The sequence below is a fragment of the Usitatibacter rugosus genome, from assembly GCF_013003965.1.
Classification (GTDB): Bacteria; Pseudomonadota; Gammaproteobacteria; order Burkholderiales; family Usitatibacteraceae; genus Usitatibacter; species Usitatibacter rugosus.
Genome location: NZ_CP053069.1, coordinates 1,450,417 through 1,565,759, shown reverse-complemented (window position 1 = coordinate 1,565,759; position 115,343 = coordinate 1,450,417). Strand labels below are relative to the sequence as shown.

The 115,343-nt window shown below is 66.7% G+C and carries 93 protein-coding genes, 4 tRNA genes, 3 rRNA genes and 1 other RNA gene (2 of these 101 only partly in view); 43 read left to right on the top strand and 58 right to left on the bottom strand.

The window, feature by feature from the left end; genetic code table 11:
* On the bottom strand, window positions 1–144 hold the 5' end (the start) of the coding sequence (locus tag DSM104443_RS07740; RefSeq protein ID WP_171090995.1) for a PA0069 family radical SAM protein. 951 nt of this gene lie to the left of the window's left edge; 144 of the gene's 1,095 nt are visible here — the first part of the coding sequence; its start codon is at window positions 142–144; its stop codon lies beyond the left edge, outside the window.
* Between the two features lie 118 nt (window positions 145–262).
* On the opposite strand from DSM104443_RS07740, the gene gfa reads away from it, so the two are divergent.
* Entirely contained in the window at window positions 263–856 is a 594-nt protein-coding gene (gfa, locus tag DSM104443_RS07735) for an S-(hydroxymethyl)glutathione synthase (RefSeq protein ID WP_171090993.1), read from the top strand.
* Here the strand turns inward: gfa and DSM104443_RS07730 are convergent.
* Window positions 789–1,949 carry a patatin-like phospholipase family protein gene (locus DSM104443_RS07730; protein WP_171090991.1) on the bottom strand — a complete coding sequence of 387 codons (1,161 nt, stop codon included), beginning with the start codon at window positions 1,947–1,949 and terminating at the stop codon, window positions 789–791. The genes gfa and DSM104443_RS07730 overlap by 68 nt on opposite strands.
* Window positions 1,950–2,013: 64 nt before the next feature.
* Entirely contained in the window at window positions 2,014–3,516 is a 1,503-nt protein-coding gene (locus tag DSM104443_RS07725) for an MltF family protein (RefSeq protein ID WP_171090989.1), read from the bottom strand.
* A 153-nt stretch (window positions 3,517–3,669) separates the two neighbouring features.
* On the opposite strand from DSM104443_RS07725, the gene DSM104443_RS07720 reads away from it, so the two are divergent.
* The 3 genes from DSM104443_RS07720 (at window position 3,670) to DSM104443_RS07710 (ending at window position 6,972) form a co-directional block, all read left to right on the top strand.
* Window positions 3,670–5,910: a sensor histidine kinase gene (locus DSM104443_RS07720; RefSeq protein WP_171090987.1), complete on the top strand. Its 2,241-nt coding sequence runs from the start codon at window positions 3,670–3,672 to the stop codon at window positions 5,908–5,910.
* Between the two features lie 61 nt (window positions 5,911–5,971).
* Window positions 5,972–6,352 carry a response regulator transcription factor gene (locus tag DSM104443_RS07715; protein ID WP_171090985.1) on the top strand — a complete coding sequence of 127 codons (381 nt, stop codon included), beginning with the start codon at window positions 5,972–5,974 and terminating at the stop codon, window positions 6,350–6,352.
* Window positions 6,349–6,972: a response regulator transcription factor gene (locus DSM104443_RS07710; RefSeq protein ID WP_171090984.1), complete on the top strand. Its 624-nt coding sequence runs from the start codon at window positions 6,349–6,351 to the stop codon at window positions 6,970–6,972. The genes DSM104443_RS07715 and DSM104443_RS07710 overlap by 4 nt, the downstream gene beginning before the upstream one ends.
* Window positions 6,973–6,977: 5 nt before the next feature.
* Here DSM104443_RS07710 and DSM104443_RS07705 read toward each other — a convergent pair whose 3' ends face one another.
* Window positions 6,978–7,880 carry an amino acid ABC transporter substrate-binding protein gene (locus tag DSM104443_RS07705; RefSeq protein ID WP_171090981.1) on the bottom strand — a complete coding sequence of 301 codons (903 nt, stop codon included), beginning with the start codon at window positions 7,878–7,880 and terminating at the stop codon, window positions 6,978–6,980.
* A 12-nt stretch (window positions 7,881–7,892) separates the two neighbouring features.
* Complete coding sequence (locus DSM104443_RS07700; RefSeq protein WP_171090979.1) at window positions 7,893–9,182, bottom strand: dicarboxylate/amino acid:cation symporter; 1,290 nt, start codon at window positions 9,180–9,182, stop codon at window positions 7,893–7,895.
* A 181-nt stretch (window positions 9,183–9,363) separates the two neighbouring features.
* Here DSM104443_RS07700 and DSM104443_RS07695 point away from each other — a divergent pair, with 181 nt between their 5' ends.
* From DSM104443_RS07695 to DSM104443_RS07685, 3 genes are all read left to right on the top strand, one after another.
* Entirely contained in the window at window positions 9,364–9,945 is a 582-nt protein-coding gene (locus DSM104443_RS07695) for a hypothetical protein (protein ID WP_171090977.1), read from the top strand.
* Entirely contained in the window at window positions 9,942–11,354 is a 1,413-nt protein-coding gene (locus DSM104443_RS07690; RefSeq protein WP_171090975.1) for a DASS family sodium-coupled anion symporter, read from the top strand. Before DSM104443_RS07695 ends, DSM104443_RS07690 begins: the two co-directional genes overlap by 4 nt.
* Before the next feature lie 100 nt (window positions 11,355–11,454).
* The gene (locus tag DSM104443_RS07685) at window positions 11,455–11,973 is read left to right on the top strand and encodes an OsmC family protein (protein WP_171090973.1); all 519 of its coding nucleotides are present in this window, start codon (window positions 11,455–11,457) and stop codon (window positions 11,971–11,973) included.
* Between the two features lie 19 nt (window positions 11,974–11,992).
* Here DSM104443_RS07685 and DSM104443_RS07680 read toward each other — a convergent pair whose 3' ends face one another.
* Window positions 11,993–14,302 carry a protein kinase domain-containing protein gene (locus tag DSM104443_RS07680; RefSeq protein ID WP_171090971.1) on the bottom strand — a complete coding sequence of 770 codons (2,310 nt, stop codon included), beginning with the start codon at window positions 14,300–14,302 and terminating at the stop codon, window positions 11,993–11,995.
* A 96-nt stretch (window positions 14,303–14,398) separates the two neighbouring features.
* Here DSM104443_RS07680 and DSM104443_RS07675 point away from each other — a divergent pair, with 96 nt between their 5' ends.
* The 5 genes from DSM104443_RS07675 to DSM104443_RS07655 all read left to right on the top strand — a co-directional run bounded on the left by DSM104443_RS07675 (window position 14,399) and on the right by DSM104443_RS07655 (window position 21,880).
* On the top strand, window positions 14,399–15,007 hold the full coding sequence (locus DSM104443_RS07675) for a GNAT family N-acetyltransferase (RefSeq protein ID WP_171090969.1): 609 nt from the start codon (window positions 14,399–14,401) through the stop codon (window positions 15,005–15,007).
* Window positions 15,004–15,774, top strand: coding sequence for a hypothetical protein (locus DSM104443_RS07670; protein ID WP_171090967.1), 771 nt, complete (start codon window positions 15,004–15,006; stop codon window positions 15,772–15,774). Before DSM104443_RS07675 ends, DSM104443_RS07670 begins: the two co-directional genes overlap by 4 nt.
* Window positions 15,771–17,825 (top strand): MFS transporter, encoded by a 2,055-nt coding sequence (locus tag DSM104443_RS07665; protein WP_171090965.1) that lies wholly within the window; start codon window positions 15,771–15,773, stop codon window positions 17,823–17,825. Before DSM104443_RS07670 ends, DSM104443_RS07665 begins: the two co-directional genes overlap by 4 nt.
* Complete coding sequence (locus tag DSM104443_RS07660) at window positions 17,825–18,826, top strand: ABC transporter substrate-binding protein (RefSeq protein ID WP_171090964.1); 1,002 nt, start codon at window positions 17,825–17,827, stop codon at window positions 18,824–18,826. The genes DSM104443_RS07665 and DSM104443_RS07660 overlap by 1 nt, the downstream gene beginning before the upstream one ends.
* A 147-nt stretch (window positions 18,827–18,973) precedes the next feature.
* A complete protein-coding gene (locus DSM104443_RS07655; protein WP_171090963.1) occupies window positions 18,974–21,880 on the top strand; it encodes a S8 family serine peptidase in 2,907 nt (968 codons plus the stop codon).
* Window position 21,881: 1 nt separating this feature from the next.
* On the opposite strand, the gene DSM104443_RS07650 is transcribed toward DSM104443_RS07655, so the two are convergent.
* Genes DSM104443_RS07650 through DSM104443_RS07640 form a run of 3 tightly spaced genes read right to left on the bottom strand, consistent with a single transcriptional unit; the run spans window position 21,882 to window position 23,758 of the window.
* Complete coding sequence (locus DSM104443_RS07650; protein WP_171090962.1) at window positions 21,882–22,448, bottom strand: hypothetical protein; 567 nt, start codon at window positions 22,446–22,448, stop codon at window positions 21,882–21,884.
* Between the two features lie 13 nt (window positions 22,449–22,461).
* A complete protein-coding gene (locus DSM104443_RS07645; protein WP_171090961.1) occupies window positions 22,462–22,722 on the bottom strand; it encodes a PqqD family protein in 261 nt (86 codons plus the stop codon).
* Between the two features lie 25 nt (window positions 22,723–22,747).
* Window positions 22,748–23,758 (bottom strand): radical SAM/SPASM domain-containing protein, encoded by a 1,011-nt coding sequence (locus tag DSM104443_RS07640; RefSeq protein WP_171090959.1) that lies wholly within the window; start codon window positions 23,756–23,758, stop codon window positions 22,748–22,750.
* 71 nt (window positions 23,759–23,829) lie between these two features.
* Here DSM104443_RS07640 and DSM104443_RS07635 point away from each other — a divergent pair, with 71 nt between their 5' ends.
* Both DSM104443_RS07635 and DSM104443_RS07630 read left to right on the top strand, forming a co-directional pair.
* A complete protein-coding gene (locus tag DSM104443_RS07635) occupies window positions 23,830–27,042 on the top strand; it encodes an ATP-binding protein (RefSeq protein ID WP_171090957.1) in 3,213 nt (1,070 codons plus the stop codon).
* Window positions 27,043–27,157: 115 nt separating this feature from the next.
* Window positions 27,158–27,910, top strand: a complete 753-nt coding sequence (locus tag DSM104443_RS07630; protein WP_171090956.1) for a carbonic anhydrase — start codon at window positions 27,158–27,160, stop codon at window positions 27,908–27,910.
* 2 nt (window positions 27,911–27,912) lie between these two features.
* Here DSM104443_RS07630 and DSM104443_RS07625 read toward each other — a convergent pair whose 3' ends face one another.
* From DSM104443_RS07625 to DSM104443_RS07595, 7 genes are all read right to left on the bottom strand, one after another.
* Complete coding sequence (locus DSM104443_RS07625; RefSeq protein WP_171090954.1) at window positions 27,913–30,675, bottom strand: type II secretion system protein GspD; 2,763 nt, start codon at window positions 30,673–30,675, stop codon at window positions 27,913–27,915.
* A 188-nt stretch (window positions 30,676–30,863) separates the two neighbouring features.
* Window positions 30,864–30,977: ribosomal RNA gene (rrf, locus tag DSM104443_RS07620) — 5S ribosomal RNA — on the bottom strand.
* A 141-nt stretch (window positions 30,978–31,118) separates the two neighbouring features.
* Window positions 31,119–34,017: ribosomal RNA gene (locus tag DSM104443_RS07615) — 23S ribosomal RNA — on the bottom strand.
* Window positions 34,018–34,443: 426 nt separating this feature from the next.
* A tRNA-Ala gene (locus DSM104443_RS07610) sits at window positions 34,444–34,519 on the bottom strand.
* A gap of 29 nt (window positions 34,520–34,548) precedes the next feature.
* Window positions 34,549–34,625, bottom strand: a tRNA-Ile gene (locus tag DSM104443_RS07605).
* A gap of 68 nt (window positions 34,626–34,693) precedes the next feature.
* Window positions 34,694–36,230: ribosomal RNA gene (locus DSM104443_RS07600) — 16S ribosomal RNA — on the bottom strand.
* The 16S, 23S and 5S rRNA genes sit together here with 3 tRNA genes alongside, the layout of an rRNA operon.
* A 196-nt stretch (window positions 36,231–36,426) precedes the next feature.
* Window positions 36,427–36,503 (bottom strand) — tRNA-Met (locus DSM104443_RS07595).
* 155 nt (window positions 36,504–36,658) lie between these two features.
* On the opposite strand from DSM104443_RS07595, the gene DSM104443_RS07590 reads away from it, so the two are divergent.
* On the top strand, window positions 36,659–37,282 hold the full coding sequence (locus tag DSM104443_RS07590; protein WP_171090952.1) for a DUF4126 domain-containing protein: 624 nt from the start codon (window positions 36,659–36,661) through the stop codon (window positions 37,280–37,282).
* On the opposite strand, the gene recR is transcribed toward DSM104443_RS07590, so the two are convergent.
* The 4 genes from recR to ffs all read right to left on the bottom strand — a co-directional run bounded on the left by recR (window position 37,279) and on the right by ffs (window position 39,989).
* Entirely contained in the window at window positions 37,279–37,875 is a 597-nt protein-coding gene (gene recR / locus DSM104443_RS07585) for a recombination mediator RecR (RefSeq protein WP_171090950.1), read from the bottom strand. The two genes, DSM104443_RS07590 and recR, sit on opposite strands and share 4 nt — an antisense overlap.
* 13 nt (window positions 37,876–37,888) lie before the next feature.
* Complete coding sequence (locus DSM104443_RS07580) at window positions 37,889–38,218, bottom strand: YbaB/EbfC family nucleoid-associated protein (RefSeq protein ID WP_171096304.1); 330 nt, start codon at window positions 38,216–38,218, stop codon at window positions 37,889–37,891.
* Window positions 38,218–39,870 carry a DNA polymerase III subunit gamma/tau gene (gene dnaX, locus DSM104443_RS07575; protein WP_171090948.1) on the bottom strand — a complete coding sequence of 551 codons (1,653 nt, stop codon included), beginning with the start codon at window positions 39,868–39,870 and terminating at the stop codon, window positions 38,218–38,220. Before dnaX ends, DSM104443_RS07580 begins: the two co-directional genes overlap by 1 nt.
* 19 nt (window positions 39,871–39,889) lie before the next feature.
* Window positions 39,890–39,989, bottom strand: an RNA gene (gene ffs / locus DSM104443_RS07570) — signal recognition particle sRNA small type.
* A 120-nt stretch (window positions 39,990–40,109) separates the two neighbouring features.
* Here ffs and selD point away from each other — a divergent pair.
* From selD to DSM104443_RS07555, 3 genes are read left to right on the top strand one after another with little or no spacing between them, the layout of a single operon-like run.
* On the top strand, window positions 40,110–41,153 hold the full coding sequence (selD, locus tag DSM104443_RS07565) for a selenide, water dikinase SelD (RefSeq protein ID WP_171090946.1): 1,044 nt from the start codon (window positions 40,110–40,112) through the stop codon (window positions 41,151–41,153).
* Between the two features lie 23 nt (window positions 41,154–41,176).
* A complete protein-coding gene (gene egtB / locus DSM104443_RS07560) occupies window positions 41,177–42,472 on the top strand; it encodes an ergothioneine biosynthesis protein EgtB (protein WP_171090944.1) in 1,296 nt (431 codons plus the stop codon).
* Window positions 42,469–43,104, top strand: coding sequence for a class I SAM-dependent methyltransferase (locus DSM104443_RS07555; protein ID WP_171090942.1), 636 nt, complete (start codon window positions 42,469–42,471; stop codon window positions 43,102–43,104). Before egtB ends, DSM104443_RS07555 begins: the two co-directional genes overlap by 4 nt.
* Here DSM104443_RS07555 and egtD read toward each other — a convergent pair.
* A complete protein-coding gene (gene egtD / locus DSM104443_RS07550; protein ID WP_171090940.1) occupies window positions 43,089–44,087 on the bottom strand; it encodes an L-histidine N(alpha)-methyltransferase in 999 nt (332 codons plus the stop codon). The genes DSM104443_RS07555 and egtD overlap by 16 nt on opposite strands.
* Window positions 44,088–44,294: 207 nt before the next feature.
* Here egtD and DSM104443_RS07545 point away from each other — a divergent pair, with 207 nt between their 5' ends.
* The 5 genes from DSM104443_RS07545 (at window position 44,295) to DSM104443_RS07525 (ending at window position 52,599) form a co-directional block, all read left to right on the top strand.
* Window positions 44,295–47,708: an FAD-dependent oxidoreductase gene (locus tag DSM104443_RS07545; protein ID WP_343034664.1), complete on the top strand. Its 3,414-nt coding sequence runs from the start codon at window positions 44,295–44,297 to the stop codon at window positions 47,706–47,708.
* 76 nt (window positions 47,709–47,784) lie between these two features.
* Window positions 47,785–48,747 carry a tripartite tricarboxylate transporter substrate binding protein gene (locus tag DSM104443_RS07540; RefSeq protein ID WP_171090936.1) on the top strand — a complete coding sequence of 321 codons (963 nt, stop codon included), beginning with the start codon at window positions 47,785–47,787 and terminating at the stop codon, window positions 48,745–48,747.
* On the top strand, window positions 48,681–50,975 hold the full coding sequence (locus DSM104443_RS07535) for a patatin-like phospholipase family protein (protein ID WP_171090934.1): 2,295 nt from the start codon (window positions 48,681–48,683) through the stop codon (window positions 50,973–50,975). The genes DSM104443_RS07540 and DSM104443_RS07535 overlap by 67 nt, the downstream gene beginning before the upstream one ends.
* Before the next feature lie 104 nt (window positions 50,976–51,079).
* Window positions 51,080–51,418, top strand: a complete 339-nt coding sequence (locus DSM104443_RS07530) for a helix-turn-helix domain-containing protein (protein WP_171090932.1) — start codon at window positions 51,080–51,082, stop codon at window positions 51,416–51,418.
* A 47-nt stretch (window positions 51,419–51,465) separates the two neighbouring features.
* Window positions 51,466–52,599, top strand: a complete 1,134-nt coding sequence (locus tag DSM104443_RS07525) for an FAD-dependent monooxygenase (protein WP_212757027.1) — start codon at window positions 51,466–51,468, stop codon at window positions 52,597–52,599.
* Here the strand turns inward: DSM104443_RS07525 and DSM104443_RS07520 are convergent.
* The 3 genes from DSM104443_RS07520 to lptF all read right to left on the bottom strand — a co-directional run bounded on the left by DSM104443_RS07520 (window position 52,592) and on the right by lptF (window position 54,806).
* Window positions 52,592–53,554: a Bug family tripartite tricarboxylate transporter substrate binding protein gene (locus DSM104443_RS07520; protein WP_171090929.1), complete on the bottom strand. Its 963-nt coding sequence runs from the start codon at window positions 53,552–53,554 to the stop codon at window positions 52,592–52,594. The genes DSM104443_RS07525 and DSM104443_RS07520 overlap by 8 nt on opposite strands.
* A gap of 32 nt (window positions 53,555–53,586) precedes the next feature.
* Window positions 53,587–53,677 (bottom strand) — tRNA-Ser (locus tag DSM104443_RS07515).
* Between the two features lie 49 nt (window positions 53,678–53,726).
* A complete protein-coding gene (gene lptF, locus DSM104443_RS07510) occupies window positions 53,727–54,806 on the bottom strand; it encodes an LPS export ABC transporter permease LptF (RefSeq protein WP_171090928.1) in 1,080 nt (359 codons plus the stop codon).
* A 56-nt stretch (window positions 54,807–54,862) separates the two neighbouring features.
* Here lptF and DSM104443_RS07505 point away from each other — a divergent pair, with 56 nt between their 5' ends.
* Genes DSM104443_RS07505 through DSM104443_RS07475 form a run of 7 tightly spaced genes read left to right on the top strand, consistent with a single transcriptional unit; the run spans window position 54,863 to window position 62,819 of the window.
* Window positions 54,863–56,350, top strand: a complete 1,488-nt coding sequence (locus tag DSM104443_RS07505; RefSeq protein ID WP_171090925.1) for a leucyl aminopeptidase — start codon at window positions 54,863–54,865, stop codon at window positions 56,348–56,350.
* Between the two features lie 4 nt (window positions 56,351–56,354).
* Entirely contained in the window at window positions 56,355–56,774 is a 420-nt protein-coding gene (locus DSM104443_RS07500) for a DNA polymerase III subunit chi (protein ID WP_171090923.1), read from the top strand.
* A 1-nt stretch (window position 56,775) separates the two neighbouring features.
* A complete protein-coding gene (locus DSM104443_RS07495) occupies window positions 56,776–57,126 on the top strand; it encodes a hypothetical protein (protein WP_171090921.1) in 351 nt (116 codons plus the stop codon).
* Window positions 57,127–57,131: 5 nt separating this feature from the next.
* Window positions 57,132–59,894, top strand: coding sequence for a valine--tRNA ligase (locus DSM104443_RS07490; RefSeq protein WP_171090919.1), 2,763 nt, complete (start codon window positions 57,132–57,134; stop codon window positions 59,892–59,894).
* 8 nt (window positions 59,895–59,902) lie between these two features.
* Entirely contained in the window at window positions 59,903–61,180 is a 1,278-nt protein-coding gene (locus DSM104443_RS07485) for an MFS transporter (RefSeq protein ID WP_171090916.1), read from the top strand.
* Window positions 61,177–61,962, top strand: a complete 786-nt coding sequence (locus tag DSM104443_RS07480; protein ID WP_171090915.1) for an enoyl-CoA hydratase/isomerase family protein — start codon at window positions 61,177–61,179, stop codon at window positions 61,960–61,962. The genes DSM104443_RS07485 and DSM104443_RS07480 overlap by 4 nt, the downstream gene beginning before the upstream one ends.
* 20 nt (window positions 61,963–61,982) lie before the next feature.
* A complete protein-coding gene (locus DSM104443_RS07475; RefSeq protein WP_171090913.1) occupies window positions 61,983–62,819 on the top strand; it encodes an SDR family oxidoreductase in 837 nt (278 codons plus the stop codon).
* 59 nt (window positions 62,820–62,878) lie between these two features.
* Here the strand turns inward: DSM104443_RS07475 and DSM104443_RS07470 are convergent, their stop codons facing one another.
* Window positions 62,879–63,115 (bottom strand): sulfurtransferase TusA family protein, encoded by a 237-nt coding sequence (locus DSM104443_RS07470; protein ID WP_171090911.1) that lies wholly within the window; start codon window positions 63,113–63,115, stop codon window positions 62,879–62,881.
* Between the two features lie 157 nt (window positions 63,116–63,272).
* Between DSM104443_RS07470 and DSM104443_RS22100 the strand changes: the two genes are divergently transcribed.
* The gene (locus tag DSM104443_RS22100) at window positions 63,273–64,103 is read left to right on the top strand and encodes a chromate resistance protein ChrB domain-containing protein (RefSeq protein ID WP_171090909.1); all 831 of its coding nucleotides are present in this window, start codon (window positions 63,273–63,275) and stop codon (window positions 64,101–64,103) included.
* Window positions 64,100–65,422 carry a chromate efflux transporter gene (gene chrA, locus DSM104443_RS07460; RefSeq protein ID WP_171090906.1) on the top strand — a complete coding sequence of 441 codons (1,323 nt, stop codon included), beginning with the start codon at window positions 64,100–64,102 and terminating at the stop codon, window positions 65,420–65,422. The genes DSM104443_RS22100 and chrA overlap by 4 nt, the downstream gene beginning before the upstream one ends.
* Here chrA and moaC read toward each other — a convergent pair.
* Window positions 65,419–65,898 carry a cyclic pyranopterin monophosphate synthase MoaC gene (gene moaC / locus DSM104443_RS07455; protein ID WP_171090905.1) on the bottom strand — a complete coding sequence of 160 codons (480 nt, stop codon included), beginning with the start codon at window positions 65,896–65,898 and terminating at the stop codon, window positions 65,419–65,421. The genes chrA and moaC overlap by 4 nt on opposite strands.
* Window positions 65,899–65,959: 61 nt before the next feature.
* Between moaC and DSM104443_RS07450 the strand changes: the two genes are divergently transcribed.
* The 3 genes from DSM104443_RS07450 to soxA are packed head-to-tail and all read left to right on the top strand — an operon-like array spanning window position 65,960 to window position 68,596.
* Window positions 65,960–67,420 carry a M48 family metalloprotease gene (locus DSM104443_RS07450; RefSeq protein ID WP_171090903.1) on the top strand — a complete coding sequence of 487 codons (1,461 nt, stop codon included), beginning with the start codon at window positions 65,960–65,962 and terminating at the stop codon, window positions 67,418–67,420.
* Complete coding sequence (locus tag DSM104443_RS07445; protein ID WP_171090901.1) at window positions 67,420–67,761, top strand: cytochrome c family protein; 342 nt, start codon at window positions 67,420–67,422, stop codon at window positions 67,759–67,761. The genes DSM104443_RS07450 and DSM104443_RS07445 overlap by 1 nt, the downstream gene beginning before the upstream one ends.
* Complete coding sequence (soxA, locus tag DSM104443_RS07440; RefSeq protein WP_171090898.1) at window positions 67,748–68,596, top strand: sulfur oxidation c-type cytochrome SoxA; 849 nt, start codon at window positions 67,748–67,750, stop codon at window positions 68,594–68,596. Before DSM104443_RS07445 ends, soxA begins: the two co-directional genes overlap by 14 nt.
* On the opposite strand, the gene tfpZ is transcribed toward soxA, so the two are convergent.
* From tfpZ to DSM104443_RS07385, 11 genes are all read right to left on the bottom strand, one after another.
* Entirely contained in the window at window positions 68,583–69,323 is a 741-nt protein-coding gene (gene tfpZ, locus DSM104443_RS07435) for a TfpX/TfpZ family type IV pilin accessory protein (protein WP_171090896.1), read from the bottom strand. The two genes, soxA and tfpZ, sit on opposite strands and share 14 nt — an antisense overlap.
* 84 nt (window positions 69,324–69,407) lie before the next feature.
* Window positions 69,408–69,866, bottom strand: coding sequence for a pilin (locus DSM104443_RS22025; protein ID WP_171090893.1), 459 nt, complete (start codon window positions 69,864–69,866; stop codon window positions 69,408–69,410).
* Window positions 69,867–70,197: 331 nt separating this feature from the next.
* Window positions 70,198–70,653 (bottom strand): pilin, encoded by a 456-nt coding sequence (locus DSM104443_RS21845; RefSeq protein ID WP_171090891.1) that lies wholly within the window; start codon window positions 70,651–70,653, stop codon window positions 70,198–70,200.
* A 310-nt stretch (window positions 70,654–70,963) separates the two neighbouring features.
* Window positions 70,964–71,422 carry a pilin gene (locus DSM104443_RS22020; RefSeq protein ID WP_171090890.1) on the bottom strand — a complete coding sequence of 153 codons (459 nt, stop codon included), beginning with the start codon at window positions 71,420–71,422 and terminating at the stop codon, window positions 70,964–70,966.
* A gap of 268 nt (window positions 71,423–71,690) precedes the next feature.
* A complete protein-coding gene (locus tag DSM104443_RS07415; protein WP_171090889.1) occupies window positions 71,691–74,726 on the bottom strand; it encodes a spermine/spermidine synthase domain-containing protein in 3,036 nt (1,011 codons plus the stop codon).
* Window positions 74,727–74,754: 28 nt separating this feature from the next.
* Window positions 74,755–77,760 carry a spermine/spermidine synthase domain-containing protein gene (locus tag DSM104443_RS07410; RefSeq protein WP_171090888.1) on the bottom strand — a complete coding sequence of 1,002 codons (3,006 nt, stop codon included), beginning with the start codon at window positions 77,758–77,760 and terminating at the stop codon, window positions 74,755–74,757.
* A 31-nt stretch (window positions 77,761–77,791) separates the two neighbouring features.
* Window positions 77,792–79,417: an HD family phosphohydrolase gene (locus DSM104443_RS07405; RefSeq protein ID WP_171096300.1), complete on the bottom strand. Its 1,626-nt coding sequence runs from the start codon at window positions 79,415–79,417 to the stop codon at window positions 77,792–77,794.
* Between the two features lie 89 nt (window positions 79,418–79,506).
* Window positions 79,507–81,897, bottom strand: a complete 2,391-nt coding sequence (locus DSM104443_RS07400; RefSeq protein ID WP_171090887.1) for a GspE/PulE family protein — start codon at window positions 81,895–81,897, stop codon at window positions 79,507–79,509.
* 33 nt (window positions 81,898–81,930) lie between these two features.
* Window positions 81,931–82,695: an MBL fold metallo-hydrolase gene (locus DSM104443_RS07395; RefSeq protein WP_171090886.1), complete on the bottom strand. Its 765-nt coding sequence runs from the start codon at window positions 82,693–82,695 to the stop codon at window positions 81,931–81,933.
* 102 nt (window positions 82,696–82,797) lie between these two features.
* Window positions 82,798–83,598, bottom strand: a complete 801-nt coding sequence (locus DSM104443_RS07390) for an FHA domain-containing protein (RefSeq protein WP_171090884.1) — start codon at window positions 83,596–83,598, stop codon at window positions 82,798–82,800.
* 33 nt (window positions 83,599–83,631) lie between these two features.
* Complete coding sequence (locus DSM104443_RS07385) at window positions 83,632–84,456, bottom strand: Stp1/IreP family PP2C-type Ser/Thr phosphatase (RefSeq protein WP_171090882.1); 825 nt, start codon at window positions 84,454–84,456, stop codon at window positions 83,632–83,634.
* Between the two features lie 417 nt (window positions 84,457–84,873).
* On the opposite strand from DSM104443_RS07385, the gene aceE reads away from it, so the two are divergent.
* The 3 genes from aceE to lpdA are packed head-to-tail and all read left to right on the top strand — an operon-like array spanning window position 84,874 to window position 90,832.
* On the top strand, window positions 84,874–87,534 hold the full coding sequence (gene aceE / locus DSM104443_RS07380; RefSeq protein WP_171090880.1) for a pyruvate dehydrogenase (acetyl-transferring), homodimeric type: 2,661 nt from the start codon (window positions 84,874–84,876) through the stop codon (window positions 87,532–87,534).
* Window positions 87,535–87,583: 49 nt separating this feature from the next.
* Window positions 87,584–88,978: a dihydrolipoyllysine-residue acetyltransferase gene (aceF, locus tag DSM104443_RS07375; protein ID WP_246232603.1), complete on the top strand. Its 1,395-nt coding sequence runs from the start codon at window positions 87,584–87,586 to the stop codon at window positions 88,976–88,978.
* A 9-nt stretch (window positions 88,979–88,987) separates the two neighbouring features.
* On the top strand, window positions 88,988–90,832 hold the full coding sequence (lpdA, locus tag DSM104443_RS07370) for a dihydrolipoyl dehydrogenase (protein WP_171090878.1): 1,845 nt from the start codon (window positions 88,988–88,990) through the stop codon (window positions 90,830–90,832).
* A gap of 7 nt (window positions 90,833–90,839) precedes the next feature.
* Here the strand turns inward: lpdA and DSM104443_RS07365 are convergent, their stop codons facing one another.
* From DSM104443_RS07365 to DSM104443_RS07280, 19 genes are all read right to left on the bottom strand, one after another.
* Window positions 90,840–92,348, bottom strand: a complete 1,509-nt coding sequence (locus tag DSM104443_RS07365; protein WP_171090876.1) for a hypothetical protein — start codon at window positions 92,346–92,348, stop codon at window positions 90,840–90,842.
* A complete protein-coding gene (locus DSM104443_RS07360; RefSeq protein WP_171090874.1) occupies window positions 92,335–93,078 on the bottom strand; it encodes an ABC transporter ATP-binding protein in 744 nt (247 codons plus the stop codon). The genes DSM104443_RS07365 and DSM104443_RS07360 overlap by 14 nt, the downstream gene beginning before the upstream one ends.
* On the bottom strand, window positions 93,075–93,776 hold the full coding sequence (locus DSM104443_RS07355) for a GAF domain-containing protein (RefSeq protein ID WP_171090872.1): 702 nt from the start codon (window positions 93,774–93,776) through the stop codon (window positions 93,075–93,077). Before DSM104443_RS07355 ends, DSM104443_RS07360 begins: the two co-directional genes overlap by 4 nt.
* An 8-nt stretch (window positions 93,777–93,784) precedes the next feature.
* On the bottom strand, window positions 93,785–94,342 hold the full coding sequence (locus DSM104443_RS07350; protein ID WP_171090870.1) for an NUDIX domain-containing protein: 558 nt from the start codon (window positions 94,340–94,342) through the stop codon (window positions 93,785–93,787).
* A complete protein-coding gene (locus tag DSM104443_RS07345) occupies window positions 94,270–96,555 on the bottom strand; it encodes a glycosyltransferase (RefSeq protein WP_171090868.1) in 2,286 nt (761 codons plus the stop codon). Before DSM104443_RS07345 ends, DSM104443_RS07350 begins: the two co-directional genes overlap by 73 nt.
* The gene (locus tag DSM104443_RS07340) at window positions 96,556–97,290 is read right to left on the bottom strand and encodes a hypothetical protein (RefSeq protein ID WP_171090866.1); all 735 of its coding nucleotides are present in this window, start codon (window positions 97,288–97,290) and stop codon (window positions 96,556–96,558) included.
* A gap of 58 nt (window positions 97,291–97,348) precedes the next feature.
* The gene (gene alaS / locus DSM104443_RS07335; RefSeq protein ID WP_171090864.1) at window positions 97,349–99,970 is read right to left on the bottom strand and encodes an alanine--tRNA ligase; all 2,622 of its coding nucleotides are present in this window, start codon (window positions 99,968–99,970) and stop codon (window positions 97,349–97,351) included.
* 271 nt (window positions 99,971–100,241) lie between these two features.
* Complete coding sequence (locus tag DSM104443_RS07330; protein ID WP_171090863.1) at window positions 100,242–100,631, bottom strand: DUF3224 domain-containing protein; 390 nt, start codon at window positions 100,629–100,631, stop codon at window positions 100,242–100,244.
* A gap of 2 nt (window positions 100,632–100,633) precedes the next feature.
* Window positions 100,634–100,768, bottom strand: coding sequence for a hypothetical protein (locus DSM104443_RS22015; protein WP_281359552.1), 135 nt, complete (start codon window positions 100,766–100,768; stop codon window positions 100,634–100,636).
* A complete protein-coding gene (gene recX, locus DSM104443_RS07325) occupies window positions 100,765–101,220 on the bottom strand; it encodes a recombination regulator RecX (RefSeq protein WP_171090861.1) in 456 nt (151 codons plus the stop codon). Before recX ends, DSM104443_RS22015 begins: the two co-directional genes overlap by 4 nt.
* Window positions 101,221–101,260: 40 nt before the next feature.
* Window positions 101,261–102,292 carry a recombinase RecA gene (gene recA, locus DSM104443_RS07320; RefSeq protein WP_171096296.1) on the bottom strand — a complete coding sequence of 344 codons (1,032 nt, stop codon included), beginning with the start codon at window positions 102,290–102,292 and terminating at the stop codon, window positions 101,261–101,263.
* Window positions 102,293–102,381: 89 nt separating this feature from the next.
* A complete protein-coding gene (locus DSM104443_RS07315; protein WP_246232593.1) occupies window positions 102,382–102,975 on the bottom strand; it encodes a LexA family protein in 594 nt (197 codons plus the stop codon).
* Between the two features lie 111 nt (window positions 102,976–103,086).
* Entirely contained in the window at window positions 103,087–103,587 is a 501-nt protein-coding gene (locus DSM104443_RS07310; protein WP_212757025.1) for a CinA family protein, read from the bottom strand.
* Entirely contained in the window at window positions 103,584–104,330 is a 747-nt protein-coding gene (locus tag DSM104443_RS07305; RefSeq protein ID WP_171090859.1) for a GNAT family N-acetyltransferase, read from the bottom strand. Before DSM104443_RS07305 ends, DSM104443_RS07310 begins: the two co-directional genes overlap by 4 nt.
* On the bottom strand, window positions 104,327–105,385 hold the full coding sequence (locus DSM104443_RS07300) for a sn-glycerol-3-phosphate import ATP-binding protein UgpC (protein WP_171090857.1): 1,059 nt from the start codon (window positions 105,383–105,385) through the stop codon (window positions 104,327–104,329). The genes DSM104443_RS07305 and DSM104443_RS07300 overlap by 4 nt, the downstream gene beginning before the upstream one ends.
* Window positions 105,386–106,234 carry a sn-glycerol-3-phosphate ABC transporter permease UgpE gene (ugpE, locus tag DSM104443_RS07295; RefSeq protein ID WP_171090855.1) on the bottom strand — a complete coding sequence of 283 codons (849 nt, stop codon included), beginning with the start codon at window positions 106,232–106,234 and terminating at the stop codon, window positions 105,386–105,388. It lies immediately after the preceding gene.
* Complete coding sequence (ugpA, locus tag DSM104443_RS07290) at window positions 106,235–107,116, bottom strand: sn-glycerol-3-phosphate ABC transporter permease UgpA (RefSeq protein ID WP_171090853.1); 882 nt, start codon at window positions 107,114–107,116, stop codon at window positions 106,235–106,237. It abuts the gene before it with no gap.
* Window positions 107,117–107,122: 6 nt separating this feature from the next.
* Window positions 107,123–108,427, bottom strand: a complete 1,305-nt coding sequence (gene ugpB, locus DSM104443_RS07285; RefSeq protein WP_171090851.1) for a sn-glycerol-3-phosphate ABC transporter substrate-binding protein UgpB — start codon at window positions 108,425–108,427, stop codon at window positions 107,123–107,125.
* Between the two features lie 113 nt (window positions 108,428–108,540).
* Complete coding sequence (locus DSM104443_RS07280) at window positions 108,541–109,362, bottom strand: hypothetical protein (RefSeq protein WP_171090849.1); 822 nt, start codon at window positions 109,360–109,362, stop codon at window positions 108,541–108,543.
* A 74-nt stretch (window positions 109,363–109,436) separates the two neighbouring features.
* Here DSM104443_RS07280 and glpK point away from each other — a divergent pair, with 74 nt between their 5' ends.
* Entirely contained in the window at window positions 109,437–110,927 is a 1,491-nt protein-coding gene (gene glpK / locus DSM104443_RS07275; protein WP_171090846.1) for a glycerol kinase GlpK, read from the top strand.
* Here glpK and orn read toward each other — a convergent pair.
* Complete coding sequence (gene orn / locus DSM104443_RS07270) at window positions 110,924–111,472, bottom strand: oligoribonuclease (protein WP_171090844.1); 549 nt, start codon at window positions 111,470–111,472, stop codon at window positions 110,924–110,926. The two genes, glpK and orn, sit on opposite strands and share 4 nt — an antisense overlap.
* 55 nt (window positions 111,473–111,527) lie before the next feature.
* On the opposite strand from orn, the gene DSM104443_RS07265 reads away from it, so the two are divergent.
* From DSM104443_RS07265 to DSM104443_RS07250, 4 genes are all read left to right on the top strand, one after another.
* The gene (locus tag DSM104443_RS07265) at window positions 111,528–112,778 is read left to right on the top strand and encodes a M48 family metallopeptidase (RefSeq protein ID WP_171090843.1); all 1,251 of its coding nucleotides are present in this window, start codon (window positions 111,528–111,530) and stop codon (window positions 112,776–112,778) included.
* On the top strand, window positions 112,778–113,107 hold the full coding sequence (locus DSM104443_RS07260) for a 4a-hydroxytetrahydrobiopterin dehydratase (RefSeq protein ID WP_171090841.1): 330 nt from the start codon (window positions 112,778–112,780) through the stop codon (window positions 113,105–113,107). Before DSM104443_RS07265 ends, DSM104443_RS07260 begins: the two co-directional genes overlap by 1 nt.
* A gap of 4 nt (window positions 113,108–113,111) precedes the next feature.
* Window positions 113,112–114,041 carry a ribosome small subunit-dependent GTPase A gene (gene rsgA / locus DSM104443_RS07255; RefSeq protein ID WP_171090838.1) on the top strand — a complete coding sequence of 310 codons (930 nt, stop codon included), beginning with the start codon at window positions 113,112–113,114 and terminating at the stop codon, window positions 114,039–114,041.
* A 130-nt stretch (window positions 114,042–114,171) separates the two neighbouring features.
* Entirely contained in the window at window positions 114,172–114,876 is a 705-nt protein-coding gene (locus DSM104443_RS07250; protein WP_171090836.1) for a transposase, read from the top strand.
* Window positions 114,877–114,889: 13 nt separating this feature from the next.
* Here DSM104443_RS07250 and amrS read toward each other — a convergent pair whose 3' ends face one another.
* Window positions 114,890–115,343, bottom strand: partial view of an AmmeMemoRadiSam system radical SAM enzyme gene (gene amrS / locus DSM104443_RS07245; protein WP_171090834.1) — the end only. 653 nt of this gene lie beyond the right edge of the window; the window shows 454 of its 1,107 coding nt (coding positions 654–1,107); its start codon lies off the right edge, out of view; the stop codon is at window positions 114,890–114,892.

Below are 115,343 nucleotides of genomic sequence, written 5' to 3'. Positions count from 1 at the left end.
TACGGGCTCCTCTTCGGGATCCTGAACCCAACCGTCGTCGACCGAACCGCGCTCCCAGTTCTCGAAACGCCCCTCGGGATTCGACGCGGCACCTCGGCCCTTCGCAGGCGCGCCGTGGTTTCCAGCAGTGGACTTCAATGGCATTCGAACAGTCTACGGACGCGCAGCGCGAGTGCACGGCTCGAAGCGAATTGTGGATAACTCGGAGTACGATGGTCGCGCAGGTCCCTCTCGAGTGACGAACCCCCAAAAGGAGCGACACATGCCTCTCTCCATCCATCCCCAGGTCGACCGCGGCGCGAAGGCCGCGGCGGCGAATTTCACCGGCGGCAACCTCTCCTGCCATTGCGCGGATCGCAAGGTCACGGTCGCGATCAAGGGACAGGCCCAGTTCAACCACGTGTGCGGCTGCACGAAGTGCTGGAAGCCGGCCGGGTCGTTGTTCTCCCAGGTCGCGGCGACGGCGAGCACCAACGTCTCGGTCACGGCGAATGCGGACAAGCTGAAGGTCGTGGACGACAAGGCGCTCATCCAGCGCTACGCGTGCGCGCAGTGCGGCGTCCACATGCATGGCCGGGTCAACAGGCCGGGCCATCCGCTCCACGGATTCGACTTCTTCCACACCGAGCTGTCGACCGACGCCGGCTGGGCGCCACCGGGCTTCGCGGCGTTCGTCTCGTCGATCATCGAATCGGGCGCCGATCCGGAACGGATGGGCGACGTCCGGGCGCGCCTGCGCGAGCTGGGGCTCGAGCCCTACGACTGCCTGTCGCCGGGCCTCATGGACTTCATCGCGACGGCCGTCGCAAAGTCTTCGAACGTGCCGAAGCGGAAGATGGCCGAGGTTTCCGGCTGAGCTTCGCGCGCTCGGCGAGGAACGCCCGCGCCTGGCGCTCGCCGTCCGCGATCAGCGGCTTCAGGTTCTCCGCGCTGCGGTCGAGCTTGCTCTCGATGCCGAGCTTGCCCGTCAGCGCGCCGGACATCTCGATGCAGGGGATGTGGTATTCGAGGTCCGGATCGTCCGCGTACGACTTCGGGATGCGCACGGGCCCCGGGATGTTGTTCTTCGCCATGAACGCCTTGTCGATCGCGCCCTTGAGATAAAGGTTGTTCAGCCACGCGATCGTGTCGAGCTGGTGGAAGAGCGAGATGTTGCCCGTGAGCTGGTTGCGGCGATCGACGATTTCCTCGGGCCCCACCGGCGTTTGCGCGCACGTCGTCGGGTTGATCTTCACGACCCAGATCTCTTCCGGCAGGTTGCCCGCGCCGACGTGGACGGGCTGCACGAGCTCGTTCACCGGCGGATTGTCCGAGAACACGCCGTCCCAATAAACGCCCTTCCCGATCTCGACCGCGGGAAAGAGCATCGGCACGGTGCTGGAGGCCATGATGTGCTCCACGCGGATCGCCTCGTTGGCCGAGGAGAACGTCGCCAGCCGGCCGCTCAGCACTTCGATCGCGCCGATGAGGAGCACGGGGCCCTTCGGTTGCTTGCCCCAGCGCTTCAACTCGTCGAAGTCGATATGCGCGCGAAGCAACCCCTCCATGTCGGTGAAGCGCGGGCGCATGTGGCGGGACCACCCCTGCATGAACGCCGCGGTGATCGGCGACTTGGGGCCGCGCGCGACCTGCGCCAGCAGGCCGCGGTTGGTCATGCGCAGCGTATCCACGAGATAGCGGTTGAAGGCGATCTCGATCGGCGACTTCGCGGTGTTCTCCTCCCAGAACGCATCCAGCCGTTTCCACGGCTCCTTGTCGCCCTTGCGCAGCGCATACCAGGCGAGCGCCGTGCACATCGCGCCTCCCGAAGTGCCGGAGAGGCCGACGATATCGAACTCCTCGTGGACGCCCTCCTGGAAGAGGGCTTTCAGGGCGCCTGCGGTGAAGGCGGTCTGTGCACCGCCGCCCTGGCAGGCGATCGCGATGCGGGTCTTTCTTGCGCCGGGCATGGACTCTTCGCCGTGGGGAAGGAATCCGCGATCGTACGCACTTCACGGCGCGACGGGTATCAACTCACTTGCCGCCGCTCTTCACCTTGTCGATGGCGTCCTTGCGAACGGCCTGGCTCTCCTGGATCAGGCGGTACGCGATGTAGTACTTATAGATGTTGCTGACGTAGGTCACGGTCTCCTGGCCGATCTTCTCGGCCACGACGTACTCCACGTTCTGGAACCAGACGTTCGGATCGAGCCCGCGCTTGGCGGCCTCCTTGCGAAGCTGCGAGATCTTGCCCGCGCCGGCGTTGTACGAGGCGAACGCGAAGAGGGCCTTGTCGAGGTCCGTCATCGGCTCCTTCCCGTAGTAGTTGTCGATCATCCAGCGCATGTACTTGATGCCCGCGTGGATGTTCGCCTCGGTCTCGCGGATGTCGCCGACGTTCATGTCCTTGCCGGTGGCGGGCATGACCTGCATCACGCCGATCGCACCGACCGCGCTCTTCGCCTGCTGGTTCAGCTGCGACTCCTGGTAGCCCTGAGCGCCCATCAGCACCCAGTCCACGTCGTACTTCGTGCCGTACTTCTGGAAGTACTGGACCAGGTCGAAGAACTTCTTGCGCTCGGTCTCGGAGGCCGCGTTCTTCACGTAGCCCGCGTTCTTGAGGTACTTCGTCAGCAGCTGGTTGCCGGTGGAGGTCCCGACCTTGTGCTTCGCCACGAAATCGTTCAACGACGCCTGGAGCTGGGGGCTGCCCTTGCGGAATGCCCACGCGACCTCGCCACCGGTGCGAACGGCGACCGTGTCGTGCACGACAATCTTCGGGAAGACCTGCTTCCAGAAATCCGCCTTGTGCTTGTCGACGATGACGATCGCGACCAGGCCGGCGTTCAGCATCTCGAGCAGGTCCTCGTCCTCGAGAGTCTCGGGCGCCTCACGGAAAGTGACGGGAGCCTTCTTCTCGGCCACGAACCTCTTGTTGAGGACGACGAGGCTCTCGTAGTAGCTCGACGACTTGCGCACGAAGACTTCCTTGCCGGCAAGGTCGTCCAGCGTCGCGAGCTTCGGCGACGCCGGGCCGGTGACGGCGACCTCGCTCACATTGCCCATGCCCGCGTCGCTGAAGTCCACCAGCTTCCGGCGCTCCGGCGTGATCGTGATGTTGCCCGCGGCGACGTCGCCTTTTCCCGCGGCCAGGGCCGGCAGCAGCTGGTCCCTGCGCATCGGGATGAACACCACCCGGACCTTCAGGTTCTTGTCCTTGAGCTTCTTCTCCGCGGCGAGCTTCTTGTTGAGGTCCTCTTCGTACTGCCGGAAGAAGTCGACGACGCTGCCGCGCAGCGTCCCCTTGTCGTTGAAGTAGAACGTCTTGCTGTTCGGGGTGAGCACGCGGACGGTCCGCCGCTCGACCATGCCGTCCAGGTCACCGGTCCACGGCTTCTGCATCTCCGCGGGATCGATGGTCAGCTTTCCGGCGGAACCCTTTGCGGGCGGCTCCTGCGCGAGCGCTGCGGCGGCCAGCTGGCAGCAGGCCCATGCGAAGACGAAGGCCGCATGCTTGAAGGAGAGGATTCTTTGCATCGGGTCAGGGTACGCCCCGCCCGGGCTCTGGGTACCTGTCCGATGGTGCCGGTCGGCACCCTGCACCATCAGGCAATAGGCCCCGGCCGCCGGCAGGGGCAACATGGGTGCGATCGGGCATCCGGGAAGGCGGACGTTGGAAAGACACGTTTCATGAGGCGCCACGCCTGGGGCTGGTGTTGCCTGCTGGCGTCGTTCGTCCTCGCGCTCCCGCAGGCGGAAGCGAAGTCCGTGCTCGTGCTCCATGGGCTCGAATGGCGCGCGAATACCATCCGCGTCTTCGACCAGGTGCTGCGCGAGGAGCTGGGCGTCCTGAAGCCCGGCAGCGATCTCCACTACTACACGGAATTCATCGAGGGCACGCGCTTTCCCGGGGAGGTGCAGGAACAGCGCTTCGCGGATTTCCTGCGCCAACGCTACTCGGACGTGAAGGTCGACGCGATCGTCGCCATGGATCCCACGTCGCTGCGCTTCATGGCGCGCCATCGCGACCGGATCTTTCCCGGCACGCCGCTCGCCTATGCGGGCCTGCGCGACGCGACCCTTTCGCGATTCAAGCTTCCCGCGGACTTCGTCGGCTCCTCCTATCCCACGAACGCGCGCGGCACCGTGGAGCTGGCGCTCCGCCTGCGCCCCCAGGCGCGCGAGCTGGTGATCATTACCGGGACCGCCGAACTGGATCTCTCCATCGAGGAACAGCTGCGGCAAGCCGCCACGGAGCTGGCTCCCAACCTGAAGCTGCGCGTGCTGACCGGGCTCCCGTTCGAGTCGATCGTGGAGGAGATTCCCAAGCTGCCCCGCGACGCGCTCGTGATTACCGGGCCTTTCCTGCGGGATGGAACCGGCCAGGCTTTCACGAGCCTCACGGTTCTGCTCGATCGCATCCGCGACATCACGCCCGTGCCCATCGTGCACACGTTCGAGAATGCGGTCGGGCGCGGAGCGCTCGCGAGCTATTCGCTTCCCATCGAAGCCGTCCCGCGCCAGGCCGCGGCGGTCGCCCGCCAGCTCCTCGCCGGCGTCGCGCCCTCCTCCGTGGTGCTGCCGCCGCCGGTGCAGCTGGTTGCCTTCGTGGACTGGAGGCAACTCAAGCGCTGGGACATTCCGGAAAGCCTCCTTCCGCCGGACACGGTCGTACGCTTCCGCGAGCTCACGTTCTGGGACCAGTATCGCTACGAGGCGATCGGAATCGCATCCGCCGTGCTGCTGCAGTCGATGCTGATCGCGCTCCTGCTGGTGCAGCGCAGGCGCCGGACGCGGGCCGAATCGACGCTGCTCGAGAACGAGCAGTCGATGAAGCTCGCGGCCGACGCGGCCAACCTCTCGATGTGGAGCTGGGACATCGTGCGCGACAGGATCTCGCGGGTGTCCTCGCCGGGGCATTTCCCGCGGGAGACGGACATCGGCATCAGTCTCGGAACATTCCTGGCCGCCATCCACCCCGAAGATCGCGAAGCCGTGAGGCTGGCCGTGCGGCGGGCCCTCGACGGCGACGGCCGCTACGAGAGCGAATACCGCGTCGTGGATTCCGCCGGCAACGTCCATTGGTACGCGGGGCGCGGCCGCGTGGAGCGCGATCCGCTCAAGCCCCTTCGCCTGCTGGGCGTGACGCTCGACATCACCCAGCGAAAGCTCGCGGAGCTCGAAGCACAGCTCCGGCGCAACGAGCTCGCCCACCTGTCGCGGGTCACGATGGTCGGGGAGCTCTCGGGCTCCATCGCCCACGAGCTGAACCAGCCCCTCACCGCCATCCTGGCCAACGCGCAGGCGGCCCAGATGTTCATTCGCCGCGAGACGGTCGATTTGGTCGAGATCGAGTCCATCCTCGACGACATCGTGCTCAACGACAAGCGTGCCGGCGGCATCATCAAGTCGCTTCGAAAGATGCTGAAGAAGGAGGATTCCGCGCAAGAGGTGCTGGCTGTCGATGAGCTGGTCCATGACGTGCTTCGCCTCATCCACAACGACCTCGTCAACCGCCACGTGACGGTCGAGACGCATCTCGGGGCGCAACGCGCCGCGGTGTTCGGCGATCGAACGCAGCTGCAGCAAGTCGTGATCAACCTGCTGCTGAACGGGTGCGATTCGATGTCGGATCTCCCACGCGCCGAGCGCATCCTCGTGGTGAGCAGCGAGGTGGTCGACTCCCGGGTGCGCGTGACGGTTTCGGACTGCGGCAGCGGCATCGCGCAGGACAAGCACGAGGAGATCTTCGCGCCGTTCTTCACCACGAAGCCGCAGGGCCTGGGCCTCGGCCTGGCGATCTGCAGGACCATCATGACGTCCCACGGGGGCCAGCTGACCGGACGCAACAACCGCGACCGGGGCGCCTCCTTCACGCTCGTGCTCGCGGAACACTCCGCCGCCGCGAAGGCCGGGGGCGAATCGTGCTGACCGGGCCTACCTGCATCAAAGGTCCATTTGAAACCCACGGGCAAGGTGCTACTTTCCAGCCATGTTGAAACCCAGACGCCTCCAGGTCGCCGTCGTCGACGACGAAGCCCACGTCCGCAAGGCGCTCGATCGCCTCATGCGCGGCGCCGGATTCGAGGTGCAGACGTGGAAGAGCGGCAGCGACTTCCTCGGCGCGCTCCCCGGGCACCACCTCGACTGCGTGATCCTCGACCTTCACATGCCGGGGCTCAGCGGCTTCGACGTGCTCGCGTCCCTCAATACGCCGGAGACCCACCTTCCGGCCATCATGATCACGGGCCACGACACGCCGGGCGCCGAAGAGCGGGCGCGCGCGGCGGGCGCCTCCGCCTACTTGCGCAAGCCCGTCGATGCCACCGAGCTGATCGAGGCCATCAAGCGCGCGGTCGAGCCGGCCCCATGATTCCCCAGGGCAGCGACATCGCGGGCCTGGTCCACGTGCTGGACGACGACGAGCACGTGCGCATTGCCCTGGCACGGTTGCTTCGCGCTGCCGGATTCGAGGTCCGTACCCACGCTTCGCCGGCCAGCTACCTGGCCGAGCCCGCGACCGTTTCCCCCTGCTGCCTCGTCCTCGACGAGCGGATGCCCGAAGTGAGCGGGCTGGAGATGCAGGAAGCACTGGTACGCGAGGGAAGCGCGGTGCCGATCATCTTCCTCACGGGGCACGGCGACATCCCGATGAGCGTGCGCGCGATGCGGGCCGGCGCCATCGATGTTCTCACCAAGCCCGTCGATCGCGACCTGCTGCTCGGGGCCGTCACCGCGGCTTTCGCCCGCCATGCCACGGCCGTGAGCGGCCAGCAGCAGCTCGACGAAGTGAAGGGGCGCTACGGAAAGCTCACGGCACGCGAGCGCGAGGTCTTCGAAGGTGTTTCGGCCGGCAAGCTGAACAAGCAGGTCGCCGCCGACCTCGACATCTCGGAGCGGACGGTCAAGGCCCACCGGTCGCAGGTGATGGAAAAGATGCAGGCACGATCGGTCGCCGACCTGGTGAGGGCCTGGGAGCTGCTCCAGCGGTAGCCGGATCAGTCCGGCTTCGTGGCCATCGTGCGGATGAGCGTCTCCAGCTGCGGGCTCATCGGCAGGTCGATGCTGGCGCCCGAGGGGAGCTTGCGGAGGAACCAGCGCTTGTACTGGCGCTCGATCTCGCCGTCCTCGGCGAGCGCGTGGAAGGTCTCGTTCACGAGCCGTTCCATCTGCGCGTCGCCCTTCCGGTACATCACGCCGTAGGGATCGTACGAGAGGAACTCGCCGATCACTTCGAAGTCCTTCTGCGCCACGTTGAGCGCGATGAGGCCGTAGAGCAGCACGTCGTCCGTGGCGAACGCATCGGCCTTGCCCTCGACCACCTGCATGAACGAATGCGCATGGTCGGGCGAGACGACGAGGCGAAAGGCGATCTTGAAGCGCTTCGTGATCTCCTGCATCGCCTTCTCGTTGGTCGTTCCCGCGGTGACCACGACGGTCTTGCCGGCCAAGTCGCGGAAGGACTTGATCGGCGAGCCGCGCTTCACCATGAGCTTGGTGCCGGAGACGAAGATCGTCGGCGAGAAGGACACGAGCTTCCTGCGCTCGATGTCGTTGGTCGTGGAGCCGCACTCGATATCGGCCTTGCCTGACGTGATCGCCTCGATGCGCGTGGCCGATGTCACCGGCAGCCACTTGACCTCCAGCTCCTTGCCGACCGACGCGCCCATGGCCTCGACCAGCAGCTTGCAGAGCTCGATCGAGTAGCCGATGGGCTCCTTGCGCGCGTTGAGGTACGAGAACGGGATGGACGATTCGCGATGGGCGATCGTGACGGCGCCGCTCGCGCGGGCCTTGGCGAGCGTGCCGGTGAGCTCCACCGGCGGCTCGGATTGCGCGCGCGCGCTGGCCGCCCCGAGGGCGAGCCCGGCGACGAAGAGGACTGCGAAAGTGGCCTTCACGCGGGACGCCCGTCAGGCAGGAGCGACACGGCCCGCGTCCAGGTCGGCCGCGAACCGCTCGGCTTCGGCCGGGGGCTTCAGCTCGCCTTCCCACTTGGCGACCGCCGCCGTGGCGATCGAGTTGCCGATCGCGTTGGTGGCCGAGCGCCCCATGTCGAGGAACGCATCGACGCCGAGGATCAGCAGCAGCCCCGCCTCGGGGATGTTGAACTGGTTCAGCGTGGCGGCGATCACGACCAGGGAGGCCCTGGGCACGCCCGCCATGCCCTTGGACGTGAGCATGAGGATCAGCAGCATGGTGACCTGCGTGCCGATCGAGAGCTCGATGCCGTAAGCCTGCGCGATGAAGAGCGTGGCGAACGTGCAGTACATCATCGAGCCGTCGAGGTTGAACGAGTAGCCCATCGGCATCACGAAGCTGGAGATCTTGCGGTTCACGCCGAAGCGGTCGAGCGCGTCGAGGATCTTCGGATACGCCGCCTCCGAGCTCGCCGTCGCGAAGGACAGCATGAAGGCTTCCTTGATCAGCACCAGCAGCTTGAAGATCCGCGGGCCCAGGACCACGAAGCCGGCGAAGATGAGGACGCCCCACAGCACGAAGAGCCCGAGGTAGAAGTCGCCCATGAACACGGCGAACTTGAGCAGGATGCCCAGGCCGTTGACGGCGACGGTGGCGGCCATCGCGGCCATCACGGCGAGGGGTGCCAGCTTCATCACGTAGCCCGTGATCTTGAGCATGGCTTCGGCCAGTTCCTCGATCGCGTGCACGAGCGTCTTCGCCTTCTCGCCGAGCGAGGCGAGCGCCACGCCGAAGAACATCGAGAACACCACGATCTGCAGGATCTCGTTGTTGGCCATGGCCTCGGCGAAGGACTTGGGCACCAGGTGGCTCACGAAGTCCTTCAGCGTGAACTTCGAGGTCGCCAGGTTGGCCGAGGCTCCGATGTCCGGTAGCGGCAGGCCGAGGTTATGGCCCGGCTGCAGGATGTTGGCGAGGATCAGGCCGAGGAGCAGCGAGATCAGCGAGGCCGTGATGAACCAGCCCAGCGCCTTGGCGAAGACCCGGCCCACCGAGGCGGCGTCGCCCATGTGCGCGACACCCACCACCAGCGTGGAGAAGACCAGCGGGCCGATCAGCATCTTGATCAGCCGCAGGAACACGTCGGAGATGATCGAGACGTAGCCCGCGATCTGCGAGGCGGATTTCTTGTCCGGGAAGTTCTCGAAGATCATCCAGCCGATCAGGATGCCGATGATCATGGACGCCAGGATGGTGACGGCCGGCGGAAACTTCTTCTTCATGGAATCCCCTCCCCAGTGTCCACGGAATCGGGCCGCCCCACGGCCCGAGTTCAGGGCATTGTAGACCCGCGCCCATTCCGGAGTTCACGCCGACTCGGGCTGCGCGTCCATAGCACCAAGGGGCGATTGTTGCGAAGCGCCCGGCAACGTACGGTCGGGCACGGGTAACGATCCGGGGGACATGATGGAACGCACGGCGTCGATGGCACGAGGTTCACGGCTTTCGCTTGCGACGCGGTGGGCGGCTTGCGCTGTCCTCACCTGGGTCGCCGGGTGCGAGCGCCCCGCGGCCCCCGTGCCGAATGCCGCGGCCACGGGCGAGTGGCGCACTTTCGAGGGCAGCTGGTCCGCGACAGGAACGCGCCAATTCGTCGACCTGGGCCCCGATCGCCGGGTTTCCACCTTCCGCCTCACCGGATCGCTGCTGCTGTCGGGCGAGAAGCGGCTGGGCGTCGGGTTCCGCGCCCAGGTGATGGGCCTGTCCGACCCGCGGACCGGCATGGTCGGGCGCTGCGTCTGGACCGACGAGCGCGGCGACCAGATCTACAGCGAGTTGAAAGGGGACGCGGTCGGATCCGGCACGCGCATCGAGGGCACGATCGTGGGAGGCTCGGGCCGCTACACCGGCGTGACGGGCGACTACACCTTCCGGTGGCAGAGCGTCGTCGACTCGGAGAACGACGAGGTGAGCGGCCGCGTCGTCGACCTCAAGGGCCGCGTGCGGACCGGTCTCGTGGCGCAAGCCGGAAAGGTCAACCCGTGAGCGCACTCGCCTTCCTTCGGCAGCCCCTCGTGAAGCAGGGCATCTCCTTCGCCCTGGCCCTCGGCATCTGGTTCGCGCCGGTGCCGGAAGGGCTGACCGTCCAGGCGTGGCATGTCTTCGCCATCTTCGCCTCGGCCATCTTCTCCGTCATCGTGAATGCCTTTCCCCTCCTCACCGCTTCGACGCTGGCGGTGGCGGCAGCGGTCCTCACGCGCACCGTCGAGCCCGCGAAGGCCTTCTCCGGCTTCGCCAACGCGAGTGTCCTCCTGGTGGTCGTTGCGTTCCTCGTCGCCAATGCCGTCGTGCAATCGGGGCTCGGGCGGCGCATCAGCTATCTCGTCGTGAGCGTGTTCGGCCGCTCGACGCTCGGCCTGGGCTACAGCATCTTCGTCACCGATGCGCTGATGGCGCCGGCCTTTCCCAGCAACACCGCGCGGGGCGGCGTGCTCTTCCCGATCGTGCTGTCCCTCGCCCAGAGCGGCGGCAAGCCGGAGCAGGAGCCCGAGCGGCGCCTCGGCGGCTACCTGATGTTCTGCGGGATGGCGAGCCTCAGTGCTTCATCGGCCCTCTGGCTCACCGCCACTTCGTCGAACGCGCTTGGGATCTCGCTCGCCGCTCAGCACGGCATGGAGATCGGCTTCGGTTCGTGGCTCGTGGCCTCGTCGGTTCCGGCATTGACGGCGATCTTCCTCCTTCCCCTCATGATCTACCGCTGGTTCCCGCCCGGCGTCACCGCGACGCCCAATGCGCCGGCGGCCGCGCGCGAGGCCCTGCGCGCCATGGGCCCGCTCTCGCGCGACGAGCGGATCGTGGCGGTCGTGTTCGCCGTCATGGTCACGGGCTGGGTGATGGCGGGCGCGTGGAACATCAACCTCACTGCCGTGGCCTTCGCGGGTCTCGGGACGCTGCTCGCAACGCGCGTCCTCACGCTCGAGCACATGGAGGTGCAGGGAGGAACGCTGGTCACCTTCCTCTGGCTCGCGGTGCTGTTCGCGTTGAGCGGCCAGCTGAACGAGCTCGGCTTCATGGGATACGTCGGCGGGCAGCTCACGTCGTTCCTCGGCGGCATGGACTGGCGGCTGGTGTACGTGGTGCTCCTCGTGCTCTACGTATTGATGCACTACATGTTCGTCAGCCAGTCGACGCACATCCTCGCGCTCTTCGCCGTGTTCCTCGACGTGGCCGTGCGCGCCGGCGTTCCCGTGGAGCTCATGGCCTTCGGGCTCTTGTTCGCCAGCAGCTATTTCTCCACGATCACGCCGCAGGGCGGCAGCCAGAACGTGATCTTCGTGGGCAGCCGCTACCTCACGCAGGGCGAGCTCTACCGGCTCGGAATCCTCACGACCGGGTTCTGCCTCCTGGTTTTCCTCGTGGTCGGCACGCCGTGGTTGTTGTTCGTCGCAAGGTGACCGGCGGCGTCAAGGGCAAGAATCGCAGATGCTCGGATAGGACGCGGCGCGGGCCGGTCGCGAATACTGGGCGGCCATTGAAACCACGCGGAACACGTAAATGAACTCGCATGAATTCGTCGCACTCCAGGCTCCCCTCAAGCGGCTCTACCGCACGAACGAGCGCGCAGCGCTGCTCACCCTGAAAGCGCAGGGCACGCTCGATGAGCCCAACCTCACCTGCAAGGTCGACACCGGCCGCGGCCTCGCGGTCGCCGGACTGCACGAGGCCACCGGCGGCACGGGGCTCGAGCTCTGCTCCGGCGACATGCTGCTGGAGGCGCTCGTCGCCTGCGCGGGCGTCTCGCTGCGCGCGGCCGCCACGCTGCTCGACATCCAGATCCACTCGGGGCGCGTGTGGGCGGAGGGTGACGTGGACCTGCGGGGCTGCCTCGGGATGGAGCGCGAGGTGCCGGTCGGCTTCAAGGAGATCCGGCTGCGCTTCGATGTCCAGTCGAACGCATCTCCCGAGCAGTTGGACGAGCTGTTGCGCGTGACGGAGCAATACTGCGTCGTGAACAACACGCTGCGCGCGGGCGCCAAGGTGGCCTTCGACCTGGACCTCTCGAGGGGGTACTAGCCGAGGCTGGTGCCCGGAGCTACCGGCGCTTCCCGCGCCCGCCCGCGGCGAGCTCGCGCTCCCGCTGGCGCAACACGTCGATCATCGTGTTGAAGACCCGCATGAATTGCCCGATCTCGTCGCTGGAAGTCACCGGCACGTTGGCCTTGTCGTAGTCCGCGCTCTTGAGCGCATGGGCGGCCGCCGTCAGCGACTCGATCGGGCGCACGATCTTCCGCGCGAACCACACGGCGAGCACCAGGAACACGAGCCCCACCAGCAGCACGCTGGTGATGACGTTCACCAGGACCCGCCGCAGCGGCTTCTCGAACACCTCGCGAGATTCGGTCATCACGACCGTCCACTCGTTGCCGGGCACGGGCGCGAAGCCGGCGATCTCTTCCTTGCCGGAGATCGTGGAACGATAGTCCACGTAGCCGCGCGCCTTGGCGCCGGTCACGGCCGCCGCCAGGTCCGGCATGTTGACCGTGTCGATCTTCTCGCGGCGGAAGCGCTGGTCGTAGACGATCTCGCCCGCCTTGTCCGCGGGCAGTGTCACGAGGCTCTTGTAGAGCTGCGACTTGTCGGTGTGATGGACGATGATGCCGTCGGCATCGACGAGCATCGCGCTGCGATCCGATTCCTCGCGCGCGGCCTCGAGGATCGACGAGATCGACGAGCCCTTCACGCGCAGCGTCACGACCCCGATCACCTTCCCGGCCGAATCCTTGACCGGGTTGGCGAAGAACACGCCCGGTTCGCCCGCCGTGGCGCCGACGATGATGCTGGTGGCGTACCGGCGGCCGCGGATGCCCTCGAGGAAATACTGCCGGTAGCCGAAGTTGCCGCCGGCGACACCGGGGTAGCTCGACACCAGCGCCTTGCCGTCGGCGTTCAGGATCGTCGCGACTTGCACGTCCGGATTCGCGGTGACGACATCCTTCAATGTGGCGAGCACTTTGGCCTTGCTCGCTTCGGTCGGCTTCTGCAGCAACGCGGCGAACTCGGGATCGCGGCTGAGGAAGAGTGCCAGCCCGCTGCTGTCCGCCATCAGCTGGCCCAGGCGGCCGGACACGCTGCTGGAGAGTTGCTCGAGATTGCGAAGCTCCGCAGCGCTCACCCGCGCCACGCTCGACGTGTAGTTGTAGTACGCGACGATCAGCATGGGTGTGAGCGCCGTGAGCACCAGCGCGATCGTCATCTTGACCGCGAGCGGCCAAGTGCCCGGATGCAGGAGCATCTGGCCGATCCGCCCGCCGCCCTTTTCACCGGCGCGCAGCGCCTCCTGCAGGTTGCCGATCGACGGATGCGCCGCGAAGAGCGCCTCGCGGAATTCGGCGATGTCGCGCGGCCGGTCCTGTGTCTCGGGCTTCAACGCCCAGTCGATGGCGGCGAGGAACTCGAGGCTGTACCGGCCCTTGCCCATTTCGAGAGCGGGCACCATGGGGTCCGGAAAAACCATGCGGTCGGGCGCCTGCTGCGGGCGCTTGCCGCAGATCATCCAGTAGAGCGTCGCCCCGAGCGCGTAGACGTCCGTCCACGGCCCCTGCTCGGCCAGCACGTATTGCTCGATCGGCCCGTAGCCGGGCGTGACGAAGTTGTCCTCTTCGCTTCGCGCCTTGGTAACCTGGCGCGCGGCTCCGAAATCCAGGAGCACGAGCGAGCCATCCGCATCGCGAACGTAGATGTTGTCGGGCTTGATGTCGCGATGCAGGAAGCCGGCCTCGTGCACGACGGCCAGCCCATCCAGCAGCGGTGCCAGCAAGCCGAGGAGGTCGATCTCGGACATCGCCTTGTGCCGGGGCCACCACTTCTTCAGCGACTCGCCATGCTCGTACTCGAGCACCATGTACGCGGTGTTGTGCGCCTCGAAGAAGCGCGCGACCTTCACGATGTTCGGATGGCGGAACGTCGCGAGCGTGCGGGCCTCGACGAGGTAGCTCTCCAGCCCGCGCTCGAAGAAGTCTCCGTCGGTCACCGTCCGGGGCGCCACCGAGATGTCCTCGGTGCGGCAGGCGAACTGCTCGGGGAGGTACTCCTTGATGGCGACGCGTGAATTCAGGTTCACGTCGCTCGCGAGGTAGGTGATGCCGAAGCCGCCCTGGCCCAGCACCTTGTCGACGCGATACTCGAAGAGGCGGAAGCCCGCGGGAAGGGCGAGCGGCGTGGTGTCTTCCGGCTTGGGCTCGGGCTCCGGCGGGCGTGCCAGGACTACCGTGGGATCGCTGTCGGCCGCTGCGGACGGGGGCATCACGACCGTCGCATCGGGATCCGCGCGCCGTCCATCGCGGGCGAGCCGGGTAATGTCCGGCAGCGAGGATTCGTCGGTCTTGTTGCTGTCGTTAGCCATCGATTAACGTTCCCTTGCGCCCGTGCTGCGGGCAATGATGCTACCTTAAAGTCCGAATCACGCCCCCCGTTTCCATAGGCTATCAGGGAGAAAGACGTGGACATCAAACCCGTGACACTGACCGGCAAGCACCTTCGCCTCGAGCCCCTCACCGCGGCTCACACGCCGGACCTCGAATACGCATGCAAGGACTCTCCGGATGGGCGCCGCACCATCTGGCGCTACCTCCTCGATGCCCGAATCTATCGCGAGCAGGGCATGGCCGGCATGGTGAAGACGCTACTTGACAGGCAGGCCACCGGATCCGACCTGCCCTTCGCGATGATCGATCTCAAGAGCGGCAACGCCGTCGGCACCACGCGCTTCATGGAGATCCAGCTCGCGGACCGCGTGGTCGAGATCGGCACGTGGCTCGGCCTCGGCTTCCAGCGCGAGGGGCTCAATCTCGAGAGCAAGCACCTGATGCTGAAACACGCGTTCGATACGCTCGGTGCCGTGCGCGTCCAGTTCAAGATTGACCACCGCAACTTCGCCTCGCTCGACGCGATCGAGCGGCTGCGCGCCTACCGCGAGGGCGTGATGCGCAACCACATCATCCTCGCCGACGGCACGCCGCGATCCTCGGTCTACTACAGCATCCTGGACAGCGAGTGGCCCGCGATCGAGCTGCACCTGGAAGCCCTGTTGGCGCGCGCCGGAAGTTGAGCCCGGCAAGCACGCCGCCCGTGCAGGCCCTCACGCGAAAGCTGTTCTGGCTCGCGTTCTGGGTGATCGGCTTCGCCGTGTCGATGAGCGGCCTGCTGCTCTACTTCAAGTACCAGGCCGTCTTCACCGGGCTGCAGCGCGACCGCGTGCTGATGGTGGCCACCGAGATCGACGGCATCGCCGAGAAGAACCTCTCCCTCGGCCAGGATTTCTGGGAGATCGCCACGCTGCAGGACGTGATCGAGCGCCGCCGCAAGGCCGACCAGCTCTTCACGGGCATCGACGTCGCCGGCAAGGATGGGAAGATCGCGTATGCCACGGACATGGCGAAGATCGGCTCGCCGCTGCCGCCCGAATGGATCGAGGCGTTCTCGCGCAACCCGAAGCTGAACAGCCTGTCGCTCTCGCCGGAGGAAGCGCTCGTCGTCTCCGGCATCCGCAACAGCTTCGGCCAGCCGGCGGGCTACGCCGTCATCCGTTACAGCCGCGGCCCCGAGCGCGAGGCGATGACGGCTTTCACGCGCAAGCTCGTGGCCAACTGCCTCATCGTCTTCACGGTCTTCGGGCTCGGCCTGTTCGCGATCCTCGTCTGGATCGAGCGCGGCTTCGAGCGCGCGCTCTCGACGGCGGCCGCGGCGCTGGACCCTGCCGCCACCCCCGCCGGCACGCACGCGTTATCCGGCGAGCTCGCGTTGATCCAGAAGCGGCTGGATGAAGCGGACCGCGGCATCGGCGCCATCGAGGGCAGCCTGGGGAACGCCCGATGAAGGGCCGCACCTTCTTCCAGCGGCAGCTCTGGCTGGTGATGGTGGCCGTGATGGTCATGGTGATGGGCTCGATCGCCGCGACCGTGGGCCTGATGTACCGCGCGTTCGACGCGAGCATCGCGCCCCAGATGCTCGAGAAAGCGAAGACCGCCGGCCGCTCGCTGAACAGCCTCCTCTCGCAAGCCGCGGCGTACGACCTCCCGCTGGAAAAGCTCGTGGGCGTGCCCGAGCTCTTCGCCGGCACCGCCCGCGACCATCCGGAGATCGCACGCATCGAGCTCCTGCGCGACGGCAAGGCACTCCACACGCAGGGGCCGCAGATGCCCGCGGATCTCACGACGCGGATCCCGGTGCCCGGCTACGAGGCCGAGCGTGCGGAGCTCGCCGTATCGATCGACCCGCAATACGTGCGCCGCATCTTCGAGGAGATGTCGCTGGACCTCCTCGTCGTCGCCGTCGTGAGCCTCTTCATCTCCCTCGAGCTCCTCTACTTCCTCGCCGGCGGCTTGCTCGCCGACCTGGGGCGCATCCGCACGCAGGTGGCCGCGCTCTCGAAGGGCGCCATCTTCGCGCTGCCGCGTTCAACCTGGTTGGGCCGCGATCTCAGCGCGGCACTCGGCGCTCGCTCGGAGGCCGTGGCCCGGCGCTACGAGCAGGTCCTCGAATCCTTGCGGGCGAAGTATCGCGCTCGCCACGAAGGCAGCCGCACGGGAATCCATCGCGCGATCGCTGAGCTGCGCACGTTACGCTCGACGTTCAGCTTCTCCGACACGCGCCGCTCGTACGGCTCGCATGGCGCCGCGCTGATCCTCGGCGCCATGCGCGCGCCCTTTTTCCTGCTGCTGCTCGCCGACGATCTCTCGCGGTCCTTCATGCCGCTCTTCGCCGCGGGGCTGGAAGTCGGCCCGTTGCCGATGTCGCCCAGCGTCGTCGCGAGCCTGCCGATCTTCGCCTTCATGCTGGTCGTGGCGCTCTCGCAGCCCGTGCTGGGCGGTTGGAGCGAGCGCATCGGGCGGCGCCGTTCCTTCCTCGCCGGCGCGGGGCTCGCGTGTGTCGCGCACATGCTCTCGGCGCAGTCGAGCACGCTGCTGGAGCTGCTGGTGTGGCGCTCGGCCGGCGGTGCTGCGTGGGCCATCGCGTTCGTCGCCGCACAGGGCTACGTGCTCGACCACACCGACTCGCGCACGCGCACGGTGGGCCTGGCCGCCTTCGTCGGCATCATCATGGTCTCGATGATCTGCGGGCCGTCGATCGGCGGGATCCTCGCCGACGGCATCGGCTACCGCGGCACGCTGGCCCTGGGGGGCGTGCTCACGTTCGGCTCGCTGGCGCTTGCGTATCGCCGGCTTCCCATCGATGGCGCGGGCGAGCGCCTCCTGCCGGCGTCCTCGGCTGCCGCACCCAAGAGGGCGAGCCTCTCGCTCGCCTTCTCGAATCGCCGCTTCCTCGGGCTGCTACTGCTCGCCGCCGTTCCCGCGAAGCTGATCCTCATCGCCTACTGCTTCTACCTCATCCCGCTCTACATCATCGACGTCGGCAGCAGCTCCGCGATGGCGGGCCGCATGATCATGCTGTACTCGGTGATGATGGTGCTGCTGGTGCCGTGGATGGCCAACTGGGTCGTGGCACTCCGAGCCCGCCGCAAGAACGACCCCGAGGCGCTGTTCGTCGCGGCCGGCCTCGCGCTCTCGGGGCTCGCGGGCCTCGCGATGGCCCTGCCGCTGGGCCTCCTCTCGCCGCTGATCCTGGTCTTCCTGCTCGGCGTGGGCCAGTCGCTGTCGATTTCCCCACAGGCCGCGATGGTCGCGGAGGTCTGCAAGGACGAGATCCGCACGCTCGGCCAAAGCGCGGTGTACGGCGTCTATCGCATGGTCGAGCGCATGGGCAACGCGAGCGGGCCGCTCGTGGCCGCGGCACTGCTCGAGCTGGGCGGCTTCAAGACGGCCTTCATCGCGATCGGGGTGCTGGTGCTCGTGTGCGCGGCGATCTTCGCCGCGATCTTCCTGCCGCGGCGCGCTGCCGCGAGCGATCCCGCGAAGGCGACCGTGTAATGCGCCGGACCTTCCTCAAGCAGGCCGGAGCGCTTTCCGCGGCGGCGCTCGCGCAGCGCGCCTGGGGGCAGGCCGCCGCGCCGATGCGCATCTACGCGGTGACCTGGCGCGGCAAGACGCAGGTCGAGATCGGCATGGAGGACTTCTTCGGCAAGCAGGGCGTGCCGGTGGAGTTCATCTGGCGCGATGCGGCGCAGACCCCGGCGCGCCTCGAGGGCTTCGCGAAGGAGATCAAGGAGCTGCGCCCCGACCTCGTCTTCACCTGGGGCACCACGGCCACGCTCGGCATCGCGGGTGCGTACGATGCGGCCGATCCGCAGCGCTTCGTGACCGACATCCCGCTGCTCTTCGCGATGGTGGCCGATCCCGTCGGGGCGAAGGTGGTGCCCGCGCTCCGGGTCCAGGGCCGCGACATCACGGGCGTGTTCCACGTCGCGCCGCTCGCCGCGCAAGTCGAGTCGATGCGCACGTACCGCAAGTTCGAGAAGCTCGGCGTGATCTACAACGCGGCCGAGGCGAACTCGGTGGCGATCGTCGCGTCGCTGAAGCGCCTCGGAAACGCGCAGCGCTTCGGCGTGGTGGATGTCGCGTTCGATCGCGATGCCAGCGGCAAACCGCTTTCCACCGGCATCGCCGACAAGATCGCCACACTCAAGCAGGCCGGGGCCGAATGGCTCTACCTGGGGCCCGACACCTACCTGCTCACGCAGATGAAGGAAGTCGCCGCCGCCGCGCTCGAGCACCGCATCGCCACGTTCTCCGCGACCGAGGCCGTCCTCAACTCCCCCTTCCCCGTCCTGACCGGGTTGGTTTCCAGCTATTACCTGGTCGGGCAGTTCGCCGGCTTCAAGGCCGTCCAGGTGCTGCAAAAGCGCCTCCGGGCGCGCGACATCCCCATCGAGACGCTCTCGCGCTACTCGTTCATCGTGCGCATGGAAGTCGCCAAGCAGCTCGACATCCTGCCGCCCGTGGCGCTGTTCAACTACGCCATCGTGAAGTAGCCCCCCGGGGGGTACGGAACCTGCCGCGAAGAGAGTGGGAATATTCCCACTGGCGCCGGACGACTCCCCCGTTTGACGGGGGGTACCCCAGGGCCCAGCATCGAACCACATAAAACAGCTCCGCCCGCGCCGGTTTAGAGACCTTCCATGCCCCCGACGGCACCCGCCAAACGCCAGCCGAGGCCCAAGCTCGATCCCCGCCTTGCCATGCTCCTCGAGCTGGACGCGGAAGAACGGCGCGAGCTGGTGTCCCGGGAGCTTTCGCGCATCGAGGACATCGGCGCCGAGCTGAAGGCGGTCAACGAGGACCTCGCGTCCTTCCCCGCGAGGGCGCAGGAGCCGATGATCCACAAGCTCCGGGAGATCTACGGTCGCCTGTTCGCCCCGATGTCGGCCGGGCTGCTCGCCGAGGGCGCGCTGCCGGATTCGGTGCGCAAGACCGGCGACCCCGTTTTTTCCGCGTTCATCCTCGCCGACGCAACGCCGGACCGCCTCGCGGCGCTCGGCGTGACGGTGCGCAGCCAGGCGGGCGACGTCTTCACGGCGTTCGTCCCGCAGTCGGCGATCGCGCGCCTCGAGGAGGCGCCCGAAGTCCGGTATGTCGAGCTCGCCCGCAGCGTGGTTCCGACCGGCTCCTCCACGGACACGACCCAGGTCCTGGCGCCGAGGACCGCCGCGCGTGCCTCGCCGGACTTCAACGGAACGGGTGCCATCGTCGGGGTGATCGACTCCACGCTCGACCTCTACCATCCCGATTTCCGCAAGCAGCCGGGGTTTGCCACGCGCGTGCTCGGCCTGTGGGACCAGACGCTCGCGCCGGTGCGCAATGAGATCAGCCCCTCCTTCGGATATGGCGTCGAATACACCCGGAAGGACATCGACGACCAGCTTTCCGCGTTCCCCGGGACCCCCGCCTACCAGCAGGTGCGTCACAACACCGGGGGAGAAGTCGGGTCGCACGGCACGGCCGTCGCCGGCATCGCCACGGGGAACGGACGGGCGGATCCCACCTGCGTGGGAAGCGCGCCGGGTGCCGACATCATCTTCGTCGCGCAGGCCGATCCCCATTCCGCCAACGCGCTCGCCGACAACGTGCAGGTGATGGATGCCTTCAGCTACATCTTCGCGCGAGCCGAAGCGCTGGGCCTGCCGTGCGTCGTGAACCTGAGCAACGGCGACAACCTCGGGTCGCATGACGGGACCTCGATGGGAGAGCGTTTCCTCGACGCGTTGCTGGAGAAGCCGGGCCGGGCCATCACGCTCTCGGCGGGCAATTCCACGGGGACCGCATGCCACGCCACCAGCACGCTCGCGCAGGGCACCTCGACGACGTTGCACATGAGTTGCGATGCCCAGGCCGTGCTGAGCGACGCGGTGGAGATCTGGTACGACGACGACGATCGCTTCGACGTGACGATCACCGTGCCCGGCCCCCCGCCACTGACGCTCACGGTTTCCCCGGGCGACGCGGTGACGGCGATCACCCCGAGCGGAGTCCAGGTCGTCGTCGACTCGACCGAGACCGGAATCTCCGGTGCCAACCGCGTGAGCGTCCTCTTTCTCGTGCCCGCGGGTGCGGCCATGCCGCAGGGCGTGACGCTCATCGAGGTCCATGCCACCCAGGTGAACGGATCGGGGACCTTCCACGCCTGGATCGATCGCAACAACCGGCTTTACGATCCGGTGACCATGAAGGAGATCGCGCACGTCTTCTTCACGACGTGGGTCGACGACAAGTCGCTCACGCTCGGGACGCCGGGGACGGCGCGCCATGCGATCACCGTCGGGAACCACGACGGCAAGGTTCCGCCGCAGCTCGCGAGCACCAGCGGACTGGGCCCCACGCGCGACGGCCGCGTGAAGCCGGAGGTCGCGGCCTGCGGCGAAAACGTGCGCGTGCCCTGGTCCTGCAACCGCGGAATCGACTCGCCTCAATCCCTGTACGGCGAGAAATCGGGGACCAGCTTCTCCGCCCCGTACGTGGCGGGAATCTGTGCGTGCCTGTTCCAGCGCCATGGGCTCAGCCTCACCTGGGCCCACTTGAAGCAGCTGCTGGCCGACACGGCGGGCAACCAGCAGTTGACGATCCCCGACCGCGGCTTCGGGTTCGGATACCTGCAGGTCGGTCCGCTCATCGGCAACTCACCGCGCGCGGTCGACGTGTGGATCCAGGATGACCCGTCCGATACCGGACTCGAACCGAATGTCGCGACGGTCATCTGGGCTTCACCCGATATCGAGATCCTCGACATGGCGCGCGTCCCGGTCGCCAATCCTTCGAGAGGCCCCGGCGGCGCGGCAACGAACATCGTGCGCGTCCGCGTGCGCAACCGGGGCACGCAGGTGGCTGCCAACACGCAGGTCCACCTGGCGTGGGCCGAAGGTGCGACCTATGTGCCGATGGACGCATGGCAGACGGCCGGCCTTTTCGTCGCGGCGACGGGCGGTGCGTTCACGCAACCCGGTAGCACCCAGCAGATTGCCTCCCTGCCTCCCGGACAATTCGCGGAGCTCGAGTTCGGCTTCGCGCCCCCCGCGGGGCCCGCCGATCGGCCGCTCACGCTCATCGTGCAGCTCCAGAATGCGCAGGATCCGTGGCTCGGTGCTTCGCAACCCTGGGCGTTGCTGGGCACGCGCAACAACCTGGCGATGAGGACGGTGCAGGTCGTCGCCGCGTCCCATCCGTCGCCGTGGACGATGCAGTTCACCGTCGCGGGCGCTGCTGCCAGCGAATCGACCGGCCTCGAGGTCTCGTCCGAGCTCGGGGGCGGGCAGGTCGTGCTTCGCCTGCCGCAATCGGCGCTGCCGCTCGCACGTCGCGGGCAGGTGACCGGCGAGGCCAGGATCGTCGATGTGGCGGGCGGCGAGGTCGAGCTCACCCTGGGACAAGGCCCGCTCTACGTTCCCCGCCTGGTCCTGGGCCCCGGGCAACCTGTGGGGGCGTCGATCTCCGTGACCGGCGCTCCCGCCGCCGCCGTCCCCCGGCGCGTGCATGTCGCACAGCGCTCCGGGGGCCAGATCGTCGGCGGGGCCAGCCTGGAGGTACGTCCTTGAATCAGCTCCCGGCGGCCAGCTCCTGCGCGGCCTCGACCGTCAATTGCGTGAAGGCATCATCGTGATCGTGATTCTGTCCCATGATGTTGCGCCGGGCGGGTGCCCACCGCGCCTCGCTCCGGCCCGGATCCTTGAGCCAGAAGCTCCGCAGCTCCTTGACCATGTTCCTCACGTTGCCGCTGGTGAGGTTGGCCCAAAGGTCGAGCATCGTCTGCAATTCCTTGTAGGCCCAGATCGTGCGGAAGTACGGCGTTCCGCCTTCGTGCAGCATGTAGGTTCCGAGGTATTGCGCCTGGGCATCGAGCGTCGAGATTCCCTGGCGCAGCAGCACCTCGTTGTTGTCGAGGAAGGTCCGGAAGGCCGGGAGGTCCTCGAACTGGACCTCGAACTCCCAGATGATCACGATGCCGCCCAGCACACCGGGCGTGCCCATCGGAATCGGCTCGGGTTTGCCCATCACGCCGCACGACCGGATCTCGGTCGCGCTCACCGCGACTTGCGGTGACTGATCCCGGCCCCGTCTCTTGAGAATCTGCTCGACATCTTTCTTGTCACTCTTCATGGCCATCGCCTTTTCTCCTTTATTTGCGCTTCGTCACCTTCGCGGTGCGTGGCACCGCGTGCACCTTCTCGATGATTCCCATCCCCAGCAGGCTCTCCAGGCCGCCGCGCACTTCGCGGCGGCAGTCCTCGAGGCTCAGCACGGGCTCCAGCGCCCCGTGGTAGGCCTGCGCCAACTCCGGCTCGGTGAGCCCATCGCACATCCTCAGCACGAACCACGCCGACGGATTGAGGCGGTAGAGCTCGGCCCGCGCCGGAACATAGGCGAGGCAGAATTCCATTTCCGGAACTTCGCGGACGCGGACGTCAGGCGTCCTGCGGTAGCAATCGTATCGGGAGGACACGCAAATCGATCCCATCGTTGAGATGCGAGCAGAAAGGGTCCGGGGCGTCCCAGGAGCCGCGGAAGGCGTAGGCCGTCGAGCGGCAGCCGCCCTGGGTCCCGTCGTTCTCGTTGCACGAGGAGCACGAGCTCTTCACGTTGCCCTTGCGCAGCTGCTGGTAGAGCGGATGCGTGCTCCACGTCTCGAGCAGCGGCGTCTCGAGGACGTTGCCGAAGTTCACGTATTCCCGCAGGTACATGCAGCCGATGGAATCGCCCGTCGCGTTCACGGCGGCCGCCTGCCAGCAGCAGTTGCGGTCGCGCGGATGCCAGGACTGCATGATCTCGAAGCCCTCGCCGGGACGAACGGCGGTCACCGCGGCCTGCTGCTCCTCGATGGACAGGGAAAGCTCCGTCCACGCGCGCTTGGCGCGGCCGAGGGGATAGAGCCGCAGGATGCCCAGGCGCTTGGCGCCCATCTCGCGCGCGAGGTCGGCCAGCGCCTGGAGCTCGCCGGCGTTCCGGCGGTTGAGGATCACGAGTACGTCGGTCTTTATGCCCTCGCCCGCGAGGCGCCGGACCGCGGCGCAAGCCTTGTCGAAGCTGCCGGGGCTGCCGGTGAGCCCATCGTGGGTGCCAGCGTTGGCGCCCTGGATGTCGACCAGCATCCGGCCCACGCCGAGCTTTGCGAGGCGCGATGCGAGGCGCGGAGTGACCAGCGTTCCGTTGGTCCTCACGAAGGTCATCATCCTGGGCGTGGCGTGCGCGAGGATGCGCATGAAGCCGCGCAGATGGAACGGCTCGCCGCCTTCGAAGTACACCTGGATGAAGCCGTTCTCGGCCAGGTAGTCGATGAAGGAAAGCCACTCCCCGGTCTCGAGCGGACGGCGCTCCCGCTTGCTGCCGCAATCGGCATAGCACCACTTGCAAGCCAGGTTGCAGGTGTCCGTGATGGAGATGGTGAGGTGCGGCGGGGTCTCGTAGCGAGGCCTCATCGTCCGGTCGCCTCCCTGCGCCGGTGGGGTACGCAAGCGTGGCGGACGCACGCCCGCGCCGTCAAGCCGTCATGACCGATATTCCTGCCAACGGCGGCGGTATCCGTTGCCCGGGCTGCGGCAGCTTCGAGCGGCTCCCGCGCCGCTTCTGCGGCGAGTGCGGCTTCGATTTCCACAAGAGCATGGCCCATGCGGCCGAGCGCCGCTCGCTCACGGTCATGTTCTGCGACCTCGTGGGCTCCACGGCCCTCTCGGAGCGCCTCGATCCCGAAGAGCTGGGCGAGGTGATCCTCGCGTACCGGGACGTGGTGTCCAACGCGACGACGAGCTTCGGAGGCTTCGTGGCGCGCTACGTCGGCGATGGCATCGTCGCCTACTTCGGCTACCCGCGAGCCCACGACGACGACCCGGTGCGGGCACTGCATGCGGCCCTGGAGACCGTCGAACGCGTGCGCCGCATCTCCGAACGCGGCACGCACATCCAGGTGCGGGTTGGCGTGCACACCGGACTCGTGGTCGTGGGCGATCTTGCCCGCGGCACGGCTCGCGAGGAAGCGGGCGTGCTGGGAGAGACGCCGAACGTCTCGGCGCGCCTCATGAGCCTTGCCCCGCCCGATGGGGTTCTCGTGAGCGGCGTGACCCAGGCGCTGGCCTCAGCCTCTTTCAACTTCAGGGATGTGGGCGACACGCCCATCCGCGGCCTGTCGCGGCCCGTGCGGATCTTCGAGCTGCTGTCCGCGGCGCGGGTTGCACCGGGCTCGCTGGGAGCCACTCCTCATGTGACGCCGCTCGCCAACCGCACCGAGGAGCTGGCGCTCCTGGAAGCGCGCTGGCACGACGCGCTGGAAGGCAAAGGTCAGGCCGTCGCCATCAGCGGCGAGCCGGGCATCGGCAAGTCGCGCCTCGTGCGTGCGTTCGCCGACAACCTCGCGGGCAGCGATCACCTGAAGATGTCCTTCCAGTGCTCGCCGTTCTTCACCAACAGCGCGTTCCATCCGGTCGTCGATTTCCTCACGCGCTGGCTCGACAAGTCGGACGAGAATCCGCTCGAGCAGCTGGCCTACATCGTGGACTCCATCGGCATGGATCCCGCGGAGGTCGTGCCGGCGATGGCGGCGCTGCTGTCGCTGCCGCACTCGCCGCGCTACCCCGCGCCGCAAGTCACGGGCCGCGTGCAGCGCGACCTCACGATGGCGTTCCTCAGCGAATGGTTGATGCGCCTGGCTGCCGATCGCGCGACCGTCATCGTGATCGAGGACCTGCACTGGGCCGATGCTTCGACGCTCGAGCTCGTGACGTCGCTCCTCGACAAGCTCGGAGATGCCCGCATCCTGCTGCTCGCGGCCTTCCGGCCGCAGTTCCAGCATCCGTGGGGCGCACACAAGCTCGTCGCCAACCTGCGCCTCGATCGCCTCACCGCACCGCACGTGCACGAGATGATCGCGCTCGTGACGGCCGGCGATCCGCTCTCGGCGGCGCTTCGCGAGCAGGTGGCGCTGAGGACGGACGGCGTGCCCCTCTTCATCGAGGAGCTCACGCGCGCGGTGCTGGAGTCGCCGACGTTGCGCGACGCTGCCGCACCGGCACCGGGACAGGGCGAGCTGGAGATTCCGATCTCGCTGCACGCCACGCTCATGGCGAGGCTCGACAGCATGAATGCCGCCAAGCGCGTCGCGCAGCGCGCGTCGGTGCTGGGCCGCGAGTTCTCCCACGGCTTGCTCGTGGCCACCATCGATCTCCCGGAAGCGGAGCTCGAGCAGGGCCTCACGCAGCTCGTGGACGCGGAGCTGCTCTTCCGCTTCGGCACGCCGCCGGCCGCCACGTATCTCTTCAAGCATTCGATGATCCAGGAGACGGCGTACCGCTCGCTCCTGCGCACGCAGCGCCGCGACTACCACGCGATGATCGCCGATGGATTGGTGAAGGGCTTCCCGGGGATCTGCGAGGGACAGCCCGAGCTCGTCGCGCATCACCTCACGGAGGCGCGCCGCCCGCAGGAGGCGGCGGGGTACTGGCGCAGCGCCGGCGAACGGGCTCTCTCGAGGTCGGCGAACGTCGAAGCGAGTGCGCATCTGCGCAAGGGCCTGGACGAGCTCGCGGCCTGCCCGCCGTCCTCCGAAAAATCGCTCGAGGAAGTGCAGCTGCTGGTCGCCTATGGCTCGGCACTCAGCGCGTTGAAGGGCTCGGCCGCGACGGAAGTGGAACAGACCTATGCGCGGGCGCGCGAGCTCTGCGGCCAGCTCGGCGATTCACGCCACCTCTTCCCGGTGCTTCGCGGCCTGCACAGCTTCTACGTCGTGCGCGGGCCGCTTCGCACGGCGTGCTCGATGGTGGAAGAGCTGCTCGAGACGGCGGAGCGCGACACCAACCCGTTGCAGCTGATCGAAGCGAACCGCCGCCTCGGCTGGTGCCGCTTCTGCATGGGCGACATCGAATCGGGCCGCGCGTCGCTGCGCGAATCGCTCGAGGCCTACGACCGGGCGCAGTCCACGCGCCACATCCTCACCGTGGGGTCGGACCCGGGCGTCATCGGGCTCGCGAACCTCGCATGGCTGGAAGGCCTGGCCGGCAACCCGTGGCAGGCCGTCGACTACAGCACCCGCGCGATCGAGCTGGCGCGCGAGCTGTCGTTCGACCTGGGCCTCGCCTACGCCACGGGGATGTCGGCCGCGCTCTACCAAAGCTTCGGAGACGCGGCAAAGACCGCGCAACTCGCACGCGAGACGATCGAGCTCGCGCGGCGGTGCGGGTTTCCGTATTGGGTCGCGTGGGAGACGGGGCTGCTCGGTTGGGCGATGGCCGCGCAAGGCGAGACGGAGAGCGGCATCGAGATGATCGAGAAAGGACTGCGTTCCTACCAGGAGACCGGTTCCGGCCTCTTCTGCGCCCATCTGTCGACCCTGCTCGCGGACGCGAACCTCCGTGCCGGCCGCTACGACCGTGTGTTGAAGGCTTGCGAGGAAGGCTTCGTCTTCTCGGACCGCACGGACGCACACTTCTTCGACGCGGAGCTTCACCGCCTCGAAGGCGAAGGCGTGCTTGGCCGAGATGCGGACGCGAAGGGCGCGGCGAATTGCTTCCGCGAGGCGATCACTTGCGCGCGAGACCAGGGCGCGGGGCTGCTCGAGCTGCGCGCGGCCATTCGCCTCGCCCAGCTCGAACACACGCGAGGCGACGCAACGGGTGCGGCCCGGGTGCTGGCCGAATCCCGCGGCTCGTTCCGCGGCGATCCGGCGTGCGGGGAATACGAGCGCGCGAGCGAGCTGCTGCGCGCCTGGGATTGATCACGCCTTCGCGCGAGGCCGGCTTCGATCTGGCGCGAAGCTGAAGCGATGCTTGCGCCGCGGACGCTGCGCGGCGCAGACTCCGCAGACTCAAATAAACTCAGGGAGCGCACCCATGAAGATCGTCCAGGCACTGGCACTCACGTCCGCCGCAGTGGCGCTTTGCGCCGCGATTCCGGCGATGGCCGAAGGCGGCCACTGGGGCTACACCGGCCACGGCGGTCCGAAGGAATGGGGCACGCTCGATCCGGCCTTCTCGACGTGCAAGCTTGGCAAGCACCAGTCGCCGATCGACATCCACGGCGCGAAGGCCGCGGACCTGCCCGCAATCCAGTTCGACTACAAGCCTTCCGCGCTGAAGGTGATCGACAACGGCCACACGATCCAGGTGAACTACGCGCCGGGCAGCACGATCGACGTCGGCGGCTCGAAGTACGAGCTCCTGCAGTTCCACTTCCACCATCCGAGCGAGGAGAAGGTGAACGGCAAGCCGCACGCGATGGTGGCGCACCTCGTTCACAGGAACGCGGAAGGCAAGCTCGCCGTGGTCGCCGTGCTGCTCGACAAGGGCGGCAACAGCGACGTGATCGACGCGATCTGGAAGAACCTGCCGAAGGAGAAAGAGAAGGAGGTCGCGGTCGAGGGCGTGACCATCGACGTCGCGAAGCTGCTTCCGGCGAACCGCGGCTACTACGCGTTCGAAGGATCGCTCACCACGCCGCCCTGCAGCGAGGACGTTCGCTGGCTGGTGCTGAAGAGCCCGGTGAAGATCGCCTCCGCGCAGGTCGCCGCGTTCGGCAAGCTCTATCCGATGAACGCACGGCCCACGCAACCGCTGAACGGACGGTCGCTACAGGCGAGCAAGTAGCCTTACGGCAGCTTCACGCCTTCCAGCAGCGGCTGCATCTCGGGCGCGCGCAGCGCCACCTCGAGATTCCCCAGCGCCTTCTCGTGCTCCTGCATGAAGTACATGTAGTAGTGCTCGCCGAGGAAGAAGTACTGCGCGATCTGCGCGTTCATCACGCGCTCCCAGCTCGGCGACACTTCCTGCAGGTGAACCATCCTGCCCACCAGCCAGCGGTCGAAGACCATCGCGCCGGTGCCGCCGTTGTTGAGGATCGTGTTCTGCGTCGCGTAGGCGAGCTGTAGCCGGCGCAGATCCGAGGGATCCTGGATGAGGACGGTGAAGCGCGCCACGCCCGCCGCGTCGGGCTTGCTCAATTCCCAGAGCTGTTGCCGCCAGGTGGCCCGGTCCGCGCAATCCACGAGACGGATCTCGGGAATGGTTTCGGTGAAGGAGTCGCCGGGTGCCAGCGACGTGCGCGAAAGCCGGAAGGTCATCGCGAGCGCCTTGCCGGGGTTGCGAGCGAAGAAGCTCGCCGGGTCCGTGCCGTCGCCGTAGCGCGCGAGCGCCTGCGCCACCGACGCGGGACGCAAGTCGCCGCCGGGGGAGCGCTCGAAGAACTTGAGGTTCTCGACGCGGATCGGGTCGCCCGCGTCCATCCGGTCGAGCATGCGGTAGACCGTGCCCGACAGGAAGAAGAACTCGCCGGGCACGCGCGTGCCGGCGAACTGCGGGAACGGAGCGCGCGTCGCGAGCTCGGGCTTGCGCTCGATGGCGCGGTTGGCCGCGTCCCGGTAGGCCCGGAAGCGCGCGTTGAAGCGGAAGTCCGAGCTGTCGATGAGGTCCTCGGCCCGCAGCCGGTAGTGCGACTTGAAGAGCTCCGTATTGACCTGGTCGAAGCGGTCGTCATCCTTCGGGTACTGCGCCTTGGTCTCGCGGATGTTCTCCGTGACCACGGAGGGCGTGAGCACGATGATCACCTCGCGCCGGTCGTCCTCGGTCGAGGTGTGGCTGAAGAACGCGCCGACGAAGGGGATGTCGCCCAGCAACGGCGTCTTGCTGCGCTTCGTGACCTGGTTGCGCGATAGGAGCCCGCCGATGATCAACGACTGGTTGTCGAGGATGCGCGCATAGGTCTGCACTCGCCGCGTCGAGATGGTGGGCGCCGATGCGAGCGCGATCTTCGTGGCGGGATCGAGCACCTGCAGGTCCTGCCCGGGCACCGTGGCCGAGACGGTCGCATCGATCAGCATGCTGATCTCGGACTGGTCGTCCGAGATGCGCGGCCGCACGTTGAGCAGGATGCCGGTCGGGATGTACTGGAAGGAGAACGCGACGCGGTTGGAACCGCTGCCCGTTCCGGACGCGTCCGTCGACGTGGCCACCGGAATGTCGGTGCCGACGCGAATCGTCGCCTGGCGGTTGTCGAGCGTGATGATGCTCGGCCGCGAGAGCACCTGCGCCTTGTTCGTCTGCACGAGCGCGTTGATGCGCGCGATGAGCTGCGTCGGGCTCACGTTGGCGTTGCGGTCGTACAGGTAACTGAGGGCATTGCCGCCCGGCGGCACCGGGATCAGCGAGCCCAGGGAAAGCACGCTGCTGCCGCTCTTGAGGTCCCACTGGACGCCGAGCTCCTTCAGGCCGTCCTGGCTGATCTCCAGCACCAGGCCCTCGACGTACACCTGGCGCGCCGGCCGGTCGATCGTGTCGTTGATCAGCCGGGATACTTTCGCCAGCTGCTCCGGGTACTGGGGGTGGTAGATCACCAGCAGCTCGGAGGATCCGCCCGTCACCGTTTCGGACAGCGGCGAGGCCGCGTTCGGGATGATGGTGAGGCCCAGTTGGTCGCGGCCGGCCGGAGCATGCTCGCCCCCGACAAGGCCCATGTTGGTCTTGTCGGTCGACGGGATCTTCACCACGAGCGGCAGGCGGTCGAGCGCGATCGTCGTCGGCAGGTTCCGGATCGCCGGGAAGCGCGGCAGGAAGCGATTCTGCTGGTCGGGCTGCAGCGTGGAGAGTGCGCTCGCCGTGCCGCCTCCGAAGGGCGATCCTCCTTCCGCCCCCGCGGACGTCGGCGCTGTCGCGGCCTGCGAGGGGCGAGCGAGCTCGAAGGCGTCCACGTCGTCGCCCTTGTATGAATCATCGCGCGAGAGGGACTCGGAGTCCGTGACGACCGCATAGCCCATGGCGCGCAGCGCGAAGAGCGCCGCTTCCGAATCCACGTACGACAGCGGCAGCGTCTTCGTCGCAAGGTCCGCCAGGCGCAGCCGCGCGAAGATCCGCGTTCGCTCGGCGAGGATCATCTTGAGGGCATTGTCGAGGGCCGGCGCGTCGATGTCATGGTTCGGCCGCGCGGCGCTGGCTTCGGACACGAAGCCCTGGATCCAGAGCTGCGGCAACCTCCGCGGCGAGGACAGGTGGCCGATGCGCACGAACTCACGCCTCGACGCGGGCCCCTTGGCGAGCGTGAGGGCGGGGACGACGGCCGGGGGGAACGCGGGCAGTTGCGCGACCTGCGCAGCGGGCAAACGGACGTAGCCGAGCGTCACCTCGAGGTGCGTCGACAGGTCCTCTTCGAGCTCCCGGACCTGCCCTTCCGCCATCACCGGCAGCGGGATCAGCCTCCCGGGCGGCAAGCCCGAGGTTGGTTCGGCGACGACGTAGTTGCCACGCGGGGACGCGGCCGGCACCGGTGCGGGAGAGGCAGGCGGCTGAGACTGCTGCGACAGGAGCCGATTGAGGAGCGATGGCCCGCCGGGCGACTGCGCGAAGGCGCAAGCGGCTGACATCGAAACGACCCCTGCGAGACGACGCAACAAGCCGCGCTTCCCCTTATCCGAGTGGTGTGCCGGCCGACCTTAGCAGCACCCCGGGGGCTTGTACAAATTGCAAATGTCCGATGGATCGATTGGTGCGCCGCAGCGCGGCGCAAAAGGAAACGCCCAACTTCGTGTGAAGTTGGGCGTTTTGGGTAAGGCCCTGGCGATGACCTACTTTCTCACGGGCAATCCGCAATATCATCGGCGCGGCGTCGTTTCACGGACCTGTTCGGGATGGGAAGGGGTGGGGCCAACGCGCTATGGTCGCCAGGAATTCTGTCGAGTCGTTGAGTCGATGCATTGAGGCTCAACGATTCATGTTCGGTATTTGAAGGTGCTGGGGGTGATGCATTGCGTGATCGGTGCCATCGGATGGTGCTCGATGGTGATCTGCACAAGGTTTGCAAGGTTATAGAGTCAAGCCGCACGGGCAATTAGTACCGGTCAGCTCAGAGCATTACTGCTCGTGCACACCCGGCCTATCAACGTCGTGGTCTACGACGACCCTTTAGGGAGCTCGAAGCTCCGGGAGATCTCATCTTCAGGCGAGTTTCCCGCTTAGATGCTTTCAGCGGTTATCTCTTCCGTATATAGCTACCCGGCAATGCCACTGGCGTGACAACCGGTACACCAGGGATACGTCCACTCCGGTCCTCTCGTACTAGGAGCAGCCCCCGTCAAATCTCCAGCGCCCACGGCAGATAGGGACCAAACTGTCTCACGACGTTTTGAACCCAGCTCACGTACCACTTTAAATGGCGAACAGCCATACCCTTGGGACCGGCTACAGCCCCAGGATGTGATGAGCCGACATCGAGGTGCCAAACTCCCCCGTCGATATGAACTCTTGGGAGGAATCAGCCTGTTATCCCCAGAGTACCTTTTATCCGTTGAGCGATGACCCTTCCATTCAGAATCACCGGATCACTATGACCTGCTTTCGCACCTGCTCGACTTGTCAGTCTCGCAGTCAAGCCACCTTATGCCATTGCACTATGAGTACGATTTCCGACCGTACCTAGGTGACCTTCGCACTCCTCCGTTACCCTTTGGGAGGAGACCGCCCCAGTCAAACTGCCTACCATGCACGGTCCCCGACCCCGTCAAGGGGCCCAGGTTAGAACCGCAACGTCGTCAGGCTGGTATTTCAACGTTGGCTCCACGGCACCTAGCGGCACCGCTTCAAAGCCTCCCAGCTATCCTACACAGACAGCGTCACAGTCCAATGCAAAGCTACAGTAAAGGTTCATGGGGTCTTTCCGTCTAGCCGCGGGTAGATTGCATCTTCACAAACATTTCAACTTCGCTGAGTCTCAGGAGGAGACAGTGTGGCCATCGTTACGCCATTCGTGCGGGTCGGAACTTACCCGACAAGGAATTTCGCTACCTTAGGACCGTTATAGTTACGGCCGCCGTTTACCGGGGCTTCGATCAAGAGCTTGCACCCCATCACTTAACCTTCCGGCACCGGGCAGGCGTCACACCCTATACGTCGACTTCCAACGTCTTAGCAGAGTGCTGTGTTTTTGATAAACAGTCGCAGCCACCGATTCTCTGCGGCCTTTTTCGGCTTCGGGAGCAAGTCCCTACACCTACCAAAGGCACACCTTCTTCCGAAGTTACGGTGTCAATTTGCCGAGTTCCTTCTCCTGAGTTCTCTCAAGCGCCTGAGAATTTTCATCCTGCCCACCTGTGTCGGTTTGCGGTACGGTCCCAACGGGCTGAAGCTTAGTGGCTTTTCCTGGAAGCAGGGTATCCGCGACTTCGAAAGAGCAAGCTCTTCCTGGTCCCGCGCCTCGGCATTGACCCCCCGGATTTCCCTAAGAGATCTGCCTACACGCTTCACCGGCACATCCAACAGCCGGTTCGCATAACCTTCTCCGTCCCCACATCGCACCCGTCGGCGGTTCTGGAATATTGACCAGATTCCCATCAGCTACGGCTCTCGCCCTCACCTTAGGGGCCGACTCACCCTGCGCCGATGAACGTTGCGCAGGAAACCTTGGGCTTTCGGCGAGCGGGCCTTTCACCCGCTTTATCGCTACTCATGTCAGCATTCGCACTTCCGATACCTCCAGCAGGGGTTACCCCCCACCTTCGCAGGCGTACGGAACGCTCCTCTACCACCCCAGGATTGCTCCTGAGATCCGCAGCTTCGGTTATCGGCTTGAGCCCCGTTACATCTTCCGCGCAGGACGACTCGATCAGTGAGCTATTACGCTTTCTTTAAAGGATGGCTGCTTCTAAGCCAACCTCCTGACTGTCTGTGCCTTCCCACTTCGTTTTCCACTTAGCCGATATTGGGGACCTTAGCTGGCGGTCTGGGTTGTTTCCCTCTTGTCCCCGGACGTTAGCACCCGGGGACTGTCTCCCGTGCTGTACTCGACGGTATTCGGAGTTTGCAATGGTTTGGTAAGCCTATAGCGGCCCCCTAGCCATAACAGTGCTCTACCCCCGTCGGTAATACACGAGGCACTACCTCAATAGTTTTCGAGGAGAACCAGCTATCTCCGGTTTTGTTTAGCCTTTCACCCCTATCCACAGCTCATCCCCGACCTTTTCAACGGGCGTGGGTTCGGCCCTCCGGTGAGTGTTACCCCACTTTCAGCCTGGCCATGGATAGATCAACCGGTTTCGGGTCTACGCCGCGCAACTGAACGCCCTGTTCAGACTCGCTTTCGCTACGCCTCCGGCATCAAGCCTTAAGCTCGCTACGCAACGTAAGTCGCTGACCCATTATACAAAAGGTACGCCGTCACCCGGATTGCTCCAGGCTCCGACTGTTTGTATGCATGCGGTTTCAGGATCTATTTCACTCCCCTCCCGGGGTTCTTTTCGCCTTTCCCTCACGGTACTGGTTCACTATCGGTCGATTACGAGTATTTAGCCTTGGAGGATGGTCCCCCCATCTTCAGACAGGATTTCACGTGTCCCGCCCTACTTGTCTCGAGCTTAGTTCCACACACGGGTTTTCGCGTACGGGGCTATCACCCACTACGGCTGGCCTTTCCAGACCATTTCGCTAACGCGCGTGCTAAAACTCGACGGCTCTTCCCATTTCGCTCGCCACTACTTTGGGAATCTCGGTTGATTTCTGTTCCTGCGGTTACTGAGATGTTTCAGTTCTCCGCGTTCGCTCCTTCACTCCTATGTATTCAGAGTGAGGTGACCTCAAAGAGGCCGGGTTTCCCCATTCGGAAATCTGCGGATCAGCGCCCATTTGCCGGCTCCCCGCAGCTTATCGCAGGCTGTCGCGTCCTTCATCGCCTGTAATCGCCAAGGCATCCACCACATGCACTTATTCGCTTGACCCTATAACCTTGCTGCCTCGTTTTAAGAAGCACCGCGAAGTAAAGTTCTTCACGGCATCACACGATCATAGGAATTCTCGCGCGCTTGTGCGTCCATCAAAACAAACACGTTTGATGAACATGCAATACATCACCCAGTTAATGTGCTCGCGCCCCGGCTCTACCAACTTTCGCACGCTGTAGCGGACATCCCGGGCGATCGCTCGCACCAGGCGTCCACGCGCAAAAAGAGCCACGCGAACACACCACCTTCAAATCCGAATTGTTAAAGAGCAGCCGAATAGACACTTCATAAAGAAGCATCAAGGAGCATTCATCCAAAGCCCACGCAATCCGCGTAGTGCCCCTTCAAAAACACTCGTTGATGTTTCCTCGAAAACAACCTTCTACGTGAACACAACCTCAAGCCCCAGGAGCATCGAGGCATTGGTGGAGCTGGACGGGATCGAACCGACGACCCCCTGCTTGCAAAGCAGGTGCTCTCCCAACTGAGCTACAGCCCCCGTAACGATTCCGATTCCAGCGGCTTCGTTGGTGGGTCTGGATGGATTCGAACCATCGACCCCCGCCTTATCAAGACGGTGCTCTAACCAACTGAGCTACAGACCCGTACCGAGGCCAAACCCCAAAGGAACAACCGATAGATGGTGGGCGCTACGAACAAACGCGCGCTCTAGAAAGGAGGTGATCCAGCCGCACCTTCCGATACGGCTACCTTGTTACGACTTCACCCCAGTCATGAATCTCACCGTGGTCGGCGCCATCCTTGCGGTTAAGCGACCGGCTTCTGGTGAAACCCACTCCCATGGTGTGACGGGCGGTGTGTACAAGACCCGGGAACGTATTCACCGCGACATGCTGATCCGCGATTACTAGCGATTCCGACTTCATGCAGTCGAGTTGCAGACTGCAATCCGGACTACGACGCGCTTTCTAGGGATTGGCTCCACCTCGCGGCTTCGCAACCCTCTGTACGCGCCATTGTATTACGTGTGAAGCCCTACCCATAAGGGCCATGAGGACTTGACGTCATCCCCACCTTCCTCCGGTTTGTCACCGGCAGTCTCATTAGAGTGCTCAACTTAATGGAGCAACTAATGACAAGGGTTGCGCTCGTTGCGGGACTTAACCCAACATCTCACGACACGAGCTGACGACAGCCATGCAGCACCTGTGTTCCAGTTCCCTTTCGGGCACACCTAAATCTCTTCAGGCTTCCGGACATGTCAAGGGTAGGTAAGGTTTTTCGCGTTGCATCGAATTAATCCACATAATCCACCGCTTGTGCGGGTCCCCGTCAATTCCTTTGAGTTTTAACCTTGCGGCCGTACTCCCCAGGCGGTCGACTTCACGCGTTAGCTTCGTTACTGAGAGTGTCAAACCCCCAACAACCAGTCGACATCGTTTAGGGCGTGGACTACCAGGGTATCTAATCCTGTTTGCTCCCCACGCTTTCGTGCATGAGCGTCAGTGTCAGCCCAGAGACCTGCCTTCGCCATCGGTGTTCCTCCTGATATCTACGCATTTCACTGCTACACCAGGAATTCCAGTCTCCTCTGCCGCACTCCAGACTTCCAGTCCCAAACGCCATTCCCAGGTTAAGCCCGGGGATTTCACGTCTGGCTTAAAAGCCCGCCTGCGCACGCTTTACGCCCAGTAATTCCGATTAACGCTCGCACCCTACGTATTACCGCGGCTGCTGGCACGTAGTTAGCCGGTGCTTATTCTTCCGGTACCGTCAGTAGTCAGCGATATTCACGCTAACCGTTTCGCTCCGGACAAAAGAGCTTTACAACCCGAAGGCCTTCTTCACTCACGCGGAATGGCTGGATCAGGGTTTCCCCCATTGTCCAAAATTCCCCACTGCTGCCTCCCGTAGGAGTCTGGGCCGTGTCTCAGTCCCAGTGTGGCTGATCATCCTCTCAGACCAGCTACCGATCATCGCCTTGGTAGGCCTTTACCCCACCAACTAGCTAATCGGACATCGGCCAACCCAGTCGCGCGAGGCCTTACGGTCCCCCGCTTTCCTCTCTCGAGCTCATGCGGTATTAATCCGGCTTTCGCCGGGCTATCCCCCACAACTGGACATGTTCCGATGTATTACTCACCCGTTCGCCGCTCGCCGCCAGGGTTGCCCCCGCGCTGCCGCTCGACTTGCATGTGTAAAGCATTCCGCCAGCGTTCAATCTGAGCCAGGATCAAACTCTTCAGTTCAATCCAATCAAAACTCACTCGAATCACTTGGATCCAAGATGAGTGCACTACAAGTATCGCTATGAGTTCCTATCGCCCCTAACCTTTGACGGCCAGAAACAACAGGTACGCGATCACTCGCAACACCCACCTCTATCGGCTGTAACTTTTTAAAGAGCGACGACTCTCCCTTGACGAGCGTTTGCCGCTAGGGAGTTGGTTGCGGGGGCAGGATTTGAACCTGCGACCTTCGGGTTATGAGCCCGACGAGCTGCCAGACTGCTCCACCCCGCGCCAGGTGTCCTGCCAAAATCTTTCTCGGCAGGTTTTACTAGCGCCGAGAGGGACGATTATCGCAAATTTGGGACACCCCCGTCAACCCAAACCGCGGATTTGAACAGGGGAAGTGGTGGAAATCTTTGTCGGTCAGGACGTTATATAGTGATCGCATGAGCGAACTGCAAGTGCTCCAGACGGTGGCCTTGGCTAGCCTGCTCGCATGGGCGAGTGGCCTGCGCCTGTACCTCGCGGTCTTCGTGATCGGCCTCGCCGCGTACCTCGGCTACGTCACGCTCCCTGAGGGCCTGAAGGTCCTTTCACACCCTTATGTGATCGGCACCGCCGGCTTCCTGCTCGCGATCGAGTTCCTCGCCGACAAGTTTCCGGGGCTGGACAGCGCATGGGACGGAATCCACACCTTTGTTCGCATTCCCGCCGGCGCGTTGCTCGCGGCGGGCGCCACGGGTGACACGCTGAATGCCCTCACCGTCGCCGCGGGCTTGCTCGGCGGCACGATTACAGCTGGAACGCACTTCATGAAGGCGGGAAGCCGAGCGGTCATCAACACGTCGCCGGAGCCCGTCAGCAACTGGACCGCGTCCTTCACCGAGGAAGCGATGGTGCTGGGCGGCATCTGGCTCGCCTTCGCCTACCCGTGGGTGTTCCTGGTGATGCTGGTGTTGTTCCTCGGATTCGCCGCGTGGGTGCTGCCGAAGCTGTGGCGCTTCATGAAGCGGCTGTGGATCGCGCTCTCACTCCCGCGCGAGCCTTCGAAAGAGTTGCGCCGAAGCTAAGCCGGCCGGCGCTCCAGCAGCGCCTGCGCCAGCGTTCCGCTATCCACGTGCTCGAGCTCGCCGCCCACCGGCAGGCCTCGCGCGATGCGCGTCACCTTCACGCCCTTGTCGCCGAGCAGCTCGCTCACGTAGTGCGCCGTCGCCTCGCCTTCGACCGTGAAGTTGGTGGCGAGGATCACTTCCTTCACGACGCCATCGCTCGCCCGTTGCAGTAAACGGTCGAGGTGGATCTCGCGCGGGCCGATGCCATCGAGCGGCGAGAGCCGGCCCATCAACACGAAGTAGTGGCCCGCGTAGCTCTGCGTCTGCTCCATCACCGCGAGATCGGCGGGCGTCTCCACCACGCAGAGCAGCGTGGGATCACGGCGCACCGACGCGCAGACGACGCACATCTCGGCTTCCGTGAATGTGTTGCACTTTCCGCAGTGGCGGATCCGTCCGAGCGCGAGATTCAAGCCATCCGCGAGGCGACGCGCGCCATCGTGGTCGCGCTGCAGCAAGTGGAACGCCATGCGTTGCGCGGACTTCGGGCCCACGCCGGGGAGGCAGCGCAGCGCCCGGATCAGCTCGTCGAGTGACGGGGGATTTTCCACCGCGGGGGAGCGCTCAGAATCCCGGGAGCTTCATGCCGGGCGGGAGGTTCATGCCCGCGGTGAAGCCCGCCATCTTGGCCTGCGAGGTGGATTCGGCCTTCGCGACGGCATCGTTCACGGCGGCCATCACGAGATCCTCGAGCATGTCCTTGTCCTCGCCGAGGAGGCTGGGATCGATGCTCACCTTCTTCACGGCGTTGCGGCACGTCATCGTGACCTTCACGAGGCCGGCACCGGATTGGCCTTCGACCTCGATGGTCTTCAGCTCTTCCTGCATGCGCGCCATGTTCTCCTGCATCTGCTGCGCCTGCTTCATGAGCGCGCCCAGACCGCCTTTGCCCATCATGGTTTGTGCTCCTCTGGAGGACGGATAGAAGTCGGCACGACCTCGGCGCCGAAATCGCGCACGAGGCTCTTCACGAACGGATCGTCCTCGATCGCCGCGGCGGCCGTGGCCTGGCGCTGCTCGCTCTCGCGGCTGCGCGCGGCGGCGAGGCTCACGCCGGCCGTCGAGCCCGGGCGCACGGAGACGCGCAGCGTCTCGCCGAAGTGCGGCACGAGCGCGACCTTGAGCTTGTCGAGGTAGTTCTTGTCCGCGTAGGCGCGATGCGCCTCGGGCACGATCAGCTCGAGATGGTTGTTGTTGAACGATCCCAGCTCGGCATAGCGCGCGAGCAGCCCCGCCATGCCGTTCAGGTTGAGGCGCGTGACGAGCCCGGGCCAGTCGCCGTCGAAGTCGATGTTCGCAGCCGCAGCGGGTGCGGGCTCGCGAGCCTGCGGCGGGGGCGAGGAGCTGCCCGTGCGCGGACCGCTCGCCGGCGAACGCTCTGCTATCGGCGCGCTGGCCGTCGCCGCAGGAGCACTGGCCACCGCAGCGGGTGATCGCGACGTCGTCGCCTGCACGCCCGCGCCGCCCGAAGCGAATGCAAGCATGCGCAGGACTGCCATCGTGAAGCCGGCGAATTCGTCGGGTGCCAGCGGAAGATCGCGGCGACCCAGCAGCGCGATCTGGTACATGACCTGCACCGCGCCCGGCGCGAAGCGCGACGCCATCGCAGTCACGCGATCACGATCCTGTGCGTCATCTTCCGGAGCGATCCCCGCCTGCGCAAGCGCGATGCGGTGAAGGACACTCGCCATGTCCTCCAGCGCCGTGTCGTAGGAGATGCTGCGCTCCGCGATCTTCTCCGACTCGCCGACCGCGCCCTTGCCGTCGCCCGCGGCGATGCGCTCGAGGATCGGCCAGACGAGATCGGAGCCGACGGAGCCCAGCATCTCCGCCACCTGCGAGGCATTCACCTTGCCGCCGCCGTGGGCGATGGCCTGGTCGAGCAAGCTCAGGCTATCGCGCGCGCTGCCGTTGGCGGCCTTCGAGATCTGCGCGATCGCGGCGTCCTCGAACGGGATTTTCTCCGCGGCGAGGACCTTCTTCAGGTGCCCGGCGATGAGCAGCGGCGTGAGCGGCTTCAGGTTGAACTGCAGGCAGCGCGACAGCACCGTGACCGGCAGGCGCTGCGGGTCGGTGGTGGCCAAGATGAACTTCACGTGCTCGGGCGGTTCTTCGAGCGTCTTCAGCATCGAGTTGAAGGCGTTGCGCGAGAGCATGTGCACTTCGTCGATGATGTAGATCTTGAAGCGGCCCGCGGTCGGCATGTACTGCGCGGTCTCGAGGAGCTCGCGCATCTCGTCGACCTTGGTGTTGGTGGCCGCGTCGACCTCCAGCAGGTCCACGAAGCGCCCGGAATCGATATCGGTGCAGGCGCGGCACTTGCCGCACGGCTTCGAGGAGATGCCGTTGGTCTCGCAGTTGAGCGCCTTCGCCAGGATGCGCGCGAGCGTGGTCTTGCCGACGCCGCGCGTGCCGGTGAAGAGGTAGGCGTGATGCAGGCGCTTCGAATCGAGCGCGTTCGCGAGCGCCGTCACGACGTGGGGCTGGCCGACGAGTTCCTCGAAGGCCCGGGGGCGCCACTTGCGGGCGAGGACTTGGTAGGTCATCGATGAGTCAGAAGAGGGAAAGGCGAGCCCAACACACCCGGCACTTGAGGAAATCGACTATGGCTGCTTCGTTCCCGACCTGACCAGGTTCGCCGCCCCTCAATGCGGGGAGGCCCGCCGAGGAGAATTATCGCACAGGCCCTGCCCCTTGCGACGCACGCCGCGTAACGGCCGCGCGCCGGCGCGCGTAAGGGGACGGGCTACAATTCCGACTCAGCCCGAAATACCCCGGATTCCCCATGGACATGCAGGTCCGCCTCACCCAGTTCAGCCACGGCGGCGGCTGCGGCTGCAAGATCGCCCCCGGCGTCCTCGAGCAGATCCTCTCGAAGGTGAAGCCCGGCCTCGTGCCGAAACAGCTGCTGGTGGGCATCGAAACCAGCGACGACGCGGCCGTCTACCAGATCAACGAGAACCAGGCGATCGTCGCCACGACCGATTTCTTCATGCCGATCGTCGACGATCCGTTCGATTTCGGCGCGATCGCCGCCACCAACGCCATCTCCGACATCTACGCCATGGGCGCGCAGCCGCTTTTCGCGCTGGCCCTGGTGGGCATGCCCGTGAATCAGCTCCCGGTCGAGGTCATCCGCAAGATTCTCGAAGGCGGGGAATCCGTGTGCGCCCGCGCCGGCATCCCGATCGCCGGCGGCCATACCATCGACTCCGTGGAGCCGATCTACGGCCTGGTCGCCATCGGCCTGATCGATCCGAAGAGGGTGAAGCGCAACAGCGGAGCGCGCGCGGGAGATGAGCTGGTGCTGGGCAAGCCGCTCGGCGTAGGCGTCTACAGCGCCGCGCTCAAGAAGGGCCGGCTCGACGACGCGGGCTATCGCGCGATGATCGAGAGCACCACGAAGCTCAACACGCCCGGCACGAAGCTGGGAACGATCGAAGGCGTGCACGCTCTGACGGACGTGACCGGTTTCGGCCTGCTCGGCCACCTGGTGGAGATCGCGAAGGGTGCGAAAGTGACCGCCGAGATCGACTGGGATTCGCTGCCCCTGCTCCCGGGCGCCCTGGCGTTCGCGCGCGAGGGCATCCTGACCGGCGCATCGGGCCGCAACTGGGCGGGCTACGGGTCATCGGTCGATCTAGGACCGAAAGTGGCCGAGGCCGAGAGGACAATCCTCACGGATCCGCAGACGAGTGGTGGCTTGCTCGTTGCCTGCGATCCCGCTGCGACCGAGGACGTCCTCGCGGTGTTTCGCGAGGAGAATTTCCCGGATGCGCGCATCATTGGCCGCATCCGCGCCGGAGCCGCACGCGTAACCGTGTCGTAGGTATTTTTTTGCGAGGAGGTCCCGTGGATCGAAGCCCGCGCATCGCAACCGCAGCTCCGCAGCCCAGCGCATCGCCGTCCGCGCTCGCACGCCGCTTTGAAGAGGTGCGCCTGACTTCGCGCGCGCTCGCCTCGCCGCTCTCCCCCGAGGATTGCGCCATCCAGTCGATGCCCGACGCGAGCCCCACCAAGTGGCACCTCGCGCACACGACGTGGTTCTTCGAGACGTTCCTGCTCGCGCCGAACCAGCCGAGCTACAAGGCGTTCGACCCGGCGTTCAAGGTCCTCTTCAACTCGTACTACAACGGCGTGGGCGACAAGCACCCGCGTTCCGAGCGCGGACTATTGTCGCGGCCGGCGCTCTCCGAAGTGCTCGCGTATCGCGACCATGTCGATGCCGCGATGCAAGCCCTCCTCGCAGAACCGCTCGCGCCGGAAGTCCTCGCGCTGATCACGCTCGGCCTCCACCACGAGCAACAGCACCAGGAGCTGATCCTCACGGATCTCAAGCACATGCTGTCGCGCAATCCGCTCCGCCCCGCCTACCAGAAGCAATGGCCGCTCACCGCCGTCGAGCCGCGCAAGCGCTCGTGGATCCGCATCGCGGGCGGCGTGAAGGAGATCGGCTTCGAAGGCGACGGCTTCAGTTTCGACAACGAGGGGCCGCGCCATCGCGTGTTCATCGAGGACTTCGACATCGCGTCGAATCCCGTGACGCACGGCGACTTCATCGACTTCATCGAAGACGGCGGCTACCAGCGCCCGGAGCTCTGGCTCTCGATGGGCTGGGACGCCGTGAACACCCGCGGCTGGGAAGCACCGATGTACTGGGAGAAGCGCGACGGCCAGTGGCACACCTTCACGTTGCGAGGTCTCGCCCCGGTCGAGCGCAACACGCCCGTTTGCCATGTGAGCTTCCTCGAGGCCGAGGCCTTTGCCCGCTGGGCTGGTGCGCGCCTCCCGACCGAAGCCGAATGGGAGATCGCGTCGGCCACCGCGCCGCGCGATGGAAATTTCCTCGAAAGCGGCGCCTACCATCCGCTCGCGCTGCGCGATGCCACGCCCGCGGGCGTGCCGGCGCAGATGTTCGGCGACGTGTGGGAATGGACGCGCAGCGACTACGGCCCCTACCCCGGCTTCGAACCGGCAGCGGGCGCGGTCGGCGAGTACAACGGCAAGTTCATGTGCGGGCAGTACGTGCTGCGCGGCGGCTCGTGCGCCACGCCCTCCTCGCACATCCGCGACACCTACCGGAATTTCTTCCCGCCCGATGCACGCTGGCAGTTCTCGGGCGTCCGCCTGGCACGCGACGCTCGGTGACGCAGCCGGACCTCGGCGCAGCCCTCGACCACTACCGCGATCTCGCACCGCGCTACGACCGGCGCACGCGATTCATCGATGCGATCCGCCTGCGGGCGATCGCGTCGCTGGGCCTGAAGCAAGGTGAGGTCGTCCTCGATGCGGGCTGCGGCACGGGCTGGGCCATCCCGCACCTGGCACGCGCGGTGGGATCCAACGGGCGCGTGATGGCTTTCGATCCATCTCCGGAAATGCTCTCGATCGCAGCCACGCGAAGCGCCGCGGCGCCGGTGGATCTCCTGGAGGCGAGCGCGGAATCCGTCGTCCTTCCGCATCCGGCCGACGCGATCCTCTTCAGCTACACGCACGACCTCATCCGCTCGCCGGCCGCGCTCGCCAATCTTTTCCGCCAGGTGCGCCCCGGTGCGCGCGTCGCAGCCACCAGCACCAAGCTCTATGCGCGCTGGCTCTTCCCGGCGAACTGGTACCTGCGGGCGACGCATCGCGGGTACATCACGAACTTCGAGGGATTCGAGGCGCCCTGGGCGGTGCTCGCGGAAATGCTCGAGGACTTCCGCGTGGACACGGGCCCCTTCACGCAGCACTACGTCGCCACGGGGCGTGTGCGCCCCGCCGTTCAGGTCGCGAAGTAGACCGTGTAGCCCCGGTCGGGGCTGCTCCAGATCCGCACGTTGTCGAAGCCTGCGCCCTTCAGCAGCGCGATGAAGGCGGCGGGCTCGTACTTGTACGAGTTCTCGGTGTGGATCCGTTCGCCGGTGGCGAAATGGCGAACGTGGCCGTCGATGCGCACGTCCTGATCGCGCACCGCTTCCAGGTGCATCTCCACGCGCCCCTCGGCCTCGTTGTAGAAGCCGCGGTGCAGGAAGCCGTTCAGGTCGAAATCGAAGCCGAACTTGCGATTCAGGTGAAGAAGCGCATTGCGGTTGAAAGCCGCGGTAACGCCGAGCGCGTCGTCGTACGCCGCATCGAGGCGTGCCTTCTCCTTCTTGCCGTCCACGCCGATCAGCAGGCCGCTGCCCTCGCGGCCGTCGTCGAAGTAGCGGCGCACGCCGGACAGGAACCCGAGCGCGCCTTCCGGCGTGAAGTTGCCGATGCTCGAGCCCGGATAGAAGAACGTGGCCGGGCCGGGCAGCAATGCGCCCTCGAGATCCAGCGCGCGCGAGAAGTCGGTGACGACTCCCACCATTTCGATGTCGGGGAAGTCCGGCGCCATGCGCGCGAGCGAACGCTCGATCTCGGGACCGGCGATGTCCACCGCGACGTAGCGCGAGGGATTCAGGAACGGAAGCCAGCCCTCGGCCTTGCAGCAGTCGCCCGCTCCGAGGTCGACGAACTGTCCGCCCTGCCCCACGGCATCCGCGATTTCGGTGCGGTGATCGCGGAAGATCGCGATCTCGGTGCGCGTGGGGTAGTACTCGGGAAGCTGGCAGATGGCGCCATAGAGCGCGCAACCCAGCTCGTCGTAGAAGTACTTGGGCGAGAGCTCGGCCGGCGTGGCGAGCAAGCCCGCGACCACGCGGCGCTTCTCGTCGTGATCGACGGCTGCCGCGCGATTCAGGATGCGATAACCCTTCGCATCGGCCGGCTGTCTCTTCAGGGGAACGACGGTGCTCATGCTGTTTCCCTCTCCGTGAAGCGAAGCATCATAACAAAGCCCCCATGGCGCCGAGGGATACGGGTACGGTCCGCGATCGGATTCGCATAAAATTGAACCTCTATGCCCGCTTCATCCGTGTCACCGAATCTTTCCCACGGCCTGGCTTTCGACGACCTCTATTCCCAAGGGGGATTATCGAGGCTGGACGGCCATTTCCTGTCCGCATTGCAACGCGAAGACGCAGCCCTGCATGAACGCTTGGTCGCGGCCAGGACTGCACCCCTTACACTCGCCGCGCTCGCGGAAGCCGAGCTGCTGCTGGCCGTCGCGCCGCATTTGGACCGCTTCGTCGCAAATCTGTTCGACATCGAAGCCGAGTGGGACGCATTGCGCGCCGGCCACGAGCGTCTCGCACCCCTCTTCCGGGTGAAGCGCAAGTTCGTGCAGCGCCGCGCGATGCTGAAGATCAAGGCCGACGAGGCCGCGACGCTCGACGGTCCCGCGCTCGAAGCGGAGGTTGCCGCGTTGATCGGCGGCACGTTCGACGAGCTCCGCTTCGCCGAGCACGTTCTCGCATGGCAGGAAGACGAAGCCGCGAATGCCGCCGCACTCTCGGTGGCGGAGCGCTTCGCCGCGTGGTCCGCGCACACCGCGGAAGGGCGCTGGCACCACCGCGCCGGCGTGCTCTTCAAGCCGCCGCAGCGTGTCGATCCGATGCATCTCGTGCCCACGGTCGTCGAGACCAAGCCCGAGGGTTATACGGTGCATCGCCTGCATCACATCCGCCGGCGCCAGGGCTTCGCGCTCACGGATCAAGGGACCGATCTCGCGGGCGCCCTCGACCAGGCGAACTACTGCATCTGGTGCCACGAGCAGGGCAAGGACTCGTGCTCGAAGGGCCTGAAGGAAAAGCCCGCGGCCGACGGCACGGTGGAATTCAAGAAGAGCCCGTTCGGCGTGCCCCTCGCCGGTTGCCCGCTCGAGGAACGCATCTCGGAGTTCCACAAGCTGAAGACCGAAGCGTGGGCCATCGGCGCGCTGGCGATGATCGTGGTGGACAACCCGACGGTGTGCGCGACCGGCCATCGCATCTGCAACGACTGCATGAAGGCGTGCATCTACCAGCGCCAGACGCCGGTGGACATTCCGCAGGCGGAGACACGCACGCTGAAGGATGTGCTCGGCCTGCCGTGGGGCTTCGAGATCTATTCGCTCCTCACGCGCTGGAACCCGCTCAACATCAAGCGTCCCCTTCCGCGAGAGGCGACCGGCAAGCGCGTGCTCGTCGTGGGCATGGGACCGGCCGGCTTCACGCTCGCGCACCACCTCATGAACGACGGCCACACCGTGGTCGGCATCGACGGCCTCAAGATCGAGGCGCTCGATCCGGCCATCTCCGGCGTGACGGCCGATGGATCGCGCGTGGCGTTCAAGCCGATCCGGGACGTCGCGACGCTGCAGGAAGCGCTCGACGAGCGCGTGATGGCGGGCTTCGGCGGCGTCGCGGAGTACGGCATCACCGTGCGCTGGGACAAGAACTTCCTCAAGATGGCGCGCCTGCTGGTCGAGCGCCGTTCGCAGTTCACGCTCTTTGGCGGCGTACGCTTCGGCGGCACGCTCACCGCGGAAGACGCGTTCCGCCTGGGCTTCGACCACATTGCTTTGGCGCTGGGTGCAGGCAAGCCCACCGTGCTCGACATGCCCAACGGCCTCGCTCGCGGCGTACGCACGGCATCCGACTTCCTCATGGGCCTGCAGCTCACGGGCGCGGCGCGCAAGGATTCGATCGCCAACATGCAGGTGCGCCTGCCGATCGTCGTCATCGGCGGCGGCCTCACGGCCATCGACACCGCGACGGAATCGCTCGCGTACTACGTCGTTCAAGTAGAGAAGTTCCTCGCGCGCTACGAGAAGCTCGTGGCCGAGCGCAGCGCCGGTACCGTGCGCAACGCCTGGAACGAGGAAGAGACCGACGTCGCCGAGGAATTCCTCATGCACGCGGAGGCGATCCGCTCCGAACGCGTGGCGGCCAAGCTCGAAGGCCGCGAGCCGCGCATCGTCGAACTGCTGCGCCTCTGGGGCGGCGCCACGATCGCCTACCGCAAGCGCCTCGTCGACAGCCCTTCGTACACGCTGAACCATGAAGAGGTGGAGAAGGCGCTCGAGGAAGGCATCGACTTCGCGGAGAACCTCACGCCGCTTCGCATCGACCTCGACGGCGAAGGACACGCAACGTCTCTCGTCGCCCGCTCCACGCAAGTGGAAGGCGAGGATCGCGAAGTCCGCATCCCGGCCCGCACGATCCTCATCGCAGCCGGCACGCAGCCCAACACGGTGCTGGCCCGCGAGGAGCCGGACTACTTCAAGCTGGACGGCCGCTACTTCCGCGCCGTCGACGACGACGGCAACGCCGTCACGCCGCAGCGCTCCGCCAAGCCCGCCGTGCCCAACGTGCTGATGTGGCGCGACGAAGAGAACCGCTTCATGAGCTACTTCGGCGACCTCCATCCGTCCTTCTTCGGCAACGTGGTGAAGGCGATGGGCTCGGCGAAGCAGGGTTATCCCGTCGTGAGCCGCGTGCTGGAACGCCGCCCGTCGCGAGCGGCCGCGGATACGGACGCCTTCGTCGCGTCGCTGAACGCGATGCTGCGCGCGCGCATCCACAAGGTCGTGCGCCTCACGCCGAAGATCGTGGAAGTGATCGTGCAAGCCCCCCAGGCCGCGCGCCAGTTCCGCCCGGGCCAGTTCTATCGCCTGCAGAATTTCGAAACGCTCGCTCCCAAGGTCGACGCAACGACCCTCGTGATGGAAGGCCTCGCGCTAACCGGCGCGTGGGTTGATCGCGACAAAGGCCTCGTCTCCACGATCGTGCTGGAGATGGGTGGCTCGAGCGACCTGTGCGCATCCCTCAAGCCCGGCGAGCCGGTCGTGCTGATGGGGCCGACGGGCGCGCCGACCGAATCGCATCCCGGAGAGACCGTCGTCCTGGTCGGCGGTGGCCTCGGCAACGCGGTGCTCTTCTCCATCGGCGCGGCGATGCGCGAGAGCGGCAGCAAGGTGCTCTACTTCGCCGGCTACAAGAAGGTGATCGACCGCTACAAGGTCGCCGAGATCGAGGCGGCGGCCGACGAGGTCGTCTGGTGCTGCGACGAGGCGCCCGGCTTCGAGCCCACGCGCTCCGGCGACAAGACGTACGTCGGCAACATCGTCGAGGCGATGGCCGCGCATGGCTCGGGAAAGCTCGGGCCCGCCAAGGTACGCATGCAGGATGCAATGCGCGTGATCGCGATCGGCTCCGATGGAATGATGGCGGCCGTCGCGAGAGCACGGCACGGCATCCTCGCGCCGTATCTCACGCCGGGACACGCGGCGATCGGCTCCATCAACTCGCCGATGCAATGCATGATGAAAGAGATCTGTGCGCAGTGCCTGCAGCCGCACATCGATCCCGCGACGGGCCAGGTGAGCTACGTGTTCTCGTGCTTCAACCAGGACCAGCCGCTCGACCGCGTGGACTTCCCCGGCTTGCGAGCACGACTGCGGCAGAATTCGCTGCAGGAAAAGATGACGGCGCTGTGGGTCGATCGCAGCCTCGTGCACCTGGGAGAGCGTGCCGCGGACGTTCGCAGCGCGGAATAGCGGTTCGCCCCTTTTCGGTTAGCGCTCGGCGGGCCATCATGGCGCCTCCGAGCGAACCCACCGATAAAGGATCGCCATGCCCGCTTCCGTTCTTCGCATCGCTCTCGCGGCGTTCGCCGTTCTCGCCGGTGCCGGCCTTCCGGCCGCCGCCCAGGACTTCCCCACCAAGCCGATCACGCTCGTCTGCCCGTGGCCCGCAGGCGGTTCGACGGACACGCACCTTCGCCAGTTCGCGAAGATCGCGGCCAAGTATCTCGGGCAGCCGATCATCGTCGAGAACAAACCGGGCTTCGGCGGAATGCTCGGGCCGTCGCAGATGGCGGCCAATGCGAAGCCCGATGGCTATACGCTCTCGCAGCTTCCCTTCGGCGCCTATCGACTGCCGCACATGCAGAAGGTGGACTGGGATCCGATCAAGGACTTCACGTACATCATCGGCCTCACCGGCTACACCTTCGGCGTCGTGGTGAAGAAGGACTCGCCGTTCCAGACGTTCAACGACTTCCTCGCGTATGCGAAGGCCAACCCCGGCAAGCTCTCGTATTCCTCCACGGGCAACGGCACGTCGCCGCACTTGCTCGTCGAAGAGGTCGCGTACAAGTCCAACGTGCAGCTGCTGCACATTCCGTACAAGGGCAACGCGGATTCGACGCAGGCCCTGATGGGCGGCCACGTGATGGCGCAGTCCGACGCGTCGGGCTGGGCGCGCTTCGTGGAGTCCGGCGACTTCCGGCTGCTGGTGACCTTCGGCGAGCAGCGCGCGAAGTGGAACGCGCCCACCGCGAAGGAGCTCGGCATCGACGTCACGTCGATCTCGCCCTACGGCATCGTGGGTCCCAAGGGCATGGACCCGAAGATCGTGAAGATCCTCCATGATGCGTTCAAGAAGACGCTCGACGATCCCGAGCACCTGGCCGTGCTGAAGCAGTTCGACCAGGTCTACTGGTACAAGAACTCCGAGGACTACGCGAAATGGGCGAGCGAGATGCTGGTGGCGGAGCGCGCCACCATCGAAAGGCTTGGCTTGCAGGCCAAGTAATCCTCTGGGCGGCGCTCGCCTGCGCCGCCTCGCTCGACGCCGCCGCGGCCGACCCTCCGGTCGCGGCCTCCGCCACCCCTCCCCCCGCTCCGCCGAAGAAGATCGTCCTGGTTCTCTCCGGCGGCGGCGCGCGCGGGCTCGCGCACGTCGGCGTGCTGAAGGTGCTTCGCGAGAACCGCATCCCGGTGCACCTGGTCGTCGCGACGAGCATGGGCTCGATCGTCGGCGGCGCGTATGCGGCGGGCCACACGCCCGAGGCGATGGAAGCGATGGTGCGCGACGCCGACTGGGACCTGATGTTCTCCGCCCGTCCTCCGCGCGAGGACCTCTCGTTCCGCCGCAAGGAAGACGACCTGCGGTTGATCGGACGCACTGAATTCGGGATCAAGTCGGACGGCATCACGCTGCCGCGCGGCGCCTTCGGATCGCAGAACCTCGAGGAATTCCTGCGCATCGTGGCACGCCCCGCGAGCGAGATCCGCCAGCTCGACGCATTGCCCATTCCCATGCGCGCCGTGGCGACCGACCTCGAGACGGGACAGCTCGTCGTGCTGCGCGATGTCACGCTCGTCGAGGCGATGCGCGCTTCCATGTCGATCCCCGGAGCCTTCGCACCGACCACGATCGACGGGCGTCTCCTGGGCGACGGTGGCCTCGTGCGCAACCTGCCGGTGGAAGTCGCGCGCTCCATGGGCGCGGACGTGATCATCGCCGTGAACGTCGGCACGCCGCTCCTGCCGCGCGAGGCACTCTCCTCCGCGCTCGGCGTGGCGCAGCAGATGATCAACATCCTCACCGAGCAGAACGTCGGCATCTCGCTCGGGGCGCTGAAGCCCACGGACGTCCTCATCTCGCCGGAGCTTCGCGACGTCACGTTCCTCGACTTCGATAAAGGCCCCGACCTCATCGCACGCGGTGAAGCCGCCGCCCGGGCCGCATTGCCGAAGCTCGCCGCCCTCGCCCTCGAGCCCCGCGAGTACGCCTTCTACGAGGAACGCCGCACCCGCCGCCGCGATTTCCCCGAGGAAGTGGTCGAAGCCATCGTCGTGCGCGGCACGCAGCGGACCAATCCCGTGGCCCTCGCAAACGAAGTGCGGCAACGCGCCGACATCGCGGAAGGCGCCCACGTGACCGACGAGCAGCTCGTGAAGGCGAGCCGCGTGCTCTACGGAACGGGCGAGTTCGAGCGCGTCGACGTCCACACGGAATACAACGAGGGCAAGCGCTTCGTCGTGCTGGACGTGGACGAGAAACCCTGGGGGCCGAACTACTTGCGTGTCGGCGCGCGCGCCGTCTCGGACGCGAAGACCGACGCGCGCTTCTCGCTCACGCTGCAGCACACGCGCACCTGGGTGAACCCGTGGGGCGCGGAGTGGCGCAACGAGCTCGAGATCGGCGACGTGCGCCGCCTCACCACGAGCTTCTACCAGCCACTCGGCCCGGGCAGCGCGTGGTTCCTCGAGCCGATCGCCGAGGCGATCCAGTCGGACTACGACATCTTCCGCGCGGGCAACCATCGCACCGATCGCCTCACGAGCGGCACCACGTCCGTGGCGGTGGTGGCCGGACGCCGCCTCGGCAACGTAGGCGTCGCGCGCCTGGGCATCGGCCGCGAGTGGTATCGCGTGGAGCCACTGATCAGTAGCCGCGAAGCCTCGCCGGTGAAGGACACGGGCAACGTCGTCAAACTCGGCGTCACGTTCGACACGCTCGATGACGCGAACTTCCCGCGCCACGGCTACTTCGCCGCGGCGACGACGTCGACCGTGGCGTACGGCAGCGACTCGAGCCATCCGGTCCAGACGTACACCGCGCAGCTCCTCTACCCCGTCACGATCGGCCGGTTCACGGTGCTGGGCATCGTGGGCGGCGGCCGGTCGCAGGACGATCGCGGTGGCTTCGGCCTTGGAGGTTTCCTCAACCTGAGCGGCACGCCCGTGGGCGCCGTATCGGGCTCCCAGAACGCGCTCGCGGCGGCGGTCATGTACTACCGGATGGGCGAGTTGCCCCGCGGACTGGGCGGCAACTGGTACCTGGGCACCTCGCTCGAGGCGGGCAATGCGTGGGCGCGGCGCTCGGACGTGACGTTCAGCGACGTGCGCAAGGCCGTCTCCGTCTTCCTGGGCCTGGATACCCTGCTGGGCCCGCTCTACATCGGCTATGGGCACACGTTCTCGGGAGGTTCGGCCGCCTACCTGTTCCTGGGGCGCCCGACGGACCGGAATTAACGCCTTCTTGCGGCTGGATTTCAGGTTCGAAGTGCAGAATTGTCAGCACGTCCGAACGATTGTCACGGGCGTATGCTGGTATTCGAAGTCCCAGGAGGACTCCAATGAGCCAGAACAACGCCGGCCGCGAGCTGGGAATCGTCAACGGACCTGAAGAGCTTGGCGCCGCTGTGCGCCGAGCGCGCCTCGCCCTGGGGCTCACGCCCGAGCAGGCGGCCGAGCGCGCCGGGGTTTCCCCCAAGACGCTGATGGAGCTGGAGCAAGGCGCCTGGGACATGACGATGGCCGAGGCCTTCAACGTCATCAACAACATCGGACTCGAGCTCGTCGCCCAGCCCATGGGCAAGGCCGTCCTCGCGAGGATCCTCACGGGCAATCCGGAGGAAGTGGCTTCCGCGCTCGAGGAGTACTACGGGGCCGAGAGGCCCTGGATGTTTCCCTGACACGGTCCAGGCCACGCGTCGCGATCATCGGAGGCGGCATTGGCGGCTTGTTCGCCGCCAATGCACTGGTCGCACAGGGCCTCCACGTTTCGGTCCATGAGCAGGCCTCCGCGCTGGGCGAGATCGGGGCCGGTGTCTATGTGACGCCGAATGCGGTCCGCCACCTGGAGCGAGTGGGCCTCGGGCCCGCCGTCGAGAAGTGGGGTGCGCGAGTCGGCGTCGGGTCCTGCTACTTCCACCATGACGGCACGCCGATCGCCCCGGTGCAGGTGGCGGACGCCTTCGGTTGGAACGCGTGCTTCGGGATGCATCGCGCCGACCTCGTCGAGCTCCTCGCGGCCCACCTGCCCGCCGGCACGGTGCATGTCGGCCACCGCGCTGCCGCTTTCGAGCAGGACGGCGACGTGGCCCGAGTCCAGTTCGCCAACGGCGCGAGCGCCGAAGCCGAAGTCGTGGTGGGTGCCGACGGAATCCACTCGGAGCTGCGGCGCCGCGTCGCCCCGCCCTCGAAGCCCGTCTTTCACGGCACGGTTTCGTATCGGGGCCTGGTGGCGCGCGAGCGCCTGCCGAGCTGGCCGATGGATCGCTGGCAGATGTGGGCAGGTCCCTCCCGGCACTTCCTCGTCTTCCCGGTTCGCCACCGGACGATGGTCAACTATGTCGGTTTCGTGCCCGCCCACGAGGAGATGAAGGAGTCCTGGTCCGCGCCCGGGGATCCGGCCGTGTTGCGCCGCGAGTTCGAAGGTTGGGACCCGCGTATCGGGAGCGTGCTCCAGCAAGTCGACACCCCGTTTCGGTGGGCGCTGTACGACCGCGATCCGTTGCCGACGTGGACCCAGGGCCGGCTCACGCTGCTCGGGGACGCGGCGCATCCGATGCTGCCCCACCTGGGCCAGGGGGCCAACCAGTCGATCGAGGACGGCATGGCGCTCGCCACGATCCTGGCGCAGGCGGACACCTCTGTGGTCCCCGCGGCGCTCCTGGCCTACGAGCGATTGCGCCGCGAGCGTGTGGCGGAAATCCAGCAGGGCGCGCGGCAGAACGGCCTGCGCCTCGATTCGGCCCACGCCGATCTAGGCGTCCGCGATGCAGAGCTCGCTGCCCACGCGGAATTCCGCAAGCACCTGTACACCTACGACGTGGTGCCCCATGCGCGCGCAGCGGCGGCAGGCCTCACTTGATCAGCCCGTTCTTCCGGGCCATGTCGCCGACCCGCTTCGACTCCGAACGGATCTCCGCCGCGGTCTGCTCGGGCGTGGCATAGCCCTGCAGGATGCCGAGCGAGGCGAGCCGTGCCGCGGTGGCCGGTGCCCTGACCGCCTGCTCGATCGCACCGACGAGCGTCCGCCTCGCGTCTTCGGGAATCCCGGCGGGCGCGAAGAACCCGAACCAGATGCCGAACAGCTCCTCGGAATAGCCGAGCTCGCGCATCGTGGGGATGTCGGCGAACTCCGGAGACCGGCTCGACGCGACGAGGCCCCGAAACACCCCTGCGCGCACGTGGGCACTCAGCGCTCCGAGCGACAACACGACGCCTTCGATGTGCTCGCCGCGCAATGCGACGATGGCAGGCGCCGCGCCGGCGTAGGGAACCGGCACGAGCTCCGCGCCCGTGAGCGCATTGATCAACTGAATGCAGAAATCACCCACCGACCCGGAGCCCGGGTGGCCAACGCGCACCCGGCCGGGATTCTTCTTCGCGTATTCGACCAGCTCCGCGAAGCTCCGGTACGGCGCGTCGGCGCGCACGACGAGCAGGCTCGGCGTGCGTGAGGTGGTGCCGAGGGGTACCAGGTCCCGAAGCGCGTCGTAGGTGACCGATTGCGGGTCGAGGACGGCACGAAAGGTGAGCGCGCTGTTCTGGGCGAAGAGGATCGTGTGTCCGTCCTTGCGGGCGTGGACGACGCTGTCGGTGCCGATCGCACCCCCCGCACCCGGACGATTGATCGAGACCACCGGCGTCTTCAGCAGCGTCGCCAGCTCTTCGCCCAACGCTCGCGCGGTCGTGTCCGCGGCGTCCCCCGGGGCGAGAGGAACGACGACACTGATGCGGCCGGTGGGAAACGGCTGGGCCAGGGCGGCGGGCAGCCAGAGGAACGCGCACGCGAGAAGGATGTGCGGTGCGAACCGTTTCATCCGCGACTCCCTGGGCGTCGACGAACAGAAAGTGGCGGAGAGGGCGGGATTCGAACCCGCGTTAGGCTATTAACCTAAACACGCTTTCCAGGCGTGCGACTTAAACCGCTCATCCACCTCTCCGGGGGTGTGCGCGCTGCAGCAAAGCCCGCAATTATACAGCGACTTAGCCTTACTTTCCCAGCGTCAGGGTGCGGAAAGTGAAGAGTTGTCGAGAGAAAAGGATCAGCAGGATCGCGGCCATCGCCACGTGCACGGGCCAAAGCCCCAGCCACGCGGGCAGCTTCCCTTGCGCCGTCCACGCCTGGAAGATCGACAGCAGGTTGCTGTAGAGCGCGTACACCAGCACCGCAAGCAGGATGTTCCAGGAGCGGCCCGAGCGCGGGTTCACGAAGGCGAGCGGGATCGCGAAGAGCCCCATGATGATCACGGCGAGCGGCTGGGCGATGCGCCAGTGCAGCTCCGCGGCCGTGGGTGCCGTGGCCTCTTCGAGGAGCTCGATCGTCGGCTTGGCCTTGTTCTGCGGGGCCTCGCGTTTCGCCTCGCGCGGCTCGATGCGGATGGCGTAGCGGTCGAAATCCACCGTGCGGTAGTCGAGCGTGCCGGGCGTGCCCTCGTAGCGGCGGCCATCCAGCAGCACGACGAAGCGATCGCCGTTCTCCGCGGTCTCGATGAAGCCGCGCTTGGCGACCATCACGCCCATCCGGTCGTTCTGCGTGGACTGCACGAAGACGTTGTTCACCTCCGCGTCGCCCTCCGAGATCTTGTCCACGAAGAACACGCGGTCGGACGAGCGCGATTCGCGGAAGACGCCCGGCGTGACGCTCGAGACCTCGTCCCTGCTCTGCAGCAGGCGCTGGTACTCGACGCTGCGGTCCTGCGACCACGGCGAGATCCACAGCGAGAGCAGCGCGCACACCAGCGCCACGGGAATGCTGAACTGCAGCACGGGCTTCACCCACGCGGCGATCGACAGGCCCGAGGTGAACCACACCGTCATCTCGCTATCGCGGTAGCTGCGGGTCAATGCCAGCAGGACCGCGGCGAAGACGGCAATTCCCAGGAGAACCGGGAGATAGTTGAGGATGCCGAAGGCGATGAGGCCGATCACGGCTTCGGGGAGGACCTCTCCACCGGCCGCGCGACCCAGCAAAAGTATCAGCAGGCGGGTCAGGATGATGGCCAGCAGCACGCCGACCACCGCGATGGCGATCAAGCTGAACTCGCGGATCAAACTACGCTGGAAAATCATGGCTAAAACGCCGATAATTCGCGTTTGCCTTCGCGAAGCCAAGTCGAGGAAAACAAATGGAATTTAGCATAAAGAGCGGCAGCCCCGAGAAGCAGCGCACCGGATGTGTCGTGGTCGGTGTGTACGAAGGGCGCAAGCTCTCCGCCTCGGCACAGAGCATCGACGACGCGTCGGGCCACTACATTGCGGATGTGCTTCGCCGAGGCGACCTCGAGGGCAAGCCCGGCACCACCCTCCTCCTGCACAACGTCCCCAAGGTGCCGTCGGACCGCGTGCTGCTCGTGGGCCTCGGCCGCGAGCGCGAGTTCGGCGAGAACACGTATCGCGGTGCACTCGCCGCGGCCACGAAAGCGCTGAAGAGCACCGGCACCACGGAGGCCACGGTGTGCCTCACCGATCTTCCGGTGAAGAAGCGCGACACCAGCTGGAAAGTCGAGCAGGCCATCCTCTGCGTGATGGATGGCGTCTATCGGTTCGATACGCTCAAGAGCAAGACGAGCGAGGCCAAGCGGGCGCTGCGCAAGGTGGTGCTGCACGTCGCACGCAGGAGCGAGATGGCCGAGGGCGAGGCCGCGATCGTTCGCGGCTACGCCATCGCCGAAGGTGTCTGCGTGGCAAAGAACCTCGGCAACATGCCGGGCAACATCTGCACGCCTGCGTACCTGGCCGAGCAGGCGCGGGACATCGGCAAGCGCCACGGCATCAAGGTCGAGGTTCTGGAGCAGAAGGACATGGAAAAGCTCGGCATGGGCTCCTTCCTCGCCGTTGCGCGCGGCAGCAGCCAGCCGCCGAAGCTCATCGTCATGGAATACAACGGCGGCGCGCGCGATTCGCGTCCCGTGGCGCTCGTCGGCAAGGGCGTGACCTTCGACACGGGCGGCATTTCCATCAAGCCCTCGGCCGAGATGGACGAGATGAAGTTCGACATGTGCGGCGCCGCGAGCGTGCTCGGCACGATGCAGGCCATCGCGATGATGAAGCTGCCGATGAACGTGATCGGCGTCGTCCCCGCCACGGAGAACATGCCCGACGGCAACGCCATCAAGCCGGGCGACATCGTGACCACGATGTCCGGCCAGACGGTGGAGATCCTCAACACCGACGCCGAGGGCCGCCTGATCCTCTGCGACGCGCTCACCTACGTGGAGAAGTACAAGCCCGCGGCCGTGGTCGACATCGCCACGCTCACGGGGGCCATGGTGATCTCGCTGGGCCACGTGGCCACCGGCATGTTCGCCAACAGCGACCCGCTGGCGCGCGAGCTCCTCGCCGCCGGCGACAGCGCCTGGGACCGCGCGTGGCACCTGCCGATGTGGGACGACTACCAGGAAGGTCTCAAGTCCAACTTCGCCGACATCCCGAACATCGGCTCCCGCGCGGGCGGCGCCATCACGGCGGCGTGCTTCCTCTCGCGCTTCACGAAGGCGTATCCGTGGGCGCACCTGGACATCGCGGGCACCGCCTGGAAGTCCGGCGCCGAGAAGGGCGCGACGGGCCGTCCGGTGGCGATGCTCACGCATTTCCTGTTGAAGCGGGCGTCGTAGAGGCGTGACGCGAATCGACTTCTACCGCTACGCCGAGGACAAGCTCCACTTCGCCTGCCGCCTCGCCGCCAAGGCCTACGAGAAGCCGGCCAGGCTGGTCGTCTACTCGCCGGATCGGTCCGTCCTCGCGCGCTTCGACCAGATGCTGTGGACGTACCAGTCGCTCAAGTTCGTCCCGCATTGCATGGCCGGAGCACCGGTCGCGGCCGAGACGCCCGTCATTCTCGCCACCGAAGGCGACACGCTGCCGCACCACGAGGTGATGCTGAACCTGGGCGACACCGAGCCGAAGGACTTCGCGACGTTCGAGCGCCTGCTGGAGATCGTCGGCACGGACGAAGGCGACAAGGCCCGTGCCCGCGAGCGCTACACGTTCTACAAGAAGCGCGGCTACGACATCAAGATCAACGAGGTCGAAGCCTGACATGGCCGAAGACCGCGACGTGCTGAACAAGGCCGATGCGCTCCTGAAGCGCCACGCCGCCTCGCCCGAAAGCGGCGGCATCCCGGTGCTCACCGATCTCATCGAGCCGCCCGCGCCCCCGCAGGCCGATGGCGTGAGCGCCGCCGGCGAGATCTCGCAGGAAGTCTTCACGCGCGTGATGGCCGAGGTGGAAGGCCGCCTCGCCGCCGAGCTGGAGCGCCGCCTCGTGGATCACCTGAAATCCGAAGTGCATGTGGCCGTGTCGAGCGCGCTGGGCGACCTGCGGCAGGACGTGGCGAACGCCATCGGGGACGCCGTCTCCGCGGCGCTCGAGCGGCGGGAATCGAAATAGGAACCATGGAACTAGAGAAAGCATTCGACCCGCACGCGATCGAGGCGCGCTGGTATCCGTTCTGGGAAGACAAGGGCTATTTCAAGGCCACGTTCGACGAGTCGCGTGAATCGTTCTCCATCCAGCTGCCGCCGCCCAACGTCACCGGCACGCTGCACATGGGCCACGCGTTCCAGCAGACGCTGATGGACATCCTCACGCGCTGGCATCGCATGAAGGGCTACAACGTCCTCTGGCAACCGGGCACGGACCACGCGGGCATCGCCACGCAGATGGTGGTCGAGCGCCAGCTCCAGGGCGAGGGCAAGAACCGCCGCGACATGGGCCGCGAGGCTTTCGTCGAGCGCGTGTGGAAGTGGAAGGAAGAGTCGGGCTCCACCATCCTGCGGCAGATGCGCAGGCTCGGCGCCTCGTGCGACTGGTCGCGCACCTACTTCACGATGGACGAGCCGCGCTCGCGTGCTGTGCAAGAGGTCTTCGTGCGCTTGCACGAGCAGGGCCTCATCTACCGCGGCAAGCGCCTCGTGAACTGGGATCCGGTGCTGCAAACGGCGGTGTCGGACCTCGAGGTCGAATCGCAGGAGAGCGACGGGTCGCTGTGGCAGTTGAAGTACCCGCTGGAAGACGGCTCGGGCCATCTCGTGGTCGCCACGACGCGTCCCGAGACCATGCTCGGTGATACAGGCATCGCGGTGCATCCTGACGACGAGCGCTACAAGCACCTCATCGGCAGGAACGTGCGCCTGCCGCTCGCGAATCGCCTGATCCCGATCGTCGGCGACGAGTACGTCGACCGCGAATTCGGCACCGGTGCCGTGAAAGTGACGCCCGCGCACGACTTCAACGACTACCAGATCGGCCAGCGCCACAAGCTGCCGATGATCTCCATCTTCACGCTCACCGCGACGGTGAACGAGAACGCGCCCGAGGCCTACCGCGGGCTCGACCGCTTCGTCGCCCGCAAGAAGGTGCTCGCGGACCTCGAAGCCCTGGGTCTCGTCGAGGGCAAGAAGGCGCACAAGCTGATGCAGCCGCGCTCGCAGCGTTCGGATGCCGTCGTGGAGCCGATGCTCTCCGACCAGTGGTTCATGGACATGCAGGGCATGGCGAAGGCCGGCCTGGACGCGGTGGCCGAGGGGAAGACGAAGTTCGTCCCCGACATGTGGGCGACGGTGTATCGCCAGTGGCTGGAGAACATCCAGGACTGGTGCGTCTCCCGCCAGCTCTGGTGGGGCCACCAGATCCCGGCGTGGTACGCCGCGGACGGCACGCCCTTCGTGGGCCGCAGCTTCGAGGAAGCCAGTGCCCGGGCGAAGGCCGCGGGCAAGTCGATCGCCCCCGAATCGCGCGATCCAGACGTGCTGGATACCTGGTTCTCGTCCGCGCTCGTACCCTTCACCACGCTCGGCTGGCCCGACGACAAGCAGTTCGAGAGGGAGCGGAAGTTCTACCTCCCCTCCTCCGTGCTGATCACCGGCTTCGACATCATCTTCTTCTGGGTCGCGCGGATGATCATGACGACCCTGCACTTCACCGGCCAGGTGCCGTTCAAGGACGTCTTCATCAACGCCATCGTGCGCGACGCCGAGGGCCAGAAGATGTCCAAGTCCAAGGGCAACACGCTGGACCCGCTGGACGTCATCGACGGCATCACGCTGGAGAAGCTGCTGGAGAAATCGACGCAGGGCCTCATGCTCGCCCAGCACAAGGAAGCGGCGACCAAGCGCGTGAAGCGTGACTACCCGGATGGGATCGCGGCTCACGGTGCGGATGCGCTTCGCTTTACCTTCGCCGCGCTCTCGACGCACGGCCGCACGCTCAACTTCGATCTCAAGCGCGCCGAAGGCTATCGCAGCTTCTGCAACAAGCTGTGGAACGCCACCCGCTTCGTGCTGATGAACATCGAGGGGCAGGACACGGGCCTCAACGAAAAGGACCCGGTCGAGATGTCCACCGTCGACCGCTGGATCGTCTCCCGCCTGCAGCGCGCCGAGCGCGAGGTGAACGAGGGCCTGGCGACGTATCGCTTCGATGTCGCCGCGCGCGCCGCCTACGAATTCGTCTGGGACGAGTACTGCGACTGGTACGTGGAGCTGGCGAAGGTCCAGATCCAGAACGGCAACGAAGCCCAGCAACGCGCCACGCGCAGGACGCTGGTGCGGGTGCTGGAGACGGCACTTCGCCTGCTCCATCCGACGATCCCGTTCATCACCGAAGAGCTGTGGCAGAAGGTCGCGCCGCTCGCCGGCCGGGCGGGCGAGAGCATCTCGATCGCGAAGTATCCGCAGCCCGAGGATTCGAAGATCGACGCGGCCGCCGAGGCCGACATTGCCGTGCTGAAGGAGATCGTCAACGCCGCGCGCAACCTGCGCTCCGAGATGAACCTCTCGCCGGCGTTGAAGGTGCCCGCGCTCATCGAGGGCGATGCCGCGAAGCTCGAGCCGCACATGCCCTACCTCGCCGCGCTCGCCCGCCTGTCGGAAGTGAAGGTCGTGGCGAACCTCGGGGCCGCGGACTCGCCGGTGAAAGTGGTCGGCGCCGGCAAGGTGATGCTGGTGGTCGAGATCGATCGCGCCGCCGAGAAGGTGAGGCTCACGAAGGAGCGCGACCGCGTCGCGGGCGAAGTCGTGAAGTGCAGGGCCAAGCTCGGCAACTCCTCCTTCGTCGATCGCGCGCCGGCGAACGTGGTCGACGAGATGAAGAAGCGCCTCGTCGATTTCGAGGCCCTGGTGGTCGAGATCGAGGCCCAGCTCAAGAAGCTGGGTTAAGGAGACCCGTGGCGCTCCCGAGAACGATGCGGGCGCTCGAGTCGCCGATCTACCGGCGCTACTACGTCGGCCAGGCCGTCTCGATGATCGGGACGTGGGTGCAGTCGGTGGCGCTCATGTGGCTCGCCTACGACCTCACGCACTCCACGGCCTTCACGGGCCTGATCGGGCTGCTGAACGGCGTGCCCTACCTCGTGATCTCCCCGATCGCGGGCGTGCTGGGCGACCGCCTGCCGCGCCGGAAGATCCTCATCGCCGTGCTGTCGCTGCTGATGATCCAGGCGATCGTCCTCACGGTGCTCACGGGCCTCACGCTGATCAGGCCCTGGTCGCTCGCGTGCCTGGCGCTCTTCGCCGGCATCTGCAACGCTTTCGAGACGCCCACGCGGCAGTCGTTCTTCGTGCAGCTCCTCGACCGCAAGGAGGATCTCCCCAACGCCATCGCGCTGAACTCGATCCTCATGAACGGCTCGCGGCTCGTGGGCCCCTCGCTGGGCGGGCTCATCATCGCGGGCTTCGGCGAGACGGCCTGCTTCGCCCTGAATGCGATCACGTACCTCGCCGTGCTGGGCGCGCTGATCCGCGTGCGGGTCGTGCACAAGAAGCCACCGCGCGCCGCCTCGCACCCGCTCACCGACCTCGCGGAAGGCTGGCGTTATGCGATGGGCTCCCTCGTCGTGCGGAGGATGCTCTTCACGCTCGCCGCCGTGAGCCTCGCCATCAGCCCGTACACCACGCTCATGCCCGCCATCGCGGTACAGACCTATGGCAAGGGCGCGGAGCTGGTGGGACTCTTCATCGGCGCCGTGGGCCTGGGCGCGGTGATCTCCGCCATAACGCTCGCACGACGCACCTCGATCCGCGGCCTCGGCAAGTACATCGGCATCGCGGCGATGGTGGCCGGCGTGGGCGCCGCCGGCTTCAGCTTCTCGCGCAACGTCGGGCTCTCGTTCTTCTTCATGATGATGGCCGGGTTCGGCATGTTCCAGGTGGGCTCGGTGATCAACACCATCCTGCAAAGCGTGATCGACGAGGACAAGCGCAGCCGCGTCATGGCCTACTTCACGATGTTCTTCATCGGCTCGGCGCCGATCGGGCACTTCAGCGCCGGCTGGATCGCGGAGGTGATCGGGGCCCCACGCACCTTCCTCGTCGGGGGCTGCATCGCGCTCGCCGCGGGCCTGGTCTTCACGCTGCTGCTGCCTTCGTTCCGCAAGCACTTGCGGCCCCTGTACGTGCGGCACGGTATCATCCCCGCCTCCGAGGCTGGAGCACCCACACAATGACTTCCCACGTCCTGCTCGAACGCCGCGGCGCCATCGCGCGCCTCACCCTGAATCGCCCGGAGAAGCTGAACGTGCTCGGCGCCGAGATGGTGTCGGAGCTCCGCACGTATCTCGCCGAGCTGGGGGCCGACCCCGCCGTGCGGGTGGTGATCCTCGAAGGCGCGGGCAAGGCCTTCATGGCCGGCGGCGACGTCGTGAATTTCTACGCCAACCTGCCCCACATGCCGAAGCTGATCCGCACCTGGGCCACGGCGTTCCACGATGTCATCCAGGACCTTCGCAGCATGCCGAAGCCGGTGCTCGCCAAGGTGCACGGCGCCGTGGCCGGCGGCGGGCTCTCGGTGATGATGGCCTGCGACTTGGCGATTGCCGCCGAGGGCACCAAGTTCACGCTCGCCTACGCCAACATCGGCACGTCGCCGGACGGCGGCAGCACGCACTTCCTGCCGCGCGCCATCGGTGCCCGCCGGGCGCTCGAGCTCGCGTTGATCACCGATCCGTTCGATGCCGCGCGCGCCTGCGAGCTGGGCCTGGTGAACTGGGTCGTGCCGGATGCGGAGCTCGATGCCCGCACGACGGAGATCGCGACTCGCCTCGCGAACGGCCCTACCGAGGCCTATGCGCGCACCAAGGCGCTGATCGGCGCCACGTTCGACCGCACGATGGCCGAGCAGCTCGCCGCGGAGGTCGAGTCGTTCTCGGCCTGCGCTGGAACCCACGATTTCGCCGAAGGGGTCACCGCCTTCGTCGAGAAGCGCAAGCCCCGCTTCGAGGGCAAATAGACCGCAACCGGAGAATCCGCATGGCCGCTACGCTGAAGGGAAAGACGCTGTTCATCACGGGTGCCTCGCGGGGCATCGGCCGGGAGATCGCGATCCGCGCGGCGAAGGACGGCGCCAACGTCGTGATCGCCGCCAAGACGTCGGACCCGCATCCCAAGCTGGAGGGGACCATCCACTCGGTCGCTGCGGAAGTGGACGCCGCGGGCGGCAAGGGCCTCGCGATCCAGCTCGACATCCGCGACGACGCCGCGATCCGCGAGGCGTTCGAGAAGGCCGCCAAGCACTTCGGCGGCCTGGACATCCTCGTGAACAACGCGAGCGCCATCAGCCTCACGCCCACGCTCGAGACGCCCGCGAAGCGCTTCGACCTCATGCTCGGCGTGAACGCGCGCGGCACCTTCCTCTGCTCGCAGGCCGCGGTGCCGTTCCTCAAGGAAAGCGCCAAGGCCGGCCGCAACCCGCACGTGCTCACGATGTCCCCGCCCATCTCGATGAAGCCGGAGTGGTTCCAGCACTACGCCGCGTACACGATGAGCAAGTACGGGATGAGCATGTGCACCCTGGGGATGGCCGCGGAGTTCGCGAAGGAAGGCATCGCCTTCAACTCGCTGTGGCCGCGCACGACGATCGTCACGGCGGCGGTGGAGGTGCACTTCCCGGAGGAGATCCTGAAGGCGAGCCGGCTGCCGGCGATCATGGCCGACGCGGCGCACGTGATCCTCACGTCCGACTCGCGCAAGAACACCGGGAATTTCTATATCGACGAGGCGCTGCTGAAGCAGTCGGGGGTGACCGACTTCGACCGCTACGCGCTCAATCCCGGCACCGAGCTCTACCAGGACATCTTCGTGGAGTGAGACCGTCATTCCCGCGAAAGCGGGAATCCATGGGTCCCCGCCTGCGCGGGGACGACGACTTACCGCTTCTTCATGAAGAAGACGAACTCGGCACCCTCGGTGTGCGAGAGGAGCTCGTTGCCCGTCTGGCGGCAGAACGCCTGGAAGTCCTTCACGGAGCCCGGATCGGTGGCGATCACCTTGAGCACCTGACCCGACTGCAGCTCGCCCAGCGCTTTCTTGGCGCGCAGGATCGGCAGCGGGCAGTTGAGGCCCTTCACGTCGAGTTCTCGATCGGCAGTAGTAGCAGTAGTCACTTATATTCTCCGGCGGTCGCGCATTTTAACATTGGGTTGCCGCGTTTCCGAATCAAGGGCTACCATTCGTGCACCGGGGACCCGCAGCCCCCGGCGCCCTCGAGGCAAGACGGTGTCCCGTCCAAGCACTGCGTCCTTCTCATCGAGAGGATCGCCCATGGACACCGTCGCACCCGCCCTATCCGTTTCCGACCTTCGTTCCCACATCGGCTCCGCCCAGGCGCCGCTGGTCCTGGACGTTCGCCGCGCCGAGGCGCTTGCCCAGGATGATGCCCTCATCGCCGGCGCGACCTGGCGTGACCCGTTCACGGTAAAGGAGTGGGCCCGTTTCGTCCCTCGCCACAGGAGCGTCGTCGTGTATTGCGTCCACGGCCACGAGATCAGCCGCAACACGGCCCAGGCCCTGCGCGCGGCCGGCATCGAGGCGTCCTATCTCGAAGGCGGCATCGAGGCATGGCGTGCGTCCAAGGGGCCCACGACGAGAAAGAGCGGCGCGCCCGCGATCCCCTCGGCCACGAATGCGCCCTCGACCTGGGTCACCCGCGAGCGGCCCAAGATCGACCGCATCGCCTGTCCCTGGCTGATCCGCCGGTTCATCGATCCCTTTGCCGAATTCGAGTACGTCGCGGCCGATGCTGTGGCTGCCACGGCCCAGGCGCGCGGGTGGATCCCCTATGACATCCCCGGGGTGCGATTCACGCATCGCGGCGAGCGCTGCAGCTTCGACGCGCTGGTCGAAGACTTTGGCCTCGACGACGCCCCGCTGCATCGCCTGGCGCTCATCGTGCGCGGTGCCGACACGGGCCGGCCCGACCTGGCCCCGCAGTCCGCGGGACTCGTGGCGATCTCCCTCGGCTTGAGCGCGACATTCGCCGACGACCACGCCATGCTGCAGCAGGGGCTCGTGATGTACGACGCGCTCTACGCGTGGTGCCGGCAGGAGGACGCGGGCACCGCCGAGCGCCACACGTGGAAGGCGCCCGCATGAGTGCTCCGCCGCACGTCACGTTCGGGGAAGCCCTGCGGTTCTGGCTCAAGCTGGGCTTCGTGAGCTTCGGCGGCCCCGCGGGGCAGATCGCGATCATGCATCGCGAGCTGGTCGAGCGCCGCCGCTGGATCTCCGAGCGGCGATTCCTGCACGCGCTCAACTACTGCATGCTCCTGCCCGGCCCGGAGGCGCAGCAGCTCGCCACGTACATCGGCTGGCTGATGCACGGCGTGCGCGGGGGCATCGCGGCCGGCGCGCTCTTCGTGCTGCCGTCGCTCGTGATCCTCGTCGCGTTGTCGTGGATCTACGTGCGCTACGGCCAGGTGCCGGCCGTGAATGCCGCGCTGGAGGGCGTGAAGCCTGCCGTGGTGGCGATCGTTCTCGCAGCGGCCTGGCGCATCGGGTCGCGCACGCTGCGCAGCGCTCCGCTCGTGGCGATCGCAGTCGTTGCGTTCGTGGCGCTCGTGGCCTTCTCCGTTCCCTTTCCGGCGCTGGTCGCCGGCGCGGCACTGGCCGGCTGGATCGGAGGCAAGTGGGCGCCCGGTGCGTTCGCGCTGCCGGCGCACGCGAGCAAGGCCTCGGGAGGCCATGCGCCCGCGGTCATCGACGACGACACGCCGACTCCGGAGCACGCGCGATTCTCGAAAGGCCGTCTCGCGGCCGTCGTGTCGATCGCGCTCGCGCTCTGGGGCGCGTCGCTCGGCGCGCTGGTGCTCGCCTTCGGCTGGGATGCGGGCTTCACGCGCATGGGCATGTTCTTCACCCAGGCGGCGCTCGTGACCTTCGGCGGCGCGTACGCGGTGCTGCCCTATGTCGTGCAGGGCGCGGTCGAGCAGCACGGCTGGCTCACGGGCGCGCAGATGATCGACGGCCTCGCGCTCGGCGAGACGACACCCGGCCCGCTGATCATGGTGGTCGCGTTCGTCGGCTTCCTCGGCGGATGGACGCGCGAGCTCCTCGGCGCACAGGCCTTGCTCGCCGCGGGCATCCTCGGCGCGAGCGTGGCCACGTGGTTCACCTTCCTGCCTTCGTTCCTGTTCATCCTCGCGGGCGGGCCGCTTGTCGAGGGCACGCGAGACGACGTGCGGCTGGCACCTCCGCTCACCGCCATCACGGCAGCCGTGGTCGGCGTGATCGCGAGCCTCGCGCTGTACTTCGGATCGCACGTGTTCTGGAAAGGGCCAGGAGGATTCGACATCGGGGCGGGCCTGATCGGCCTCGCCGCGCTCGTGGCGCTCACCCGGTTTCGGGTGGGAGTGATCCCGGTGATCGGCGCCAGCGCGCTGGCCGGCGTGCTCGCCTGGATGGCGGGCGCCTAGCTCGCGCGGAAGTCGCCCGACTTGCCGCCGCGCTTCTCGAGCAGGCGGATGTCACCGATCGTCATGCCGCGGTCCACGCCCTTCACCATGTCGTAGATGGTGAGCAGCGCCACGTTGACCGCGGTGAGCGCCTCCATCTCGACGCCGGTGCGCGCGGTGCACTCCACGGTGACGCGGCACTCGAACGACAAGCCCGCCTCGTCGGCCGTGAACTCGACGGCGACGGATGTGAGCGGTACGGGATGGCAGAGCGGGATGAGGTCCGAGGTTCGCTTCGAGGCCTGGATGGCGGCGATGCGCGCGATGCCGAGCACATCGCCCTTCTTCGCGGTGCCCGAAGCCACCATTGCGAACGTGGCGGGCTTCATGCGGATGCGGCCCGCCGCGACGGCCACGCGATGGGTCTCCGGCTTGCCCCCGACATCGACCATGTGGGCCTGCCCTGCCGCGTCGAAATGGCTCAGTTTTTCCGTCATAATGAACCTGCCCTAACCCCGGCCGTCATAGTAACAGCATGCCCGAGACCGCCGCCGCATCGTGAAACTCCGCGCCCTCGCCGCTTCCCTCGTGACCGTCACGCTCCTCGCATCCGCGCAGGGGCTGCCGGACCTCGGCGATGCGTCCGTCAACGCTCTCTCCGAGACGCAGGAAAAGACGATCGGCAATCGCATCATGCGCGAGGTGCGCGTCGATCCCCTGTACCTGGACGACGCCGAGGTCACGTCGTACATCCGCTCGCTCGGCGAGCGCCTCCTCGCCAACACCGACCCGCCGCGCCGCGAGCTCGAGTTCTTCGTCGTGAACGAGGATGTCGTCAACGCCTTCGCCCTCGTGGGGGGCCACGTCGGCGTCTTCTCGGGCCTGATCCTCCTCACGCAGAACGAGAGCGAGCTGGCCGGCGTGATGGCGCACGAGATCTCGCACATCACGCAGCGCCACCAGGCACGTTCGATGTACGGGCAGCGCGGCGCGCAGATGGCGTCCCTCGCCGCGCTCGCGCTCGCCATCCTCGCCTCGCGCGGCAACAGCGGGCAGAGCGGCCAGGTGACGGAAGCCGCGTTGATGGGCGCCAGCGCCCTCAACATCCAGTCCCAGCTCGACTACACCCGCGAGCACGAACGGGAAGCGGACCGCGTCGGCCTCACGCTGATGGAGCGCTCGGGCCTCGACACGCGTGGCATGGTCACCTTCTTCGAGCGCCTGCTGCGCGCCAACCGCTTGAACGAGTTCAAGGGCGCGCCCTCGTACCTGCGCACCCACCCGCTCACCACCGAGCGTATTGCCGATATGCAGGATCGTGTGGAGCGCTTACCGACTCGCATGGTCCCGGACACGTTCGAGTACCGCATCGCGCGTGCAAAACTCCGCGGCATGAACGGCACGCCGCCGCAGGCCGTCTCGTATTTCCGCACGCAGCTCGCGGAGAAGACGGTGCTGCGCCCGCGCGAAGACGTATACGGCCTCGCGTACTCGCTGCTGCGCGCGCGCGAGTTCGACGAAGCCTGGAAGACCCTCGCACCGCTGCGCGAATCCGGCGTGTCCTATCCCGCGTTCGAGCTGCTCGCCGCGCAGATCCGCGCCGACCAGGGGAAAGCCGACGATGCGCTCGCCATCTATCGCCCCGCGCTGAAGGCCTACCCGCAGTACCGTGCGCTCGCCTACGGCTACCTCAACCTGCTGGTGCAGCAGAGCCGCAGCAAGGAGGCGCTCGCGGATCTCGATGAACGCCTTCGGATCGTCCAGGACGACGCCAAGCTCTACGAGCTGCAGTCGCGCGCGTTCGAGATCTCGGGGCAGCGCCTGCCGCAGCATCGTGCCCAGGCCGAGGCGTATTACCGGCGCGGCAACCTGGCCGCCGCGGTGGACCAACTCGAGATCGCCGTGAAGTTCCGCAACGCCAATTTCTACGAGCTCTCCAGCGCGGAGTCCCGCCTGCGCGAGCTGCGCGTCCTGCTCGAGAACGAGCGCTCCGCCGAGAAGGCCCTGAAGATCAGCTGATGCGAATCGCCTCCTGCATCCTCGCCTGCGCCGCGGGGATGGCCCTCCCGGTTTGCGCCCAGCAAACCCCGGCCCTCGACCTCTTCGTCCGCCCCGACAAGGGCTACTGCATCGCGTGCCACCAATTGCCCGCGGGATCGGGCCCGGCCACTCGCTCCGACCTCGGCCCCGCGCTCGCCGGTGCCCGCATGCGCGAGCTCGGCAAGCCCAGGCTGCGCGAGCTGATCGTCGATCCCACGGTCGCCAAGCCCACGACGGTGATGCCGCCGTACGGACGCCATCGCATCCTCGATGCACGCGAGATCGATCGACTCACGGATTTCCTCCATGCGCTGCCCTGACCGCATCCTCGCCGCCTTTGCGCTCGCGCTGCTCACCTGCGCGGGGCCGGTCCTCGCCGCCGCGGACGCGGTGCGCGCGGAAGCGGCCGCGAAGCTCAAGAGCGACCTTCCTTCGCTGGCACCGGCGGACTATGTGCTCGGCTCCGCCGCCTTCGATGCGGAGCTGCGCTCGCAGCTCGCGGAAAATGCCAACGCCGCCACCACGAGCGGCGTCCTCGAAGCCGGCCGCGCCGCGTGGACCCGCAAGTTCAAGAACGGCCGCACGCTCGCCTCGTGCTTTCCCAACGGCGGGCGGCGCATCGCCGGCGCCTATCCGCAATACGACGCGCGGCTGAAGCGGGTCGTGACGCTGGAGACGGCGATCAACCAGTGCCTCAAGACGAACGCCGAGCCCCTGCTCGACATCGACGACGGCAAGTCGATGGGCGCCGTCACCGCGTACGTGCGCTCGCTGTCGCAGAACCAGAAGGTCGCGGTGCGCGTCCCCGCCGCGGCGGAAGCGGCGTTCGATCAAGGCCGGCGCCTCTACACCACGCGCATGGGCCAGCAGAACTGGGCTTGTGCGTCGTGCCACGTCCAGGGCGCGGGCAAGCGCTACGCCGGGCAGCCGCTGTCGCCGGCGATCGGCCAGGGTGCGAGCAGCGTGGTGATCCGCGGCGGGCAGGCGGTGACGCTGCAGGCCCGCGTGCGCGAGTGCCTCGAGCGCATGGGGGTTGCGCCCTTCGCGGCAGGCTCGGACGAGCTGAACAACCTCGAGTACTACCTCACCTACCTGTCCAACGGCCTCGCGCTGCAGGCGAGCCCCTGGCGGGCCCCTCGCGCTACCAGGGGATGACCTTGGCGATGCCGAGCACGGCACCGGTCTTCGCGTCCATCAGCACGCTGTAGTCCTTCACGCGCCCCTTCACCGGCAGGTAGCGCACGTCCGCGGCGCTGCGGCCGACATCGCGAAGCGCGATCTCCATCTCCGACGGGAAGGTCTTCACCAGGGTGTCGACCGGCTTCGCGCGGCGCAGGGCCTCCGCGGCCATCGACTCGTAGGGAACGTAGTACTGCGGAAACGTCTGCAGGTCCGAGCCGGAGAGCGCCGACTGGATCACGCGGAACTGCTCGTTCGGATCCGAGGGCGTGCGAACCGCGATCGTGCGCGGCCGGCCCCAGGAGACGTCCTTGAATTCAGGGTTCGTGACCTTCGCGACCTCCTCCGGCTTGATGTCGCTCGCCGCGACCAGGTCGAAGCGATCGACCGTGAAGACCATGTAGATCGGACGCACCTCGGCGATCACGGCGATGCCATAGGCGAGCGCCGCGAACTGGATGATGCCGATGATGGTGAAGTCGAGCTTCAGCAGGTGCCGGGCCTTGCCGGGGTTGAAGATCACCAGCGTGATCAGCGGCCCCAGGACCACGTCCACCCCGATCAGGATCATCACGAGGTTGTTGCCCCCCATGGCCGCGAAGAACGGGCCGGGGTACCAGACGAACAGCATGGCGGCCACGACCGCGATCGCGATGGCGGAGCTGAGGGCGAGGTGGATGCCGAAGGCTTTGAATCGGGTCATGGCGGCGTGAAGGATAAACGCAACGGCGGAAATGAAAAAGGGCGAGAGTCTCCTCTCGCCCTTCGTGCTTCCGGTGCTACGGAATTACTTGGCCTGGCGGCAGTTCGCCGGGAAGAACTTGTACTCGGTGGCACCGGCTTCCGTGCCGCACTTCCACGAGGCGATCGAGTCACCGGCAGCGGCAACAACCGACGCGGCGGAATCGTTCATCGCGGTCAGGTAGAGGTGCTTGGCGTCGACCTTGGTGTCGACCTTCTGGATCTCGACGGCGATTTCGCCGTTGGTGACGGCCAGGGTCTTCACGTACTGGGTTTCCTGCGTCGAGCAACCGGCGAAATCGGCGCTGGCGGGGAACGCGTTCTTCGAGGCGATGTACTCGGAGAGCGAGGTCTTGCAAGCGGCGGCGGCGGCGGCGACTTCCGTGATCTTGGAGCGCTTCAGGTAATCCTGGTAGGCCGGGATGGCCACTGCGGCGAGGATACCGATGATGGCAACCACGATCATCAGTTCGATGAGCGTGAAGCCGGCTTGTTTCTTTTGCATGAATGCTCCTGGGTGGGGGGAAATCTCGACCGCTGTGGCGGGCTGCCCTGTTAATGCAACTGCCGTGCCATGACCGGGGTGGTCGATCCGGCTCCGAAGCGGCGTGCGGGGAAAGCGATAATACGCACTGCAATCAGCCGGTTGGGATGCGCCCCGGCAGGGCCGCCGTTTCTGTGCCAGCCCGCGCAACGCGGTATCCAGGCCTGGGAAGGCTCGATTCGGCCCGAATAGACAGCACATGCCGCCCCCCGTCACTCCCCGGGTCCGGCGACGGAAAAAGCAAAAGGGCGAGAGTTTCCTCTCGCCCCTTCGGTGTCGCGTTACTGCGGAATTACTTGGCCTGGCGGCAGTTGGCCGGGAAGAACTTGTACTCGGTGGCACCGGCTTCCGTGCCGCACTTCCACGAAGCGATCGAGTCGCCGGCAGCGGCAACCACGGACGCGGAGGAATCATTCATCGCGGTCAGGTAGAGGTGCTTGGCGTCGACCTTGGTGTCGACCTTCTGGATTTCGACGGCGATCTCGCCGTTGGTGACAGCCAGGGTCTTCACGTATTGCGTGGCTTGCGTCGAGCAGCCGGCGTTGTCGGCGTTGGCCGGGAACGCGTTCTTCGAAGCGATGTACTCGGACAGCGAGGTCTTGCAGGCAGCGGCGGCAGCGGCCACTTCCGTGATCTTCGAGCGCTTCAGGTAGTCCTGGTAGGCCGGGATCGCGACGGCGGCGAGAATGCCAATGATGGCCACCACGATCATCAGTTCGATGAGGGTGAAGCCGGATTGCTTCTTCATGAGTGAGTGCTCCTTTGGGGGTTATTCGGGTCGCCCTCGCGGGGCTGAACGGATAGGAGCAACCCCTGTGCCAAGCGCTCCGAAGCCCTTTGCTACGGCTGAAAGACACCGTGTAGGACTTTACAATCAGTTACTTATACCGGGTTTGGCCTCCGGGCCCGGAGGGACTCCGCCACCCCCGGTTTGGGCGACGCCATTTGGCGACAGCACTGCCGCCCCGGATGGTCATCAGGTGCCGTCCGCCGTCAGTCCGGCGAAAAGAAAAAGGGCGAGAGTCGCCTCTCGCCCTTCGTGCTCCGGTACTACGAAGTTACTTGGCCTGGCGGCAGTTCGCCGGGAAGAACTTGTACTCGGTGGCACCGGCTTCCGTGCCGCACTTCCACGAGGCGATCGAGTCGCCAGCGGCGGCAACGACCGACGCGGCGGAATCGTTCATCGCGGTCAGGTAGAGGTGCTTGGCGTCGACCTTGGTGTCGACCTTCTGGATCTCGACGGCGATTTCGCCGTTGGTGACAGCCAGGGTCTTCACGTACTGGGTTTCCTGCGTCGAGCAGCCCGCGACGTCGGCGCTGGTCGGGAAGGCGTTCTTCGAAGCGATGTACTCGGAGAGCGACGTCTTGCAGGCGGCAGCAGCAGCCGCGACTTCCGTGATCTTCGAGCGCTTCAGGTAGTCCTGGTAGGCCGGGATGGCGACGGCGGCAAGGATGCCGATGATGGCCACCACGATCATCAGTTCGATCAGGGTGAAGCCCGATTGTTTCTTGGTCATGAGGTGCTCCTGTCGGGGTTGAAAATGAAGAGGGCCGCCCTTGCGGGCTGCTCGCGATAATGCAACGCGCATGCCAGCTGGAGGGGTTGGCGGGCCCCGCCGGGTTCAATGCCCGAAACGGAGTTTTCCAACTAAAAATCAATTACTTGGACGGATCCTGCGAGGCGAGGCGAGGCTCACGGATCGCGATCCGCGCTCCATGCCCGCTGTGTGGCGCTGTTTGGCGACGCCCTCGTTGCCCCGCAGTGTCCGCAGGTGCCGTACTTCGTCACTTCGGTGTCGCGGGTGTCGCCGGGGCCGCGGGCGCCCCGGTGACCGGTGCAGGTGCCCGGGCTTCCCCGAGCTTCGGGATGTGGGCCAGGATGACTCGCGTTGTGAATGCGTTGCTGACCTGCCGCGGAATGAGCTCACGGACGGACTCCCAGAGGGCACGGGCTCCGGCGAGATCACCTTCGAGCACGCGTACGCAGACTCCGGTCAACGCGATCACCGCGAGGTCGTCGGGCGACCAGCGGTGAGGCATGGCCGCGAGGCGATCCGAGACCTCGCGCATCGCTTTCGCGTCGTGATAGGCGAGCGCGCGATAGAGCTCGATACGCCCCCGCTCGGCGGCGGGCAGCTTCTTGAAGCAGGGAGAATCCCAGATCTCGCCGAAGATGCGATCGAGCACCTTGCCGCGAAGCGCCTGCGCGATCGCCCGGGTGGTGCCCTCGATCGCATCGGCCCACAGCGAGGGATCGATCTCGCACTGCTTCAAGCCCGCCCGGGCCAACGCGATCTGCGTGCGCGAAGAAATTGGGACGCGCGCGGCCTGGTCGCTGGCGCCGGTCAGGAAGAAGTCGGCGAACCCCACGGCGATCAGCGCATCCTCGATGCGGTTCGAGCTGTAGGGGCGCTTGCGCTCGAAATCCTCCAGCGTCACGCGCGCGTCGCCGTCGACCAGCGATTCGAACGGCACGAACGCGCGCGGGATCTCGGCGATGTCCCCCGCCGACGAGCGGCGAAAGCGTGCCCGCGAGGCGTTCAAGTCGACGACGGGGAAGTAGTCCGAGTTCGCCGGATAGCGCGTCTGCTCCACCAGCGGCTCGATCACGCGGCGCGAGGCCACGCGATGCAACACCAGCTCGTTCAGGGAACGTACCCCGAGCCGCTCGAGCGAGGCCTTCATCGCGGGCGTGCGGAAGAGTGCGTCGCTCGGCGGGGGAACCCGGCCGTGCTTCACGGCGAGCACGAGGATGTCGCCCGACTGGGGGGTGTAGATCACGTAGTCGCTGAAGTTGCGCCCCAGGGCCTTCAGGATCGACCCCATGATGTCGATGTCGGTCTCGTAGTAGTGCACCCACTGCACGAGCATGCCGTTGTCGTTGATGTGCCGGCCGATGCGCGAGTAGAACTCGTCGGAGAAGAGCGTCGCCACGCCGCTCACCCACGGATTGGATGGCTCCGAGACGATGACGTCGTAGCGCGCCTGCGTGGAGGCGAAGAAGGTCTTCGCATCCTCGATGCGGATGTGGCTCCGCGGATCGGTGTAGGCGGAGCTGTTGCGCGGCTCGAAGACACGCGCGCCCTCCACCATCGCCGGCTCGATCTCGATCGTGTCGACCAGGCGCAACTTCGGCATGTTCAGCATCGTGGCCGTGGTGAGGCCCGAGCCGAAGCCGATGTTCGCGGCCGTCTGGAGCTCCGGATTGAAGGCGAACGACAGGGCGCCGGCGACGATCATCGTGCTCTCGTCGGCGGCCGGCAGCTTCGCCGGGTTCATCTGGATGCCCGCGTCCGGCTTGCCGTTGGTGCGGATCGACCGCAGCGATCCATCGGAGGTGACGGAGATGGTCGCCGTCCTGCCATCCTTGTAGAACTCCACCTTCGATGCCTTCGGATCGAGGAAGCTGCCGTGCCGGAAAACGCCCGAGGCCATCTTCAGCTGGTCGAGCGGGAAGCTCGCGAACGCGATCGCGGACGCGATGGCGATGCCGCCGAGCGTCGCGGCCGTGCGCATGCTGAAGCCGGCGGAAGCCAGGATCGCGACCAGCGCGCCCAGCGCGATGTCGAATCCGGCCCCCAAGCCCGTGAGTCCCTTCACGCCCAGCAGCTCCATGCCGGCGTGGGTGGCGAAGGCCGCGCCGAAGATGCAACCCGCCGTGTTCGCTGCATACACGCGCCCGATCGAGGCCTCGCCGCCGCCTCGACGGATCAGCGCCGCGGTGGCGAGCGGGAGCGTCATGCCGGCGCAGAAGGCCGCCGGGAACATCAGCAGCATCGAGACGAAGAGGCTCGACACGTTGTACAGCGCATAGCCTTCGTCGGAATTGCGCAGGCCCATCATCAGCCAGCCGATGAGGTCGAGGACCAGCGTGTACGCCCCGATCGCGAGGACCGCGAGGATGCCCTTGGCGACGAGGACGCTGCTCAGCCACTTGAGGTCGCTGTCGCCGCGCGGCGCCTTCACCGCGAGCACGAACCCGCCCAGCGACATGCCGAGGATGAAGGCCGAGAGCATGACCTCGAACGCGTGGCTCGAAGCCCCGAGCCCCAGGCTCAGCATGCGGATCCAGGCGATCTCGTACATGAACGAGGCCGCGCCGGTGAAGAACGCGAGGATCTGGATGCCCCGCACGATGCGCAGCGACGTGCCGCCGGTCTTCGGCATCGCATCGGCCGGGGCCTCGATGTCGCCGACGCGCTTGGAGAGCAACCAGACCACGGCGGCGAGTGCGCAGTTGAGCAGCCCCGCGGTGAGGATCGTCCCGGGCAGGCCCAGCCGCTCGAGCAGGAAGAAGCCGCTCGCGAGCACGCCGATCGAGGCGCCGAGGCTGTTGGTGAAGTAGAGCCACGCGAGCGTGCTGCTCGATTCGCCCGGGAACGCGCGCATGATGCCGGCGCTCATCAGGGGGAACGTGGAGCCCAGCAGCACGGACGCGGGAAGGATGAGCAGCGAGGCGAGCGACCATTTGAAGAGGGTGATGAGCCCCGGGCTTCCCAGCGCCGGCAGCACGGTCTCGAAGCTCCAGTTGCTCGCCGCGACGAAGGTGGCGTGGAAGATCACCGCGAGCAGGCCGATGCCGAGCTCCGCGAGCGCATAGCCCAGCAGGAGGTTGCGCACGCGATGCGTGAACCGGCTCACCAGCCACGAGCCCAGGGCCATGCCGCCCATGAAGATCGCGAGCACGAGCGTCTGCGCGTAGGCCGCATGCCCCAGGAACAGCTTGAGGTAATGGCTCCAGATCGATTCGTAGATCAGGCCCGCGAAACCCGAGACCGTGAAGAGCGCGAAGAAGACACCGACGGGGATGCGTTTAGTCATGGGAAGGATCTAGAGCAGGATTCATGCCTTACCGGGGAGACGCGGGACTGCCGGCCGGCGGCGCATTGGCCTGCTGCAGCGCTTGCGCGACGACGAGCCTCGTCAGGATCTGTTTCGACTGGCGTAGCGGAATGCGGTGGGCGTGGATCCGCCAGATCTCCAGGGCCGCGGGCCCGGGGTTCGAGGCGAGCGTGCCGACCATCGCGTTGAGGACGATGAGGGGCGCGACCTCGGGACGCAGGCCCGGAAGCGCCAATGCCTGCGTGGCGAGCTCCGCCATGCGACGGCCGTCGCGGGCGTTGACCGCACGATGCAGGTCCAGCTGCAGGCGCTGCGCGGCGGTCAGCTTCGAAGCGCAGGGCGAGCGCTCGATGGCCGCGAGCGCGAGCTCGCCCTCCTCGCGCGCGAGGCGCGAGATCGTGAGGCGCAATACCTCGTCGGCCGCCCGGAACCACTCCTCGCGGTCGATCGTGCAGTCGCGCAGCCCTTCGTGCGCGAGGCGGAACGAGGCGCGGCTGTCGGCGGTGACATCCGGGGTGCGGGCCGCGCTCCCCTCCAGGAAGAGGCCCAGGGCCTCGGCCGCGATCTCGGCGTACGGGCGCAGCGGATGGCGCGAGCCCAGCCGGTCGCGGAGCGCGGCGCGGGTCACGCGCAGGTCGGACTCGCGCAGCGGCACCGCGGGGACGTACTGCATCGGCAGCCACGTGATCTCGGCGATGTCTTCGTTCATGAAGCGCGCGAGCGGAGCGCGTTGCTCGAGCACGGGAAAGTAGTCGGAGTTGGCGACACGGCCGAAGAAGAGTGGCTCCAGCGTCGCCCGCGACCCGATCAGCGTCGCGCGGATGTCGTCCACGCCGGCGAAGCCGAGCCGCTCGAGGTCGCCCCGCAGGCCGGGAAACTCCAGCACCTTCGGGTCGATGTCGGGCACCTTGCCCTCCTTCACCGCGACGATGATGAGGTCGTTGGCGTTGGTGCGGAAGACGCGATAGTCCGCGAACTGCGAGCCCAGCGCCTGGAACACGGTCGAGGCGAGGTCGATGTTGAGCTCGTACTCCTGCAGCCACTGGACGAAGAGCCCCTTGGGCTTGAGATAGCGGCCGACCTGTGCGTAGAACTCCTGCGAGAAGAGCGTGGCGACACCGCTCACCCAGGGATTGGACGGCTCGGACAGGATGAGGTCGTAGCGGGCGGCTCTCGCGGCGAAGAAGGTCTTGGCGTCCTCGATCGTCACGTGGCTGCGCGGATCGGAATAGGAGCGCTCGTTGTGCGGCCGGAAGAGCTTCGCGGCCTCGACCATCGCGGGCTCGATCTCGATCGTGTCCACCGACTGGATCACCGGGCTACCCAGGAGCGCGTTCGTCGTGAGACCCGCTCCGAAGCCGATCACGGCCGCGGTCTGCGCATCCGGCTTGATTGCGAGCGGCAGCGCGCCGATCAGCAGCATGGTCGACTCGTCGGGCGAGGGTTGCGCGTTCGGCTTCATCTCGACGCTCGCGTCGGGCTTGCCGTTGGTGCGGATCGAAAGCCCCGTACCCTGCCGCACCATCGAGACGGTCGCGGTCTTGCCGTCGCGGTAGTACTCCACGTTCGCGGCGCGCGGGTCGAGGAACTTGCCGTAGCGGAACACGCCGGAGCTCATCCGCAGCTGGTCGGGCTTCACGGCCACGACCGCCGCCGCGCCCGCGGCGAAGAGCAGTGCCAGCCCCGCGATCCACGCGGCGCGATGCCGCGGCGCGGCGACGAAGGCCGCGACGAAGACGGCGAGACCGAAGTCCAGGAGCGCTCCCGCGGCGGTGAGCCCCTGCACGCCGAAGGCTTCCATGCCGACGTGCGTGGCGAGGACCGCGCCCACGATGCAGCCGGCCGTGTTGAAGGCGTACACCTTGCCGATCGAGGCTTCGCCGAAGCCGCGCGCGGTCAGGGCGTGCGTGGCGAGCGGGAGGGTCATGCCGGCGCAGAACGCGGTGGGCAGCATGAGCAGCGCCGAGGCGACGAAGCCCATCACGGTCATGATCACGTAGCCCCCCGCGGTGCGGGAGGTGGCGCCCATCGCGAACTCGACGACGCCGAGGACATCGCTGTACACGCCGATCGCATACACCGCGAAGGCCGCCTTGGCCGCCAGCAGCACGGCGAGCCATGCCATGTCGCTGCCCGGGCCGGGCATTCGGTTGCGAAGCGCAAATGCGCCCAGCGACATGCCGAAGATGAAGGCCGCGAGCATGACCTCGAACGAGTGGCTCGAGGCGCCCAGGCCCAGCGTGAGCATGCGGATCCACGAGATCTCGTAGACGAACGAGGCGGCGCCCGTGATCATCGCGACGCCGAGGACGGCCCGGTAGAGCCCGGAGCCTCCCGTGCCGCCACTTACGGGCACCGGCGCCGCCATTGGCTCCCCGACGGGCACCATTTTCTTCGCGAGCCCCCACACCACGGTAGCCAGCGCGACGTTCAACAGGCCCGCGGTGAGGATCGTGCCCGGCAGTCCGACGAAATCGATGAGGAAGAAGCCGCTCGCCAGCACGCCGACCGCGGCGCCCAGGCTGTTGGTGAAATAGAGCATCGAGAGCGCGCGGCCGCCGGATTCCGGATAGAGCCGCATCAACGCGCCGCTCATCAGCGGAAAGGTCGTCCCGAGGAGGACCGAGGCCGGGAGGATGAGCGAGGTCGCCAGCGCCCACTTGAAGGGGTCGACCGCGCCGCCGCCGCCCAGGGCCGGCAGCACCGAGTCGAAGGCCCACGCGGTGATCGTGCGGAAGAACCCGTCGAAGACGATCGCGAGGAGGCCGATCGCGAGCTCGGCGATCGCATAGCCGCGCAGGAGGTTGTGCAGCCGTCCCGTGTAGCGGCTCACGAGCCACGAGCCCAATGCCATGCCGCCCATGAAGATCGCCAGCACCAGCGTCTGTGCGTAGGCCGCGTGGCCCAGGAACAGCTTGAGGTAGTGGCTCCAGATGGATTCGTAGATCAGCCCGGCGAAACCGGAAACCGTGAACAGGGCAAAGAAGATTCCGACGGGAACTCGAGTCGTCATGGGTGAACCAGGTGGGGGAGCGAAGGGGAAGCTAGGGTTTGTAGCCCGGGATCAGGCGTTCGTCGACGTCGTCGATCTGCTCCGGATCCAGGAACTCGCGCGCGTAGCGCAGGTATACCTTCTCGCGCACGAAGATGTCGAAGAGGTCCGGATCGATGTGGCCGTTCTCCTTGAAGCGCCCGAGGATGCCGAGCGATTCGGACAGCGTCTTTCCGGGCTTGTAGGGGCGGTCCTTCGCGGTGAGGGCCTCGAAGATGTCGGCGATGCCCATCACGCGTGCCTGCACGCTCATCTGCTCGCGCAGCAGGCCCTTGGGGTAGCCCTTGCCGTCCATGCGCTCGTGGTGGCCGCCGGCGTACTCGGGCACGTTGGTGAGGTGCCGCGGCCAGGGCAGCGCCTCGAGCATCTTGATGGTCGCGATGATGTGGTGGTTGATGATCTGGCGCTCGTCGGCGTTCAGCGTGCCGGCCGGGATGTTGAGGTTGGTCTCCTCGTCCTTGGAGAGGAAGCGGTCCTGCTCGCCGCGGACGTTGCGCCAGGTGTAGCGCGCGATCTGCGAGACGCGCGCCTGGTCCTCGGGCCTCATGCGCTCGCCGCCGACGTTCATGCGGCGAAGGAATTCGCGGTCGGCGTCGTACTGCGCGACCTTCTTGAGGAACGCTTCCTCGGCCCGGAGCGCGCTTTCCTCGTCGTCGGCGCCCAGCGCGCGCTGCTTGCCGTGCAGCATCTCGATCTCGGCGTCGCGCTTCAGCACCTCGAAGCGGGTGTCGACCATCTCGATGCGGTCGCAGATGGTCTGCAGCTTGGTCGCCTTGTCCACCACGTGCACCGGCGTCGTAATCTTGCCGCAGTCGTGCAGCAGGCCCGCGATCTTGAGCTCGTAGCGGTCCTTGTCGCTCATGCGGAAGTCGGCGAGCGCGCCGCCGGCCGCGTGGGCCGCCTCCGCGAGCATCATCGTGAGCGTCGGCACGCGCTTGCAGTGCCCGCCCGTGTAGGGGCTCTTCTCGTCGATCGCCGTGTTGATGAGCTCGATCAGGGATTCGAACAGCACCTCGAGCTGCTGGATCAGCAGGCGGTTGGTGAGCGCGATGGCGGCCTGGGAGGCGAGCGACTCGGCGAGGCGCTGGTCCTCCTCGGTGAAGCTGGTGACCTTCTTCGTCGTCGGGTCCGTGGCGTTCAGCAGCTGCAGCACGCCGATGATCTCGCCCTCGTGGTCCTTCATCGGCACCGTGAGGAACGAGGTCGAGCGGTAGCCGGTGCGCTTGTCGAAGTTGCGCGTGCCGGAGAAGTCGAAGCCTTCTTCCGTGTACGCGTCGGCGACGTTCACCGTCTTGTGGTTCAGCGCCGCGAACGCGGCGATCATCGTCTTGTTGGGATTGCCGTCCTTGTCGTGCAGCGGGATGGGGTAGAACGGCACCGGGTTGCCCGAGGTGCCGCCCATCGCGATCGACAGGCTGTCGGTGCGCACGATCTCGAACTGCAGCTTGTCGCCCACCAGGCGGTAGAGCGTGCCGCCGTCGGCGCGGGTGAGGTTCTTCGCCGCGACGAGGATCGTCTCCAGCAGGGTGTTGATGTCGCGCTCCTGGGAGAGCGCGATGCCGATCGCGTTGAGGTACTCGAGCTTGGAGAGGAAGTGCGTCTCGAGGGACCGGCCCAGCTCGGCCGGCGTGGCCCCGGGCTTGGCCGGGAACGCCGGGATCCCCGACGACTCGGGGAGGAGCGAGCTCTCGGCGTTCTCTCGCGCGGTCACTTGATGCAGACGGTCCGGACCTGGAACATGTCGGTCACCCCCTGCAGCACCTTTTCCATCCCGTCCATCTTCAGCGTGAGCATGCCGTCGGCGAGCGCCTGTGTGAGGAGCTGCGCCACGCGCGCGTGCTCCTGGATCAGCTTCTTCACGGCATCCGAGCCCACCATCAGCTCGTGCAGGCCGACGCGGCCCTTGTAGCCGCTGCCGCTGCACGCGTCGCAGCCCTTCGGCTTGTACAACACGTAGTCGGCCTTGCCGAAGCCGTAGTCGGCCTGGAAGCGGTCGAACACCTTCTTGTAGCCGGCGTTCACGTCCTTCTTGAACTCCTCGGTGTTCTTCAGCTCGTCGCAGTACTCGGTGAGGAAGTGCTTCACCTCATCGGCCGACGGCTTGTACGCCTCCTTGCACTTGCACAGCCGCTTGGCCAGGCGCTGCGCCAGGATGCCCAGCAGCGCGTCGGCGAAGTTGAACGGGTCCAGGCCCATGTCGAGCAGGCGGATGATCGATTCCGGCGCGGAGTTCGTGTGGAGCGTGGCGAACACCAGGTGGCCCGTAAGCGAGGCCTCGATGCCCATGCCGGTCGTTTCCTTGTCGCGCATCTCACCGACCATGATGATGTCCGGATCCGCGCGCAGGAACGACTTCATGGCCACGGCGAAGGTGAATCCCGCTTTCGGGTTCGTTTGGCACTGGCGCAGGCCCTTCTGCGTGATTTCGACGGGGTCTTCAGCCGTCCAGATCTTGGTGTCGACGTTGTTCAGGTGGCCCAGCACGGAGTGCAGCGTGGTGGTCTTGCCGGAGCCGGTCGGGCCACAGACGAAGAAGAGGCCATAGGGCTTCGAGATGCACCCCTTGAGGCGCTCCATGTTGAGCGGCAACACCCCCAGCTTGTCGAGCGGGATGGGCTCGCCCGCGGCGAGGATGCGCATCACGATATCCTCGACGCCGCCCGCGGTCGGGATGGTCGCGACGCGAAGCTCGATGTCGAGCGGGCCGTACTTCTTGAACTTGATCTTGCCGTCCTGGGGCTTGCGCTTCTCGGAGATGTCCAGGTCGCACATGATCTTCAGGCGCGTGACCAGCGGCGAGCGGTAGGCCGCCGGCACCTCGATGTAGTTCGACAGCGTCCCGTCCTTGCGGAAGCGGATGCCCACCTTGCCCTTGCCCGGCATCGGCTCGATGTGGATGTCCGAGGCGCCCTGGTGGTAGGCGTCCACGATGATCTTGTTCACGAGCTTCACCAGCTCGTTGTCGGCGGCCGCGGAGACATCATCGACGCCGCCGGACGCAACCAGATCCTCTTCGTCGTCCAGGCTCGAAAGCAGGTCGCCGATCGACTCGTTGCTACCCCCGCCCAGCATCTCGGCGCCGAAGTAGAGGTCGAGCGTGAGCTTGAAGTCCTTCTCGGTGGTGACCTTGTAGACCACCTTGGAGCGCGGGAAGACGTTCTCCACCATCTTCGAGTTGCGCACTCGCTCGGGGTCGGTGGACATGATCACCACGCCCGCCTTGGAGTCCTCGAGCGGCAGCCAGTGGTTGCCCTCGCAGTAGTCGCGCTTGATGTTCTTCAGCAGGTCCGGCGGCTTGATGCGGTCGGATTTGTGCGGCTCGTACTCGCAGCTGAAGAACTTGGCGAGCGCGGCACCGATGGCCGCGGGCTTCACCTGGAACTCGTCGACGAGGATGTCCTCGACGTTCTTGTTCTTGCGCCGCGCCGTGCGGGTGGCGAGCTCGAGCTCGCCGGCGGCGATCACGTTGTCCACCACCAGGTACTCGAACTTCGACTGGATCGAGCCCGGCATCTGCTGGCGGACGCGGAAGGCGATGGCGAGCGTCTTCGCGAGCTCGGCCACGCCCTCGTCGTGCAGCGCGTTGAACGGCTGGCCGGAGAGGTTGTTGATGAGCTGGAGAACGCCCATCAGCTCCGAGCCCGACTCGCCGCCCAGGATCGGGGCGATCAGCATCTGCTTCGAGCGGTAGCCGGTGCGCTGGTCGACCGCCTTCAGGAACGTGAGGTTGGGCGAGAACTGCTTCAGCTCGGCGTCGTCGTAGACGTCCTTGATGTTCATGTGGCGCTTGTTCAGCGCGCAGTAGCCGGCGAGCGACGACTCCGAGATCGGGAGCTTGATGTCCTTGAAGGAGTTCAACCCCGTCTTCACCTTGGAGACGATCGAGCTCAGGTCCTCGCTGATCGTGTAGACCGTCATGCGGTCCGCCTCGAAGAGCTGGCAGATGTCGCGCGACACGTCGAGGATGATCTCGTCGATGTTCGCGGTCGAGTGGATCCGGTTCGTGACGACCTGGATCTTCTTCGAGAACGCGAGCTTCGCGCTCATGTCGGCCACGTTGGCCGCGGGTTGCATCTTCGGTTCGAGCACTGCGCTCATGGGTGCACCTGCCTTTTTCCGTTTCCGGGGTTGCTAGAGCAAGAATTCCTGGTTGTTCTCGAGCATGCGCGGGCGCCAGCGCCCGGCGTGCTCGTTCACTTCCTTCATCGTGAGCGCGCCCTCGCCCGGCTTCAAGTGCGTGATGAAGACCTCGGGCTTGGCGCGCATCTTCTCCAGCTCCGAGGCGAGCAGGCTGGGGTACATGTGCTTGGAGGCGATCGCGATGTCCTTCTCCTTGTTGGAGAAGGCCGTCTCGATGATGAGGTACTTGAGGTTCTTGGCGCCGTTCACCACGTCCCAGAGCGCGTCGTGGGGGGCGGTGTCGCCGCTGTAGACCAGGGAGGCGCGCCCGGAGTCCACGAAATAGCCGACCGCGGGAACGGTGTGGTTGGCCGGGATCGCCGTGATGCGCCGTCCGTTCAGATCGACCGTCTCGCCGGGCTTGATCTCGCGGTAGATCATGAACGGGTGGTCCCCATCGGGTATCTGCGTGAAGTCCGGCCAGAGCTTCCAGTTGAACAGGTGGGTGCGCAGGATGTCGAGCGTCTCGGCGATGCCGTAGACCACGATCGGGCTGCCCCGCATCCAGCACACCGAGTCCACCAGGAACGGGATGCTGCAGACGTGGTCGAGGTGCGAGTGGCTCACGAAGATGTGGTCGATCTTCGCGAGGTTCTCGAGCGCGAGATCGCCCACGCCGGTACCCGCGTCGATCAGCACATCGTCATCGACGAGCAGGGACGTCGTGCGAAGGCTTCCGCCGATGCCGCCACTGCAGCCGAGCACACGGATCCTCATGGGCGGATTATCGGGCAAAACGCCCTGCCGGCGGTGTGCGGAAGACCACAGAATTCACCCGCACAATCCAGCGTCCCAGCCATGGGCAAGGGCCGCCCGGGCTCAGGGCTTGTAGAAGAACTCCATCTTCACGCCCGCGATCTCGATCAGGTCGTGGTCGTTCAGCATGTGGGCCTGGGCGCCGAGCGAGGTGCCGTTCAGCGTGGGGTACGTGGCGCCCTCGACGTGGGTGATGAAGTACCCGTTGGGGCGCTTCGTGATCACGGCCACCTGGAGGCCCGGCTTGCCGATCGTGGTGAGGTTCTTGGTGAGGTCCAGGGTCCGGCCGGCGGCTGCACCGGACAGGACCTGGATCGCGGCCTCGCGCAGCGGGGTCGCGGGGGCCGCGGCGGGGGCCGCGGGCGCCTGGGCCTGCGCGGCAGGCGGCGGGGCCGGAGGCGGGACGCTGGGGTTCACCGGCCGGGTCGCGTCCGACTGCTGGAAGGCCTTCATGCCGGTCGAGGTATCGCCGGCCGCATCCCGGGGCGCGGGCGCCGGGGCGGGAGCCGGGGCGATCTTGGCCGGGTTGCGGATGATCATCGTCTTCTCGAAGTCCGCGGCGGTGGCGGCCTGCGGCTGGTCGTTGAAGTACTTGAGCTTGTGCTTGCCGATCTCGACGACGTCGTTGTTCTGGAGGAAGTGCTTCTTGACCGGCTTCCCGTTGACCATGGTTCCGTTGGTGCTGCCCAGGTCCTCGATGAACGAGTCGTTCAGGATCGTGATGATCGCCGCGTGCTCGCCGGAGATGGCGAGGTTGTCGATCTGGATGTCGTTGTGCGGCTTGCGGCCGATCAACGTCCGCTCCTTGTTGAGCACGTGCTCCTTGAGCACTTGCCCGTCGACACTCACAATCAGCTTGGCCATGGTCGTTTTCCTTGCGCTCTTGCGCAGCGTTACTTACCGGAAGAAAGCCTTGAAGCGGGCGAGCCAGCCGCGCGGCACGCCATAGGGCGAGGTCACGTGGATCAGCATGGCCGAGATGTTGTCCCGGCCCCCGTTGTCGTTCGCTGCCTGGACGAGCTGCTGCACCAACAGGCTCGGGTTGCTCTTGAGCGTGATCAGTGTCAAGCGGATCTCCTCGTCGTCCACCATGTCGCTCAGTCCATCGGAGCAGAGCAGGTAGACGTCGTCCGGCTGCGTTTCGTAGACGTGCAGCTCGGGCTCGACCATCGGGTCGATCCCCAGCGCGCGCGTCACCAAATTCTTGTTCTGGGACAGCTTCGCTTCCTCCGGCGTGATGAGGCCGGAATCCAGTTGCTCCTGGAGCAGGGAGTGGTCGCGCGTGACCTGCTCCATCTGCTCGCCCCGCAGCCGGTAGAGGCGCGAGTCGCCGATGTGCGCGACGGTGACGAAGTTGTCGTAGAAGAGGCATACGACGAGCGTCGTTCCCATCCCCGCGCATTCGGGGTTGTTCTGCGAAGTCGTGAAGATCGCGGTGTTGGCGCGGCCGATCTGCTCTTTCGTGAGCTTCTCGGACAGGCCCATCGCCTCGCCGCGGCCCAGCTTGTCCACGTCCTTGATCTGCCACGTTTCCTGCAAGCCGTCGGCGATCAGCGAGGTCGCCATGCCGCTCGCCACTTCGCCGGCGTTGTAGCCGCCCATGCCGTCGGCAAGGACGTACAGGCCGATCTCGGGACGCGACTCGATGCAGTCCTCGTTGTGGTCGCGCACTCGCCCCGGATCCGTCAGCGCGGCGAAGAGGAGCGCCTCGGGAAGGCTCAAGCGCGCCTCCGGCGATGACCCATGGCGGGGCCGACGATGGTGGCCGCGCCCTTCTCCCCTGACTTCTGCGCCCTCGTGCTCATATGACGGTTCTTTTTTGTCGCTGTCCGTTGCGTGCTCTCGCCCGCCCTTGGCGGGGCCCTGCCGGGTCGTTTCGCCCGGATCCCTCGCACTCCCCCTGCCCAGACCCGCAAAAACTCGGATTTATAATAACTTAAAATGCTTTTCTGAGAAACAATCACGTTTCCCGCCCGAAATGCCTGATTTCTAAGCACACTTTAGGGTCCGGTGGGCCGGTTTCGACCCTGCTTTCCGCTGCAACGCCGGCCATTATACGATTGCGATTCACGGAGACCTCCCGTGAATCTTCCCGCAGTCCCGCTCACCCCTTCCCACCGCCACCAAGAGCACATCGCCATGGACCGCCTGCAAGACGTCGACCCGCTGGAAACCCGCGAGTGGGTGGATTCGCTCGACTCCGTCATCGAGGTCGAAGGACCCGACCGCGCGCACTTCCTCCTCGAGCAACTGGTCGAGAAGGCGCGCCGCTCGGGCGCCTATCTGCCCTATAGCCCGAACACCGCCTACCTCAACACGATCCCGCCAAGCCTCGAGGAGCACTCCCCGGGCGACCACGAGATCGAGAACCGCCTGCGCTCGATGGTGCGGTGGAACGCCGTGGCCATGGTGCTGCGCGCCGGCAAGAAGGACCTCGACCTCGGCGGCCACATCGCGAGCTTCTCGTCCGCGGCCACCCTGTACGACGTGGGCTTCAACCATTTCTGGCATGCGCCCACCGAGGAGCACGGCGGCGACCTGATCTATTACCAGGGCCACTCCTCGCCCGGCGTGTATGCGCGCGCCTTCCTCGAGGGCCGGCTCACCGAGGCGCAGCTCGACAACTACCGCCAGGAAGTCGACGGCAAGGGCATCTCGAGCTATCCGCACCCGTGGCTGATGAAGGACTTCTGGCAGTTCCCCACGGTGTCGATGGGCCTGGGCCCGCTGCAGGCGATCTACCAGGCGCGCTTCCTCCACTATCTCCACGACCGCGGGCTCGCCAAGACCGAGGGCCGCAAGGTGTGGGCGTTCATGGGCGACGGCGAGATGGACGAGCCGGAATCGCTCGGCGCGATCGGCATGGCCTCGCGCGAGAACCTCGACAACCTGGTCTTCGTCGTGAACTGCAACCTGCAGCGCCTCGACGGCCCGGTGCGCGGCAACGGCAAGATCATCCAGGAGCTCGAGGCCGATTTCCGCGGCGCGGGCTGGAACGTGATCAAGGTGATCTGGGGCTCGTACTGGGACCCGCTCATCGCGCGCGACCACGACAATCTCCTCCTGAAGCGCATGGAAGAAGCGGTCGACGGCGAGTACCAGAAGTTCAAGAGCCGCGACGGCGCGTATGTCCGCGAGCATTTCTTCGGCAAGTACCCGGAGCTGAAGGCCCGCGTGGCGAGCATGAGCGACGAGGACATCTGGCGCCTGAATCGCGGCGGCCACGATCCGCACAAGGTCTATGCGGCGTATGCCGCGGCGGTGAAGCACAAGGGCCAGCCGACCGTGATCCTCGCCAAGACCGTGAAGGGCTACGGCATGGGCGCCGTGGGCGAGGGCAAGAACATCGCGCACCAGCAGAAGAAGATGCCGCTGGAAGCGCTGAAGCAGTTCCGCGACCGCTTCAACATCCCGATCGCCGACGACAAGATCGCCGAGCTGCCGTACTTCAAGCCCGCCGAGGATTCGCGCGAGATGAAGTACCTGCGCGAGCGCCGCGCCGCGCTGGGCGGCTCCATTCCGCAGCGCCGCGCGAAGAGCGCCAAGCTGGAGGCCCCGAAGCTGGAAGCCTACAAGGCGCTCACCGACGCCACCGGGGAGGGACGCGAAGTCTCGACCACCATGGCCTTCGTGCGCATCCTCACGATGCTCGTGAAGGACAAGAACCTCGGCAAGAACATCGTGCCGATCGTGCCGGACGAATCGCGCACCTTCGGCATGGAAGGCCTCTTCCGCCAGCTCGGCATCTACTCGCAGGTGGGCCAGCTCTACGAGCCGGAGGATTCCGACCAGCTGATGTTCTACAAGGAAGACAAGAACGGGCAGATCCTGCAGGAAGGCATCAACGAGCCGGGCGCGATGTGCTCGTGGATCTCCGCCGGCACGGCGTATTCGCACAGCAACGTGCCGATGATCCCGTTCTACATCTACTACTCGATGTTCGGCTTCCAGCGCGTGGGCGACCTCGCGTGGGCCGCGGGCGACAGCCGCACGCGAGGCTTCCTCCTGGGCGGTACCGCCGGGCGCACGACGCTGAACGGCGAAGGCCTGCAGCACGAGGACGGCCACAGCCACATCCAGGCGGGCCTCATCCCGAACTGCCGCTCCTACGACCCGACGTTCTCCTACGAGCTCGCCGTGATCATCCAGGACGGGCTGCGCCGGATGGTGGAAGACCAGGAAGACGTCTTCTACTACCTCACCGTCATGAACGAGAACTACGCGCACCCCGCGCTGCCCGAAGGGGCGAAGGCCGGCATCCTCAAGGGGATGTACAAGTTCTCCGACGGCGGCGAGGCGAAGGGCCCGCGCGTGCAGCTGATGGGCAGCGGCGTGATCCTGCGCGAGATCATCGCGGGCGCCGAGCTGCTGAAGAAGGACTGGGGCGTCACCTCCGACGTGTGGAGCTGCCCCAGCTTCAACGAGCTGCACCGCGACGGCATCGCGGCGTCGCGCTGGAACATGCTGCATCCCACCGAGAAGCCGCGCGTGTCGTACGTCGAGCAATGCCTGGCGCCCACCAAGGGACCCATCATCGCTTCCACGGACTACATTCGCGCCTTCGCCGACCAGATTCGCGAGTTCGTCCCGCGCCGCTTCAAGGTGCTGGGCGCGGACGGGTACGGCAGGAGCGACTCGCGCGAGAACCTGCGGCGCTTCTTCGAGGTGAATCGCTTCTTCGTCGTCGTGGCCGCGCTGAAGGCGCTGGCCGAGGACGGCGAGGTGCCCGCGGCGAAGGTGGCCGAGGCGATCAAGAAGTACGGAATCGACGCGAACAAGCCCGAGCCCTGGACGGCCTGAGCGCAGGACAACCGCAATCCCACAAGAAAACTCACGAGGAGCAGCGCGCGTGGCAGCCATCGAGGTGAAGGTCCCTGACATCGGCGACTTCGACGAGATTCCCGTCATCGAAGTCCTGGTGAAGCCCGGCGATACGGTCAAGAAGGACGACTCGCTGGTGACGCTCGAGTCGGACAAGGCGACGATGGAAGTGCCGTCGCCCATCGCCGGCGTGGTGAAGGACCTGAAGGTGAAGGTCGGCGACAAGGTGAGCGAGGGCAGCCTCATCCTCACGCTCGATGGCGCCGGCGCTGCCGCGGCACCCGCTGCTGCAGCGGCGCCCGCGAAGCCCGCACCGGCTCCCGCACCCGCGGCGTCCGCGAAGCCCGCTCCGGCCCCTGCAGCCAAGGCCGCGGCTCCGGCCGCAGCCGAAGCCCCGGCCGCCGCACCGTCGGGACCCGCGCCCGCCAGCCCCGCTCCCGTCACCGAGGCCCGCACGCTCCAGGCGCCGCCCCTGCCCCCGCTGTCCCAGGCACCGGGCGTGGCCGCGCATGCAAGCCCCGGCGTCCGGCGCTTCGCGCGCGAGCTGGGCGTGGACGTCGCACGCGTCACGGGAAGCGGACCGAAAGGCCGCATCCTCAAGGAAGACATCCAGGGCTTCGTGAAGGGCGCGCTCGCAGGTGGCGCTGCTTCCGCGGCCGCATCGAGCGCGAAAGGCGGCGGTCTCTCCGACCTCGGCCTGCCCGCGTGGCCCAAGGTCGATTTCGCGAAGCACGGCCCCATCGAGCTGAAGCCGCTCTCGCGCATCCAGAAGATCTCGGGCCCGGCGCTCGCGCGGAACTGGATCGTGATCCCGCACGTCACCCAGTTCGACGAGGCGGACATCACCGAGCTCGAGGCCTTCCGTTCGAAGATCAACGAGGAGAACGCGAAGGCCGGCATCAAGGTCACGGCGCTCGCGTTCTTGATCAAGGCGGCGGTCGCGGCGCTCAAGAAGTACCCGATCGTGAACAGCTCCCTGGACGGCGACAACCTCGTCCTGAAGAGCTACTGGAATATCGGCTTCGCGGCGGACACGCCCAACGGCCTGGTGGTCCCCGTGGTCAAGAACGCGGACCAGAAGGGCGTCGTGGAAATCGCGAGGGAGACGGCCGAGCTCGCCGCCAAGGCGCGCGAGGGGAAGCTGGGCCCCGGCGACATGCAGGGTGGAACGTTCTCCATCTCTTCGCTCGGCGGCATCGGCGGCACGATGTTCACGCCGATCGTGAACGCGCCCGAAGTCGCGATCCTCGGCGTGTCCAAGTCGGGCATGAAGCCGGTGTGGGACGGCAAGCAGTTCGCCCCGCGCCTCATGCTGCCGCTGTCGCTCTCGTACGACCACCGCGTGGTCGATGGCGCCCTGGGCGCGCGCTTCACGGCTTATCTCGCGCAGGTCATCGCCGACATGCGCCGCGTCGTTCTCTAGGGGCGCGCCATGGCAACCATCGAGGTAAAGGTCCCCGACCTCGGGGATTTCGACGCCATCCCCGTCATCGAGATCCTGGTGAAGCCCGGCGACACGGTCGCCAAGGAGGATTCACTCGTCACGCTCGAGTCCGACAAGGCCACCATGGAGGTGCCGTCGTCGCACAGCGGCGTGGTGAAGGCGATCCAGGTGAAGGTGGGCGACAAGGTCTCGAAGGGCACGGCGCTGCTCACGATCGAGACGAGCGCCGAGGCATCTGCGCCCGCGGCGGCGCCGAAAGCCGCGGCGCCTGCTCCAGCACCCGCACCCGCCGCGGCAGCACCGGCGGCAGCAGCACCCGCCAGCGCGGCGCCCGCTCCTGCCGAGCCCAAGCGTTCCCCGGCGGAACTGCGCGCCGAGCTCAAGTCCACGCTCGCGAGCCTCGATGCCGACCTGCACGCGGAAGTGCTCGTGCTGGGATCAGGCCCCGGCGGCTACACCGCCGCCTTCCGATCCGCGGACCTCGGCAAGAAAGTCGTGCTGGTCGAGCGCTATCCCGTGATCGGCGGCGTGTGCCTGAACGTGGGCTGCATCCCGTCGAAGGCGCTGCTGCACGCGGCGAAGGTCATCGCCGATGCCGAGGAGATGGAGGACCTCGGCGTCACCTTCGGCCACGCGAAGATCGATCTCGACAAGCTCCGCAAGTTCAAGGACGACGTGGTGGGCAAGCTCACCAAGGGCCTCGCCTCGATGGCGAAGGGCCGCAAGGTCACCGTCGTCACCGGCAAGGCGGCGTTCGCCAGCCCGCACACGCTCGAGGTCCAGACGGCGGAGGGCAGGAAGACCATCTCCTTCGACAACTGCATCATCGCCGCCGGCTCGCAGTCGGCGCAGATCCCGGGCTTCCCGTACGACGACCCGCGCCTCATGGACTCCACCGGAGCGCTGGAGCTGAAGGATGTTCCCAAGCGCATCCTCATCATCGGCGGCGGCATCATCGGCCTCGAGATGGCGACGGTCTACGACGCGCTCGGCTCGAAGGTCACGGTGGTGGAGTTCCTCGACCGCCTCATTCCCGCGGCCGACCCGGACATCGTGAAGCCGCTCCACCGACGCATCGAGAAGCGCTACGAGAAGATCCTGCTCAAGACCAAGGTCGCGAAGCTGGAGTCCACCGACGCCGGACTCAAGGCCACGTTCGAGAGCGCGGACAGCGGCACGCCCGCGCCGGCCGCGGAAGTGTATGACCGCGTGCTCCTCTCCGTCGGCCGGCGGCCCAACGGCAAGAACATCGGCGCGGACAAGGCCGGCGTCACCGTGAACGACCGCGGCTGGATCCCCGTGGACAACCAGATGCGCACGAACGTCGCGCACATCTTCGCGATCGGCGACATCGTCGGCGAGCCGATGCTCGCGCACAAGGCCACGCACGAGGGCAAGCTCGCCGCGGAAGTGATCGCGGGCATGAGCCACCACGTGTGGGACGCGCGCACGATCCCCAGCGTCGCGTATACCGATCCGGAAGTGGCCTGGATGGGCCTCTCGGAAGCCGACGCGAAAGCCCAGGGCATCGAGTACGACAAGGCCGCGTTCCCGTGGGCCGCGAGCGGCCGGGCCCTGGGCATGGCGCGCTCGGAAGGCCTCACCAAGGTGCTCTACGCGAAGGACACGAAGCAGATCCTCGGAGCCCACATCGTCGGCGTGAATGCCGGCGAGCTGATCGCGGAGACGGTGCTGGCGCTCGAGATGGGCGCGGACGCCGAGGACATCGGCCTCACGATCCATCCGCATCCGACGCTGTCCGAGACGGTGTTCTTCTCCGCCGAGATGGCGGAAGGCACGATCACGGACATGATGCCGGCCAAGAAGGCGTAGCGCGCCGCTACGCCTTCGGGCGGCGCAGGCGCCCGGTGTAGACCGAGGCCGCCGGGATGGCGCAGCCCGAGGCGATCGCGAGCAGCGCCCACGCCGAGCCGCCCAGCGTGAGCCAGCACGCGGCCGACCAGCACGCGGCGCCCGCGAACTCCAGCAGGTTGACGCCGATGTCCTGCTTGCGGCGCTTGAGATCGCGCCCGCCGCCCGGATCCGCGAGCATCACCTGCACGATGCCGCTCGCGAACGACGCGACGGCGGCGAATGCGGCCACCGCCAGCGCCACGCCGATGGAGCTGAGCGCATACCAGGCGACGAACGGAGCGACGATCACCGCCACCGGCACCAGCGCGGCCATCACCTTGAGGCGCAGGGCCTGGCTCGCGGACACCGGAGCGCTGCCGATCAGGTCGGGCGCCTCCTCGCCGCTCGCGGCGATCCACGCGAGATTGCCCGAGAGGCTCGAGGCGAGCAGCACGAGCGCGGGCGCCACCAGCAGCGCCACGTCGTGGCCGCGCGAGAACACCAGCACCAGCGGCAGCGCATAGAGCGCCTGCAGGAAGGTCATGCCGATCAGCGCCGGGTCGCGCGCGATCAGCGTGAGCTCTTTCATGACCACGAGCCGCGTGAAGCTCGACGTCCGGAAGGCGCGCGCCGGCCTCGATCCGCGCGACCGTGGCGCGGACGTCACCGCCTGTGGCGCCTCCTGCACCGCGTGGATGAACGCGCGCTGCGTGAGGCGCACGGTCAACGCGAAGAACCCCACGCCAAGGACCACGATCACCAGGAGCGGCAGGAGCTCGCCGCCGAACGCGCGGAGCGGCCAGCCGAGCGGGCTGTCGGGAAGCAGCAGCGCGGCGAGCGGCGAGGCATCGATCCAGCGCGCCACCTCCGCCGCGCGCTCGCGCCCGAGCATTTGCGGGATCTGCATGCCGAGGATGAGGGACACGCCGAGAACGGCTCCGAGCACCTGGGCCACCGTCCGTGCGCGCCGCAACCCGAGCAGCCTCACGAGGCCGAGCGTCCCCGCGAGCGCGACCGCCGCGCAGGCGAGGCCGAGCGAGAGCATCACCGGATAGGCCGCGAGCAATCCCGGATGCCCCGCGAACGGTCCCATGTTGGCGAGCGGCACCCACGCGATCGCGATCACGCCGACGGAGCCCAGCGCGATCGCGATGCCGCGCACGGCGTAGATCGTCGCCGCAGGCACGGGTGCGGCCAGCATCAGGTCGTAGTCGCCTCGCTCGAGGATCGCGCGCACCGCGAGCCCGAACGCGACCGAGACCTGCGTCGTGAGGATGAAGAGCAGGCCGAGATACACGGTGAGCGGCAGCCGGTGGAGGATCTTGTCCGCGTCGAATCCGCGCGCCATGAAGTAGGCGGCGAAATGGCCGGCGATCACGAGGAGGCCAAAGAGCACCCACATCACCTTGGAGCGGATGCTGCCCGTCGTGCGCCAGCCGATGCGCAGCTCGTGGGCCAGCAGCCAGGGCCAGCCCGGCGGCTCAAGCAGGCGCATCGCCCGGCTCGCGCGTGAGCGCGAGGAAGATGTCCTCCAGCGTCTCGCCCTCGCCCGAGCGCGCGCGCAGCTCCGCCATCGTCCCCTGCGCCGCGATGCGCCCGCGCGAGATGATGCTGATGCGCTCGGCGAGGCGCTCGGCGATCTCGAGGATGTGCGTGGTGAGCAGCACCGTGCCGCCGGCGCGCACGCGCTCCAGCAGGAGGTCCTTCACCAGGCGCGCGGCACCGGCGTCCAGGCCGGTGAGCGGCTCGTCGAGGATCAGCAGCTCGGGCTCGTGGATCAACGCGCCCGCGAGAGCGAGCTTCTGGCGCATCCCGCGCGAGAAGGCATCGGCGCGTTCCCGGCGGCCCTCGAGCCCCAGCATCGCGAGCAGCTTCTCCGCGCGCTCCCGGGCCACGGCCGCATCGACGCGCCACAGGCCGGCAACGAACTCGAGGTACTCCATCGCATCGAGCTTGCCGTAGAGCTGCGGGTCGTCGGGAAGGAAGGCCATGCGGCGCTTGGCTTCCATCGCGTCGTCGGCGATGTCGTGGCCCAGCACCGTGACGCGTCCGGCGTCGGCGCGGGCGAGGCCGGCCACGATGCGAAGCGTCGTCGTCTTGCCGGCGCCGTTCGGGCCGAGGAGCGCGTGGAACTCGCCGCGCGGAATCGAGAGGTTGAGGCCATCGACCGCGACGTTGCCGCCGAACTGCTTGTAGAGCGTCGTGATCTCGAGCGCGCCGCTCAAGGCAGCACCGCCGGCACCACGAGGGCGAGCGCGGCGATCACCGTGAGGCGGGTCGCGTTGAAGAAGCCTTTCGGCTTCGCCTCGACGTCCACGATGCCGGCGACGTCCTTCGTGCTGTCCAGCACCGGCACGCACGCCTCGGACTGCACGCCGTCGTCGCAGACGTAGAAGCCGCCGCCCGCCTCGACGTGCTTGGCCACGTCGTCGATCACCGTGGCGCGGCCGGTCAATCCCACCGTCGCGTTGGTGCTGCGCTCGGCGAACTCGCGCGTGAGCGGAAACTCGGCGCGGCTCGGCCGGCCGATGTACGAGAGCTTCACGAGCACCGGGATGCCCGCGGCATTCGCGCGGCGCTGGTAGATGCCGATCCAGTCGGCTCCGGTCGTCTCCTGCACGCGCTCGATCAAGCGCTCCATCAGCGCGAGCCGCCGCGTCGTCTGGTCGCTGCGCCCGCCGAGGATCCCGGTGAGGTCATAGGGAACCGGGGCCAGTTGGTCCACGATCGAGCAGGTGCCGTCCTCGGTGAGCATGGGCACGGGATAGGTATAGAGCGATGCGGCCGAGCCGATGTCGACCTTTTCCGTCATCGCCTCCAGCAGGTCGCGGATGGCGAGCTCCACGTCGCCCACGCGCCCTTCGATCGATTCGAGCCCCGCCATCCGCAGGTAGGCGGCGATGCGCTCGCGGTTGGTGTCCATGCCCATCGTCAGGTCTTCGCGGTTTGCGGTTGGACGGCCGCGAGCGCGGGACGTTCGTCCCACACGATGTCGAGATTCCGGGAGCGCATCCAGTCGGCGACCGCGAGGCCGGTGGCGCGCCGCCAGGGACGCAGCTCCGCGGGCTTGTAGCGCTTGTACTCGGCGAGCTCCGGGCTCAGCTTCACCGTGCCGCGCGTCACGACGTGATAGCAGAGCATCACCTCGTTCTTCCGCTCGAAGATGTAGTTGCCGATGATGTTGGCTTCCACCACGTCCAAGTCCAGCTCCTCCTTCACCTCGCGGGCCACGCCGGCCTTCGGGTCTTCACGCGCCTCGAGGTAGCCGGTGACGAGCGCGAACCAGCCGTCGGGCCAGCCCTGGCCCCGCGCGAGGATGATCTCGCCCTCGTGCTCGACCAGCGCGCCGACCGCGGGCGTGGGATTGCCCCAATGGACGTAGCCGCAGGACTCGGCGGGGCAGGCGAGGCGGTCGATCAGCCCGGCATCGTCGGCAATGGGACGCCGGGCGAGCTCGGTGGCGCAACGGGGGCAGAAGCGGAATTCCATGGCGCCATTTTCTCATGGCCGGAGCCCTCCTCCAGCACCGCGACATAAGCCGCCACCATCGCCTCCAGCGAGTGGTCCGAGTGCACCCGTGACTGGGCACGGGCCGCGCGCCGGCGGCCTTCCCCGAGGTCGGCCATCGCGGCGAGCATCGCCTGCGCCAGATCCCCCGCCGAGACGTCCTCCGCGAGAAGCCAGCCCGTATCGCCGTCGCGGACCACCTCGCCCGTGCCTCCGCTCGCGTTCGCGATCACCGGGATTCCCGCGGACATCGCCTCCAGTACGGCATTGGGCGAGCCCTGGTGCGTGCCGAGCACCACGATCGCGGTCCAGGGCTCGGCGAGGCACGCGAGGTCGAAATCGGCACTGCGGAAATGCACCGGAAGGCCTTGTGCCAGCGACGCGATGCGGCTTCCGTATTCGGCATGCCGCGGCTCGACCGGTCCGACGATGTGAAGCTCCACGTCCGCGTGGCGCTGCGAGACGTGCCGCAGCGCTTCGATCACGACCTCGAGCCGCTTGCTCGGGGCGATGCGGCCGTTCACGAGGAATCGCGGAGTCTCCGGAACGGGGCTTGTCGCCGGCGCGCGTGCAACGCCGTTGGGAATGACGGCGACTCGCCGGCAGGGCGGATGCGTCGCCGCATCGTGCTTGAGCACCAGCGCATTCAAGCGGCGGTAGTACGCCAGCGCATCGAAGTCGTGCGCGCGGGCGACTGCATCGCAATCGTCGAGCTCCTCGAACGCGTAGGCGCCCGGGCTCACGTCCACGATGCGAAGCGCCGGCGGCGCGAACTTGGCGACGAGGAGCTTCACGCCGGGCGCGGCGTTCCAGAAGCAGAGCGTGCGCGCGCCGCGCCGCGCGGCCTGCGCGAGCAGGGACTCGGCGATCGCGGCGTCATCGCGATCGAGCGTGGCGCGAAAGCAATCGACGCCCGCTGACATCAGCTCCATCGCGAAGGCCGAGTGCGTCGACTCGCCGCACACCGCGACGGCGAACGCATGGCGTTCGCGCACCCGATCTGCGCGCAACGTGCGTACGAGATTGACCAGCGAGCGCTGGGCGCCACCGGCGTTGAGGTTCGCCGTCACGAAGAGCGTGTCGATCGGCGCCACCGGGCGCTCGCGATGCGTGAGCGACAACGATGCCGCCCTGGGCGCACGCGCGAACGGACTCGGCTGCAGCCGCTCGCGCACCGGCAGGACGGCGAGGCGCGCCGCGAACTCGCGGACGCTCGCCCGCGCCGGCAGCAATTGCAGGCCGGCGTGATGGATCTCGGACTGGCCGCCCACGTCGGTCGCCACGACGGGCAGCCCCGCCGCGAGCGCTTCCTGCGCGGCGATCGACAAGCCCTCGAAGCGGCTCGTGTTGAGCAGCGCGTCGCTCGCGGCGAGATAGGGCGCGATCGAGTCGACCCACCCGGGGAGCCGAAGACGCGCGGTCACGCCACGTTCGAGCGCGGCATCGAGCACCTCGTCCAGGACCTCGAAGCCGCGAGGCTCGAGGACGCCGCCGAGGACGACGAGGTACGCATCGCGCGAGCGCGCGACTTCGACCAGGACCTCCACGGCGCGGGCATGGTCCTTCTGCGCCTTCAGCGCGCCCACGGCCGCGATGACGAAGGCCCCGGGCGGAAGGGCGAGCGCCGCGCGAATCTCTCGGCGGACGGCTGGATCGCAGGCCGACGGGGGCACGCCCGGCCGGTGGCGGATCGTCACGATCGGGACGCGGCACCCGGCGGCGCGCATCTCGTCCTGCACGCGTTGCGCGCATGCGACCGCCCGGGGGACGTTGGCTTCGGTCCACGACGCAGGGTCGTTGCGCCAGCCCTCACGCGCGTTGTGCACGGTGGGCACGGTACGAACGCCCGCGGTCCACAAGCGGGCGAGCAGCACATCGGTGACGAGGTGGACCGAGACGGGAGGCCCGCCGCGCCAGTCGCTCGCGAGCGCGTCGAGGAAATCCTCCGGGGATTCACGGCCGCGCGTGCGTACGCGGATCGCGGCCGGCGGAGCAAGCGCGTGGCGCCGCCCGTGCAGCACGGCGAGCTCGATCTCGCGCCCTCTTTCCGCTTCGGCGGCGAGCCACTCGATCACGATGCGTTCCGCGCCGCCGGGAGCGAGCGAGGCGATCAGGACGCGCAGCACTCCGCGCGCATCGTCCACCGGCAGGAGGCCGGGGACCGCAGCCGCAAGCGGAAGTACGGCACCGTCCATCTAGTAGCTCGAGCTGGTGCTCGTGCTCGTGTCCGCGGCTGCGGCTGCGCCCGAGCTCGTGTCGCTGCTCGTGTCGGTGCCGGTGCTCGTGGACGTCGAGTCGTCCCAGCTCCCCGACGCGCCGCCTCCGTCGAAGGTGCCGCCTCCGCCAACCGGCGCGGGGCTCACGCCGTCATCCCGCGAGGTCGAGAAGGAATGCGAGGACGAATCGGAGCTCGAATAGCTGGAGTCGGAGTCGTGGGCGTCGGCCAGCGGTGTCGCGAACGCCCAGCCCTTCTTCTGCGACCATTTGAACTCGCGGCGTGGATGCCAGTAGCGAACGCGCGGGATCTTGTCCATCACGTTCACCGTGAGCTTGCCCTCCCCGACCCGCAGCACGCCGCCCTCGGGAATCTCGTCGTAGAGAAACTGGCCCAGGAGCGCGCCGGACTCGTCTCGCATCTTGTACGGCACGCGAAGGTGGCCCGGCTCGATTTCCACGGCATGCACGCCGAGGCCCGGGGGATTCTTCCAGGTCGCGGAAGCGGTCCGGGAAGCGGCGGCCCGCTTGCCGGAGCGCTGTGCGCGCACGAATTCAACGAGGCGTTCGGGATGGAAGTGAGGCTGGAGGTCCGGGAACATCGAGACGAAGAGCGCCTCGTCGCGCCGGCTCGACTTCCCGCGCCGCGCAACCCCGGCGATCTTCCCGACGACGCTGTAGATCCAGGCCCCGATCGCCAGAAGGATCGCGGCCATGACGAGATATCCGACCCAGGTCATCGCGAGCGGCCCTCCCCGGCCGCGCGTGCTGCCGCTACAGGCGCTGCTCGACCCAGTCCCTCACGGATTCGAGCGCCGCCGGGAGCGCGGCGGGGTTGGTGCCGCCCGCCTGCGCCATGTCGGGCCGCCCGCCGCCCTTGCCGCCGACCTGCGTGGCGACGAAGTTCACGAGCTCGCCCGCCTTCACCTTGGCGATGAGGTCCTGCGTCACGCCCGCGATGAGGCTCACCTTCTCGCCCTCGCTCGCGGCGAGCACGATCGCGCTGCTCTTCAGCTTGTTCTTCAGCTGGTCGAGCGTGTCGCGGAGCGTCTTCACGTCCGCGCCATCGAGCTTCACGGCCAGGACCTTCACGCCCTTCACGTCCACCGCGCTGTCGGCGAGGCTGTCGCCCTGGCTGGACGCCATCTTGCCCTTCAGCTTCGCGAGCTCCTTCTCGAGGACCTTCACGCTCTCCATCACCTGCGCGAGCTTGAGCTCGATCTCCTGGGGCTGCGACTTGAGCGCCTCGGCCACGTGGGCCACGCGCTCGCGGTCCTGCTGCGAAAGCTGCACCGCCACCGTGCCCGCGACGGCCTCGACGCGGCGGATGCCGGCCGCGACGCCGCCTTCGGAGACGATACGAAAGAGGCCGATGTCGCCCGTGCGCGCGACGTGCGTGCCGCCGCAGAGCTCGCGCGAGGAGCCGATGCCGAGCACGCGCACTTCGTCGCCGTACTTCTCGCCGAAGAGCATCATCGCGCCCGACTTCTGGGCTTCGTCGATCGGCATCACCTCGGCGGTGGTCGCCTCGTTCTTGAGGATCTCCGCGTTCACCAGGCCCTCGACGCGGCGGATCTCGTCCGCGGTCATGGGCTGGTTGTGGCTGAAGTCGAAGCGCGTCTTGTCCTCGTCGACGAGCGAGCCCTTCTGCTGCACGTGGTAGCCCAGCACCTCGCGCAGCGCCTTGTGCATCAGGTGCGTGACGGAGTGGTGGCGCATCGTGCGGGCGCGCTTGTCGAGATCCACGTTGGCGGCGAGCGTGTCGCCCACTGCGAGCTCGCCCGTGGTGACCACGCCGTGGTGGCCGAACACCTCGGGCTGGATCTTCTGCGTGTCCTGCACCTGGAACAGCGTGAGGCAGGCGCCGCCCTTGGTGAGCTCGCCGCGGTCGCCGACCTGGCCGCCGGATTCCGCGTAGAACGGCGTGCGGTCGAGGACCACGATGCCTTCCTCGCCCTGCGAGAGGCGCTCGACGCCGCTGCCGTTGCGATAGAGGGCCACGACGCGGCCTTCCTCGGACATCGACTCGTAGCCGCGGAACGCGGTCTTGGCGCCCTTGTAGTCGAGCGCGGCACCTTGCTTGAACTTGGAGGCGGCCCGCGAGCGCTCCTGCTGCGCGGTCATCGCGGCATCGAACGCCTTCATGTCGATCTCGAAGCCGCGCTCGCGCCCGATGTCGGCGGTGAGGTCGACCGGGAAGCCGTAGGTGTCGTAGAGCTTGAAGGCGGTGTCGCCGTCGAGGTGCTTCGCATCCTTGGCGAGCGCCGTATCCAGCATCGCCATGCCGTTCTCGAGCGTCTCGCCGAAGCGCTCCTCTTCCTGCTTGAGCGTGGCGATGACTTTCGCTTCGGCTTTCGCGAGCTCGGGATAGGCCTCGCCCATCTCCTTCACGAGGTCGGCGACCAGCTTGTAGAAGAACGGCTGCTTCCGGCCCAGCTTGTAGCCGTGGCGCATGGCGCGGCGGGCGATGCGGCGCAGCACGTAGCCGCGGCCTTCGTTGCCCGGAATGACGCCGTCGACGACGAGGAAGGCGCAGGCGCGGATGTGGTCCGCGATCACGCGCAGCGACGGCAATGCGAGGTCCTTCATGCCCGTCTCGCGGGCTGCCGCCTTCACGAGCGACTGGAAGAGATCGATCTCGTAGTTCGAGTGCACGTGCTGCAGCACGGCGGTCAGGCGCTCGAGGCCCATGCCCGTATCCACCGACGGCTTCGGCAGCGGATTCAGCGCCCCCGACTCATCGCGGTTGAACTGCATGAACACGAGGTTCCAGATCTCGATGTAGCGGTCGCCGTCCTGGTCGGGAGAGCCCGGGGGGCCGCCCGCGACGCCGGGACCGTGGTCGTAGAAGATCTCCGAGCACGGGCCGCAGGGGCCGGTGTCGGCCATCTGCCAGAAGTTGTCGCTCTCGTACTTGCGGCCACCCGGCTTGTCGCCGATGCGGATGCAGCGCTCCTTCGGGATGCCGATCTCGTTGGTCCAGATGTCGAAGGCCTCGTCATCCGTGTGGTAGACCGTCGTCCAGAGCTTCTCCTTCGGCAGGCCGTAGTGGACCGTGAGCAGCTCGAACGCGTACTTGATCGCGTCGCGCTTGAAGTAGTCGCCGAAGCTGAAGTTGCCGAGCATCTCGAAGAACGTGTGGTGCCGCGCGGTGTAGCCCACGTTCTCCAGGTCGTTGTGCTTGCCGCCAGCGCGGAGCGACCGCTGGGCCGTCACGGCGCGGTTGTAGGGACGCTTCTCCTGGCCCAGGAAGACGTCCTTGAACTGGACCATCCCGGCGTTGGTGAACAGCAGCGTCGGGTCGTTGCCCGGCACCAGGGGGCTCGAGGCCACGTGGGTGTGGCCCTTCGAGACGAAGTAGTCGACGAACTTCTGGCGGATTTCTTTGGTTTTCATGAACTTACGGAAGGCATCGCGGGGTGCGAGGCAATCCGTAAGGATACCAAGGTCGCCGTCCCAAAGGGACTGGGGAAAGAACTACGGAAAAGCACCAACACAGAGGACACAGAGGGGGCACAGAGGACACAGAGGACACAGAGGACACAGAGAAAAGCAGCCTTGGATCAAGACGGTGACGTGAATGACACCCACGACCCTGAAGAGCCTTGGTTTCTCCGTGTCCTCTGTGCCCCCCTCTGTGTCCTCTGTGTTGAGGCTTTAGTGGGTATTACTTGAGGGCGTAATCGAAGTCGTAGAAGTGCTTGCCCTGCTCGATGCGAATACCCAGGGCTCCCTCGAGCCCAGCCAACTCGCCGGTACCGGAGTCGGGAACGACCTTCACTTCGAGCGAAGCGGCCCCACGATTCATCACGCCCGTGTGATGCAGCATGAATGTGCCGGGCTTGCCGCCCAACGTCCCCGCGACGCGCTCGACCGCTACGTACGCCGCCGAGCCTTTCGTGCTCGTCATCGCAGTGAGCATCTCGCCGACGCTCGTGGCCTCGAGCTCACCTCGATACTGCTTGTCGAGCGACATGCGCCCGAGGCCGGCGCCCGCGTCGCCCTTGTCGCTCGCCTGGGGCGTGATCTTCACCTCGAACTCGCCCGAAATCTTCACGTTTAGCGGGAGAGCTGGCTGACCTGGACAGGAGCTACGGCGGTGCGGATCGCGGAAGGCGACTCGGGCAGCAGGGTGATTGCCAGCGCGGCAACCAGCACGCCGATCGACACGAGGTTCTGGGTGCGGGGACTCATGGGAAGGTCTCCATCTGCTTCAGGAAGCGGAAGATTTGGTCGAGGGGGAAGCCGCGTCCCTGCAGGAAGCGCACCTGCCGGGCTTTGTCCTGCTCATCGCCAGGCAGGTCGCGGAAGCGCGAGCGCCAGATGCTCTCGATGTTGGAGACACCGTCGGCACCCGCCGCCTTCACGCCGGCGGCGATGATCTCGTCGGCGAGGCCGCGGCCGCGGAGGTAGTGCGCGAGCTTGAGCGGGCCATAGCGGCGCGCCTTGGCTCGCGCCGCCATCTCCGCGAAGCGCGCATCCGAGATCCAGCCCCGGGCCGCGAAATCGTCGAGCAGGACCGTGACATCCTCGCCCTCCGCCGCGTGGGCCGCGAGCTTGCGCCGCAGCTCCTCGCGCGAGTGCTCCCGCCGCGCGACGAGCCGAAGCGCCCTCGCTCGAAGCGACGGTTCGGACTTGGTTGCCATGAAGGCCCAGGCCATGGACAAGAAGGCAGACTCGGTGCCGTTACTCGGCGTCGGCGGCGTTCGCGTCCACGGGCATGCCGCCCGCGATGCCGATGGCCTCGCGGATCTTGCGCTCGATATCGGCGGCGACGACCTTGTTGTCCTTCAGCCACTCGCGCGTGTTGTCCTTGCCCTGGCCGATCTTCTCGCCGTTGTAGGCGTACCAGGCCCCGGACTTCTCGATGATGCGGTGGTTGACCCCCATCTCGATGATCTCGCCCTCGCGGGAGATGCCCTCGTTGTAGAGGATGTCGAAGTCGGCGGTCTTGAACGGGGGCGCGACCTTGTTCTTCACGACCTTCACGCGCGTCTCGTTGCCGATGACCTCTTCACCGCGCTTGATGGAGCCGATACGGCGGATGTCGATGCGCACCGAGGCGTAGAACTTGAGCGCGTTGCCGCCCGTGGTGGTCTCCGGGTTGCCGAACATGACGCCGATCTTCATGCGGATCTGGTTGATGAAGATCACGAGCGTGTTCGAGCGGCGGATGTTGCCGGTCAACTTGCGCAGCGCCTGGCTCATGAGGCGGGCCTGCAGGCCCATTTGCGGCTCGCCCATTTCGCCCTCGATCTCGGCCTTGGGCGTGAGCGCGGCGACGGAGTCGATGACGACGCAATCGACCGAGCCGCTTCGCACCAACATATCCGCGATCTCGAGCGCTTGCTCGCCGTTGTCCGGCTGCGAAAGCAGGAGCTCGGAGATATCCACGCCCAGGCGCTGGGCGTACTGCGGGTCGAGCGCGTGCTCCGCGTCGATGAAGGCGGCGGTGCCGCCGAGCTTCTGGATGTTGGCGATCACCTGGAGGGTGAGCGTGGTCTTGCCCGAGGATTCCGGACCGTAGATCTCGCACACGCGGCCGCGGGGAAGCCCGCCGATGCCGAGCGCCATGTCGAGGCCGAGCGAGCCCGTGGAGACCGCCTGGACGTCGTTGGCGATTTCGTCGGCGCCCATCTTCATGATGGAGCCCTTGCCGAACTGCTTCTCGATCTGCGAGAGCGCGGCGGCAAGCGCCTTCGACTTGTTCTCGTCCATCTTGTCCGTCTTGGAGTCGGAGGGAGGGGTGGAGATGACTTTGAGCATTGGAATTATCCCATTCGTTGAGTTGAAGTTTCCGCCCAGGTTCAGCGCGTTCTGCGCGCCAAACCCGCCATCACACCGAAAATCTCCAGGCCGCCACGAGGACGGATGACCGGATAGGCCTTGTTCGCGGGCTTCAGGACGAACTGGCTCTTTTCCCGATCCAGGTACTTCACGGTGAATTCGTTGTCGACGATGGCGACGACGATGTCGCCCACGTTCGCATTGGGTTGCTGCTCGACGACGATGAGGTCGCCGTCCTTGATGCCGGCGTCGATCATCGAGTCGCCCTTCACTCGCACGAGCGAGGTCTTGGAGGGCAGGCGGACGAGGTAGTCGTCCAGGGTGATCAAATCGTAGCCATCCGAGATGGCGGGGTTGGGCAGGCCGGCCTGCACCGGTTGGTCCGTGAGCCGGCGCTCGAAGAAGCGCGGGCCGGGCTTCAGCTGCTTATCGGGCGTCCAGTCGAGGATGCGGGCTTCTTCCAGGCGCTTCACGATCTGCGACACCCAGGATTTCGCCGAGACGCCCCACAGCGTGGCCAGGACCGAATACGACGGGATGACCTTGTGCTCGGCGTAGTAGTCCTGGAGCTTCTCCAGGTACGCCGGGTCGACCGTCGGTTTCAGGGGATTCAACGCCACGCTTCGCCTCGCAGATGACAGAACGCCGGGGTTTGACAGAACAATCGTTCTCAGAACGAATGTTCTGCAAATTACCGAACGGTCGTTCTGTTGTCAAGCGTTTTGCTACTGCGGCGTCTTTTCGAGGGCGTTCAGCAGGCCTTTCAGTGCAATTTCAACGGCTTGGCGGCGGACGGCCTCCCGATCCCCGGCCAATTGGTGGGACTCCACCCGGGCCGCCCCACCCCGGACGCACCAGGCAAACCAGACGAGGCCGACCGGTTTGTCGCGGCTCCCCCCATCGGGGCCGGCAATCCCGGTGACCGCGGCGGCGGTATCCGCCCGGCTCCAGCGAAGCGCGCCCAGCACCATCTCGCGCGCGGTGGCCTCCGAGACCGCGCCGTGCGTGAGCAGCGTCTCGACCTTCACGCCGAGCTGCTCTTCCTTCGCGGCATTGCTGTACGTGATGAAGCCGCGATCGAGCCACGCGGAGCTGCCCGGAATGCGCGTGATTGCTTCCCCCAACCCGCCGCCGGTGCACGACTCGGCCAGGACCAGCATGCGGCCGCGCAGCTTGCAGACTTCGCCCACCTGGCGGGCGAGCGCGGTGATGCGGTCCTCGCTCAACGGCGCTCTCCCTCGCGTCCCCGGTACCAGTAGAGATACTGCTCGGTGAATCCGAACGCCTTGTAGAGCTCGCGTGCGGGCGTGTTGTCGCGCTCGACCTGCAGGTACGCCGTACGCGCGCCGTCCTGCCACGCACGAGCGAGAAGTGCAGCGACCAGCCGCCTCGCGAGGCCGCGCCGGCGTTGCGAGGCGTGCACGACGATGTCGAAGAGGCCCACGCAGTTGTCCTCGAGGATCGCGAGCCCGGTCGCGACGGGCGTTCCGCCCTCCACGATCGCGAGCGGGTGCATCGGAAGCAAGCAGGCCTCGAGGCGCGCGTAGTGGCCTGCGCGCTGCTCGCCCGACGAGCCCCGAAGATCGCCCACCGCACCCACCCATTGGGACAGGCCCATCGGCTGTGCGCCCTCGCCGGCCGCCGGCGCCGTGGCAAGCGATGCGCTCTCCACCGCGGTGTAGTCGAACGTCCCGTAGCCGCGCCGCTCGAGCTCGGCATCGAGGCCGGACGGCTCGCTGAACGGCGTGATGCGGAAGATCGCGGGCAGGCCCGACGTTCCGTACAGGCGCTCGCAGTAGGCGATCTTGTCCGCGAGCGCGATCGTCGAGGGATAGACCGCGTTCACGGAGCGCGCGCGCTTGGCCTTGCCGGGCTGCAGGCGCAGCAGCCAGCCGTCATAGAGAAGTTGCCCGGGAGGGGCCGAGGAATTGAGGGAGAGCTCCTCGAGGCGCCGTGCCTCGAGGCTCATGGGCGCAGCCGCTTGCCCGTCGCGGAATCGAAGAAGTACGTCTTCCCGGGCATCGCTGCGACGCCGAGGGCCGAGCCCGGCTCCGGCGTGGCGTGGCCGTCGACGCGAACCACGAGCGTGTGGCCCGCGAACGCGCAGTGCAGGAGGGAATCCGCGCCGAGGGCCTCGACGGTGTCCACCTTGAGGTCGAAACCCGCGCCGGGGACGAGGTGCTCGGGGCGCACGCCGACCGTGATCGCCTGCGGTGCGTTCGCCTGCAACGCGGCCGGCAGCGCGACGCGTACGCCCTGGCCGACGTCCACCTCGTTGCCCGTGCGCTGGCCGGGCAGGAAATTCATCGCCGGCGAGCCGATGAAGCCGGCCACGAAGAGGGAATTGGGATCGTCGTAGACGTCGATCGGGCGGCCCACCTGCTCCACCACGCCGGCGTTCATCACGATCATGCGGTCGGCGAGCGTCATCGCCTCCACCTGGTCGTGCGTGACGAAGATGCTCGTGGTGCGAAGCTCCCGGTGCAGCTTCTGGATCTCCAGGCGCATCTGCACGCGAAGCTTCGCGTCCAGGTTGGACAGCGGCTCGTCGAAGAGGAACGCGGCCGGCTCGCGCACGATCGCCCGGCCCATGGCCACCCGCTGGCGCTGGCCGCCGGAGAGCTCGCGCGGCTTCCTCTGCAGCAGCGGGCCCAGCTCGAGGATCTTGGCGGCGCGCTGCACGCGCGTCTCGATGTCGGCCTTGGAGAACGAGCGGATGCGAAGCCCGTAGGCCATGTTGTCGTACACCGTCATGTGCGGGTAGAGCGCGTAGTTCTGGAACACCATCGCGATGTTGCGGTCCTTCGGCTCCACCTCGTTCACGCGCTTGCCGCCGATGGCGATCTCGCCTTCGGTGATGGGCTCCAGGCCCGCCACCATGCGCAGCAGCGTGGACTTGCCGCAGCCCGAGGGCCCGACGATCACGATGAACTCGCCGTCGGCGATCGCCACGTCCACGCCGTGGATCACCTGGACCTTGTTGGCGTAGGTCTTCCGTACGCCCGAGAGCTTGATGTCGGCCATCTATTTTTCCGTGTCCACGAGGCCCTTCACGAACCACTTCTGCATGAGGATCACCACGGCCGCGGGCGGCAGCAGCGCCAGGATCGCGGTGGCCATGATGAGGTTCCATTCGTTCGACGCGTCGCCGCCGGCGATCATTCGCTTGATGCCGATCACGGTCGTGTACATCGACTCTTCCGTGGTGATCAGCAGCGGCCAGAGGTACTGGTTCCAGCCGAGGATGAAGAGGATCACGAAGAGGGCGGCCATGTTGGTCTTCGACAGCGGGACGACGACGTCCCAGAAGAAGCGCAGCGGCCCCGCCCCGTCGATGCGCGCGGCCTCGGCCAGCTCGTCGGGGATGGTGAGGAAGAACTGCCGGAAGAGGAACGTCGCCGTGGCCGAGGCGATGAGCGGCAGGATCAACCCCGGGTAGGAGTTGAGCAGCCCGAGATCGGAGGCGACCTTGTACGTCGGGATGATGCGAACCTCGATCGGCAGCATGAGCGTCACGAAGATCATCCAGAAGAAGAACGTGCGGCCGGGGAAGCGGAAATACACGATCGCGAAGGCCGAGAGGATGGAGATCGAGATCTTGCCGAGCGCCACGCACACGGCGACCACGAAGCTGTTGACCAGCATCGTCGAGACCGGCGCCGACGAGCCCTTCTGCGACCCGGCAGTGAGCACCTGCGAATAGTTTTCCCAGAGCTGGTCACCGGGGAGCAGCGGCATTGGCACCGTGACGATCTGGTCGTAGGTGAGCGTGGAGGCGACGAACGTCACGTACAGCGGGAAGGCGACGACGATCACCCCGAGGATCAGCACGAGGTGCTGGAAGGCGCGCAGCAGCGGGCGGTTTTCGACCATCTAGTACTGCACCTTCTTCTCGACGAAGCGGAACTGGATCACCGTGAGCGTGATCACGATGAACATGAGGATCACGGACTGCGCTGACGAGCTGCCGAGGTCCTGGCCCTTCACGCCGTCGTGGTACACCTTGTAGACGAGCACCTGCGTGGCCGCCGCCGGGCCGCCTTGCGTGGTCGCGTCGATCACGCCGAAGGTCTCGAAGAACGCGTAGACGATGTTCACCACGAGCAGGAAGAACGTGGTCGGCGAGAGCAGCGGGAAGACGATGGTCCAGAAGCGGCGCGTGGGGCTGGCGCCGTCGATCGCCGCGGCCTCCATCAACGCGCGCGGGATGGACTGCAGCCCCGCCAGGAAGAACAGGAAGTTGTAGCTGATCTGCTTCCACACCGAGGCGATCACGATCAGCAGCATCGCCTGCTGGTCGTTGATGATCCAGTTCCAGTCCACGCCCATCTTCTTCAGCAGGTAGGTCACGATGCCGATGGAGGGTGCGAACAGGAACGCCCAGAGCACACCCGCGATCGCGGGCGCCACGGCGTAGGGCCAGATGAGGAAGGTCTTGTAGGCCATGGCACCGCGAACGACGCGGTCCGCGGCCGTGGCCAGCAGCAGCGCGATCGAAAGCCCCGACACCGCGACCAGCAGGCTGAAGACGATCGTGACCTTGAACGACTCGATGTAGCGCCCGTCATGGAACAGCTCGGTGAAGTTCTGGAACCACACGAACTGCGAGCTGGTGCCGAACGCGTCCTGCACGAGGAACGAGTAGTACACGGCCTGCGCCGCCGGCCAGAAGAAGAAGATCACCGTGACGGCGATCTGCGGCGCCAGCAGCGCGTACGGCAGCCATTTCGACTGGAAGACGACGCGCTTTTCCACGGGGGATCAGCCTTTGTTCGCGGCCTCGAACTTGCGCAGGATCTCGTTGCCGCGGCGCACCGCTTCGTCCAGCGCGGCCTTCGGCTCCTTCTTGCCGGTGAGCGCGCCCTCGATCTCCTCCTCGATGGCCTCGCGGCCCTGCACGAAGTTGCCGAAGCGAAGGCCCTTGGAGTTGGCCGTGGGCGGCTTGTTGGTGAGCTGCTTCACCGCGATGTCGGCACCCGGGTTCTTCTCGTAGTAGCCCTGCTTCCGCGTGAGCTCGTAGGCGGCCTGCGTGATCGGCACGTAGCCGGTGCTCTGGTGCCAGTCGGCCTGGACTTCCGGCTGCGAGAGGTAGGCGAAGAATTTCGCCACGCCCTTGTACGAGTTGTTGGTCTTGCCACCCATGGTCCAGAGCGAGGCTCCGCCGATGATCGAGTTCTGCGGCGCGCCCTTCACGTCGTCATGGTAGGGAATGAAGTTCACCGACCACTCGAACTTGGCGGTGCGCTTGATGTTGGCCTGCGCGCCCGAGGACGAGGTGAGCATCGCGCACTCGCCGCTCGAGAACTTGGCTTCCGCCTGGTTGCCGCGGCCGGCGTAGGTGAAGAGGCCCTTCTTCGCCATGTCGGTGAGCATCGTGAGGTGGCGCACGTGCAGCGGCGAGTTGATCTGGAACTCCGTGTCCAGCCCCGCCATGCCGTTCTCCTTCGAGCCGATCGGCACGTTGTGCCAGGCCGAGAAGTTCTCGATGTGCATCCAGGACGGCCAGCCCGAGGTGTAGACGCAGGATTGGCCCGCGGCCTTCAGCTTGTCCGCCGCGGCCTGGAACTCCTTCCACGTCTTCGGCGGCTTGTTGCCGTCGAGGCCCGCCTTCTTGAAGGCGTCCTTGTTCACGTAGAAGACGACCGTGGAGCTGTTGAACGGGAACGAGAGCATGTTGCCCTTCGAATCCGTGTAGTAGCCGGCGACCGTGGGCAGGTAGACCTTCGGGTTGAACGGCTCGTCGGCATCCTTCATCACCTTGGCGATGGGGATGACGGCGCCCTTGGCGGCCATCATGGTGGCGGTGCCGACCTCGAAGACCTGCAGGATGTGCGGGGCGTTGCCGGCGCGGTAGGCGGCGATCGCGGCCGTCATCGACTCGCCGTAGCTGCCCTTGTAGGTCGCGACGACCTTGTATTGGGTCTGCGTGGCGTTGAACTTGGTGGCGAGCTCGCCCACCTTGTCGCCCAGGGCGCCGCCCATGGAGTGCCAGAACTGGATCTCGGTCTGCGCGGAAGCGCTCGTGGCGGCCAGCGCCAGCGCGGCCAGGATGAACTTGCGGAACATGGGGAATCTCCTCGGATTGCAGCGATTGCGGCGGGTGTTTTTCGGCCGATTCTACATCAGGCGAAACACGCACTTGTCACGAAAAACCCCGCCGGAGGCGGGGTTTGGGGGAATCAGTCGTCGTCCTTCTTGATCAGCGACTTGAGCGAGCCGAAGAGGCCCTTTTTCTCCTCCGGCGGCGGGGGCGGCGGCGCGGCGGCCGGACCGCGCGCATGCGGCGGCGTGTACGGCACCTGGACCTGCGGCTTGGGCTTGGGCGGCGGCGCGGCGGGCCGTACGTTCAGCACCGACTTCTTCACCATCTCCGGGAACACCGTGGGACGGCCGATGAAGAACTTGGCGAATTCCTCGACGGCGCCCTCGACGAACTCCTGCGCGGTCAGGTTGAAGAGATCCACCTCGAACGCGGCGACGTTCTTGGTGACGATCTTGATCTTGCCCGTCTCGTGGTCGCCCTCGATCTTGCCCTGGACGCGGAAGTCGCAGACGACCTTGAAGATCTCGTGCGTGATGACCTTGCGCTGGTCGCGGAACTGCTCGCCCTTGTGCTCGATGTTGTTGGACCAGAGGAAGTCGCGGAACTTCTCCATCTCGTCCGGGCCCTTCTTCACCGTGAGCACCTTGTCGGACCACACGCGGTAGCCGACGTGGACCTCGCCGTAGTAGTCCTTGTCGATGAAGTGCTTCGAGCGGAAGTCGCAGTGGAAGTCCTTCACCACGAGCCCGGTGATGTCGGCCAGCGTCGGGATCTTGTAGGTGAACGGGCATGGCATCTGCACGACGTTGAGCTGCTTGCCCAAATCGTTCAGGTAAAGGAAGTTCCGCCGCAAGGCGAGGTCCACCGCGACCGCGTTTGCACGGAGGCTCTCCGTGCGGTCGGTGTCCTGTGCCTTGAGGGCGTCTGCCTGTTTCTTGAGGTCGTCTAGAAGTCCCACGGAACCCTCCTGCGATTCCGGATTAGCAACGCGAATCTTAACGTATCATCGCCGCAAAATCTTGCCCGTCCTCCATGAAGGCCGTTCTCGCCCTCGACCAAGGCACCACGAGCTCTCGCGCCATCGCCTTCGGCCATGACGGGCGCATCCTCGCTTCCGCCCAGCAAGAATTCCGCCAGATCTTCCCGCGCCCGGGCTGGGTGGAGCACGACGCCCTCGAGATCTGGAGCACCCAACGCGACGTCGCCGCGCTCGCCCTGGGCCGCGCGGGCCTTTCGGCAGGCGAGATTTCGGCGATCGGCATCACCAACCAACGCGAAACGACGGTGCTCTGGGACCGTCGCACCGGAGCGCCCGTCGCCAACGCGATCGTCTGGCAGGACCGCCGCACCGCGTCCGCATGTGACGCCCTGCGACAGGCCGGACACGAGCGCCTCTTTGCCGAGCGCACCGGGCTCGTGCTCGATGCGTACTTCTCGGGAACGAAGCTCGCGTGGCTGCTCGACAACGTTCCGGGAGCGCGTGAACGCGCCGAGCGCGGCGAGCTCGCCTTCGGCACCGTGGACACGTGGCTCGCGTGGAACCTCTCCGGTGGCGCCGTCCACGTAACCGACGTGAGCAACGCCTCCCGCACGCTGCTCTTCGACATCCACGCGCTCGCCTGGGACGAGGAGCTGCTCGGCTTGCTGCGCATTCCCCCGCAAGTGCTTCCCAAGGTCATCGACTCGAGCGGCATCGTCGCGCGCACGCGCTGCGAGGGGCTGCCGGAAGGCTTACCGGTCGCGGGCATCGCCGGCGACCAGCAGGCCGCGCTCTTCGGGCAGGCCTGCTACACGCCCGGCATGGCGAAGAACACCTACGGCACCGGCTGCTTCATGCTGATGAACACCGGCACCACGGCGCCCGCGTCGCGCAATCGCCTCCTCACCACGGTGGCATGGAGGAAGGCGGGCGAGGTGCGCTATGCCCTCGAAGGCAGCGTGTTCATCGCGGGGGCGGCGATCCAATGGCTGCGCGACGGCCTGGGCCTCATCGGAAAGGCGAGCGAGATCGACGCGCTCGCGGCGAGCGTGCCGGATGCGGGCGGCGTGCACTTCGTGCCCGCGCTCTCCGGCCTGGGCGCCCCGTACTGGGATCCTCGAGCCCGCGGGACGATCGTGGGCATCACGCGCGGCACGACCCGGGCGCACCTCGCTCGGGCGACGCTGGCCTCGATCGCGTTCCAGAGCGCGGAGCTGCTGGAGGCCATGACGGCCGACTGCGGCCTGCCGCTCAAGGAGCTGCGTGTCGACGGCGGCGCGACCGCCTCGGACCTCCTCATGCAAACGCAGGCCGATCTCCTCGGCGTTCCGGTGGTGCGGCCGAAGGTCGTCGAGACCACTGCGCTGGGCGCCGCCTACCTGGCCGGGCTTGCGACGGGGTTCTGGAAGGACGAGGCCGAGATCGCCTCCCTGTGGGCTCGCGACCGCGTCTTCGAGCCCACTCGCTCGCGCGAGGAAGCCGGCCGTCACCTGGCCGAGTGGAAGCGCGCCGTCGAGCGCTCGCGGGACTGGGCCCGCGACTAGGCCATGCGCAGGAAATGCTCGCGGTAGTGCCGCAGCTCCGCGATCGATTCGTGGATATCGGCGAGCGCCTCGTGCTTGCCTTCCTTCGTGAAGCTCGCGATCACGTCCGGGCGCCAGCGCTTGGCGAGCTCCTTCAGCGTCGACACGTCGACGATCCGGTAGTGCAGGTAGGCCTCGAGCTCGGCCATGTAGAGCGCCATGAAGCGGCGGTCCTGGTGCACGGTGTTGCCGCACAGCGGGGCCACGCGGGCGGCGACGAAGGGCTTGAGGAAGTCGACGAGGATGCGCTCGGCCTGCGCTTCGTCCATCGTCGAGGCCTTCACCTTGTCGATGAGCCCCGAGCGGCCGTGCGTTGCCTTGTTCCAGGAGTCCATGCCCTCGAGAACGGCGTCGGACTGGTGGACCACGAGGACGGGTGCCTCGCCGAGCACGTTCAATTCGGCGTCGGTGACCACCATCGCCACCTCGAGGATGCGCTCGCGTTCGGGAACGAGGCCCGACATCTCCATGTCTATCCAGATGAGCGGGGTCTTGTCCAGTGCCATATGATCTCGATGAAATGAAAATGAAAACGTCGCGGCGATTGTTTCACATTCCTCCTTGAACGGGTTCGCAGCGCTCTTCCTCGCCTTCGCGCTCGGCGCCCTCGCCTGGCGGTGCTTCCTTGCCTGGCGCCAGGCGCGGCACGTCGCCGCCCACCGCGACCGCGTCCCGCCCGAGTTCGCCGAGCTGATCCCGCCCGAGGCGCACCGCAAGGCCGCCGACTACACGCTGGACAAGCTGCGCTTCGGCGTCGTCGAGGCGGTCGTGATGGATGGCGTCGTGCTGCTCCTGCTCACGCTGGGCGGCGGGCTCGCGATGATCGATTCCATCGCCGCCGGCTTCTTCGGCGAAGGGGCTGCGCGCGGCCTGGCCACCGTCTTCGGCGTGCTCGCCGTGACCGCGCTGAACGCCCTGCCCTTCGACCTCTGGCGCACCTTCGTGATCGAGGAACGCCACGGCTTCAACAAGACGACGCCGGGCGTCTTCTTCATCGACCTGCTGAAAGGCGCGGTGCTCTCGGCCGCGCTGGGCGTGCCGCTGCTCCTCGCGGTGTTCTGGTTCGTGGCCGCCGCGGGCTCGTGGTGGTGGCTCTACACGTGGGCCGCGTGGATCGCGTTCACGCTGGTCCTCGCCGTCGTGTACCCGCGCTGGATCGCCCCGCTCTTCAACCGCTTCACGCCGCTCGAGGCGGGCGAGGTGCGAAGCCGCATCGAGGCGCTGCTCGCGCGTAGCGGCTTCCGCGCCGAAGGCCTCTTCGTGATGGACGGCTCGCGCCGCTCGAGCCACGGCAACGCGTACTTCACCGGCTTCGGCAAGACCAAGCGCATCGTGTTCTTCGACACGCTGCTGGAGCGCCTCACGCCCTCGGAGATCGAGGCCGTGCTCGCCCACGAGCTGGGCCATTTCGCGCGCGGCCACATCCCTCGCCTGCTGGTGGTGCGCTTTGTACTCGCGTTCGCGGTGCTGGCCCTCATGGGCTGGCTGCTCCACGAGCCCGCCTTCGCCGCCGCGCTCGGCCTGCCGCAGCGGCCGCACATCGGGGCCGCGCTCGCCGGCTTCGCGCTCGTGATCCCCGCGTTCCTGTTCCCGTTCCAGCCGCTGTCCAGCCTCTTCGCGCGCCGGCAGGAATTCGAGGCCGACGCCTTCGCCGCGGAGCACGCTTCGGCGAACGATCTCGTGGCCGCGCTCACCAAGCTCTACCGCGACAACGCCTCGACGCTCACGCCCGATCCGCTGCATTCGCTGGTGTATGATTCGCATCCCCCGGCGGCCATCCGGATCGCCAACCTCAAAGGCGTGGTGCCCTGATGAACGATCTCGCACGCAAGAAGTGCGTTCCCTGCGAGGGCGGTGTGGCTCCCCTCACGCCCGACCAAGTGAAGCCGCTGCTGAAGGGCCTCCCGGGCTGGGCGCTCGAGGGCGGCATGATCGCCAAGACGTTCACCTTCAAGAACTACTTCGAGACCATGGCGTTCGTGAACGCCGCGGCCTGGGTGTCGCATCGCGAAGACCACCATCCCGACCTCGTCGTGAAGTGGGGCGAATGCAAGGTGAGCTACGTCACGCACGCCATCGACGGCCTCTCCGAGAACGACTTCATCTGCGCGGCGAAACTGGACGCCCTGTTCGAGACGTGAGCCCATGACGACCCGGCGCGAACGGGAGCAGCAGGTCGTCGTCGAGGGCCGCGTGGTCGCGGACTTCGGCCGCGAGTTCCTCGTGGAGCTGGCCGACAAGCGCCAGCTCGTCTGCACGCGCAAGGGCAAGAAGCAGGACGCCGCGTGCGGCGACTTCGTCGAGGTGAAGCTCACCGGATCGGCCCAGGGCTCGATCCTTCGCGTCGGCACCCGCAGGAACCTCCTCTTCCGCTCCGACGAATGGCGCGAGAAGACGCTGGCCGCCAACGTCGATCAAGTCGTGATCCTCCTCGCACCGAAGCCCGCGTTCAGCGAAGCGTTCCTGAACCTGAGCCTGGTCGCGTGCGAGGCCGCGCGCATTCCGGTCGTGATCGCGCTGAACAAATCGGATCTTCCCGAGCATGCGGCATCGCTGAAGAGCCTGGCGCTCTATTCGAGCATCGGCTACACCGTGATCGCCATGTCGGCGAAGGGCGATATCTCCGCGCTGAAGCCGCTGCTCGAGGGCAAGCTCTCGCTGCTGGTCGGCCAGAGCGGCATGGGCAAGTCGAAGACGGTCAACGCGCTGGTGATGACGGACGTGGCGCGCGTCGGCGAGCTCTCGGCCTCGCTGGGCTCCGGCACGCAGACCACGACCTTCTCGCGCATGTACCGGCTCGACCGCGACACCGCCATCATCGACACGCCGGGCTTCCAGTCCTTCGGCCTCTTCCACCTGACCGAGGACCAGATCGGCGAAGCGATGCGCGAATTCCGCCCGTTCCTGGGCACGTGCAAGTTCAACGACTGCGCGCACCGCAACGAGCCCGGCTGCGCGGTCATCGCCGCGGCCACGGCCGGCAAGATCAAGGCCGAGCGGCTGTCGTTCTACCAGGTGCTGCTCGAACAGCACCGCGAGCTGCACGAAAACCATCCCGACTGGATGGACAAGTAGCACCCCAAAACCCGGGTCAGAGTAGAGTTTTCGGTCGGCCTGCTATGACCGCCGCGCGTTGGTATGTCCATCCAACCCGAGGTCCATCCACATGCCCCGAAACGCTCGCTGGTTTGAGTCGGGAACGGCCTTGCATGTCATCCAGCGAGGCAACGATCGGTCGCCGTGCTTCCGATCCGTGGAGGACTACCGAAGCTACCTGGAATGGCTCTCCTTCTATGGTCAAGCCTACGACTGCCCCCTCCATGCGTATGTGCTCATGACAAACCACGTTCACCTCCTGATGACAGCTGGCAGTCACGAAGGCCCTTCGCGGCTCATGCAGGCGCTCGGGCGCCGCTATGTTCGTCACTTCAACCAGAAGCACAGCCGCACCGGCACGCTTTGGGAAGGGCGCTTCAAGGCTCACCCCGTGCAGTCGGACCATCACCTCCTCTGCCTTTACCGCTATATCGAAACGAATCCTGTCAGGGCTGGCATGGTCGGCAACGCCGCTGCCTACCGATGGTCGAGCTTCGGGCGAAACGGGCTCGGCGCTTCCGATGCGATGCTCTCGGACCATCCGCTGTATGCGGCGTTGGCCGAGAGCAAGGACGCACGTCACGCCGCGTACCGTGCCTTGTTTCAAGAAGAGCTGGACCAGGAAACGCTCGATGCGATCCGTGCCGCCGCGCAATGTGGCCGGCCGTGGGGTTCGCCTGCATTCGTGACCGCCCTGTCCCAGTCATTGTCTCTTCCACTCGCGCGAAAGAACGGCCGGCCGAAGAAGGCGACCGACTTGGAGACGAAGGATCTTTTCGCCGCGGATCAAGTCTCCGCGAAAACTCTACTCTGACCCGGGTTTTGCCTTACCTTCCGATCGTGAGCGGAATCCTGCGCCGTCCGAACTGAGTGGCGCGCTCGAAGGCCTCGAAGTGCCCGGCGATCGCCGTGCCGCAATCCGGGCAGTGGCCGTCCGGGGTGAGCCGGTAGCCCTCGATGCGATGCCAGTCGCGCTCGATGAGCTTGGCCGAGCAGTTCGGGCAAAACGTCGTGCCGCCCTCGCGGTCGTGGACGTTGCCGGTGTACACGAACTGCAGCCCCTCCTCCATCGCGATGCGCCGCGAGCGTTCGAGCGTCGCCGCGGGCGTGGGCGGCAGGTCGGTCATCTTGAAGTCGGGATGGAAGGCCGTGAAGTGGAGCGGGACGTCGAAGCCGATCTCGCGCGCGATCCACTTCGACATCGCGCGGATCTCCTCGGGGGAGTCGTTGCGGCCCGGGATCAGCAGCGTGGTGATCTCGAACCACACCTCGGTCTCGTGC

Coding starts and splice junctions, on each gene's coding strand:
- gfa (WP_171090993.1), top strand. CDS start 263: ATGCCTCTCTCCATCCATCCCCAGGTCGACCGCGGCGCGAAGGCCGCG.
- DSM104443_RS07730 (WP_171090991.1), bottom strand. CDS start 1,949: ATGCCCGGCGCAAGAAAGACCCGCATCGCGATCGCCTGCCAGGGCGGC.
- DSM104443_RS07725 (WP_171090989.1), bottom strand. CDS start 3,516: ATGCAAAGAATCCTCTCCTTCAAGCATGCGGCCTTCGTCTTCGCATGG.
- DSM104443_RS07720 (WP_171090987.1), top strand. CDS start 3,670: ATGAGGCGCCACGCCTGGGGCTGGTGTTGCCTGCTGGCGTCGTTCGTC.
- DSM104443_RS07715 (WP_171090985.1), top strand. CDS start 5,972: ATGTTGAAACCCAGACGCCTCCAGGTCGCCGTCGTCGACGACGAAGCC.
- DSM104443_RS07710 (WP_171090984.1), top strand. CDS start 6,349: ATGATTCCCCAGGGCAGCGACATCGCGGGCCTGGTCCACGTGCTGGAC.
- DSM104443_RS07700 (WP_171090979.1), bottom strand. CDS start 9,182: ATGAAGAAGAAGTTTCCGCCGGCCGTCACCATCCTGGCGTCCATGATC.
- DSM104443_RS07695 (WP_171090977.1), top strand. CDS start 9,364: ATGATGGAACGCACGGCGTCGATGGCACGAGGTTCACGGCTTTCGCTT.
- DSM104443_RS07685 (WP_171090973.1), top strand. CDS start 11,455: ATGAACTCGCATGAATTCGTCGCACTCCAGGCTCCCCTCAAGCGGCTC.
- DSM104443_RS07680 (WP_171090971.1), bottom strand. CDS start 14,302: ATGGCTAACGACAGCAACAAGACCGACGAATCCTCGCTGCCGGACATT.
- DSM104443_RS07665 (WP_171090965.1), top strand. CDS start 15,771: ATGAAGGGCCGCACCTTCTTCCAGCGGCAGCTCTGGCTGGTGATGGTG.
- DSM104443_RS07660 (WP_171090964.1), top strand. CDS start 17,825: ATGCGCCGGACCTTCCTCAAGCAGGCCGGAGCGCTTTCCGCGGCGGCG.
- DSM104443_RS07655 (WP_171090963.1), top strand. CDS start 18,974: ATGCCCCCGACGGCACCCGCCAAACGCCAGCCGAGGCCCAAGCTCGAT.
- DSM104443_RS07650 (WP_171090962.1), bottom strand. CDS start 22,448: ATGGCCATGAAGAGTGACAAGAAAGATGTCGAGCAGATTCTCAAGAGA.
- DSM104443_RS07645 (WP_171090961.1), bottom strand. CDS start 22,722: ATGGAATTCTGCCTCGCCTATGTTCCGGCGCGGGCCGAGCTCTACCGC.
- DSM104443_RS07640 (WP_171090959.1), bottom strand. CDS start 23,758: ATGAGGCCTCGCTACGAGACCCCGCCGCACCTCACCATCTCCATCACG.
- DSM104443_RS07635 (WP_171090957.1), top strand. CDS start 23,830: ATGACCGATATTCCTGCCAACGGCGGCGGTATCCGTTGCCCGGGCTGC.
- DSM104443_RS07630 (WP_171090956.1), top strand. CDS start 27,158: ATGAAGATCGTCCAGGCACTGGCACTCACGTCCGCCGCAGTGGCGCTT.
- DSM104443_RS07625 (WP_171090954.1), bottom strand. CDS start 30,675: ATGTCAGCCGCTTGCGCCTTCGCGCAGTCGCCCGGCGGGCCATCGCTC.
- DSM104443_RS07590 (WP_171090952.1), top strand. CDS start 36,659: ATGAGCGAACTGCAAGTGCTCCAGACGGTGGCCTTGGCTAGCCTGCTC.
- DSM104443_RS07580 (WP_171096304.1), bottom strand. CDS start 38,218: ATGGGCAAAGGCGGTCTGGGCGCGCTCATGAAGCAGGCGCAGCAGATG.
- dnaX (WP_171090948.1), bottom strand. CDS start 39,870: ATGACCTACCAAGTCCTCGCCCGCAAGTGGCGCCCCCGGGCCTTCGAG.
- selD (WP_171090946.1), top strand. CDS start 40,110: ATGGACATGCAGGTCCGCCTCACCCAGTTCAGCCACGGCGGCGGCTGC.
- egtD (WP_171090940.1), bottom strand. CDS start 44,087: ATGAGCACCGTCGTTCCCCTGAAGAGACAGCCGGCCGATGCGAAGGGT.
- DSM104443_RS07540 (WP_171090936.1), top strand. CDS start 47,785: ATGCCCGCTTCCGTTCTTCGCATCGCTCTCGCGGCGTTCGCCGTTCTC.
- DSM104443_RS07535 (WP_171090934.1), top strand. CDS start 48,681: ATGGGCGAGCGAGATGCTGGTGGCGGAGCGCGCCACCATCGAAAGGCT.
- DSM104443_RS07530 (WP_171090932.1), top strand. CDS start 51,080: ATGAGCCAGAACAACGCCGGCCGCGAGCTGGGAATCGTCAACGGACCT.
- DSM104443_RS07520 (WP_171090929.1), bottom strand. CDS start 53,554: ATGAAACGGTTCGCACCGCACATCCTTCTCGCGTGCGCGTTCCTCTGG.
- lptF (WP_171090928.1), bottom strand. CDS start 54,806: ATGATTTTCCAGCGTAGTTTGATCCGCGAGTTCAGCTTGATCGCCATC.
- DSM104443_RS07505 (WP_171090925.1), top strand. CDS start 54,863: ATGGAATTTAGCATAAAGAGCGGCAGCCCCGAGAAGCAGCGCACCGGA.
- DSM104443_RS07495 (WP_171090921.1), top strand. CDS start 56,776: ATGGCCGAAGACCGCGACGTGCTGAACAAGGCCGATGCGCTCCTGAAG.
- DSM104443_RS07490 (WP_171090919.1), top strand. CDS start 57,132: ATGGAACTAGAGAAAGCATTCGACCCGCACGCGATCGAGGCGCGCTGG.
- DSM104443_RS07480 (WP_171090915.1), top strand. CDS start 61,177: ATGACTTCCCACGTCCTGCTCGAACGCCGCGGCGCCATCGCGCGCCTC.
- DSM104443_RS07475 (WP_171090913.1), top strand. CDS start 61,983: ATGGCCGCTACGCTGAAGGGAAAGACGCTGTTCATCACGGGTGCCTCG.
- DSM104443_RS22100 (WP_171090909.1), top strand. CDS start 63,273: ATGGACACCGTCGCACCCGCCCTATCCGTTTCCGACCTTCGTTCCCAC.
- chrA (WP_171090906.1), top strand. CDS start 64,100: ATGAGTGCTCCGCCGCACGTCACGTTCGGGGAAGCCCTGCGGTTCTGG.
- moaC (WP_171090905.1), bottom strand. CDS start 65,898: ATGACGGAAAAACTGAGCCATTTCGACGCGGCAGGGCAGGCCCACATG.
- DSM104443_RS07445 (WP_171090901.1), top strand. CDS start 67,420: ATGCGAATCGCCTCCTGCATCCTCGCCTGCGCCGCGGGGATGGCCCTC.
- soxA (WP_171090898.1), top strand. CDS start 67,748: ATGCGCTGCCCTGACCGCATCCTCGCCGCCTTTGCGCTCGCGCTGCTC.
- tfpZ (WP_171090896.1), bottom strand. CDS start 69,323: ATGACCCGATTCAAAGCCTTCGGCATCCACCTCGCCCTCAGCTCCGCC.
- DSM104443_RS22025 (WP_171090893.1), bottom strand. CDS start 69,866: ATGCAAAAGAAACAAGCCGGCTTCACGCTCATCGAACTGATGATCGTG.
- DSM104443_RS21845 (WP_171090891.1), bottom strand. CDS start 70,653: ATGAAGAAGCAATCCGGCTTCACCCTCATCGAACTGATGATCGTGGTG.
- DSM104443_RS22020 (WP_171090890.1), bottom strand. CDS start 71,422: ATGACCAAGAAACAATCGGGCTTCACCCTGATCGAACTGATGATCGTG.
- DSM104443_RS07415 (WP_171090889.1), bottom strand. CDS start 74,726: ATGACTAAACGCATCCCCGTCGGTGTCTTCTTCGCGCTCTTCACGGTC.
- DSM104443_RS07410 (WP_171090888.1), bottom strand. CDS start 77,760: ATGACGACTCGAGTTCCCGTCGGAATCTTCTTTGCCCTGTTCACGGTT.
- DSM104443_RS07400 (WP_171090887.1), bottom strand. CDS start 81,897: ATGAGCGCAGTGCTCGAACCGAAGATGCAACCCGCGGCCAACGTGGCC.
- DSM104443_RS07395 (WP_171090886.1), bottom strand. CDS start 82,695: ATGAGGATCCGTGTGCTCGGCTGCAGTGGCGGCATCGGCGGAAGCCTT.
- DSM104443_RS07390 (WP_171090884.1), bottom strand. CDS start 83,598: ATGGCCAAGCTGATTGTGAGTGTCGACGGGCAAGTGCTCAAGGAGCAC.
- aceE (WP_171090880.1), top strand. CDS start 84,874: ATGGACCGCCTGCAAGACGTCGACCCGCTGGAAACCCGCGAGTGGGTG.
- lpdA (WP_171090878.1), top strand. CDS start 88,988: ATGGCAACCATCGAGGTAAAGGTCCCCGACCTCGGGGATTTCGACGCC.
- DSM104443_RS07365 (WP_171090876.1), bottom strand. CDS start 92,348: ATGCGCCTGCTTGAGCCGCCGGGCTGGCCCTGGCTGCTGGCCCACGAG.
- DSM104443_RS07355 (WP_171090872.1), bottom strand. CDS start 93,776: ATGGACACCAACCGCGAGCGCATCGCCGCCTACCTGCGGATGGCGGGG.
- DSM104443_RS07350 (WP_171090870.1), bottom strand. CDS start 94,342: ATGGAATTCCGCTTCTGCCCCCGTTGCGCCACCGAGCTCGCCCGGCGT.
- DSM104443_RS07345 (WP_171090868.1), bottom strand. CDS start 96,555: ATGGACGGTGCCGTACTTCCGCTTGCGGCTGCGGTCCCCGGCCTCCTG.
- DSM104443_RS07340 (WP_171090866.1), bottom strand. CDS start 97,290: ATGGCCGCGATCCTTCTGGCGATCGGGGCCTGGATCTACAGCGTCGTC.
- alaS (WP_171090864.1), bottom strand. CDS start 99,970: ATGAAAACCAAAGAAATCCGCCAGAAGTTCGTCGACTACTTCGTCTCG.
- DSM104443_RS22015 (WP_281359552.1), bottom strand. CDS start 100,768: ATGAGTCCCCGCACCCAGAACCTCGTGTCGATCGGCGTGCTGGTTGCC.
- recX (WP_171090861.1), bottom strand. CDS start 101,220: ATGGCAACCAAGTCCGAACCGTCGCTTCGAGCGAGGGCGCTTCGGCTC.
- recA (WP_171096296.1), bottom strand. CDS start 102,292: ATGGACGAGAACAAGTCGAAGGCGCTTGCCGCCGCGCTCTCGCAGATC.
- DSM104443_RS07305 (WP_171090859.1), bottom strand. CDS start 104,330: ATGAGCCTCGAGGCACGGCGCCTCGAGGAGCTCTCCCTCAATTCCTCG.
- DSM104443_RS07300 (WP_171090857.1), bottom strand. CDS start 105,385: ATGGCCGACATCAAGCTCTCGGGCGTACGGAAGACCTACGCCAACAAG.
- ugpE (WP_171090855.1), bottom strand. CDS start 106,234: ATGGTCGAAAACCGCCCGCTGCTGCGCGCCTTCCAGCACCTCGTGCTG.
- ugpB (WP_171090851.1), bottom strand. CDS start 108,427: ATGTTCCGCAAGTTCATCCTGGCCGCGCTGGCGCTGGCCGCCACGAGC.
- glpK (WP_171090846.1), top strand. CDS start 109,437: ATGAAGGCCGTTCTCGCCCTCGACCAAGGCACCACGAGCTCTCGCGCC.
- orn (WP_171090844.1), bottom strand. CDS start 111,472: ATGGCACTGGACAAGACCCCGCTCATCTGGATAGACATGGAGATGTCG.
- DSM104443_RS07260 (WP_171090841.1), top strand. CDS start 112,778: ATGAACGATCTCGCACGCAAGAAGTGCGTTCCCTGCGAGGGCGGTGTG.
- rsgA (WP_171090838.1), top strand. CDS start 113,112: ATGACGACCCGGCGCGAACGGGAGCAGCAGGTCGTCGTCGAGGGCCGC.